The sequence below is a fragment of the Haliea atlantica genome (assembly GCF_054779855.1).
In genome coordinates, this window is the sequence record NZ_BAAGXL010000003.1 from 512,902 (window position 1) to 626,155 (window position 113,254).

Consider the following 113,254-nt stretch of genomic DNA (forward strand, 5'->3'; position numbering starts at 1 on the left):
CAGAGCGGAAAAAGACGCCGGTTTCCGGGTCCCCCCGCAGCACGGAGAAGGCAGCCACCAGCCCCATCAGCAGCGCCATGACCAGCAGCAGCTGCCCGCAAATGAAAATGATTGGCCGCCAGAGCGTCATGCCGCCCTCCCCCGCAACGTCACCTATAGTGTGGGGGCAGGCCGCGTAAACAGTCGATAACTTTCCAGGGGCCAGCGCATAAAAATTCCATAAACGCGAGGCGACCCCATGGCCTATCCCGGCATTCAGCCGAGACTGTCGTAAAGGGCGATGTCCCGCGCATACAGGCGCTGGATGCGCGCTTCGAACTCGGTGCCGGCCAGCAGCTCCCGGGTGACCCGGGGCAGGCGGAACTGCGGCGAGGGATTGAGCGGTAGCGCCCGCTCCAGCAGGCGCAGGGCCGCCCGGTCCGCCACCGGGCTCTTGGGACGGTGGTGGCCACTGCCCAGGGCTTGCCCGCGGGAGGGCTTCAGCCCGAAGCGCCGTTCGATCTCGACGACCACCTGGTCGAAGTCTTCCAGACGGTAGTGCTCGATGGTCGGGCAGGCGTAGATTGCCGAGTGCTGCGGCATGTGATGGGGGTCATCCAGCGTATCGACCTCCGCCTCCAGCCAGCCCAGATAGTCGAGAAAGGAAACCGGGTACTCAATGCCGACGTCGTCGCCATACACATGCCGAAGCAGCCGCTGTCGCGTGCGCAAGCCCATCGACGTGATGCCTTTGCGCTCCAGGTTGATGAAAAAGCGATTGCTCAGGTGGACATAGGCACTGAAGGTTCGCTGGAAGGGGCAGCGCAGGAAATTCAGCACCGGCATGCCAACACGCAGCGCCTGCTGAACACCCTGGCGATAGCCCTTCTCCGCCTTGAATACGCGCATTTCATAGCTGTGGATATCCATGCCCGGATCCGAATCGGAATAGGCCAGCGCTTCCTCGAGAACCCCGGCGTGAAACAGGAACCATTTCAGCACCGAGGTACAACCGGCCTTTTGTGACCAGGACACCAGGAAAGGCATGTCGGGATGGTAGTGGGGGAGCCGCATCCGAAGTGCCTGCTCGGGTGAAAAGGCTTCGCGGGGGGCACTGCCTGCCGCGCCGGCCCTCACTCGCTTCGCTCCGAGAAACGCTAGCACAACCCCCTCCCTGCACGCCGACTGGTCCCAGTCGAAGCAGACTATGGCGCTGAGGTCGCGACTACAAACACAGCGTGTTTGCATTTACACTGAAATTCGCTTTCCCCTCAATGGAGGCAAGACCATGGCACAGAAAATACCGGACTCCATGCCCGACTGGATTCGCGAGCATATCGAGCTCTACCGCCGCGACCCTGAAAAAGGTCACTTCTGGGATGCCTCGCTGGGTGGTGGCAGCGGCATGCTCACCACGCTGTTGTTGACCACCACCGGCCGCAAGTCGGGGGAGCCACTCACCCTGCCGTTGATCTACCGCCCCACCAACGACGGCAACTATTGCGTGATCGCCTCCAAGGGCGGTGCCCCCGCGCACCCCGCCTGGTACCTGAACCTGCAGGCCAACCCCCGGGTCGAGGTACAGGTGGCTTCCGACCGCTTCCCTGCCATGGCGCGGGATGCGGTCGGCGAGGAGCGCGAGAAGCTGTGGGAGATCATGGTCAATTACTACGCGCCCTACACCAAGTACCAGGCGGCAACCGAGCGGCGCATTCCGGTGGTGGTGCTCGAGCCCATTCGCTAGCGTCTGCTCAGGGCTGGCCAGCGCTGCTCAGTACCTGCTCGGCAAAACGCTCCAGGGCCGCGCGCTTGGTCTCGAAGCGCGCGGGGTCTGCCTCCGGATCGTACCAGTCGGCGGTGAAAAAGGGATTGGGCAGCCAGGGCGCCATGATCATCAGCCCGGTCACCCCCTGCTCCTCCAGCTCGCGAATCGTCGCCGGCTCGTGGGCCTCGGTCAGGGCGATGTTGATGGCAAAATCGTCCAGGGGCAGCCCGGCACGCTTCCGCTCATCGCGCAAGGTCTGGATCATCGGCGGTGCACTGGCGCGGTCCAGGGGCAGACCGAGCCAGCCGTCCTGTCGCGCAGCGCGACGCAGGGCCGCCGGGGCCGCCCCGCCACACCACACCGGTACCGGCCGTTTCGGCGCGGGGCTCATCAACACTTCGGGGTAGCGGAAAAACTCGCCCTCATGAGCAAAGGCCTTGCCGCTGCAGAACAGATGGAACAGCGCCAGCAGTTCGTCCAGTCGGCGGCCGCGCTGCTCGAAGGGCACGCCGAGCAGGTCGTACTCCTCGCGCAGCCAGCCCACCGCGGCCCCCAGCACAACCCGCTCGTTGGTCAGCACCGCGGCGGTGGTGACGGCCTTGGCCAGCACCGCGGGGTCGCGCAATGCCGCCAGGCAGATATTCGAGGCCAGTTTCAGGCGCGAGGTCACCGCCCCCATGCTGGCCAGGGTGACCCAGGGGTCGGGCCAGGGGGTTTCCGGTGTCCACCAGACCTCGCCGTCCTCGGTGTAGGGATAGCGGCTCTCGATGCGCGTCGGCATCAGCACATGGTCGGCCAGGGTAATGCCGTCAAAGCCGAGGGATTCCGCGAGACGCGCCAGGTCCAGCAGCTGGTCCTGCTCCGGGATGGTGGTGATGGAAAGCCAGTACTGCATGCTGCCGCCTCGCTATTGGGCAATCAGGATTGTGTGGTCTGCAGCCAGTCATTCACCGGCGGGCGCAGGCGACTGCCGACACCCTCCGGGTAGGGCTGCGACAGCATCTGGCGCACCACATCCTGCAGCTGGCGCAGCTTCCAGTCGGGAAAGGGCGCGGAGCGCCGGGCGCCCAGGTCGACATGCATGTCCACCTGCTCGGCAATCGCCGCGCGGCAGTCACGACTCAGATTATACAGTTCGTGAAAGAAATGCAGGCGCTTGGCATCCACTGCCAGCAGCCAGGAACGCACCTCGAGCTCGTCGCCCAGACCCACCTCCCGCTCGTAGACCAGGTGGCTCTCCAGCACCACCTTGCCGCATCCCGTCTGCGCCACATAGTCGTCACCCAGGCCGAGGATATCGGTCAAGGCGACGTGGGCGTCGTAGACCACCAGCGTGTAATGCGTGGCGTTCATGTGCTGGTTGACGTCGATCCAGGCCGGCGGGCACTGGGTCCGCAGGGTGGTATAGGGTGCACGTTGCAAATCCGTCGTCATGGTTGAGTCTTCCCTGGGCACAAAAGCCCTATGCTGCCGCAGACCGCTGTCGCGGCGCAACGCTCATGCTTCCCCCCGCTGTGCACGGGCCGCCTGCAAGGCTGCGTGAAGTTCCGGGCAGCTAAGGCGGAAACGCTCCAGATCGCGGCGCTTGAGCTCGTAAATCGCACAGGGGGTCAGGGCGCGGCAGGTGGCGCTGCGCGCGGCGCCCGTGAGGAAGCCGCTCTCCCCCACGAAGTCGCCGGCAGCCAGCACCGCAACCTCCTCCTCGTCGCCCTGCGCATTGAGCCGCAGTACCCGCACCTGGCCGCGGGCGATCAGGTAGAGGGAGTCGTCGTAGTCACCCTCGCGAATCAGGTCCTGGCGCGCCGGCACCGTGCGCTGCTTCAGGCAGGCCAGGATACGCGGCACCTCGGCTTCCGGTACGTGCTCGAACAGGGGCACTTTGCGCAGCAGCTCCACGGGATCGATGCGGAAACGCGTGGTGTCGTATCCCCGCCGCTGCCGGATTTCCTCGTCCAGCTCCTGCAGCAGGCCCGTGGCCACACTGTTGGGAATGGAACCGCTGCGCCGCTGGGCGAGGATAAAATCGCGCTGGCTGTGCAGCATCATGCGCTCGGCCAGGCGCTGCTCGCTGGCCTGGTGGAACTCCGGGAAGTCCTGCATCACATGTTCCATGCGCTTGCGGGCACCCCGCGCCCAGCGCCGGAACAGGGCACTCACCTCCGCCACCACCTCGCCCCGTGCGTCGCTGAGGCGCGAGAGCTGGTCGATGGTGGCCAGTACCCGCATGCAGCCGTGATAGCCGGCCCAGGCCAGTTCGTAATCGCGCGCCGTCGAGTGGCTGCGAATCGACTCGGCGTGGTCGTCCAGCAGGCCCATGCCCAGGCGCTGCACCAGGCGCATCCAGGTATTGCGCGACCAGCGCTCGAAGCGCGAGCGCGGTGGAATCCTGGGCAAGGTGCCGTGGTAGCGCAGGCTGTCCGCCTCCACGTTGAGCGCGTAGACCATGTTGCGATAGGTCTTCTCCGACAGGTGCCCGCGGCTGAACATCTCATGGTAGAGGGCCTTCTGCACCGAGAAGCACTTCAAAAGCAGCAGATTGTATTCACTCTCGCGGGTCAGCTCCCGGCGGCGCTGGTCCTCGAATTGTTGCTCGGCTTCCTCGATTGCCAGTTCCAGGGCCGTGCCCACGCGTGCCGTGCGCCGCGCCGAGAAACCGCCCTCCTGCTGCAAGCGCGGCAGGCTGGCCAGCGCCGTGCGCCGGGCACTCAGGCGCGCCTCGCTCTCGGCGATGCGGTCGGCCAGGGGCGGCCGGTTCAGGCCCAACCAGCGAATCAGGGTTTCGATGCTGAGCCCCTGTACGACCAGGGTAAACAGGACCGCACCCGTGACCAGCACGACGAAGGTATCGGCATAGGCAAAATCACCGAGACTGAGGGCAATCGCCAGGGCAATGGCCCCGCGCAGGCCGCCCCAGTACATGACCACCTGGAAACGCCGGTCAATATGCTCGGCACCCGGCAGGCGCCCGACGAGCGGCACCAGGCTGAACACCACCACCGCCCGCGCCAGCAGCATGGCAGCGATCACCCACAACAGTGTGGACCAGGCATCCGCGATGGCCGCCACATTGATCTGCAGCCCCACCAGCAGGAAGATCAGCGCGTTGGCAACAAAGGCCAGGTACTCCCAGAAATGCTCCAGGTATTCGGTAACCGAGTGGGAGATCTTGGAGCGCCCCCAGCTGCCGATGGTCAGGGCGGCCGCCACGGTAGCCATGACGCCACTGACGTGCAGCAGGTGCTCGGCAATCAGGAAGGAAAAATAGGCGAGGATGGTGGTCAGGGATATCTCGATCATGGCGTCCTCCTCCACCCGCCCCAGCACGAAACCGGTCACCACCGCGAGCACCCAGCCGACCACCGCGCCGCCGAAGAATACGAATACAAAGTCGCCCAGGCCTGCGACAACCGTGTTGGTTGACACATAGCCCGCCACGGCGATGGCCAGCAGGATCTGCGAGGCGACAATCGCGGTGGCATCGTTGAACAGGCTTTCCCCCTCCACCAGGATGGTGAGCCGGCGCGGCGCGCCCAGCTGCTTGAACAGGGAGATCACCGCCACCGGATCGGTGGCGCTGAGAATCGCCCCCAGCAACAGCGCCGCGGCAAGGTCAATGCCGGTGACCCCGGCTACCAGGAAGCCGATAATCGCCGTGGAGATCAGCAGGCCCGGCACCGCCAGCGTCAGCACCGGCAGCAGGTTGCGCCGCAGCTCGCGCACCTCGAGATGGAGTGCCGACTCGAAAATCAGCGTGGGCAGAAAGACAAACAGAATCACCTCGGGGGAGATGGCAAAGCCCACCAGGGGCTGGAGGAAAGCCGGCGCCCATGGCTCCAGTCCGGACAGCCCGATGCCGACCACGACCAGGAGCACGGTGAAGGGCAGGCGAAAGCGCTTGCAAAAGGCCAGCACCGCCGCTGCCACCAGCAATAGAAAGACCACCCCGCTGACCAGGTCGATGACCGATGCGCTGTGTTCCATGGCCGGGCGCCCCCGCACTTTTCTCGCAGTATGGACACGGAGTCGGCTTTTCGCGAATTCGGTGTATGCTGGAACTTCGCTCAGATCGCAGCCCCCGCGGCTGCGACACGCTGGAGATATCGCCATGCCGCGCTGGTACTGGATACTGAGACAGCTGACCCGCACGCTGTGGGTGCGGGCCACCCTGATTGGGCTGCTGGGTGTGGGTGCCGCGATCTTTGCCGCCCTGATCGAGGATCATGTGCCCGCGGTTCTGCCCACCTATATCGGCGCCGAAGCCGTGGACGGTGTTCTCAACATTATCGCGACCAGCATGCTGGCGGTGACCACCTTTTCGCTCAGCGTGATGACCGCCGCCTACAGCGCCTCCACCAGCAATGTCTCGCCCCGCGACACCCGCCTGCTGATGGAGGATCGGGTGAGCCAGAATGTGCTCTCGACCTTTATCGGCTCCTTCCTCTTCAGCATCGTCGGCATCGTGGTGCTGAAGACCGGGGCCTACGGCGAGCGCGGCCGCTTCGTGCTGTTCCTGTTTACCATCGCGGTCATCATGCTCATCGTGGTCTCCCTCCTGCGCTGGATCGACCAGCTCACCCGGCTGGGGCGCGTCGGCGAGACCACGAACCTGGTGGAGCAGACCACACGCGAGGCCATGCAGGTGCGGCGCAAGGCACCCTGCCTGGGCGGCACACCGCTTTGCGACGAGAGCGGACTTCCCCCCGGCGCCCGGGCCATCTGCGGGGGCACCACCGGCTACCTGCAGCACGTCGACATGCAGGCCCTGGGAGAGTGCTGCGAGCAACTCGATCGCGACCTGTTCGTCACCGCGATTCCCGGCAACATGATCTACCCAGATACGCCCCTGGCCTGGCTGCCGACCGATGTCCCGGAGGGCCGTCTGGAGCCGGCATCCGCGGAAATTCGCCGGGCATTTACCATCGGCAATGAACGCAGCTTCGACCAGGACCCGCGCTTTGGTCTCGCCGTCATGAGCGAAATCGCCTGCCGCGCACTGTCCCCGGCAATGAACGACCCGGGAACCGCGATCGACGTGCTCGGCCGCCTGACACGTCTGCTGATACTGTGGGCGGAGACCCCGTCCGAATCCGAGCCCGAACTGCCACGGGTGCATGTGGCGACCTTGCAGATTGATGACCTGTTCGAGGATGCCTTCATGCTGATTGCCCGCGACGGCGCCGCTCAGGTCGAAGTACAGCTGCGTTTGCAGAAATGCCTGCGCGCACTGAATCGCCTGGGCGACGAGGCCTTTCGTGCCGCGGCGAGACGCCAGTCGACACTGGCGCAACACCGCGCGGAGCTCGCGCTGTCACTGGAGGCGGACAGGCAGCGCCTGCGCGCCGTGGCGGAAGAAACTGGCTGAATCTCGTGAAAGCCCGGGGGCATGGCCACACCCCGCGACCCGGCTTCGATATACTGCCCACGGATTCTCAACTCCCGGGAGCAGCCGTATGACCCGATGGCCCCTGTCCCGGCTGTCGACACCAGGCCGGGCCTGTGCCCGGATTATGCTGACCTGCCTGCTGCTGGCCGCGGCGGCCGTGGCGAAAGCCGACATCCCCGAGCTGGCGCTGACCGCGGCGGAGAGCCAGTTGCTGGGCAATTCCCTGGTGCATGTCGTCGACAGCAGTGCTTCGCTGAACGCCAGCGACATCGCCGGCGGCCGCGTTCAACCCGACTGGCAGCCGGCCAGTGGCGAAACCCCCAACCTGGGCCTGGTCCGTGAGCCGGTGTGGTTTGCCGCGTGGCTGGAGAGCCCGCGCGATCTAGAACGCCTGCTGGTGATCGCCTACCCACCCCTCGATCACCTGGACCTGTCCCTGTGGCACCAGGGCCAGCTGGTGCAGCGCTTTGCCACCGGCGATCGCCTGCCCTTCGACAGCCGCCCGATTGAACATCGGCACTTCGTATTTCCCCTGCAGTTCAAGGCGGGGGAGCGCTACCTGCTTCTGCTGCGGGTTGAGACAACCGGGTCGGTACAGTTGCCCGCGTCCCTCTGGGAGCCCAGCCGCTACGTCGAGGAAACCCAGCACGGCCTGCTGCTCCAGGCCCTGTTTATTGGCATCATGCTGGCCCTGGCCGCCTACCACCTGCTGCTGTACTTCGCGGTACGGGACGTTGCCTACCTGTGGTATGTGGTGTTCCTGGGCACCTTCCTGATGGCGCAGGTATCCCTGCGCGGCCTCGGCCTGCAGTATCTCTGGCCCGATAACCCGGCTTTCAACCACCAAGCGATCCCGCTGTTCTTCTCGGTGGGCTTCGCCGTCGTCTGTATCTTCACTGACCGCTTCCTGGACGCAAAACGCTACAGCCCGGGCTGGTCCCGGGCCCTGCGCGGCCTGGCCGGTATCGGTGCGGCGATCGCACTCTGCGGCCTGGTGCTGCCCTACTCGGCGATCCTGATTGCCATCCTGGCTGGCTCAACGCTTGGCTCGGTGCTGATCTTCATCGGCAGTTGCCACCTCTGGGCCCGGGGCAGCACCCTGGCGCCCATCTTTGTGCTCGCCTGGTCGCTGTTTCTCGCCGGCAATATTCTGTTCAACCTGAGCAAGCTGGGTGTGCTGCCCAGCAGCACCTTTACCGAGTACCTGCCGCAGGTCGGTACCGTCCTGCAAATGCTCCTGCTCTCCTTCGCCCTGGCCTATCGCATCAACCTGGAGCGCGCCCGGCGTGAAGAGGCGCAGCAGCGCAACCTCGCCATGCAGCGCGAAGCCAACGAAGTCCTCGAGTCGCGTGTGGCCGAGCGCACGGAGGCCCTGGAGCTGGCCTACGATCAGTTGAAGGTCCTCAGCCAGCTTGACAGCCTCACCCAGCTGAAGAACCGCGCCTACTTCGACGAGGTCCTGGCGAAGGAGTGGTCGCGACACGCGCGGGAGTCGCGCAGCCTTGCACTGCTCCTGATCGATGCCGACCACTTCAAGCGCATCAACGACACCCGCGGCCATCTGTGCGGTGACGAATGTCTCCGGGTTATTGCCGCACTTTGCCAGGAGCAGGTTCAGCGCAGTAGTGACCTGGTATGCCGCTACGGCGGCGAAGAACTGGTTGTCCTGCTGCCGGGTACCGACACCGAGGGCGCCCTCGCGGTGGCCGAGGCCATCAGGCAGGCCATTGCCGGCGCAAATTTCCAGTGGCAAGGTGAAGCCGTGCCGCTGACCGCGTCGATTGGCGTGGCGGCCTGTGTACCGAATCCGGACCTCGCAGCCGACGCCTTGCTGCGCCAGGCAGACGAGGCGCTGTATGCCGCGAAAGGTGGGGGGCGCAATTGCACCATGGTCTACAACGCGAACCCATGAGCGACGACGCAGCCCGAAACCTGGAACAACTGCTGGAGCAGATCGAGACAGCCGCGCGCCGGGAGCACAGCCGCGTGACCACCGGGGAAATCCTGCGCGCGGTGGGCAGCCGCTCCTTCGCCCCGGTACTCATGTTGACGGGCGCACTGGTCACCTCGCCCCTGAGTGGCATTCCCCTGTTCCCCACCACCATGGCGATCATCGTGCTGCTGGTGTCCTTGCAGATGCTGGTCGGGCACCGGCATTTCTGGCTGCCGCGGTGGCTGCTGGCGCGCAACCTCGGGCGGGATACCCTGCTGCGTGTGCTGCAGCGCCTGTACACCCCGGCCAGCCTGATCGACCGGGTACTCAAGCCACGCATGACCTACCTGGTCAAGGGCCCTTCCCATCTGCTGATCGCGTTGATCTGCCTCGGCATCGCGTTCACCATGCCAGCGATGGAGCTGATCCCCTTCTCCTCGTCCATCGCCGGGGCGGCACTGTGTGCCTATGGCCTGGCGCTGGTCTCCCGGGACGGCCTGCTGGCCCTGATCGCACACTGCCTGGTAGGCATGATGGTGCTCGGCCTGGTCGCGCTCTCCGCCTGACCCGCGCGCCTAGGCCTGCAGCCCGGCAGCAACAAAGCGGAGGATGGCCTCGACCCGCTCCCAGGGATCAAAACCGCGGTAACCGCTGCCCAGCTGCCAGTCGGCCCCCTCCTCCCGCAGTGCCGAGAGCCCCCGCAGCATGCAGTGGGTCGACAGATCCAGGCGCAGCATCAACTCCGCCTCCGGCACGCCGGGGCGGCAGTGTTTGAGCGCGGTAAACTGGCGCTCGTAGATCGCCCGCATCCAGGGCTCGCCGGTGTAATTGAACAGGATTTCGTTGCGATCGCCGTAGAGCCGCGCCAGCAGGCAGACGTGGGCCATGCCATCCTCGCCGCCCTCGATCGCGGTGCGCGCCAGGGGCATCACCATGACCTCGGCAATCTCGCGCACGCCCAGCGGGCCCCGGGCCTCGCACAGCGCCAGCAGTTGCTGGCGCTCGCGCATCAAGGGCTCGATGTACTCGCTGATCAGTGCGACCAGCAGGGATTCCCGGGATCCGAAGTGATAGTGCAGGCTGCCGGGGCTGGCGCCCGCGGCGGCATTAATGCCGCGAATCGAGACCCCTTCCACCCCGTGCACGGTAATCAGCGAGCGCGCCGCGCGCAGCAGCCGCTCGCGGGTATCGCCCACCCCCGCCGCCGGACGGCTGTGTTTCGTGCTCATGCTATTGGACCCCCTTGTACATAGCACCCCGGTTGACCGCTCATCATACCCTAGCATAGGATTCACCAACTGTTTGAATCAAGTGATCTAAACCCTGAGTACACGGCCCGGGATCCTGCCCGGGCGCCGAGGAGACCTGCCCATGTCCATCGATACTGTCGATTCCATCCATCGGGGTGACGCCGCCCGCTCCGGTGGCTGGCTGTCCCGCGTGAGCCGCCGCGCCGCCGCCCTGTTTGGCGCCCTGGGCCTGGTCACGGCAGCCGCCGCATCAGTCGCCGCCCCGGCAAACGCCGCGCAGAGCACCGCCACACCCGACACCACTGCCAGCATCCCGGTATCGCGGGCACCCGAGGGCGCGCCCAACGTCGTGGTCGTGCTGCTCGACGACGTCGGCTTCGGCGCCACCGAGGCCTTCGGTGGCCCGGTACAGACACCCGCCCTCAGCGCATTGGCGAACGAGGGCCTGCGCTACAACCGTTTCCACACCACCGCCATCTGCTCGCCGACCCGCGCCGCCCTGCTCACCGGACGCGACGCCCACGCCGCCAACGTCGGCGCGGTACTCAACTCCTCCAGCGCCCTGCCCGGCTACCAGGGCCTGCTGCGGGAAGAGACCGCCACCATCGCCGCCATCCTGCGCGAGCAGGGCTACAGCACCGGCGCCTTCGGCAAGTGGCACCTGACCCAAACCTGGGAGGCCTCCCAGGCGGGCCCCTTTGACCGCTGGCCCACCGGGGTCGGCTTCGACAAGTTCTACGGCTTCATGGGCGGGGAAACCGACCAGTACGAGCCCACCCTCTACGAGGGCACCACCCCGATCCACCGCCCGGCCGGTGACGACTACCACGTGACCGAGGACATCGTCGACCAGGCCATCGACTGGATGGACGCGGTGCAGTCCCTGGATGCCGACAAGCCCTTCTTCCTCTACCTGGCACCGGGTGCGGTACACGCCCCCCTGCAGGTGGCACAGTCCTGGATCGACCAGTACGACGGCCAGTTCGAGGCCGGCTGGGACGCCATGCGCGAAGCCATTCTCGCGCGCCAGAAACAGCTCGGCGTGGTGCCCGCCGATACCCGGCTGAACCCGCGCCCGGACACCCTGCCCGCCTGGGATAGTCTGAGCGACGAAGAGCGGCAGGTGGCGGCGCGGCTGATGCAGACCTTCGCCGGTTTCCTGGAGCACACCGACGTGCAGATCGGGCGCCTGGTCGAGGCCCTCAAGGCCCGCGGCGAGTTCGACAACACCCTGTTCGTATACATCGCCGGCGACAACGGCAGCAGCGCCGAGGGCGGCCTGGCGGGCAGCATCAACTACCTGGGTTCCCTGCAGGGCCTGCCGGAAACCCTGGACCAGCAGCTGGATGCCCTGGAGCGCATCGGCGGCAAGGACACCTTCCCCCAGTACCCCGCCGGCTGGGCCTGGGCCCTGACCTCGCCCTTCCAGTGGGTCAAGCAGGTGGCCTCCCACCTGGGCGGCTCCCGGGTCGGCACGGTGATCAGCTGGCCGGCGGTGATCGGCGAGCAGGCCGGCGGCCTGCGCAGCCAGTTCAGCCACGTCAACGACATCGCCCCCACCATTCTCGACGCCCTGGACATCCCGCTGCCGGAAACCGTCAACGGCGTGGCACAACGCCCCATGGACGGCAGCAGCCTGCTGGCCAGCCTGCGTGACCCCGAGGCCCCCGAACACCACCCCACGCAGTTCTTCGAGGTGCACGGTAACCGCGGCATCTACCACGAGGGCTGGATGGCCTCGGCCTTCCACCAGCGCCTGCCCTGGACCGTGGGCGGCGTGATCCGGCCCACCCCGATGGAAGCCGACACCTGGGAGCTCTACCACCTGGAGACGGACTACAGCCAGTCCCGCGATCTCGCGGACAGCCACCCGGAAAAACTCGCCGAGCTGAAACAGCGCTTCCACGACCGGGCCGAAGCGCTCGGCATTCTGCCCCTGCGCAGCTCCCTCGACACCATGCAGTCCCACCCGGTGCCCCACCTCGGCGAGGGCCGCGATACCTTCGTCTACCGCGCCGGCACCGTAGGCATCCCCGAGGCCCAGGTCCCCAACCTGAAGAACCGCTCCTGGTCTGTGCTTGCCGAGCTGCGCGGGGAGCAGCCCCGCGGCGTGTTGGCCACCCTCGGCGGCACCGTCGGCGGCTGGTCACTGTTCCTCGACGCCGAGTCGCGCCCGGTCTTCCACTACCGCGTCTTCGAGCGCGGCGAACTGACCCTGCGCGGCGAACAGGCCCTGGACGGTGACCCGCAGGTCGCGGTGCACTTCGACTACGACGGCGGCGGCTACGCCCGCGGTGGCGAATTCCGCCTCGAGGTCGACGGCGAGGTGGTCGACCGGGGGCGCATCGAGGTTACCCCGCCGGCCTATTTCTCGATTGACGAAACCTTCGATATCGGTGTGGACACCGGCTCCCCCGCCGGCCATTATCCGGCGGAGAGCGACCTGGGATACGCCTTCCAGGGCGGCGAGATCGAGACAGTGACCGTGCAGCTGCGCTGACGCCCGGCGCAGCCCCGAGCGAGGAGATAACAACAATGAAACTCAACGGACAGATTGCCCTGGTCACCGGTGCCGGCCAGGGCGTGGGGCGCGGCATCGCCCTGGCCCTGGCAGCGGAAGGTGCAAAGGTCGCCGTGACCGGGCGCACCCTGGCGAAACTCGAGGACACCTGCGAGGCGATTGCCGCCGCCGGTGGCGAGGCACTGCCGGTGCAGTGCGACGTCAAGTCGCCCGAGTCCCTGCAGGCCTGTGTCGATGCCGTCGTCGGCCATTTCGGCGGCCTGAGCATCCTGGTCAACAACGCCCAGGAAGTGCCCCTGGGCACCCTGCTGGCGGTGGAGGAAAGCGCCGTCGCCACGGGCTGGGAGTCCGGCCCTTTGGCCACCCTGCGCCTGATGAAGCTCTGCCACCCCCACCTCAAGGGCCAGGGAGTGATCGTCAACCTGGCCTCCACCTCCGCCAAGCGCTGGGACATGGCCGGCTACGGCATCTACGCCGCCTGCAAGGAAGCCATTCGCTCGATCAGCCGCGCCGCCGCCTGCGAGTGGGGCCCCGAGGGCATCCGCACCAACGTCATCCTGCCCCTGGCCGCCTCACCGGCCCTCGCCGGCTGGATCGAGGAGCGCCCCGAGGAGGCCAGCGAGTTCTTCCGCACCATTCCCCAGCGCCGGGTCGGCGACTGCGAGGCGGACATCGGCCGCTTCGTCGCCCTCCTCTGCAGCCCGGACGCGGGCTATGTCAACGGCCAGAGTATCGCCCTGGACGGCGGGCAGGCCTTCCTCGGCTAAGGCCGGGGCCTAGGCCGGCAACAACAGCAACTCCAGCCGGCCGTCGCCGAGCAGCACACTGCGCTCGAAGCGAAAGTCGCTCAGGCAGGCTTGCAGGCGCGCCTGGGACAGGGGGGCGTAGCCGGCGATGGCGGCCGGGCGCGGGCTCAGGGCCAGGGTATCCCCGGCCAGAATCCCGAAGTGATGGGTGTTTTCCGGCGCGCTGCGCTTGTGTACGCCGAAGGCGTGGGCGCGGCTTCCCGGGTGGAGATGCGGCCGCAGCACGGCCTGCAGGGCCTGGATGGCTTCCACTGGCAGATAGTTGAAGAGGTCCCAAAACAACACCACGTCGAGACGCACATCCGTTGCCAACGGCAGCAGGGCTGACAGCTCGGCGGCGTAGTCGGGGGCCTCCTGCTCCCAGGCCAGGGGTAGCTCGGCGAACAGGTCGGCGATGTGCAGGCGACAGGGGCTGCCCGAGAAATGCGCCACGGTCTCCGGGCGAGCGGGCCCGAGGTCAAGCACCTCGAGGCGCCCCGCCCCCTCGGCCCGGGCGAGCAGTGCCGGCAGCAGCTGGGAAGTCTGGCGGCGCAAGCGGGGGTCAGCCGTGTTTCAGCTCCAGCTCCGGGTTGCCGCCCTCGGCGCCGGCTGCGAGATTGCCCGCGACCTTGGTCTTGGGTTTTGCGGCAGGCGCCTCGCCCGGGTCCATGTCGATGCTGCCCTTGAAGTGCGCCCCGTCCTCCAGGGTGACCCGCGGCGCCACGATATTGCCGCGGACCCGGCCGGTCTTGGCGATGATCACCTTCTCGTCGCCGGTGACATCACCGGCCACTTCACCTTCGATCTTCACCGTCTTGGCACGGATATCGGCGGTCACCTTGCCGGACTCCCCCACCGAAACGGTGTGCTGGCCCAGTTCGATGCTGCCCTCGACCCGTCCCTGGATCAGCAGGTCCTCGTCGCCGCTGACGGTGCCCTTGATATGAATGCTGGGTCCGATCATGGCAGTGCTCCTCACGGCAACCGGGTTGGACGACGGCCGGGGTGCCGGCACCGGGGCGCTTTCGGGTACCGCATCCTCGACCGGGGGCACGGCCGGGGTCGGGGTCTTGTTCCTGTTTCGATCAAACATCGGATCGCCACCTCAATGTTCACGGGCACTTGATCCTAGCAGGGCCACCGGCGGGGCGAAAGCGCCCCGTTAGGGGCATCTGGACTTTTCGTTCATTCGTTCCGGCTCCACGAGCGGCGCGGCGCTCAGAGCCGGCTGGCCTCCCCCTGCAGCTCGCGGATCAGCTCGCTCACCGCCGGCAGGTGGTTGGACTCCGCGCGCAGGATCGCGAGGAAGAGCTGGCGCTTGAAGTCGCGTAGGTCGACGCCCGCTTCCACCGCCTCGGGCACCGAGCTGCCGACAATATCCACCAGGCGCTCGGCGGCGGTGAGGCGCCCCCAGAGGTAGTCGTTCTCGCGAAAGCGCCGGGAGAAGAACGCGCCGAAATTGCCCAGGCGCACCCCGCGCAGGATATCCCGGGCACCGCCCTCGCGCAGGGTGTTGGCGTCGTCCACGGCGATGCGGTCCACCTTGATTTCCTCCAGCGCATCCATGTCCCGCTGCTGGTTCATGGGCAGGGTGAGCACGTCGTAGTAGGCAAAGCCGAAATAGGCCGTCAGCACCTCGCGGATCAGGGTCAGGTCCCCCACCGCCGCGCACCACTCCGCCAGCACGTCGTCCAGGGTGCTGTCGTAGTCGACCAGATCCAGCTTTTCCCGCACCCGCACCAGGAAGGCGTTCAGGTGGTCCCCCTGCAGGCTGCCACCGCGCTGGCCCAGGGTGCGACTGCGCCAGTCGAGCAGGTCCCGCAGGCGCCCGGAGCAGTGGTAGAGCCGCGCCTTGAGCTGGTCCAGGTGGCGGTGCCGCCCGGGAATACCGGCGGTGATCGGGTCGGTGTAGAGCTCGTTGCAGCGGCGAATCAGCAACAGCACCCGGCGCAGGCGGTAGCGCACATCGTAGTTGCGCAGGAAGCGCACCCAGGGCGCCTGCTCGCCGTGGCGGGCACTGAGGGCGGTTTCCCCCATGGGCCGGATGCGCTCCATGCGCGCCCAGGCCTGCACCCGGGCCATCGCCTCGGCGCGGCTGAGGCCGCGGGTGGTGTGCTGGAACAGCTCGCCCAGCTCCTCCAACAGGCCCAGCACCTTGAGCCGGGTGTAGCCCTCGTAGGCGTAGCCCGCCTGCACCGCGGAGCGGGTGCTGGCGTCGTTGCGCCAGCGGGCGATGGTGCGCGCGTCCGGCGGCGCGTCGAGCTGACGCTGCAGCAGATCGCCCATGCTCGCCAATACCTGGCTGCGCACCCCGTCGGCCACCTCGCGGTGCAGGTGCACCTGTTCGTTGAAGCGGGCGATTTCCTCCAGGTCGTCGCGGATCGGCTGGTGGCGGGGAATCCCCGACAGGGCACCGATGATGGTCTTGAAAAACTGCGGCACCTCGTGCTCCACCTCGCGGTGGATCTCCGGGTTGGGCTCCAGGTAGACCAGGCGGCGGTCGGTCTGGCGGTGGGCGGCGTGGCGGCGCACCGCCTCCAGGGCCACCGAGACCGGCTTGTTCATCAGGACGCTGCCGTCGATGTAGGCGGCGTCCTCGGCCCACTCCCCGGAGCGCCGGGAGGTCTTGAACTGGGTGCGTATGAAGTCATCGCGCCCCACCCAGCTGGCCTCTCGCTGCGCCAGCAGCTCGTCCATCTCCGGTAGCCGCGCCGGGGGAAAGGCGCCGGGAAAACTGCTGGTGGCGCGGGCGGCGAAGGCCAGGGAGGGCAGGTGATCGCGGTCGAGGTTGGAGCGCACCTTGCCCGCCGGCGTCAGCTGGTGGTGAAAACGGAACAGGTGGCGGTGCTCGCGCTCGTGAATCTCCGGCGGGTCGTGCAGGGCAATGCTCTGGGGGTGGCCCCAGAAATCCGTGGTGGTGACAAACAGCTCCAGCGGCAGGCCCGGCGGCAGCAGGGAGCGCTTGCCGCCCTCCCCCTCACTCTCCTCGTCGCCCATGGCCTCCAGGGCGTCCAGCATCATTGCGCTCATGCGGCTGCCGCTGAAGGGCGGCTCGAACCAGCGCGAGCGCATGAACAGGGACAGGTTCTGCAGCAGCTCGGGGGCATCCGGCGGCGGCCCCCCGCGCCGCACCCGGCGCCGCTGGCGCCAGCGCAACAGCCAGAACAGCGGCCGCATGTAGACCTTCGACAGCCGCCCCGCGCGGGCCTCCGGGTCGAGCAGCTCCTCAACATCCGCCAGATCCAGCCAGAGCTTGCGGTGCTTGTCCAGGGACAGGTCCCAGGCCAGGGCCCGCGCCAGCATGATGCCGTTGATGCCACCGGCGGAGGCGCCGGCGATCACGTCCACCAGCACCCGCAGGCGCACCGTGCCGCCGATCTGCTGCAGCAGGCGGAAGTAGACCGCCTCGGTATCCAGCTCGCCCCGGTGGCCGCCGGCATCGGCGTAACTGGCGGTCGCCGCGCGATCCTCGGGCAGCGCGTGGTAGGCGCGGGAGGCGCGCACCAGCTTGAGAATCTCCCGGCTGATGCCGTGCATGTACACCGCCAGGGAGACACCGCCGTAACAGACCAGGGCCAGGCGCAGCTCGCGCTCGGGAATCGCGTGGGGATCGCTGTCGCTCATGAGTCTGTCGCGGACTCCCGGGCACCGCTGGCGCGATAGGCCGCCAGCACCGGCTCGAACTCGCTCGGCGCCGAACCGTGGATCACCACGCTGTCGGCACCGTTGGCCAGCTCCCGGCGCCACTGGGCGGCGCAGGCCTCCGGCGTGCCCACCGCGGCGTGCAGCCAGTCCTCGGGAATCAGCTCACTGATCTGCTCCAGTTGCTCCAGGGTGGCCACGCTGTCGATCCCGCCGGGCACCGACTGCACCACCTCGCTGGCGCGAAAGCGCTCCAGCACCGCCGGGTCCCAGTCGTTGAGCTTGACCAGCAGTTCGGCGTAGCCGGGGGCCTGCATGTAGGTGGCCATCCGCGCCACGATCTTGCGCAAGTAATCCTCGCGACTGGGGTTGCAGGCCGTCGCCAGCACCGCGTGCAGCTTGACCGCATCGGGGTCGCGCCCGGCCCGCTCCGCGCCCTCGCGCACCAGCGCCCGGGCCCGGCTCAGCCCCTCGGGGGTGATGAAGGTATGCAGGTGCACGCCATCGAAATGCGCGCCGGCAAAGCGCAGGCTGGCGGGGCCGAAGCCGACAAAGTGCAGGGGAATCTCCGCCTGTAGCCACTTGCCCATGCTCAGGTAGGGGAAATGCCCCATCTCGCCGCGGTGGTCGAGCACGCTGCCGCCGGACCACAGGGTCTTCAGCAGCTCCAGGCCCTCGACGATCTGCGCATTGCTGACACTCTCCAGGCCCATCAGCTGGTTGCGAATCGCCACCCCCCGGGCCAGGCCCAGCTCGAAGCGCCCCCCGGAAATGTAGTGCAGGCTGGCACACATCGTCGCCAGCACCATCAGGTGGCGGGTGTGCAGGTTGGTGGCGGCGGTGGCCACGCGAATGCGCTCGGTGGACACCAGCGCGGCACTGCAGATCACCCCGGCGTCCTTGACGTCGAAGCGCTCCGAGAGCCAGACCCGGCCGAGCCCGAGGGCCTCGGCGGCGCGGGCCTCGTCGATGGCATCCGCCGGCGTCTGGGTGTGGCCGGGCAGCAGGTAACAGCTGAGCTCGGGAAATTCGGTGTGGCTGGTCATGGCTGGCACTCCCTGTGCGTTATTCGTGTCAGGCATCCCCGGGGCGCTGGCCACCGCACAGCACCTCCGTGATTGCCTCGGTATCCATGTACTCCTTCAGCGACAGCAGCTTGCCCTCGCGCCAGGTAAACAGGAAATGGTAGTGGTTGACGTAGTCCTGGCCGGAGACATGGCGCCCGCGCCCGGTGGCCTCCACCGCCACCCGGCTGCCCTCGGCAGTCACCGCGTGCACGGTGTAGTGCAGGCCCTGGGGGAAGGCCTCCAGCACGCTGCCGGCAAACTGGCGAATCTGCGACTTGTCATAGACCCCGGAAATCAGCGTGCCGCCCATGGTGTAGAGCTTGCCGTCCTCGGCGTAGGCCCCGGCGATATGTTCGGCATCGCCGCGGGCGATCGCCTGAATCAGTGCCAGGGTGCGCTCGCGATTGGACTCCACCACGGCCTTGGGCACCTTGGGCTCGTCGGCGGGCGCCCCCAGCTCGCACTTGCGGCAGTCCAGCCGGCTGCCCAGCATGGACTCCCGGCCGGCCTCGGTCTGCACCCAGGGGCGCTCGGTGAAGGGCGGCTGGTGGCGCACGTGCTGATAGTGGCCACAGGCCAGCTCCGCCACCCAGTCCCGGTTCTCGTCCTGATGATAGCCGCTGATCGGCTGTTGCATGCACGCTCCCCCGCGTATCTCTGACAGGCCCCGTTTATACCGCACCTGCCCGGCGACCGACAGCCACAAGCCCCGTGCAGACTAGCATGCTGCACTGGCAGGACTGGTTGACGGCGCCGCGAAGACCTAGAGTTTCACACCTTCAGGGAACATCACAAGCCAGGAGGACCTGCACCCATGTCTCAAGCACTCGAAAACAAGGCCGCCATCGTCACCGGCGGCGCCGGCGGGGTCGCCAAGGGCGTCGCCGCGGCCTTCGTCAAGGCCGGCGCCAGCGTATTGATTGTCGACCGCGACGAGGAGATGGGTCGCGCCACCGAAGCCGAGCTGCGCGAATTCGGCACGGTGCAGTTCATGGCCATGGACCTGGCCGACCACGCCGAACTGCCGCGCATCGTCGACACCGCCGTGGCCGCCTTCGGCAAGCTGGACGTGCTGGTCAACGCCGCCCAGGCCTCGCGCCAGAAAATGTTCATGGAGCAGAGCCGCGAGGACGCCAATATCGCCTTCGATACCGGCTTCTGGCCCACCTTCATCCTGATGCAGGCGGCCCAGCCGCACCTGGTCAAGACCCGGGGCTCGATCATCAACTTCGGCAGCGGTGCCGGCTACGCCGCCCAGCCGACCCAGGCCTCCTACGCCGCCGCCAAGGAAGCCATCCGCGCCATCTCCCGGGTCGCCTGTCACGAGTGGGGCCCCGAGGGCGTGCGGGTCAACGTGCTCTGCCCCTTCGCCAACTCCCCGGGGGTGAAAGCCTGGGCGGAACACTTCCCCGAGGCCTACGAGAGCCAGCTGTCCAAGGTTCCCCTGCGGCGCATCGGGGACTGCGAACAGGATATCGGCGCCGCCGCGGTCTTCCTCGCCAGCGATGCCGCCGCCTATGTCACCGGCCAAACCCTGATGGTGGACGGCGGCGGCACCCGTATCGGCTGAGCAAAAAAAAGCCGCCACCCGGAGGTGGCGGCACAACGTCCCATGGACGGAGGGAAAACTCAGAAGCGGCGCTGGTAGGCCAGGCTGAAGGAGCGGCCGACACCCTTGAAATTGCGCACGTCGTTGGCGTTCACCTGGGAGTAGTAGGTGAAGTAGTCGCGGTCGGTCAGGTTCTGCACCGCCAGGGTAAAGGTACCGCCCAGGGCCTGCAGGTCGGCACTCAGGTCCAGCGTGGTGTAGCCGTCGAAGCCGGCGACTTGCGTGCCCTCGCGGTTGTCGAAATCGCGATCCATCAGGTGATTCAGCTGCAGGCGGGTACTGACGGCCTCGCCCCAGCGACGATCCCAGCTCAGGTTGACCCGGTCCGGGGCGATGTTGCTGCCGTCGAGGTCGGAATCCACCCGGCCGTCCTGGTCGGAGTCGTAGCGACCGTCGGTCTGGGCAAAGCGCAGCCCCAGCAGGTCGGCCCCGGTCACCGCCCAGGTGGCGCGAAACTCGATGCCGTCCACCTCGGTCTGCTCGCGTTTCACCGTGTAAATCCCGTCGTCGCCGCGCTGCAGGCGCTGGCCAAAGTCCGAGTCGGACTCGTAGTAGCTGAGCTGGGCACTGAGCCGCTCGCCGCTGTATTCCAGGCCGAGCTCGGTGTTCTCGGTGAGAATCGGCTTCAGGTCGAGAAAGCTCTCCACGCTCTGCCCGGGCACGTTGATGCCGCGCAGCACCCGCCCGACGTCGGGCATGGAAAAGGCCTCGGCGTAGTTGGCAAACACCCGCCACTGCTCGGTGGCCTGGAAGGTGCCGCCGAAGTTGAAGAGGGTCTCGGAGAACTCCGGCTCGCCACCGCGGACGAACTGGCTGCCGTAGGACGCCAGGGTGGTGAAGTCGTCCACCTCCAGGCGCGACTTCTCGTAACGCAGCCCGGTGGTCAGGGTCAGCCGCTCGACGCCGGTGTACTCCGCCTGCAGGTAGGGCGCGACGTTCTGGTACAGGGTCTCCGGTACCCAGGTGCGGCCGGTCTGGATCAGCGCCTGCCAGGTTTCGTCTTCCAACACATCGACCCCATAGACCAGGCTCAGGGGCAGGCCGGCGACGCTGTCGCGCGCCAGGGTCACCTTCACCCCGCGCTTCTCGGAGTTGTTCTGGGACTGGTCCAGTAGATCCGGGCCGTAGGCCGGGTCCTGGAAGGTGCGAATCGGGTTGGCCTCGGCACCGTAGGTGGCGGCGAAATCCTGGCTGAAGGCCTGCACCCGCAGCTGGTGCCCGAGCACCGCCTCGTGGGTGTAGTTGAGGCTGAGGGTGGTGACCTTGTTGCGCGCGCCCTCGCCGGAAATATCGCCCTTCACCGCGCCGCTGGGAATGCCCGCCTCGACATCCCCCGGCACCGAGATCCAGTCGTTGTTGCCCTCGATATCGTAGCGGTTGGCCATCAGCTCCAGGCGCTGGTTTTCCCAGTTGTAGCCGGCCTTGAGAAAGGCGTCGAAGGACTGCGAGTCCATGCTGTCGCCCTGGGTGTTGTCGGCGCCGATCACCTCGCCGTTGGCGTCGTAGGCAATGCCGCTCTCCCGCCAGCTCACGCTGGCCAGCACATCCGCCGCGCCGAAGCTGTTGGACAGACTGTAGCTCACCCCATAGTCCGCGCTCTCGCCCGGGTCCTCTTCCTGGAACGAGGTATCCACCCGCAGGCTCTGGGTCAGCTCCTCCGAGGGCTTGCGGGTAATCAGGTTGATGATGCCGCCGGAGGCCCCGAGGCCGTGGATGGCGTTGGCGCCGTGCAGCACCTCCACCCGCTCCAGCAGGATCGGGTCGATGGTGTGGCCATCGCGACCGCCGCTGCGCAGCGGGTTGGACTGGGGCACCCCGTCGATCATGTACAGGGGCTTGCGGCCGCGCAGGCTCTCCCCCGCGTTGGTCATCTTCTGGCGGCTGGGGGAAAAGCTGGGGATCAGGTTGCCCAGCACCGTGGACAAGTCATTCTGCACCGCCAGCTGCTGGCGCAGCTCGGTCTCGTCGATCACCGTCACCGTATTGGGGATGGTACTGAGGGGCTTGTCGACCCGGGTGGAGGTGACCACCACCTCCTCGACCAGGCCCTGGGCCTGCAAAGACGACGCGGCAAACACGCCGCAGGCGAGCAGCGAGAGTGACACAGACGGACGGCTGCGGTGCATGGAGAACCCCCTTATAGAACATTATCGAAGCGCGACGGCCATCCGGCCGCTCAATGGCCGCGAATCTTATTGTATTCGATAATGATTCTCAATAGCGAAAGAGGATTTCCGCTTATTCACGCCTGTGTCGCCGCCTCGGCCGCGCCTGCATCCGGGTGGAGGTGTATCGCCAGCCACAGGGTTCCGGCCTCGCAGCGCAGCACCCGGTGAACGGTGCCGGCAGGCAGGAAACGGTAGTCGCCCTCTCCCAGGGTCACCGTTTCGCCGGCCACCTGCATCACGGCCCCACCGCGGAGCAGAAGCACCCACTCGTCCTGTTCCTGCACGTAGTCCACCGGCTCGATATCGGCGGAACTGACAATGCGCTCGATCACCAGGTTGCGGTGGGCGAGGAGCGTGTCGAAGCGCTCACCCCGGGTGGGCGTGTTGAGGCTGGCGAAAAGGTTGTTCAAGGTGATCTCCGTGGGTGATGTCGGCTCGGGTGATACACGGCCACAAGAATGTTTTCCGCGGGTTCATCGGATCTCATTGACAATACTGGGCGGCGGTTTCGGCTCATCTTCGCGGGTAACCTGAGACGCTGTACAGTCCAGGGTCTCGACCGAGCATCTGACGCGGTTGTGGGGATGATCCTTCGGGCGATAACTGCGCTCCCTGAATTCAGCAGGGGAAAACCAGAACTGTTCAAGCATGCCCCTGACGGGAAGCGGCTGGCTGTCTGGCTCATGCTGCCGGTGAATAAATGGCTGATAGACAAACTGCGTGATGGCCATTTCTACCGCCTGTTCAAAGTAACCCTCCGGCTTGCATGTCAGCTCGCTGAGCTGATTCACGCGCCCCCCGCCATCAATGGCAAACCTCACCATGCACTTTCCATCGATACCCGCCTTCAAGGCGGAATCGGGGTACTCGGCATGGACTCGCAGTACGGGAAAGTGGTCATCCGAAACCGGGTAGTCGCCATGTACTCGCCAGGAGAAACATGACAACAGGCATACGGCCAATACTGCTCGCTTCATCAGGTCGAACGCTCCTTGCCGGAAATGTTCCGACGCCAGCCACCACTGCTGGACCTTTTGAACATCAGCTGGTGTCGTGCCTACAAAAAGAACCCGTATTTATATCGCTAGCTCCCTTGGCGCCACCAGGACACCATCGTTATCCGCATACAGGTAGTGCCCCGGCACAAAGGTCACACCACCGAAGGTGACCGGCACATTGAGGTCACCGATGCCGCACTTGTCGGTTTTCAGCGGAATACTGGCCAGGGCCTGCACGCCCAGATCCAGCTCGGCCAGGGCATCCACGTCGCGCACGCAACCGTAGATGACCAGGCCCGCCCAGCCGTTGTCGACGGCATTGGCGGCGATCATGTCACCCAGCAGTGCCCGGCGCAGGGAGCCACCGCCGTCCACCACCATCACCCGGCCCTGCCCCGGCAGCGCGGCCTGTTCCTTGACCAGAGAGTTGTCCTCGTGGCACTTGATGGTGACGATCTCGCCGCCGAAACTGGCGCGCCCGCCGAAGTTGATCATCATCGGCTCGAGCACGCTGACCGCATCCGGGTAGGCATCACAGAGGTCTGGCGTGGAAATGCTGTTCACGAAGGCTATCCTCCCTGCCGAATCAGGACGACCAGTATCGCGGCCGCCCCGTCAATTGCCAAAGCTACTTGCCGGTAATCTGCGCCAGTGTGATCGAAAAGCCACACTCAGGGGCCGTGTTGAGCACGTGCTCTTCATACTTGCAGAACAGGGCGTCCAGGTGCGCGTCGATTTCCTCCTGGGTAAAGTCCAGGGAGTGTGAACACTCGACACCGGTCGCCCTGGCCCGCTCCAGTGCATCCGCAGCACTGTTGTAATTGAACACCACATTCATGACGCCCTCCCCCTTGTGCTTGAGGTAGGGGGACACCACACTGTCGTTCTCGCGCCCCTTCATGGGTGCGCACAGCTCGATGCCGGCATCCCAGCTGATGGCCACATTGATGCCGTAATTCTCACCCGTCCAGTCGGCGCTGTGGAAGGTCGCCCCGAGAAGCTCGGAGTAATAGCGCTTCGATTTCTCCAGATCGTGAACGGCCACGATAATGCGATTGATACCCCTCAAATTCATCCTGAGCCTCGTTAGATAGTGTTGGTATTATTGCGCGGCGCTACGCTGCGACTTCGACTATAGCCCCACTGGCTGGCAACCGGTAGTATCGGGCCCTGGCTTATACCTCTGCATCCGCATGGCTTACCCGATTCCTTCCGAAAGCGTCGAAACCGAGCTGGAAGTCAAAAAGAGTCGCTTTATCACCCGCGCCGCGATAGCCCCCGATCGCAGTGCCGCGATGGCGGTGCTGGAACAGGCCCGCCGCGACTATCCCGATGCCCGCCATCATTGCTGGGCCTATCTGCTGGGCAACCCGCAGCAGCCCGGCAGCCTGGCGATGTCGGATGACGGCGAACCCTCCGGCACCGCCGGCAAACCCATCCTGAATGTCCTGCAGCACAGCGGCATTGGCGATCTCGTGGTCGTGGTGATCCGCTATTTTGGCGGCATCAAACTGGGTGCGGGGGGCCTGGTGCGCGCCTACTCGGCGGCGGCGCAACAGGCCATCGACGCACTGCCCGTCGAACAGCGTGTGCCCCGCATCCACTGTCGCGTAGCCTGCGACTTCGCCCAGGAGCACTACCTGCGCCACTGGCTGACCGGGCAGGATGCACTCCTCGGCGAGGCGCTTTACTCGACGGGCGTGGAATTGCCCGTGGACCTGCCTGTCGCGGCACTGGCGGACTTGCAGGGCGAGGCACTGGCACAAGGCTGGGAGTTGCGCGAGTTGCCGGATACCGACGGGAAAAAGCAGTAGCCAGCAGCCTCCTGTGGCCGCAGGCCTCGTCGGGGCCGGTATCGGAATAATCAGTGGGCAGCTAGCGTAGCGATTGCGACCTGGCTCACTGCCTGGCGCGAATCACCAGCATCTCGGTCGCGCCTTTCTGAAACTGGTAGGTGACCCGCTGCAGCGCGGTTTCCAGCCCCCGGTCTGCGAGCGCCTGGCGCACGGCAGGCAGATGGGGCGAGGGAGCGCCGTCCAGGGACAGCAGCGGGTAGACCCGCACTTCCTCCGCCACCCGGCAGAGTTCCCGCAGGCCGTCGACATGCTGCTGCCGGTTCAGGTGGTCGCTGTAGAGAAAAAGGAAATGCGACACCAGCGCCAGCTCGAACTGCCGATCGGCAAAGGGCAGGGCCGGCAGCGAGGCACAGAGGTAGCGGCCGGCTGACCGTCCGGCGTCATAGTCGCGCAAAAAGTCCTCCATCGCGGCCATGCGCGTGGCGCCCAGGGCTTCGAGGTTGGGGATGCTCTCCCAGACATAGTCCGACACATGCTGCGCCATCTGCCCCATGACCTCGGGGTAGACCGCATGGATGCGGTCGCGCAGCTGCTCGGCACTGAACTGGTAAACCGGGTCGACCGAGGCCACCGCCCCGCCCTGCCGCGTGAGGACCGCATTGAAGCTGGCGGGGCCGTCACCGCAACCGAGAATGGATTTGTGCAGGTCCGCTGCGTTCAGATCGAACATGGCGCAGTACTCCTCGAAGGAGCGGCCCCAGGGGACAATGGTGTGGAGGTTCAAGTCACCAGCCCCAACTTCCGCTCTCTTCGATCAGTATCTCGGCATCCTCGGCGACCACCTGAAACAGGCCGGAGGCAAACACGCGATAGATCACCGAGCCATCGCGAAATACATAGCCCTGAAAGCGACAGGGCGTCACACCATCGGCGCACAGACCGTGCAGGGTGGAGCCCGTGAGGACGGTCTTCCTGCCGGTGTCGACGGAGGGGCCCTCGTACTTCACCCTGTCGCAAGTCACGTTGCCCTCGGCACAGAGGTCGGTCACTTCAATTTGATAGTTCGCCGTTGTCAGGGTGCTGGCCTGCCCCGACAGCGCAAGGCCGGTCAGGCAAAGCCCGGCAAGTGGCAGGGCCCGTATCCGCTTCATGCCCCTCAGACTCATGCTGCACCTCAGTGTGATGCCAAAATGGGCAGGCGCAGATGACATACCCGCAACGCGGTGCCCATCCCCCGGAGCATCAGACGCCGCACTGCCGCTTGCCTCGCTTATATCACGCCGCCTCGCCCCCTCAAAGCAAGGGCTGCGAAAGTGCGCAGCCGTTCACAACTGCTGCGAGGACGCCAGCGGTCATGGCCATGGCACCCCAAAAGGCCACTATCGACATCCCCTGTCTTGCTGGTCGACTCGTCCAGCAACCTGCAATTAGACTTGATTGAATATTGTGGATATAGTCAAGTTCATCTAACAATCATCGTATGTGGGGGATCTGGTGAACTACCGAATATCATCGGCTTTATGTGTCATCGCAATGACACTGACAAGCTTACAAGCGCACGCTCAGACATTTTCGTATACCGGCTCTCCCCAAACATACACTGTCCCTGCCGGTGTCAGCCAAATTCAGATTGAAGCTTGGGGTGCCTCCGGTGGAGGTAGCTCCGGCGGCGCTGGCGGATATGCCACGGGTTTACTGGATGTGACACCCGGTCAGCAGTTGTACATCTATGTAGGCCAGCAAGGTCAGACAAGTGGCGATGATGAGGGCTCCGGCGGGGGCGCTTCAGACGTCAGAACCGTGGGAGGCAATTGGTACGATCCCACGAGCCTCAACAGTCGACTCATCGTTGGAGCAGGCGGGGGCGGCTCCGGCTCTGCAGGCGGAGGAGTCGGTATAGGTGGTGCGGGTGGCGGTGACACCGGCACCGACGGCAGTTGGAATGACGATTCCCAGGGAACCCAGTTTGGTCTTGGCGCCACGCAAATTAGCGGTGGCGGCTTCGACGTGGGAGATGAAGGTGATGAGAATTGCCTGGGAGCCATGGAGGGTGCTTTTGGATACGGCGGAGATGCGCGTTATTTCGGCAGGGGTGACACTTGCACTGACGTTGAGTTCTATAACGGACAAGACCCGTGGGATTATCGTGCTACCTTTGGTGCCTTCAATGGCGGCGGCACCTACGACGTGAGAGGGTTAGAGTCCGGCGGCGGCGGCGGTGGGTGGTATGGCGGCGGCGCCCCTGGCTCCGGTGACTTCGGCGGCGGTGGGGGCGGTGGCTCCTCCTACATCGGTGGCGTATTGAGTGGCTCTACCACCTCCGGGTTACGAGTAGGGGATGGTGAAGTCATTATCACAGTCACCGCCCAGCAAGCTGTGGAACCCGAACCGGTACCGGCCATGAGTTTTTGGAGTCTGGGCATCCTCTCAGGCATGATCAGCTTCCTGGCGCTGTATTATCGCCGCAGAAAGTAAAGACATTGCTTTTGCACACTGAATAAACCCCGCCACAGAGCGGGGTTTTCTTTTTCGATTGAACAGGACGCTGCGAATGTGCGCAGCCCTTTACAGTTGCTCCGAGAACGCCAGCAGGGAACGCCACTTGCCGTCGGCCAGTGCGTACTCCGGGTTGTCAAAGTCATGCGCCGGTGGCACCACGACAGTTCGCAAACCCGCCGCCCGGGCCGCGCGCATGCCGGAGACCGAGTCCTCGAAGGCGAGGCACTGGGCCGGGGCGACATCCAGCTTTTGCAGCGTGGAGAGATAGACCGCCGGGTCCGGCTTGCCGCGTTCGACATGCTCCGATGACGAGGTTTCGTGAAAGAACGGCGCGATATCGAGGGTCTCCAGCACCGTGGCGATCAGGCGGTGCGGGGCATTCGTCGACAGCCCCACCCGGCAATTGCGGCCGTGGAAGTGGTCGACGACCTCCGGCACACCCGGCAGGGGCGCACCGTGCTGCCGGATCAGGGCGTCGACGCAGTCAATCACATCGTTTTCCACCGCCTCAAGCGAGCGGCCCGTCCACGGGAATCGCCGGTACCAGAACGCGGTCACCTCGCGGGTGGTCATGGATGCCGTCTGTCGGCACATGTCCTGGGACAACTCCACCCCCAGGGCAGAAAAGACCGTTTTCTCCGCTTCCGCCCAGAAAGGTTCGGAATCAATCAAGAGACCGTCCATGTCAAAGATCACGGCGCTTGCGATCACCGGCTTACCTCCTTGTAACAAGCCATCAAATGGCAACCCCGAACAATGCGCCAGCGCCAGCGGTCAGGGCCATGGCCAGGGCACCCCAAAAGGTCACCCGACCGGCCGCAATCAGCACAGGCGCGCCGCCCGCTTGGGCGGCCAGTGCACCCAGCAAGGCAAGGAAAAACAGGCAGCTGCCGGGGATGGCCCACATCAGTGCAGAAGCCGGGAACAACAGGACCACGAGCAGCGGCAGCGCCGCGCCCACCGAGAAGGTCGCGGCCGACGCAAAGGCAGCCTGAATCGGGCGCGCGGTCGACACCTCGGAAATACCCAGCTCATCGCGCGCATGCGCCGCAAGCGCGTCGTGGTCCATGAGTTGCGCGGCGACTTGATTGGCCAGCGCGGGTTCCAGGCCCCGACCGACGTAGATCTCCGCCAGCTCCGCATGCTCTTGCACCGGCGCGCGTGCCAGCTCCTTCCGCTCTTTGGCGAGGTCGGCTTTCTCCGTATCCGACTGGGAGCTGACCGACACGTATTCACCGGCGGCCATCGACATCGCGCCGGCGACAAGGCCGGCCACACCCGCAAGCAGCACCGCCTCGGTCTCCGCACCGGCGGCCGCCACCCCCAGGATCAGACTGGCGGTGGAGACAATGCCGTCATTGGCCCCAAGCACCGCAGCGCGAAGCCAGCCAATCCGATCGGTTCGGTGCTTTTCCGTATGCCTCATGGCCAGCTCCTGTTCAAACCCTGAGAAGGCGCGCCAGCGCTTCCAACGCGCGCTCGACCCGTGCGTCCCAGCGTACCGCACAATTGAGCCGCAGGCAGTTGCTGAACTTTCCGGTCACCGAGAACAGGTGCCCCGGCGCGAAACTGACCCCCGCCTCCAGCGCCGGCCCGATCAGCTGGCCGGTATCGACCTTGCCCGGCAGCTCGATCCACAGGACAAAGCCCCCCGCCGGACGGCTCACCCGGGTCTCGGCGGGAAACAGCTGGCTGACGCGTTCCACCATGCGCGCCACGGAGTGGGCGTGGCGGGCGCTGGCCTCGCGCATCATCCGCCCGTAGCTGCCCTTCTCCAGCACCTCGGCCAGGGCCAGCTGCGCGGGGGTGCCCACGCAGACCGTATTGACGAACTGCAGGTACTCCGCGCGGTGCTGGTCGGCGCCGGGGACCAGCCAACCCACGCGCAGGCCGGCGGCCAGGGTCTTTGACGAGGACGAGCAGTAATACACCAGGCCCTCGCGATCCCAGCTCTTGATCGGCCGGGGGCGCGGGCCGCTGAAGGGCAGATCGCCATAGATGTCGTCCTCTACCAGGGGCACCCGGTGGCGGGCCAGCAATTCCAGTATCGCCTGCTTGCGCGCATCCGACAGGCAGACTCCCAGGGGGTTGGAAAAATTCGGCACCAGCACACAGGCCGCCACGGGCCAGCGCTCGAGGGCCAGCTCCAGGGCGCCCAGGGAGATGCCCTCCAGGGGGTCGCTGGGCAACTCCAGGGCCTTGAGGCCGAGGGCCTCCACCACCTGCAGCAAGCCGTAATAGGTCGGTGACTCCAGCAGCACGGTATCCCCGGGGCGGGTGAGCAGCTTGAGGGCGATGGCGATGGATTCCTGGCAGCTGTTGGTGATCAGCACCTGGTCGGGGCCCACCGCACACTGCAAGCCCGCCAGCTGACGCGCGATCTGCGTACGCAACTCGAGGGTGCCGGGGGGAAAGGCGTAGCCGATACAGCGCCGGCGCTGCTCCCGCCAGACCCTGCGAAAGGCCTTCTCGATTACCGCGGCGGGCATGTAGTCCGGGTCCGGCACCGCGGTGCCGAAGTTGACGATGGCCGGGTCCTGCACCGACTGGATGATCTGCAGCAGCTGCTCCTGCCCGGTCACCGGCTGCGGCCGGCGGCTGCGCGGGCGCGCCCGGGGCATGGCCCGCTGGGCCACCGGCGGCAACACGTAATAGCCGGAACGCGGGCGCGCCTCGAGGATGCCCCGGCGCTCCAGCTCCCGCGCGGCGCTGACCACGGTAGACACGCTCACGCCGTGGCTGCCGCTCAGGCGCCGCACCCCCGGCAGGGCACTGCCCACCGGGTACACGCCCTCGCTGATCAAGGCCTGCAGTCGATCCGCGAGTGTTTGGTACAACATGGCCGCCTCCCCTCCTCTCACGCCACCCGCGCGGCTGCCCTCACCGGCGACAGCCTAACCGGCCGGCGCCAGCGACAGCGGTACAGATGCCGCCATAGGCACCGGCACAGTTTACTCAAACGCCTTCTGTACCGGTTCATTTTCGTTTTTCTGGATCTGTATTGCTCGCCATTCTGACTCTAGCATGGGGTGAAAGACAAGGAGACCCCGTCATGCCCCTGGAACAATGGTTATCCCTCGCCGGCTTCGTACTGGTCATGGTCGGCACCCCCGGACCCAACAACCTGATGCTGATGGCGTCGGGGGTGAACTTCGGTGTGCAGCGCTCCCTGCCCCACCTGAGCGGCGTGGCCTTTGGCTGCCAGATCCTGCTGATGGTCGCCGCCCTCGGCCTGGGCCAGTTGATGGCACTGCACCCGGCCGCCAACACCGTGATGCAGGTGCTGAGCGCCCTGTTCCTGTGCTACATGGCCTGGCTGCTGGTGGCGAGCCGCCCCGAGCCGCAAGACGGTGCGAGGGGCGAAGACGGCCCAGACGCACGCGCGGCGCACCCGATGAGCTTCTGGCAGGCCACCCTGTTCCAGTGGGTCAACCCGAAGGCCTGGCTGATCACCACCGTCCTGGTCGCCACCTACACGGACCCGGCCCAGATGCTGGAGAGCACCGCCCGGGCCTCCCTGGCCTTCCTGGTGGTGGGCACGCCCCTGCTGTTTTTCTGGAACGCCGCCGGCCAGCTGCTGCAACAGTGGATACGCGAGGACCAGCGGCTGCTCTGGTTCAACCGCAGCATGGCCGTCTTGCTGCTGGGCTCCCTGTATCCGCTGGTGGCCTAGTCTCGGCTGGCGAGGGGCTTATACCGCCCGGAGGGCCGTCCTGCTCACTCTGGCAGCCCGGCGAACCTGGGGGTATCCGGGAACTCGCCATCCCAGGCCGCCTTGCTCGCAGTGAAGATGTGCGCGGTGGGTGCCATGTTAACGGCCGTATCCAGGCACCCCGCCGGGACCACGACGCCCGCCGGCTGGACGCCCGGCAGGGCCGAGCCACAGTGCTTGCAGAAGCTCTTGCTGTGCCGCGTACCCGGGAGGGTGAAGGTTGTCACGGCATCCTCCCCCGAACGCCAGGTCAGGCTTGCAGACTGGGAAAAGAGATTGGCCGCATGGGCAGAACCGGTGTCTTTCTGGCAATGCTGGCAGTGGCACAGGAAAAAGGCGTCAAAGGCGCCCTCCAGGTGAAAGCACACAGCGCCACACAGGCAGGAGCCCGAATGTTGGGTCATGAGTCATTTTCCTCCGGTATTAGGGCCAACAGGTCGGTCACGCCGACGGCAATACCCGCCTGGGCGAGCAGGGTCGAGACCTGGCCACGGTGATGGGTCTGGTGGTTGAAGAAATGCAGCAGCAGATCTGCCAGCGATCTCGGGTGTGTGAGTGTGCTAGGGTTCGAGAAAAAATACATAGTCATAGGTGCAGGACGTCTCGTCCTGGCCGGGTGCAAACCTGGAGTTGAGCAATGCCCGGCTGACTGATGAGATGAAAGAGTGGCAACCTGCCTGAATCTCGACGGGGGCTACTTGGGTGACCTTACCGTCTGCGGAGAGGTCGAAAGACAGGCGGACGTTGAAGCAGGGTTGTACATCCTCGATTGATCTAGAGCCGCAGAAGACCCTGGGGAATATGGGCTGCGCCAGGGTGATGGCTCTTTCCAAGCAGGTTTGGGCGGCGGGCTGGGGCGCCACGGCTAGCGTGAAGATGAAGGCTGCCAGGGTTGTGTAGGGCTGACTCATAGACGCGTCACTGAAGCTATTTGGATATTTGTAACACCGTCATTTTCATTCATGCCCCCCTGGAATTGCTCAACGCCCCGGTTCAGCGACGGGGCGCGCAGCGGACCGTCCGCTGCAACCGGTTTTTAGGCGCAGACACGCGCCCGCCGACACGTGATTCGCCATTCTGGTACACATACCGCACTCGCCTGGTGGAATCACTCCAAACTCATCTTGTTGTTCAGGAAGCACAGCACGCGACCGTCTTTGGTTTCCACCCGGTCACCGAACCCGTCTGGAAACTGTTCCAGCCTGCGTTCGCGCACCTCAATCCTTTCCTGGTTCAAGTAGTGGTAATAGGCGTCGTGATAGAGAAGTCCATTACGGAAGCGGTACGGATCGTCTCGGGTTCCAGAACCAAAGAGGTCCCGCCCGGGCTTCAGCTTCGACCCTTTGAGCAGCCGCATCTGTTTGATGCGTTCTGCGGGTTCACTTGCACGTCGTACAACATCAAGTCTGTGTGCGATGGTCATCGATGCAGTATTACGATCTAGCATCGCATCGAATTCGCAGACATTCGCGAGGAAGAGGGTCAACTGTGCGGCAAGTGGCCTGTGACCAAATTTCCAACCTTCACCGCCTGCTCCCAGGAGGTCGCCTCCCGTACCCACAGTTCCGTGCACGATGTGCGAAAGGAGTCCATAGGTTTTCAGGAATCCGGGCTGTGCGTCATCCAAGGCCTTGAGGGGTCCGAGAACATTGTAGGGCTTCCGAACGGTTTCTTGCCATAGGGTTCTCCAGGATGACGATACCTCGGATGGTTGCGAACTGCCTGCGAGTACACGAGCGATCTGCTTTTCCGCCTCCGCGAACGCCTTGGCGACCTCAGGCGCGTTCGGAGCCTTCTTCTCCGCCCGTTCCCAAACTGCTCGCAACTTTTCTCCCATCTCGATCACTACGGCATGATGTTCAAGCATTGACCGGATGGCGAGAGCCGCGCCGAGCACGTTCTCCGTGTTGATCAATCGTGCTGCCTGACATGCCAGAGAATCCAATTTGTGCTCAGTCACGTTGATCGCGAAATTTAAGCCGGAAACCAAGACCGAAAGCCGTCCGTTGTCGTCGGACGGGATGGTTCCGGCAATCAGGTGCGCGGCATCTTGAGCAAGTCGGTGTTCTTGCGCGACGAGGAACGCATACCTGTTTTGCCCGGCAACTGTTTTGAGAGCCTCCGGCCAAGAATCTAAAGGGACCGAGTTCTCCCTCAAAGCGCGGATTGCTTCGACATCAGTCGGTAAGTCCTCTAGTGCGCCCCAATTGCTCCCGCAGGCGGCACGGTGACGGAAACACTCGACGGCATCGTCCCATTCCTTCTTCCCCAGTGCTAAGAACGCTTGCTTCAGCGACGAGATCGTCTCGTCGGCCAGAATAAGGTACGGATCTCCCAAACTTGTCTGGTCCGCCTTTGTGAAGTCTTCGCGACTATCATGGCCATCTTTTGCCCACGGAAGAGCAAGGAACGTCTCGTAGATTGCCGTGAAGGCCTCGACGAGAACCTTGGCGGCCTCAATGCCGTGAGGGCGCACGGACAGGACGTGACTACCGTAGTTCGGATGGACGTATTCGCTGAGCCGGGCGAAGGCCCGCTGGAGAGATTCGGGACGTGTAGAAGCCAATGCCGCATCAGAGGCCTGCTCGATCAGCTGCCCCTCTGTTTTAGTTTGAAGCCTTGGTAGGACTCGATACATCAGAGTGACAATGGCATCGGCCATGGCATCACCGTCCAAACAACCTTCTTCCCGAGGCGACAGGACTGTGGCGGCCGCCCGAAGGACATCAAGTTCCTCTATCTGACTTCGTAGGATGAGTGCGCTCAGGTGAAGATCGCCCGAGTTCGCGGATTGGTCGAGCGCTGCCTCGAGAAGTAGCCAGCGGGGCCACACACACGCTCTGAGAAGGGGTTCGATTTTCTCCTGGATAAACCTGACAGAGGATACCCGCCCTTTTGCCAAATGTCCTGCGAGAAGTACGCGCTGGACATCGGACCAGTCTTGTACCGGCGGAGGCACGTGGCACCCTTTCTGTCGTTCCTCTGAAAGTTCATCGAGCCGCCGCGTCGCGTCCACGAGCTGGGTGTCCCAGATCGGCCGCCACGGTCGGAATATGGGTGTGGTCAGCATAGCTCTCCTTAAGCGCTCAAGATGGTCCTCATGCGCCTAACACCAGCCGTAAGCGGCGGCTGAAAGCGGTCTGGCTGAGAGCCACAGGCCCGGAACAGACTTAATGGCCTTGTTAACTAGTTTTGGCGTGTTCACTTAAATTGCACCCAAACACCACCGACTTTTGCATGGACTTCTCTGACAGAGCGGCTTGCGATTGAAAAGTGGCTTGCGATTTTTCTCTTTTCGTTGATTCGAGAACGCCAACGGGAGGCATAGCCCTTATTCAATACTCCATCGATCATGGCATCTTCGGTTACGGGCTGCTCGCCTTCCCCAAGGACGTTATGGCCTTCCTTTGCGGTGACCAGCCTAAAGCTCCCGTTCATGGTGGTAGGCCACACTGTACCTCCATCAGACAGAACAAGTTTGATTTGATCTGAAAGTTCGTAGTTCAACTGAGATTCCCTTCTTCTAGTTAACGCCTTGGCTCAGGTGCGTTTGAGGCGACGCCGGCTTTTACGGCACAAAAAGTGGGTGGCGGGTCAAACGTTACCTGCAGCGATTTGTAAGATGCCAACTGCACTGACCTAAGATTAACTGTCGGAAATGGCCACCTGCTCCACATCATCCTTGAATTGCTCTATTTCCGCCAGGTCGTCGCTACCGGCGTCCAAGTCTGTCAAAGCCAAGGTTCCTAGTGATTCAGCACCTGGAAGCTGTTCAACCGAACGTAGTTTCCGCTCCATTGCGCGTGTGCGAACCGAAGTCTGGTCAATTGTTTTCGATGCCGTATTCAACTGCTTTTTGACCTTGGCTAAGACATCCCCGAACTTCCCAAATTCAGTCTTGACCGCAGCAAGCACACGCCAGACTTCTGATGCGCGCTGTTCGATTGCGAGTGTTTGGAATCCGACCCTCAAACTGCTCAAAATTGCCACCAGGTTTGTTGGCCCAGCCACGACAATTCTGAAGTTCTGTTGCAGCTCTTCAACCATGGCAGGTTGGCGCAAGACTTCGGCATACAAGCCTTCGGTGGGGAGAAATAATATCCCGAAGTCAGTAGTTGCTGGGGGGTTGATGTACTTGTCGTGTATTTCCTTCGCCGATGCTTTTACAGTACGCATTAAAGCGTCCGTTGCCGCCTGAACCGCAATCGGGTCTGCTTTGTCAGCAGCATCTTGCAATCGTGCATAATCTTCCTGCGGGAACTTGGAATCTATCGGTAGGTGAACGACACTGTTGGGGTCGTCCTTTGGTCCGGGCAATCTAACCGCAAACTCAACACGCTCCATGGTATCAGGCTTTACACATACATTTTTATCGTATTGATCTGGCGTTAAAATTTGATCAAGGATAGCTCCGAGTTGAACCTCGGCCCAAGTGCCTCTCGCTTTCACATTCGTAAGCACCCGCTTTAGATCGCCCACGCCACTGGCGAGGTTTTGCATTTCACCCAAACCCTTGTGAACAGCCTCAAGGCGATCACTTACAAGTTTGAAGGATTCGCCCAAACGCTTTTCCAAAGTGTCGTGGAGCTTCTCGTCCACGGTCTTTCGCATTTCGTCCAGCTTCTTCTCGTTGTTGGTTTGAAGCTCCTTAACCCTTGCGTCGAGCGTAGTGCGTACACGCTCAATCGCGCCTTGGTTGTTTGTATTTAGCTCTTTGAGCTGTGTGGCCACACCATCCAACTTCTCTTGTTGCGCCTTGGCCATTCCGTCAGTGGCTTTGACGATAGTTTCTCCCGCCATCTTGAGGCCATCCGCCATCGCGCCGCGAATTTCAGTGAACTTCTTCTCGTTTCCTTCTTGTAACTGCCCAACACGCTCATCCAGAGTTTTCCGAACTCGGTCAATTGATGCTTGATTTGCATCGTTCATTTGTCGCAACTGACCTGACATGCCCTCGAGCTGTTCTTTTTGCGCTTTACCTAGCTGGGTTGCGGACTCCGTAAATTTCGTTCCAACCTCCCGAATACCTTCCGTCAGGGTCGTACGCATTTCTCCAATTTTTTTTTCGTTTCCATCTTGAAGCTCCTTCACCTTGCCATCGAAGGTGATCCGGACGTTTTCCAGTGATTCCCGGTTTGATGTCTCAAACCCCTTCAGCTGCTCGGTCATTCCTCCCAATCGTTCAAGCTGCACGTTGCCCATGGATGTGAGCGTACTTGTCAACGAATTGGTGACCGACTGAAAATGGCCGGAAATCTCTTCTCGCAGCGCCTTAGCCGAATTTTGAGCTTCTTCGCGCCCAGCACGTAATTCGCCCTGCACATCCTGTCTTTCTTCTCCAGCCGACCGACCGCCCTTTAGCATCGCAATAAACGCAAAGATTGCCGCGAGAAAAGAAAACCCACAGGCCACCCATAATAGTTGTTCTATCATCCTCATCCTCCAGCAATACTTTAGTCGGTCGATCGAACAAAGAAATTCTGAAACCGACAGGTTTTCAGCAGCGCTACCAATAGCAACCAGACTATCGCAACCCTTCCCTTGGCATCTAACGCCCCGCTCAGCTGCGGATGGTACGGAGCGTATTTTTTGTTAATGTTCGAGCGCATGCGAGTAACACAAAAGGCGCGTAGCACCAGCCGTCAGACTGGAGCGGTTTGTTAAATTATTTGTTGAGTATGTGTAGAAATTCAACCAGCTCAGGATACTCAGGCCCTTTAAGCAGATCTACATTACCTTTACTAGCAACATTGTAGCTATTCCTGGCTTTGTTAAGACGCTCCAGCAAAGGAAGAACTAAACTATTTACGCGCTCCACGAAGTCATGGAGATCTGAATAGCTGCTTGGAATTTTGTACCCACGATTGCAGCTAGCTATTATTACCTCCTTATCCCTTAACTTGGCTACGATCTGTGATCTAATAGCGTGCTCTGAAACGCCCCTAAACCCACAACTTTCTACATGCTGTAACAAGTCCCTAGTTGCAATATAGTCATCTTCTGAAGAAAGTCGGCTATTGAAAACCAGATAACTTAACACACACACACTTGAAGCTTAGTTTCTTCGTCACTATATTTTTGGTGTTTTTCGATAAATATTTCTGCTTTAGAAAGAGCGTGAGAATGGATGAAACGATCATACTCCTGACTTGTTTTGTCCGGTTCGAAATATGCCTGATGCTTAGTTGGCCATTCTTTTAGATCCAATGCCTTGGACTTAAGCAAGGCTCTATAACTTTCAATCAAAGCTGGATTGGACTTTCCTTCATATACTTTAGCAAGCGTACCAACAAGAAAATCAGCTAGCTGGACCAATACATTGTCATGACTTGAAACTAGGTTTAACTTAGAGTCCCAGAACAGATCCGGCTTGTGGTTCTTTTCTATATATTTTTGAAAGCTTAGCTTAAACTCATCCCCACCATGCTCGTCGGCGAAAACCGTAATACTCGGATAGTTTTCAAACAGTTGCTTGTAAAGAAGGCCATTTATAAATTTTAAAAATGGCTTTTTATACTGAAACCCACCATCACGCTTTAAAGCATCTTTCTCTACAACTACTGCGTAAAACTTGAAATTTAAGCCCAGTATGCGTTCAAGTATTTTTATTCGGCGCGCATGACCATCTTTATCCCTAACACTACTAGATTTTATTTCGCCTTTTTGGAAATACTTCTTCCGAACAGCTTCGACTTCCCGCCTTATCAAATTAAACCGGTGATGATCTATGATCACCGCGCAGACGATAAAATACTTGGACACATCAATTTTGGATGTATCTAAATCCGGGTTCCCCGATTCATCAATGAAAGCTAGAGTTTTGATAGACTTCCGTTTCCCGTAATTTAACAACATATTAGCAAGACCACGCCGACTAGCGTCCGGCTCGCTAACTCCATAACTGAAACGCCCCTTACAAGAAAAAAATTCCAGCCTTTCATTAACATAGGCCCTTAGCTCTATCGAAATCTGGAATTAGCAAGCCCGCACCCTTCGCCCCCACCATCAAACCTGCCAAGGAAAACCCCTCGAATACTCAAGCTCTTACATGCTTGCGCCCATCAATCTCGGCCCTGGGCCGGTGAAAAACCCAACTAACCGGTTATACCACGCCAACCAAAGCCACCAAAACACGCCATGCGCCAAGCCGCGACTCACGTCACAGCCTGGATCGGCGCAAGCAAAATCAAAGATGATCGTATGGAAAATCGAGGAAGCGCCACAGGATAACCAGGGCGACGTATAGCAGGGTAAATTCGGCGACCCAGCCCCATCTAACCAGCAGCCGGGCCACCCTTCACTGAGCCGTCAGGTCGACAATTGAATCACGGCGCGCCCTGAAAGCAGTCCGCCTCAAAGCCATCCCCATGCCGCTGCGAGGCATCCGGGAAGCCGGGCACGGTGTGCACCCCATCAATCGCCTGCTGCACCTTCTGCGCCTCATCGAGCGGCATGTAAAACTGTCCGACCCACTGGCGCAGGGTGCGGAAGCGACCGTCGTGCTGGGTCTGCATCACCTTTAGGGCCGGTTGCTTGTTCTTCCAGATCTCGAAGTCCGCCGCGAAGGTTTCCAGGGCCCCCGCCTGTTCGACGCGGGCCCGCTCCCGGGCCTCGGCTTCCGGCAGGTTGTCGGTGTTCAGGGTCAGTGCGGCGTGCCACACCCGGCTGATGCCATCCTCCACCGGGGTGTTGGCGATGAACTCGTAGCGCACCTGGTCCAGGTACTGCTGCTTGGACAGCAGAATGCCCGGCCCGGTGTACCAGGTGACGGTTTTCAGATCCGCCTGGTAATAGTCGAAGAAGCCGCCCTGGCGCTGGATCACCCGGTGGCCCTGGAATTCGTTCTCCAGGTATTCGCAGGGGGCGCCGTGGGTCGGGCCGAGGTGGTGGACGTCCGCCATGTTGTCGAGGATCTCGATCTGGTGGATATCGATCTCCCCCAGGTGGTCCAGCTGCCAGTGCATGGCGTTGGGCGCATCCCAGGCCGGCAGGTAGGGCGGCTCAAACTGCGGCGGCAGGCCCTCGGGGTCGTGCCACATCATCACGCAGCCCATCAGCTCGCGCACCGGGTAGGCACCAATCGCCAGCTGCTTCGGGCACGGGCCCTTCTCGTAAGGAATTTCCTCCAGCTGCCCGTCGGCGCCGTACTTCCAGCCGTGGTAGGGGCAGCGGATGGAGTCACCCTCGACGTTCGCACCGGACTTCACGATATGCGCCGAGGTGCTTTTCGCCAGGTGGGTGCGCATGTGCCGGCAGTAGGCATCCAGCATGGCGACACGGCCGGATTCCCCCCGGTACAGCACGTAGTCCTTGCCAAAGAAGGTGACGGCAACGGGGGTTGACTGGATCTCGCTCGACTCGGCGACAACGAACCAGCCCCGCGGGAAGGCATGGGGACCGAGGCCGTAGTCTGCGGCGGTGGCTTTTATTCGACTGGACATGACGGGACTCCCTCACTAGGTGAACTCGCGAGGAATATAGTTGTAATATACAACTGTTGTCAACAGCAACACTCTGTTGCGACCCATGGCGGTATACTGGTGGCTCCTTCGCACCAAAGCCTTGCCATGGATATCTCCACCTCCCTCACCTACCACATCACCAAGACCGGCAACATTCTCCGGCGTCTATCCGCGCGCAAGATCCGCGACGCCGGTCTGGATATCACGCCGGAGGAATCGGTGCTGTTGAACCAGCTCTGGGACCGCGACCAGCAGAGCCAGACCGAGCTGGGGCAGTGGTCAGTCAAGGAGCGCTCGACCGTGACCCGCCAGATCGATTCGCTGGTCAACAAGGGCTATGTGGAGCGGCGTCAGCGCCCGGACGACCGGCGCAGTGTGTGCATCGCCCTCACGGACAAGGGAAAAGCCCTGGAGGCGCGCTTCGAGCACACCGGCATCCGCCAACTGGACGAGGATCTGACCCAGGCGCTGGCCGGGGGCTCCGGGGATATGCTGGAACAGCTGATCAAGGTGCGCGAACGCGCGCTGGCGGAGTTGCAGGACGTCTGAGAACCTTGCCTATCACGTCGCCTGTCGCGACCTTCCCCGCCTGTATCACCTTGGCGTTGACGCCCCGCAAGTTCAGCTGCTTGCCCCGCTCAGAATTCACAAATAACGCGGCGTCCCTGCCGAAACGCTCCATAAACTTTTTGCAACCCAGGTGCGGCTCAGCCGTGATCTCGATAAGTGCCGAGCCAATTTGCAAGCGGGTGCCTGGCGGCAGGTTCTCTTCGCTCAGATCCAGGTCCACATAGAACTGGTCACCCGCCAGCTTCCAGCGCGACCGGGTCTGGGCAATGAGCGAAATGACCCTGGCATTCATCAGATTGATCTGCATGTCGGGATGGGCGGAACCATCGGCTGTTTTGTTGTAGCCCCTGGCGAACCAGTTATCCCCCACCAAGCCCAGCTTCAGGTCCAGCTCGCCCTCGGGGACCTCCTCCCTTTCACCGACGTCGGGTCTTCTCACGATCAGTTCCACCGTCCCCTCCAGCCGTGGTGACTCAAGGATGGAGGGCAGGCCCTCTTCCAACTCTGCGGTACTCAAAAACACACGCCTATCTCCCTGTTTTCGCAAGGTGCGCTGACGTCCGGGGGTAAGCCAGGACTACGGAGCGTCCTTCCCGACACCGAGTCGCTGCAACTGGGGTCCCTTGTCGCTCAACGCGCCAACATCACCGGCTGTTATACCCCAAGGCTCATATCCGATCACCCCTTACGCGCCTCGAACGTCAGGAGCCTCGCCCGCAGGTCATCACCCTCCTGACCCGTGAGTACTGTATATCGATAGAGCAACAACGACAGCTCATCGAACGCAGCCGGAACTGCGCAGCCGCGGCCATCTTGTCTATACTGCCTGACTCTGGCCCATTCAATGGAGGTGAAATATGCCCAATGCATGGAGCAAGAAGGACGAACGCCAATACGAGGACATAAAAAACAGCCAGCTGAAACGTGGAGTTAGCCTGGAGCGCGCCAAGGAAATCGCGGCGTCGACGGTTAACAAGCAGCGCCGCGAGGAAGGACGAACGCCCAACAAGACCACCCAGGGAACCGGAAACCCCAGAACGCCGCTGGAGGATCGGACCAGGAAAGAACTCTATAACCGGGCGAAGGAGCTGCACATACAGGGGCGCAGCACCATGAACAAGAGCCAGTTGGTAGCGGCTATCAGAAAACGCTAGCGGGACGGCTTTCGGGTTAGTGTAATTACCCAGCACTTTACTGCTCAGACCAGGCCGTCAGCCGATCAATATAGGCACACCAGGCCTGACTCGCTCGCTCTGGTACATCGCGCTGGCCCCGAACACCGAGCTTGAATTCGACCACGGACTTCCATTCATCCGAACCAATATCCGGGCCATGTCCATGCCCGTCACCCGTGGGCACTTGCTCCTCTACCGCTGCATACCAGGCATCCGAGCAGAGCGCCTCTGCTGCCGGCGCGGAATCGGGTGTCTCATCCAGCCCGGTGCAGCCCGCCGTGACAGCAAGCAGGACTGCCAGGCAAAACCGCACAACCATTGCGCCCATCTCGAGATATCGTCGATCAAGCATGGCTGCACCTCCTGTCATCATCAAAGGGGAAGCTTACGCCGACACCCGCGTTCGGCACTTGGGAAAAGCACTACAGCCCCAGAACACCTGCCCTGCATTCGCGCCAGAGTTGGCTTTCCGCAGAACCATCGGTTTGCCGCACTTCGGACAGACCCGCGACGCGGGCTTGGCTTCATGGCGCTCAGGGGTGACGGCCTCACCCTCCCGGCCAAGAGCAAACTCAGCGCTCGGGGACGATGCTGGAAGTTCCGTAGAGTACGCTACGGGTGCGGGCCTCTCCGCCACGGCGAGAGAAACAGTCTCCTCGGTGACAGCCGCTGTGGGAGAAATGGCGGCCGCTATCTGACGCTGTATCTCGGCGAGAGCATAGGACCTGGCCGCTTTGATACGCAGAAGCGGCAGGCCGGCCGACTGGCATGCGCCGTTTAGCAGATCGTCCCGCTTCCGCGCCTTTGATGATCCATGACTCGAGTCGTCCAATTCGACCGCTAGCGTGATTGCGCAATCGGCAGGCTCGCAGACGATGAAGTCGAAGTGTTTTGAGGAAATGGCATTGAACGCTCGCTGCCAGTCGGCCCGCTTGAGCCCCTTCTCGGGCGAAATGACGTCGGCAACACGTACTTTCGAGAAGACCACGCCAGAGTTACCGACCGCCTGCACAAGCACCCCATAAAAGGATCGCTCGGCCTTCGACATCAGATAATTCGATTTCCGGTAGGGGTAGGCTCGCGAATCCCCCTTTCCCTTGGCCAGCAGCAAGAGAAAAGCGATTCCGGTAATGACGAGCACAAAAAACAGCAATGTTTTCATATCTTTTGTCTAACTGACTAGTACCAGTCTCAACGAAACAGCTCAGCTAACCGCGTAAATTTGGCTGTTAAGCGTCTTTTAGCCACCCTTGTTGCACCGCGTGCTCAACCCTTGAAAAAATCCATCTATATATTTCGGGTTGTTCATCTTCAATGAAACGATGCATTTTTAAAACCTGACTCTTACGAATACCATTTTCCCGCCATGCCAGGCCCTCGCTTGTCATGTTGTGAAGAAACGGCATCAGCCGGTCAATGACTTTTAGCAACTTTGCCTCCTTGCTGTCACCAACCTCCTGCTCATCCCAAAGCATCAAGAGATTTGAAATTGGATTTCCTGGATGCGAGGAAATTCTTTCAACACATTCACGTTCCTCCGCATGAGCGTTGAGTCTGTTCGCGCTGTAGAGAAACGTATCACCCGCTTCAATCTCACCAAGGTCATGTACTAACGCAAGTTTTATGAGCTTTAACACGTCAAAATCATCTTCGAGCAATTCGGAGAACGCCCAGCAAGCCATGGCCAAGTGCCAGGAGTGTTCAGCGGAGTTCTCTACACGCTCGCCTCCGTTGATATAGGTTCGACGATTTATCGATTTCAGCCCATCCAGCTGGAGTAGAAATTTTGATAACTGCGTAACAGTATCGGCCACGTTGCCTCCTAACCTCTGACATAACCGGGAGGAAAAATCCTAGCTATTTGGAGATCCAGGCACTGCCCATCGGCGCAAAATATTAGGCTCTTGTTAGATGCCATCACCATTAGGTCCTCCCTCGACCAATATCCACTTGATGCCCCAAAGATCGCCTCGTGCGAAGGACGCGCAGCTAGAGTCATCGTAGCTTCTTGGCTGACGTAACCGTGACATCTGTTTGCAGTGACTCAAAAAACCGGCACACTTCTCCGAAAGATATCCATGTTGATTGAGAAACTTAGCCTCTGAGATGAGATGCTCAATACGTGGAAGGCGCTCTCTCCGCGAGTGAGCGCCTTCTTCACAAAATGCTTGAAACTCCGACTCTAGCTTCTCATAGACCTCTTCTTGTCTTTCCATTACTCTCCACCTAGCATCCGAGATAGGGGCTCCACTTCGAGTAGTGGCTTGGAGATTCAAGCGAACCGAACTCGTTGCACCACATCAAACTACAACCCCGCTTCATTTGCCCAGTGCTCTTCGGTAACGATTACAATGGGCAAACCATCTGCTCGGTACTGCACCGCTTTCTCAATTTTCCGGCCGAAGGATTCATGAATCCAACTGTCTGTCACGTACGTTCCAAGCACAAGGTAGTTAAGCGACTTTGTGACGCCCTTGGCATTGATGGCACCCAATGATTCGATAGCAGCCTGACACTCTCGCCGAGTACCGAATGCGCAAGTTCCGGTGAACAGGAAACTTGTAGTATCAAAATTTATCCTTGGTGCCGGATCATTTATCGGCAGCGAGGTTGCCTTTGCCAACTCACCAATAACGGAACCCTCACCTGCAATCGATTGCAGTAAGCTCAATAACTCCGCAGACTCTTCGGCGTCTAACACGCCGTCCTCCAGGACCGATGAAATTTTCGCAAGCAGGTTCGAGACGACGGGGTTTTCCGACGCCTGCCTGTTCTGAATGAGCCATGAAAGAAGGAATTTTGCTTCCGCCTGGCTCACTTTTCCGTCAGCAACTAGCCCCTTACTGAGGCCGATCAAAGTATCCACCTGCCGATCCTGGATGCCCTTTCGGTTGAATCGTGTGAAGATATCCATCCCTACCCCCTGGTACTGAGCAGTTGCTCAAGTTTTTATTCGCACACCTGATCGGGTGTTCTCGATGTACACACATTCGCATGTCCTACACGCAGCGTTGTGGCCCCTACACCGGCAAAAAACCCACCACCCCGCTTATACCACGCCCCCAGAGCCCACCAAAACACGCCCTGCGCCACACCGAGCGGCTCGTCACAAGCCGTGCTCCTGGCTCAGTACCAAGAATCTGAGGCCACATTGATCCGGGTCACCCTCGCGGCAATAAGCTCCTCTATACTGGAGCTTTGTGCCACACACCCAAGGACACCCCATGGCCGCACCCGCCGCCAAAACCGCCACCCGCTTCCTCCCGGTCCTGCTGATCCTGGCGGTCGCCGGCCTCGCCACCTGGTACCTGCTGCCCGACGGCGAGGCCCTGCCCGTGCACATCGCCTCGGGCAACGGCCGTATTGAAGCCACGGAAGTGGACATCGCCACCCGGCTGCCCGGCCGGCTGGAATCCTTTTCCGTGCGCGAAGGCGACATGGTGGAAGCCGGGCAGTTGCTGGCCGTGATGGACACGGATGAGCTGAAAGCCCGCCTGGCGGCGGGCGAGGCCAACCTGCACCAGGCCGAGCAGACCCGCCACCTGGCCGAGGCCGTGGTGGCCCAGCGGGAGAGCGAACGGCGCTATGCCTACGGCGAGCTCAAACGCATGCAGACCCTGGTCGAGCGCGGTCACGCCTCGCAGGAGCAGCTGGACCGCACCCGCACTGCGGCGGAAACCGCCGATGCCGCCCTGCAGGCCGCGCGGGCCCAGGTGGCCTCCGCCGAGGCCGGGATCGAGGCGGCACGGGAGGCCATCCACCAGATCCAGACCAATATCGACGACAGCCAGCTCAGCACTCCGGTGGGGGGGCGCATTCTCTACCGCCTGGCGGAACCCGGCGAGGTACTGGCGGCCGGCGGCAAGGTGGCCACGGTGCTCGACGTCACCGATGTCTACATGACCATCTTCCTGCCCACGGCCCAGGCCGGGCGGGTGCGGGTGGGTTCAGATGCGCGCATCACCCTGGACGCCCTGCCGGATTACGTGGTGCCGGCGGAGGTCAGCTTTGTCGCGGCGGAGGCACAGTTCACGCCCAAGTCGGTGGAAACCCGCAGCGAGCGGGAGAAACTGATGTTCCGGGTGCGTATCCGCATCAACCCCGACCTGCTCAAGACCTACCGCGACCGGGTCAAGACCGGCGTGCCGGGCGAGGCCTTCGTGCGCATTGACGAGAGCCAGCCCTGGCCGGACAGCCTGACCGTGAAGCTGCCCAATGACTGAGGCCGTGGCCCGGCTGGAGGGCATCAGCCACCACTACGGGCACACCACCGCGCTGCGGGACATCACGTTGGCCATCCCCGCGGGCTGCATGGTGGGTCTGATCGGCCCCGACGGGGTGGGCAAGTCCACCCTGCTCGGGCTGATTTCCGGCGCCCGCCAGCTGCAAACCGGCCAGCTGGAAGTGCTCGGCGGCGACATGGCCAGCCACCGCGTGCGCACCCGGGCCGCCCCGCGCATCGCCTACATGCCCCAGGGCCTCGGCGGCAACCTCTACCACAGCCTGACGGTGGACGAGAACCTCGCCTTCTTCGCCGACCTCTTCGGCCTCAGCGGCCCGTCCCGCCGGCAACAGATCGACCGCCTGCTGGAGGCCACCGGTCTGCTGGAATTCCGCGACCGCCCCGCCGGCAAGCTCTCCGGGGGCATGAAACAGAAGCTGGGCCTGTGCTGCGCCCTGATCCACCACCCCGACCTGCTGATCCTGGACGAGCCCACCACCGGCGTCGACCCGCTCTCCCGCAAACGCTTCTGGGATCTGATCGCGACCATCCGCCGCCAGCGCGCCGGCATGAGTGTGCTGGTGGCCACCGCCTACATGGAAGAGGCGGAACACTACGACTGGCTGGTGGCGATGAACGACGGCCAGGTGCTCGCCACCGGCTCCCCCGCCGAGTTGCACCGGCAGACCGGCACCGACAATCTCGACGATGCCTTTATCGCCCTGCTGCCCGACGAACGCCAGGAGCCGGCTGCCGACACGCAGCCCCGAGAGAGAACGGCGCCAACCACCAACAGCGGCAAGAACAACGGCAGCCCGGCCATCGTCGCGGAACACCTGACCCTGAAGTTCGGCCACTTCACCGCCGTGCGCGACGTCAGCTTCGCCATCCCCAAGGGCGAGATCTTCGGCTTCCTGGGCTCCAACGGCTGCGGCAAGACCACCACCATGAAGATGCTCACCGGCCTGCTCACCCCCACCGAGGGCACGGTGGCGCTGTTCGGCGAGCCACTGGACGCGAAGGACCTGGCCACCCGCCGGCGGGTCGGCTACATGTCGCAGTCGTTTTCCCTCTACGGCGAGCTGAGCGTGCGCCAGAACCTCGAGCTGCACGCGCGCCTGTTTCACCTGCCGCCGGCAAAGGTCGCCGAGCGCATCGCCAGCCTGACCCGGGAGTTCGGCCTGGACGAGGTGCTCGACCACCCCGCCGGCGCCCTGCCCCTGGGGGTGCGCCAGCGCCTGTCCCTGGCGGTCGCGGTGGTGCACGAACCCGAGCTGCTGATCCTGGACGAGCCCACCTCCGGCGTGGACCCGGGGGCGCGCAACCGCTTCTGGGATCTGCTGATGCGCCTGTCCCGGGAGGACGGGGTGACCATCTTCATCTCCACCCACTTCATGAACGAGGGCGAACGCTGCGACCGCATCTCGCTGATGCACGCCGGCGCCGTGCTGGCCTGCGACACCCCCGCGGCCCTGATCGCACAGACCGGCAGCGACAGCCTGGAAGGCGCCTTCATGACCACACTCGAGGCGGTGGACAAGGAGCCGGAGCGCCCGAACGGCGGCGAGCTGCTGAGCCAGGACCAGCGCGGGCAACCGGCACGCCACAAGGCCTTCAGCCCGCAGCGGCTGCTGGCCTACGCCCGTCGCGAAGCGCGGGAACTGCTGCGCGACCCGATCCGCATGGCCTTCGCCTTCCTCGGCTCCGCGCTGCTGATGCTCATTCTCGGCTACGGCATCACCCTGGATGTGGAAGACCTGCCCTTCGCCGTGCTGGACCGGGACCAGACACCCCAGAGCCGGGACTACGTCGCCGCCCTCTCCGGCTCGCGCTATTTTGTCGAGCGCCCGGCCCTGTCCACCGCCAAAGAGCTGGAGCGGCGCATGCGCTCGGGGGAACTGAGCCTGGCGATCGAGATCCCCGCCGGCTTCGGCCGCGACATGAAACGCGGCCGCAATAACGAGCTGGCGGTGTGGGTGGATGGCGCCATGCCCTTTCGCGGCGAGACCATCCTGGGTTACGTGCAGGGCATGCACGTCAGCTACCTGAGCGAACAGGCCCGGCGCGCCTGGGGCGAGGTGCCCCGCCTGAGCCTGGTCAGCCTGGAGGACCGCTACCGCTACAACCAGGACTTCCGCAGCCTCGACGCCATGGTGCCGGCGGTCATTCCCATCCTGCTGATCTTCATCCCGGCCATCCTGATGGCCCTGGGCATCGTGCGCGAGAAGGAGCTCGGCTCGATCACCAACCTCTACGTCACCCCGGTGACCCGGCTGGAATTCCTGCTCGGCAAGCAGCTGCCCTATATCGCCTTCAGCATGGTCAGCTACGCCAGCCTGGTGCTGCTGGCGGTCACCCTGTTTGACGTGCCGCTCAAGGGTGGCCTGCTCTCCCTGAGCCTCGGCGCCCTGCTCTTCGTCACCGCCACCACCGCCCTGGGCCAGGTAATGTCCACCTTCGCCTCCACCCAGATCGCCGCACTGGCCGCGACCGCCATCATCAGCATTCTGCCCACCGTGCAGTTCTCCGGCCTCACCGAGCCGGTGTCCTCCCTCAGCGGCGCCGGCGCCTGGATCGGCCCCTTCTGGCCGGCTACCTGGTTCTTGCAGATCAGCCGCGGCGTCTTCACCAAGGGCCTGACCCTGGCCGACATGCAGGGCGCCTTCCTGACCCTGGCGGCCTTTATCCCGGTGCTCACGGGCCTGGCCATGGTGCTGCTGCGGAAACAGGGGCGCTGACGATGGAATCCCTCGGCAATATCTGGCACCTGGGCATCAAGGAACTGCGCAGCCTGTGGCAGGACAAGGTGCTGATGATCTTCGTGCTGGTGGCCTTCAGCGTGATGATCTACACCGCAGGCTCCGCCGGCTCCATGGAGCTGCACAACGCCCCGGTAGCCGTAGTGGATGAAGACCAGAGCGTGCTTTCGAACCGAGTTATCAACGCCCTGCAGCCGCCCTGGTTCCTGCCGCCGGAGCCCGTGCGCTACGACCAGATCGACGCCCTGCTGGACCGGGGCAGCCACACCTTCGCCCTGGTGATCCCGGAGGGCTTCGAGCGCAAGGTGCGCCAGGGCCAGCCCGTAAGCCTGCAGCTGAACATCGACGCCACCCGCATGAGCCAGGCCTTTATCGGCACCACCTACATCGAGCGCCTGGCCATGACCGAGGTCGCCGAGTTCCTGCAGCCCGGCAGTGCCAGCGAGGGCCTGCCGGTCAGCCTGGTCACCCGCGTCAGCTTCAACCCCAACCTGGACGGCACCTGGTTCGGCGGCGTGATGGAGCTGATCACCCAGGTCACCCTGATCAGCATTATCCTGACCGGCGCCGCCCTGATCCGCGAACGCGAACACGGCACCGTGGAGCACCTGATGGTGATGCCCATCCGCCCCTTCGAGATCATGGCCTCCAAGGTCTGGGCCAACGGCCTGGTGGTCCTGCTGGCCGCGGCCGCGTCCATCACCCTGGTGATTCAGGGCTGGCTACAGGTGCCCATCGCCGGCTCCGTGTGGCTGTTCCTGCTGGGGGCGCTGATTCACCTGTTCTCCACCACCGCCATCGGCATCCTGATCGGCACCGTGGCCCGCACCATGCCCCAGTTCGGCCTGCTGTTGATTCTCACCATCCTGCCCCTGCAGCTGCTGTCCGGTGGCATCACCCCGCGGGAGAGCATGCCCGAGCTGGTGCAGAACCTGATGCTGGCCGCGCCCACCACCCACTTTGTGAGCATGGCCCAGGCGATCCTTTACCGCGGTGCAGGGCTGGAGGTGGTGTGGCCGCAGATGCTGGCACTGGCGGCGATTGGTGGGGTGTTCTTCTCGGTGGCGCTGGTGTTGTTTCGGCGGCATTTGTCGGTTTGAGGGGAGTGGACCCGGCGACGGCTAGTACCAGGTTTCGGCGGCATCCCCCGAGGGGAATTACGATGGCCGCGCTTGGGGACTGCCATGAACAGGAACAGCCGGTCAGGCATTTCTCTGAAGCCACGTTTCGACATCGAGCCCCTCACCTATGGAAATACTGAAGTGTGTCTGCAGCCATTCGACTGTGACTGAGTGAATGAGCATCCAACGAGTCGACTGATGAGACCGTGACTGTGCGAAGATAAAATGTCTGTTACGTTCCAGCGTCTGGAGCTGGTAGACTTTGTTGCGCGTGCCCTCTGGGTAGTTTGCATGATAAAACGACAGTTGAAAATTGCGACCACCTTTGGGTGTAATCTCATCGACCCGAATTGGAGAGCGGGATCGGATATTAGAGCCGAATTCTTCACCAATTATTTCGGCGGCGTACCAGTGACTCCTCTTTAATGTGAATCTATCCATAAACAAGTTAACGCCTGAGATCAGGCGTATTTTAGACGATGCCTGTTTTTGCGCAAACAAAAATGGGCAGCGGGTCAAATATCGCCTGCAGCGATTTGTTATACGTCATTGTGGCACGGAGCAAAACTGGATGAACTTCTTACCCAGTTCGGTCACGCGCCCACCACGTCCTAGCAATTCTAGGCCTTGACCTGAGGTCATCGTTGAGAAAATTGACTTATCAGTATTCAGAAAGCCGTACTGATAGAGATCTCCAAAGGCCGACTTGATAACTTCAACGTTGACGCCGGGTACCGCCACCGGAAAGAACATTGAGAAACCGCCTCGTATTTGATTTTGAGGGATTTGCATCTCCTCGAGGTAGCGATCCGGCATAGCGGCGAATTTCAGTATTCTCAGGTGTAGAGCAGAAAGTGAGTTAACAAGATCTAGGAAATATTCGCGTTCGGCAGCGGGGCGCTAAACCCGATTGCAGAGTTGACCAGAATACCTCGAAATGCCTCGACTTTCTCTGGCTGATAGTTGTCTGCTACGCCGCGAAAAGACTGCTCAAAAATGAATGCGAAATCCTCTGTGTGAAGGAGTTCGTCACGGACCTCATCTTGAAGGCGTTCTAGGTCTTCTGAAATTTTCTGGGCAAACTCTTCGAGCCTTTTGAACCTTTCAGATGGGATGTAATCCGTAATCAGGGAGGCTAACCCTCCGCAGAATGGGGCTGTAGCAAGGCCAGCCTTTAAGACATTAAGTAGATGCTCTGACGTTGAAGCAGACTGAGGTTGGAGTACGCTCGGCGGTTTCAAATCTTGAGATGTAATGGCGATCTTCCTAATGACTTATAACGGCAAAGGTCACCGGCGCCCGTCAGGGCGTCCGGTGCACCGCCTTGTTGGGCGCGATTAGCTCAAGGGTTTCTCAGGGAAGCCCCCGATTTATTGCTCCTTAGACGTCTAGTACAGAGTCAAGGTAGCCGCATACGCACTAATGGCACGAGCTTCTATGGTTAGGAAGGCAAACGAACTTCGCGAAATGCCTCACCAAGCTGAAGCGCCGCACTTCGCCTGTCGCCCATGTCGACCAGCATGTCGAGGATCCGCAGGAATTTCTGAGCTATAGCCAGTGTCATTGGTGCGTCACGATGTGCAAAGTGCTGAACCAGTTCTGCGATTCGCGCCGGAATGAACGTTCCATGCCAACCCTTTAGATTGTCGGGTCCGTCGCCGATAATTGCGAGCACTTGGTCCGCGAAGGCTTCGGCCGGATAGTTGGCCCTAGCTCGCTCACAGAGCGTCAAGAACGGGTCCATCACGGAAGCAGCCCATCCGCCAGCGCGAATGAAACGATCAATCAATGGCAGAATGCGGCTGATTTCGGACCAGTCGCCATTCACGTAGCGAGCGGCCAAGTCCGCGCGCTCGACTGAGACAAACATCAACGTGCGAACGAGCTTGGGTTGATCGAAGCCTGAGAATTCTCCGCTTCGGTAGGTGTCGCGCATGAAGGCGGGGGCCTGGAGAAGCCGCCCGAGACAGAGGTCAAGCGTCGCGACCGCGTCGGCTGGAACGACCGGCGCATCGTACAGGTAAGCGCAGACGTAGGTGCTCGCGAGTGGAGAGAGGAGAGCCCAGCAATTGTCGCCTTTGAGACCCAAAATCGGGTCGAGGAAGCGGGCCTGAAAGTCAGCAAGCGGGATAAGGCCAGCCACGTGACCCAACCTTGATCCGAGCGTATGCGTCCACTCAAAGATCTGGGTCGCTGACCGATCACGGCGTCCAGGCTTCACCCTCGGTGGCGCATTTTTCTGGTTGGTCCAGTCGAGAACACTGGCAAGGAAGTCGAGAAGCACGCTCTTTGCACTGCTGTTTATAACCTCGTCGAAGGGGATGCGCTGAAGGACTTCTGCAGCCTGCTTTGAGTGCCAGAAGACATCCGGTTCACCCCATACCTCAGCAGCGTCGGTTGCATCATCCAAGTCGTAATCTTCATATCTTTGATGCCCACGCCGACCCTTCCCGGGTTTGACCTTCACCCAGGCTGGAGGCGGTAACGGGAGAGGCGCCCATCCTCTTCCATACTCATAGAACGCAAGCGCCGCGTTGACAGCTGCTTGTGCTTCATTCGATGTATGGATTGCTTCACCGTGTTGACGGAGCTGGTCCCGCGGCCGAGAAGGAACGTGGCAGAGTGAAAATGCCAAGATCAGCGCGGCCCAAGTCAATTTGGAGTCGTTAGGCCAAAGCTTGCAGGCTTCTTCGAGCGCGGCCAACGAAACGACTTCCAGTGGGTGTGCAATCAGCCCGAGGAGGTCGCGAGTCGCACCGCGTGCCGCTGTACCTTCGCGGAGATCCGCTGCGAGGCCTCGGGCCACATAGATCCCCTGGTGCCATCGGACGACGGAACTGGGGGACCACATCAGATCGAACTTTTCTGGCAGACGGATCGCGCGTCCCAGGACACCACGAGCCCACTCAAGGTCTTCGTGTGTACAGCCTTCTCGGAAGTTAAGCACTATGGCCGCCGTGGCGGTGACTGCACCCCGACGCATTCCCAACTGTTCTTCTTCATTCTCGCTGCCCGGGTGTTCGAATAAGTCTCTGGCGTCCGCTTCCTTGGACAACACAATGGCATCCTCTATCGTATAGGTGTCGTTCAACGTCTTCTCTTCGAATGATTTGGATGCCCACGTCCAAAGGCCGGTCAGCCTGAGGTACTTAGTAGCCTCTTCGGCCCTGGCGACATTTTCAGGCTGAGCAGCAGATGGGCTGACGTGGACAATCGCTATTTGATCCGAACCCTCTTCCGTGCGGTAGGCCTGATAGTTTTCTGTGTCAGCCAACTCGGCATATTCGAGGGCCTGCTTCGTGAGGTCCTCCCGTGCCTCAGGAATGTCGCGGTGCTCTTCGTACTGAAATGGCAGATCGTTCTTGAAATTAAGTATTGCTTCACGGGCTTGATCACTGATCGGTCCAGGCTCAAAGATGAACCTGGGCACCATCCAGCTAAGCTGTGTCTTGCGAACCGGCCGGGCATTTGCTGCTTGGATCGCCTCTACGTGCGGCATGTCGGTGCGTTGCGTGAAGCCGATCATGTTCGCAGTTGACGAGAAATCTTGCGCCATTCGGTTATGGTCTGCCGCCAACAGGCGCTGTGAGGTGAAGAGCGGCAACGTCCCTTCGGACACCGTCTCAGTATGGAGCGCAAGCATCGACGCGACGCCTAGGATAGCGATACACTCGTTCCCCTCGACGATTCGCTGGATCAGCTCGTCGACGGACCTGTTACGCTCAAGCTCCGCGAAGCACCACTCCTCAAGCGCCATAAACCCGCAGCCGATGGCATTGGGCGCCCACGTCGACCGAAACCAAAGATACTCCCGGTCGGTGCCCCAGAACCTTTGGGTGCCCCAGGGAAACGTCAGTTCTAACGGTATGGGGGTGCCATCACGGTCTCGTGAATAACGATGTAGCTGTCGCCACGCGGTCATCGCGTGATTGCACAATTCCCGAAAGAGACGCAGGGCCTCGTCGGGTGATGATTGGAAAAGTGAGTGAAAGGGCTCTCTAAGCGGCGAAGGGGGCGAGAAGCTTCGGTAGTCGTCGTGGATCGAAAGCCTTTCCCAGTCATGGGAACTGAAATCGCCGACCGTTCGCAAAGAGTTAGCGTTCATTCCAGGACGTAGTTGACTCACCTCACGTCACGAAGGGGCCGCAGTAATCCNAGATGATGTACTTGATAATCTCGATTTTGAAAATCGTGAAGATATTTTAGAACAATATTTTTCTAATGAAGCATACGCCTATCATGCTCGGCCAGATGAGTTTGTTCCAATAACAGGCTATTATGTCGGGAAAAGACCTACATTTAATCATCTAGAACATAGTGTTAAGTTCCAGTTTGAGAGACCGTCTCTCGCTAAATAGGTTTTGTAGATTAACCCGCAACAATGGAAGGAACGCTGATTTTCTGATGGATCGCGACATCCAAACCCTTGGAACGTTACATGTCCAAACATTACATAATTTGTCACACACGATAGAGCAGAGCGGGGGCGCTTCCTGTCATGAGGAAGGTATTCGGGAAGCGATGCAGAGTTGGCGTGAGGTGATTCTGCGGCTCAAAGCACGGTGTGCAAAATGACTGGTTGTGTCTCCGAAAGGCTTGCGGTACTGCTGAATACCTTATAGTGGCGGCAAAGATTTCAGGTGCTTGTCGAGGCTCTCAATCATCTCGCTGGTCAGGCCCAGATGGTTCCTGTCTTTTTGCCACTGTTCATGAAACTGAGCCGCCGTTTCTTGCGCCGTTCGTAAGGTGAGCGTTTCAGGCAGCCTTGCTTTAGCGGCAAGGTGAGAGAGTTCATCTTGTGTAAAGCCGTCAAAGCGTTTGGTTCTGCTGAAATTCAGTGCCGCCTTATTATCAGGCATAAAGGCGATTGTCGAAACCAGGTCATAGGCAGGGGAGAGTGCTGCGCTCCGGCGATCCTTATAGATCATTGACCAGTTCTTCAGGTGCATGTCGGCATTGCCGATCAGTGTGTTGTAGGTAAGTCGCCTGATAAATTCCGCGATATCAGCATCCGAGCCTTCCGCGCCGATGACGTTGGCGATATTCCGGTAGCTCGCTTTTTCGTACTTATCGCCTGGATAGACACCGAATATCTGTGCGAAGTCCTCTATATGAACCGGACTGCCGTCGGCCTTGCGGTCAAAACGCCTGACCGCAAGCGCCTTGCCTTTCAGGCTGCCGATACCGGACGGAAGATTGCCGATATCCTTCAGGTCTATCAACCTCACTTCCGGGACATCCATGCCGATCTGGCCAGCGAGCGTCATCATGGCGTACTCGTTTTCCGGTACGCCTTCGAACTGTGTCGATGGCAGCTTTACGATCCATGAACCACCAACACCTTTTGCCGGTATCGTGAGGCCGCCGGCAGCTTCCTGAACCGCTGAGAATTTCAGCTGGACACCAGCCAGTGAAAAGCGCAGCGCCATTTCGTGCCTTTCGTTATCCTCGTCGCCACCTTCAGCCGTTTCTGGCGGCCAGCTTTCGCCATCGGTCGGTCTTACAGTCACCGCGCCAGGCAGATCGCGGCCCAATACCCATAGCAGGAAGAACTCCCGGACGGGATTGACTCCGGCCTGCCGTGCCAGATAGCTGCGCATGTGTTAGCGTTCATTCCAGGACGTAGTTGACTCACCTCACGTCACGAAGGGGCCGCAGTAATCCCGGCGAGATTTTGTACTGCTTCCTGCCGTCCTCGCCCAGCACGATCACGGTCTTCCGGTTGATCTTGGTGACAATGCCCATGGTGGGGCCCTCCTGGGTCTCGAAGGTCACCTTCTGACCCACCCGCAGCTGACTCAGGGCCTGCAGAGTTTCCCGGTCCTGCAGTTCATCAATGCGCTGGCAGATCACGCGGTTCAGTTCCAGCAACTCATCGATGGTCATGTCTTCAATGCGCATGGATGAGCTCCATCGGATGCTGGGCTTGCCTGTCCGGGTGACGCGGGTCGGCCAGGGACCTCAGTGGCTGGCCGGCGAACCACAGTTTCCAACGTCGTGGCGTCAGGTCAGCTACCTCACTGGCCGGGTGTTGGCTGATGCGTTGCAGCACATCCACCAGGTAAGTATACGGATTCAGGTCATGCAAGCGGCAGGTGCTGATCAGGCTCTGGATGATGCCCAGGTGCTCGGCACCGAGTTCGGTCCAGCAGAACATCCAGTTCTTTTTTCCCAGAGGAATCGGGCGCAGGGCTCGTTCAAGGTGGTTGGTATCCGGTTGCACATCCGGGTCTTCCAGGAAGACCGTCAAGCTGCTTTCGCGGCTGAGCACATACTTCAGGGCTCTGGTCAGTGCATCACTCGGCAGCAGGCCCCCGCGTTCCAGCTGATCCCGGCACCACTCGAAGAAGCGACTGACCACCGGCTTTGAGTGCTCGAGCCGATACTGGCGCTTCTTTTCGTCCGTCAGCTGCCGATCCCGGATCTCGGCTTCGTTCTGGTACAGTTTTGCGATTTGCTGAAGGGCCTCGGTGGCCTTCTCCGGGTGCTCATCCTGGGCATTTATGAAGTACCGGCGACTGTGTACCCAGCATTGCGCGTGGGTGAGGTTGGCCTGCTGTTCGGCATAGCGGGCATAGGCGGCATAGCCATCACTGATCAGCGTGCCGGTGAACTGCGTGCCCAATACCTGTTCTATGTGAGCGCGACCCCGACTGTTCGAGTACGTGAACACCACTTCGTCGGCATCGCCGTACAGCGGCCAGAACCAGCCGGATTTCATTGTGCCTTTTTGTGGCCCCGCCCGGCCCTGGTGGCCGGCCTTGATCGGTGTTTCATCCATCGCCAGCACCCGGCTGCGCAGCACATTCTCGGTCTGGGCATCGACAATCGGTCGCAGCAGATCGATGGCGCGCTTGACCAGGTTGGTCAGGGTACTGCGGCTGAGGGTGATACCTGCCTGCTGGATGCGCTGGTGCTGGCGATACAGCGGCAGGTGGAACTGGAACTTGTCTACCAGCAGCCCGGCCAGCAGGCTGACATCCGCCAGGCTGTTATCCAGGACATTGAACGGCGCAGGGGTGGTGATCGGTTTGTTGTCGGCACCCTTGCGCCGGAACACGGGACGTTCGTGTTGCAGCACCACATAACTGCTACGCTGGGCCAGCCGGTAGGTGGTTTTGGTGCCGATGACAGCGTACTGGTCGGCGTCTGGCCCGGTCAGCTCAGGCGGCAGTTGCTGGATAACTTCGACCGGCACCTCAGCCGTAAAACGCAGGCCGGTATCATTCAGGCAGTCGTCGTCCCGCTGTTTCTTCCCGGTGCCGCGCTGATATGCGCGCACCGGACGCTGCTCATGCTCAGCAGGCGTGTCTGGTGGGGGCGCCTCGCCCCGCTGAAACAGACTGTCCTGCCCCGGCAGGTCATACACCTGCTTTTCGGACTTGGGACCAAACAGCTGCTTTTTGAACCAGTTCAGCTGACGGGTCAACTGCTGCAGGGCTTCGGACTGGACTGCCAGCTGCTCGCGCAGCAGGGCATTCTCCTCGGCCAGTGCCGAGTAAGAAGGCGCGTCGGACTGCGGTGCGTAAGCCGTTGAATTCATGGCCGATATTATACCCGAAGCCGGCGCACTATACGCCCCGATACCGCTTGTACTGACGATATTTCTGCACCTCAATGCCATCGATCAGCAACTGCAAATCCGTCAGGGTCAGGGGCCGCTGACCGGAGGTGGACAAGGGCACCCGGAACTGCCCCTGCTCCAGACGCTTGGCCCACAGACAGTAGCCGGTGGCAGCAAAGTAGAGCATTTTCATCTGGGTCTTGCGACGATTGACGAAGACAAAATACTGGCCGCTGAGCGGATCGTGCTGAAGCTGATTGCGCACCAGGGCACTCAGGCCCCGGAACGATTTGCGCATGTCGGTGGGTTCCGTACACAGCCAGATCCGGGCCTGACTATCGAGCCCGATCATCCCTGGCTCAACCGCAGCTCAACGCCGTTGCCGAGGCTGAGCACAATGTGCCAGTCCGGGCCGGAGGCATGTGCCGCGCTCATCAACGAGGACAGGTCCAGAAACCCAGGTTCATTCCCGCTCGGAATCTCGCTAACCGGCTGGGGTGACATGCCGGACAGGCGCTTGCGCCACTTGCAAAAACTGGCATAGCCAATGCCCCGCTGCTGACAAAACAGCCGGGCCGACAAACCGCTATCATGCTGCTGCTCAACCAGGGCCTGCCACTGTTCCGGGGTACGATGCTTGCTCATGGGGGTAACCTCGTGTGAGTGAATGTGAGGTTACTGTAGGGGGAAATTCATTGCGGTGGGAGGACGTCCTGGAATGAACGGTTACCGCAAAGAAACACCGAAGGAAAGCGCCATTTGCTGTTTACGCGTGCGCTCGGCTTCAGGCTTGGCCAGAATGGCCTTGCGCCACTCGGATGCGGCCCGAAGCTCCTGCTTTTCACGGGCAACTTGCTCGTCAGGAAGCTCTTCGCGCAAGAAAACCAGTGAAAGCTCAACGATCGACTGAGGCAGCGATTGGGCGAGTACAGGTGAGTAGGCAATGATGTCATGAAACGCATCATCACGGATGCGTTCTAAAGCGACGACCCGCTGCAAATAGTCGGCCGCAAGGGTCGGCTCGGCTCTCGACGATCTTAAGAGAAGTTGGCCAAGAGATTTTCGGAAAGCGCCCAAGTCGGGCACCCGCGCCCAGTACTCAAAGTTTTCGTCAGGCCCATCAGCGGTACTGAGCACGTCGATGGCGGCGAGCCAGATAGCGCATTATTGTAAAAGAGCGCGAGACGTCGGGTTGCGAAGTTCGGCTAGGGCGTTCTGCCAGACCTCGAAGATTGCGACTACCTCCGGATAGAGCCTCTGCGGAATATCTGAAACGCGCCGGAGAATAAAGCCGATGAGGCGACGCCACGCGGCGAAGTCGGAAGGCCAGCCGAGAAGATCAGCGAACCGTTGGCGTTGCTCCTGTGGGAGCGTGCCAGCCAGGATACTCGCATTCGGAGAGGTCTTCTCCGCCTGAAACCAGACGAGCACCTTTCTGAAAAGCCGGAAGTCGTCGGCAAAGACGGCCGTCGCGAACTGGCCCTCATCAGCTTCGAACCTCGCAGTTCCGAGGGGACCGATCAGCCACGCTCTCAGCCATTGTGATCTAAGGTCCGAACCCTCGGTTTGGGCGAGGTACGTTGGCCAGTCTTCTCCATGTGCGTACTCCCATTGGGAAACAAGTTCGACGACGCGTGCGACCGCTGGCGGCTCGCCGCAAGTCTTGATCTCTTCGATCCATTGGGGCCCGCGATCAGCCAGGACATAGAAGAAGGCCCATTCGAAGAAAATATCGTGAGCGAAGCGGACGGAGATCCCTTCACGAGCGTTCTGAAGTATGCCATCCGATCTTAGATCATCAATGTGTGCGGCCGAGGTTAGCTGACTAATGCGAATCGGCTGGCTTAGCTGGCGGGCACGAATACGTGCCAAGTCAAGCAATGCGCGCTGACGCTCAATCGCGCTTTGGCCGGTCTCGTTGTAGCCACCCCGCCGCCACCAATTCTCGATCAAATCGACTTCAGATCGGGGAGCGAATGTCGGGACGCTGGTGTCAGCCACATAACTCTGGTTCAGCACCTTCGCGAAAAAGGGGCGCCGGACGATCTCTTGCACCTGCGCTGATCCAAACAGAAGTGGCCTCAGGTGTGGTTTGGCTTTTGCAAGCGTCTCAGCCTCTTCGTCGCTCAGCTGACCAACGTCAAGCGTCTCGACCTTCAGGACATCAAGGAAGTGGCCTAACCAATTGCGAAGCACTTCAATCCCTGTGTCGCGCAGGGAGACAACGACGCGCCAATTATCGAGCAGCGGCGACTCCGCGATGACACGGATTACGTCGAGGATTATGGGCTGGTGCTCCTTCTCAATGCGATCAATTGCATCGATAAACAAAATGGGAGTGCCGGCGGCTCCGATCTCCACGAGAAGTTGCTCCAGGGGAGCACCAGAGAGTCTCTGCGAGGCCACGTAGCTGATCCAACTGGTGCCTTCGAGCTGTTCGGCTTTGAGGAAGAGGACCGGTCCGCGTTCTAGCGCGCGTTGTACCGCTCGCCTCACCAAGACTGATTTGCCACTTCCTGGCAGGCCTCGGACCTGGACGACACGGGCTGCGGTAAGCTTGGCGTCCAGCCTCTCAAGGAGCGAGGTTCGGTCGAGCTTTATTCCGCCAACATCGTCCGGAATAAGGTTCTCGTAGCTCCTTGCGAGCTCCTTCAACTTGTCGAGATCTCGGCACAAGGACGTCGCGCCTCGAAGGCGTGCAACAGATGAGATCGAACGCACAAGCCGCGCGCGATCAAACTGGCCTGACTTCCCTGCTGATGCGCGGGCTAACTGAACGACCCGCGACCAGACGAGTGGGGCTTTGGCTGCGTCATCGGGCACGAGACAATCTCGAATGCGATTAATGGCATCAGGCGGATCAGTGGCTCCTTCTCGAAGGAAATCGAACTGGATGAGCACAAAGTGCGCCAAGAACTGATGCACTTCTTCACTCGTGCACGGTGTCCCCTTCGCCTCTTCCAGTAGGGCAATGACGTCGCTCTTGACCGCTGTGATGTCGGCGCTAGCGCTGCCATCTTTCGCAAAGCGAGCGTCGAAATGGTCAGCTGTCAGACTTTCACGGGCCCAATCGCAAAGGGTCTTGAGCGCCCTTTCTTTGGTAGGCGTAACCGTGCCAACAGCTGCCCCATAGCGATCAGCATTGATGCGGAAGTCGGACTTTTTTAGTGTGGCCCAACTGTCTCGGATGATGTCGCGAAAGTCTTTGTTCGCTTTTGCCTTGCTGATCGTAAGCGAACGTTTCACCTGGAGGCTAAGCCGAGCGGGGTTCTTTGCTATCCCTCCAAAATCGACGATTACATCATCGAGCGGTTCGCCGAAGTCGCGCTGCTGAACCGACACTCGGACAACGATTCGATCATCAATGCCGGGTGCAAAAGCCTCGGCTAGCAATGCGGTGAGGTAAAACGCAGCCGCGTCCCCTTCAAAGGTAAAACCCTCGCCGCCGGCGAGTTCAGGTGATTGTGGCATCGCTAGCCTGTAAAATTCGTGGACTAGTTATAAGTCGAGGAGCCAATATTGTGACTGCAGGCACTATCTGCGCGGCATGGTCATGACTATGTTTCATTTGCCTGCCCAACGCCGCCAATACGCGCAGCTTTGTAGTGGAGCCGAAGCCGGAACGAAAAAGCTGTCGCTGTGCTTGGTTTTGTTAGGAGGATATGACTCAGCAGGAGCAATCATGCTTCGGGCCGCCACAGTAACCACAAAATTTTTCATTCGTGTTGTAACCCTCGGCAACCCTTGCGTTCTGAACGTAGCCCTGCGTAAGATGGAAGCCACACATACGGCAATAGTTATGGCCACGCTGCTTATATCCGTCACAGTGGCTGCATTTTTGATTGTTGCTCATCACACCTCCTGACTTTCGCTGTCAAAGCGATACCATAACGAGATCGATTTTATCCGAACAGACTCTTCCAAAACGTTTCAAACTGCTGTTGGTCCGTAAAGGCCCGGATGAAATCGTCAGGTGCATTCACATAAGACCACTTTATAATAATCCTGTTTCCTGCTGCAAGATGCTTCTTACCGTAGTCAAGTAGTTCCTTTTCCATGAACTTATTTTGCTCATGCTGCAGGTCTTCAAGATCGGTAATGTCCAGCTGTAGATCGATCATTTTTCCTCCTAACGCCAAGCATCACGCGACCGAAAACCGCGTAGCGGTTTTTGGATCGCCGTGGATGCACTTGTTAGCCACCAACTCGCTCCCCCACCCATTCTACGGCTTCATTGATGTCAGCAATGACCACACATGGATAGTCGTTCGCCAATTGGAGATGCTTTTGCTGAAGAAGTGACCTTAACGGTTTCTCCGTCATGAAAGCTCTGCAGTATCCAACTGCGGCTGCCGCATGGTGGAAATCGTAGAAATCATTCGCTACCAATTTTCTCGCTTTATCCCAGCGAACCGCAGCATGACATAAGGCAGAAACATGCAGACTCGGCAATCTCAGCGCCACGGACCTCTTCGTGACCAAGTTTCCGAATACTGTATGCCATTTCTGTTCACGCTCCTCTATTTCATGGTCCGAGCACGCAGCCGAAACGCCCGATACCCTCTCATATTCATTCTCCGGCCACATGCGGGGCACATGCATGAACAGACTCAACGCGCCGCGGATTTCGTCAAGATAGACCTGCTTGAAGTTCTTCACCTCATCTTGATGATTCCGATTGAGCTCATTCAGTTTGCCTGCCGTTTCACCAAACTGCTCGGGTGGAAAAAATGCTCCGTCCTCCAGATAGGAAAGCACTTCAACCAATGGAATCTGCCACATATGGTCGAAAAATGACTTTTGAATGACGAGTTGCTCTTCCGGAGGAAAGGGTGTCTCGGAAAGGTGCGCTACGCCCAAAACATAGCTGAGCTTCGACCACACCAAGTCTTTGGGCTCGTGATACTGAGCACCGTTGGGTGTGGGCACGGCAATGACACTAACCAACTCCTGTGCAACCCGTTGTTCGTACGGAACCAGCGTTATGCCATGACTAAATTCATCAATTAGCTCTGCTGTGGCCTGCCGGGTGGATAGATCTTGCTGCTTCAACAACTCCAGAAACACGGACTCACTAATCGGACAGAGAACCTTTCCGCTCGTTACGGCGCTTCTTATCTTGCCGATCAGCTCATAGGCAGCCTGAATTTTTGACCGTCCCATGTGGGCATCACGAAGCAGCACCCAAAAGCGTGTATCAAGATATATCTTCTCCAAGCCCTGAATTGACTCAGCGAGCTCCAGTGCTTTTGCTTTGACGTATTTATCTATAGAAATCTCAGAATGTCGTCTGTGGTATTCGAATGAAGTTTCTATATCAGGAGCAGTGGGTTCTCGCATGGGATGGCCTTGGTGGCTAACGCTTGGCACAGCGGACGTTTTGGAGCGACGAAGGAGCGGAAAAACGTTCCGACTGATGCCACTTGTTAGCCTATTTTTAGTTGCCTCAGACCATTCCATAGCATATTTTCTATAATCTCTTCGGAACGTGAAACTGTTTTCTCTCTTCTCTCTGCATAGGAAATAGAGCCGCGACTTGTTGTTTTAAACTCGCTAAGATATGCGAGATTGAAGCGTTTCATATGTGTCTCTGATTCCATTGCATCTTTCTTTTCCTCGTCGCGCCATACAATGGTGATCCAGAATTCTAATTCATTCTCCTTACCCAGATTTAGCTCACCGAGCTTTTTATTGAATGATTGTTTTTCCTTGCCCAGTGTAAGTGAAACTGAAGGTCCAGCTGACGTACCTAAATCCTGATAATTAGTCCATTCAAGTGAAACACCAAGCAAATCTTTAACGACATCGATAAGGTTTTCAACGGTAAGATCTGGGGAAAAGGGTATTTCTAGTATCGCTGGAGTTCGATTGTTTGAAATGCGCATTACCAGGTTAGAATTTTTAATTTCTGATGTGTATTGCGACACATATTTCGAAAAGTAGCGTTGATTTTCAAATGCTTGTATTACGCGATCTCTTGTCACAGGAATTCTATAGTCAAACCGATCCGAGATTAAATCTGCGTGGCGAATGCAAAGCTTATCCCAATGCTCCGGGCCTAGAATTTCTATTTGCTTTTCACTTAACCCTAATTCTTTGGCAGCACCTATTATTGACGTGAATGCATTACCGGTATAATTGGCGTTTGTGGCGAAAGCAAATATTTCCCAAGACAACCTTTCTTTTTCCGCAAATGCAGAGTTTAGAGATTTAATGCTTTCGGTCGAACTTAACGACCCGAATGCGCCTTGTTCATTGCTCTTACACTGAAAAGCTCTTTGCGCATTTCTATGAAGTATATCCACGCCCTTATCGGGTGGTCGAAGCCGAATCAAGGAGGAATCGTTAAGCTCTGCATCCAGCAATGTGAAGCAAAGTGATTCCCAAGCGTCCCCGAAGCTTGTGTCTGGTGGGTTAATTCGAAGAAATTGCGCTGAAAAATCAAATTTCACGGTGCTTCCTTGTTGTTTTGGCTAACGCCGCAGGCTGCGGCGCGCGCGGTTTACGCGTCCGCAGCCCTGACTTGTTATGTGCTTTTCTAGGAACATTCTTTTTTAACTAATTCTCTATAACTTGCCCTGGATTGCACGGGCTGCTTCCCATGTAGCACTTCAATCCAAGGTTCAATTTTCTTAGATGCGCTAGCACTCTCCAAGCCGGCAAAATGAGACAACCAACGCGCAGGGTCGGCAACACCAACAATTCGATTCTCTTCAAATGACCGTAGGGCCGAAAGGATGCTGCTGACATGACATCCTTCCATTGCCTCCACAATCTGCCCTGCGCGCCAATTATCAGTGCCTTTGCGATGAGGATTCTCACCAATGACACGAACTGTAAAATCAACATCTTTTAACGGCATGGCGCAAACCTCAGTTCGATGTAGCTTGATTCGTTCCAGGCACATAACGCCCGGCACAGCGGGCCAGTTGGAGCGACGCAGGAGCGGAAATTGGCTCCGGCTGGTGCCGCTTGTTATACGTTTATTCCACCACCTCGACTTCTCCTGCCCCAGCTGTGTAGGCCAGCTCTGCAAGACACCGATGTTCCACCTCCGACAAGCCCCCTTCGGCCATTTCGCGAGCATAGACTTGTATCTTCGGCTTGCTTTTGAAGAGGCCAAATACTCCGAGCTCAGTTAAGCCTCTTTTCAGGCACTCGACTGCCGGATCAAAGGAGCCAACGAGTAGGCGGCGACTAAAGTACGGCCGGAGCGGATGGACAGTAACCACTCGGGTGGATTCGGTTAAAACCATCCTGTCCTTATAGATCTCTACCTTGATAGACATGCTTGGACCTGGATAGACGTATAACAGCTAGTTAGCAAGACCACGCCGACTAACGCCTGGCTCGCTAACTCGGTGATTGAACAAACCATATCTCCCAGAAAGTCCCGGCCTTTCAACAACATGTAGAATCCATGCTATCAGCACCAGGAATTAGCAAGCTCGAACCAGTCCACACCACCACCAAACCCGCCCCCAAAAATATCACTAAAAATCAACGCCCTACCCACGCCAAACCCTCAAATTCAGCCACAGGCCGCTGAAAAAACCAACTCACGTTTATACCACGCACAGAAGAGCCCCCAAAACACACCGTGCGCCAGGCCGCGACACAGTTCACACTGAGGACTTCAGGAAGTTATTACAGGGAGAATCAGAACGGAATTCCGTGCAGAACAGCACGATCGTCGATGCGAGCCAGAGGCCCTTGATGGAGCGACCCGCGCTTCACTCAAAACGCAGGCACAAAAAAGGCAGACCTCTCGGCCTGCCTTTCTTAGGAGAGAACTCGCGCTATTAGATAGCGACGATGTTCTCAGCCTGGGGGCCTTTCTGGCCTTGAGTCACGGTGAACTCAACTTGCTGGCCTTCGGTCAGCGTCTTGAAGCCGGAGCTAGCGATCGCACTGAAGTGGGCGAAAACGTCCGGGCCGGATTTTTGCTCGATAAAGCCAAAACCCTTTGCTTCGTTAAACCATTTCACGGTGCCGGTAGAAGTAGACATAACAGTAATCCTGTAGAAAAAATAAGTGTGCCTCTGCGAGGCGGGTTTAGCGTGAAAGCAGACAAATGTTTTAGATGCTACAGGACGAAGTACTACAGGAGCGCGACGAAATGGAGGATATAAAAAGTTGTTTAATTTCTAGCTGCAGCCAAGGTATAGGTCGGGGCACCCCGCGTCAATCTATTTCGTTCATCGCGGGTAAAATAAATACAGGGGCATTTCCAGCGGGCGAGACGCGCTGCTGCGCGTGACGCGCCCGCCGGGGGACGTTTCCGCGGAAACGTCCTCAGTGATTCACCCGGGTGATCTTGTCCAGATAGCCCATGGCAAAGGCCGAGGCGACGAAGGTCATGTGGATCAGCACGTACCACATCAGGTTTTCCGAGGTAGTCTTCTCCACGTTCATGAACACCTTGAGCAGGTGGATCGAGGAGATCGCCACGATGGAGGCGGCCACCTTGTTCTTGAGGGAACCGGAGTCGACCTTGCCCAGCCAGCCGAGCTTTTCCTGTTCGTCGGCCACGTCGATGCGCGAGACGAAGTTCTCGTAGCCGCTGAACATCACCATCACCAGCAGCCCCCCCACCAGGGCGATGTCGACCAGGGTGAGGGACACCAGGATCAGGTCGGTGTCCTTCATGCTCAGCAGCTCGGGAATGACGTGGAAGATCTCCTGGAAGAACTTGATGCCCAGGGCCAGCAGCACCAGGCTGAGGCCGAAGTAGATCGGCGCCAGAATCCAGCGCGAGGAGTACATCAGGGATTCGACGAGCTTTTCCATAGGGTCTTCACAGGCTCAAACAAAACGGGCCGGCGATTCTGCCACGAAGCCCGGCGGGTGCCAATCCACCCGCCGGGCTGGCTGGGAGCGCGCCGTAGTCGGGCCCACTGGCAGGGCGCCAGCGCGGGCGGCGCCCCGCGGTCCGGCTACTGCGCCCCGTCGAAGAAGTCCTTGAAGCCCGAGGGGTCATGGCGGCCGATGATCAGGCTCTCCAGGGTGCCCATGCCGACCTTGTCGCCCATGCGCGCCCGCACCACCTGGTGGATGTGAATGTGGGGGTAGTCCAGGGGGTTGATCGCCGCCAGGTCCCACTCCTCGCGGGCGGTTTCCAGCTCGCCGCGCCAGTAGCCGTGGCCCCACTCACCGTGGTTGTAACCCACCCCCAGGGTCAGGAACAGCTGCAGTGGCTCGAGGGTGAAGTCGTAGTGCTGACCCTCCCCGTCGACAAAGGCCATCGACGCGCTGGCGGGCCATCGGGTGCCCGGGCGGTAGTGGAGCTGGTGTTTGACCTCGCGCATGGGGACCATGCCGGGCTCCTCCCCCTCGGGGATCCGCTCGCCGCTGGCGTAGAGCGGCAGCAGGTCGGCGCTGACCTGGGTGGGCGTGCCGTCGCGATCCTCGAAGGTCCCCATCTGGGTGCAGAAGTCGCCCCAGTTGATCGGGCTCCAGATCCAGTAGACCCCCGGCTCCTTGTTCAGTTTGCCCGGGGCCCCGCCCTGGGGCTCGCCCACCGGGCGCACGCCCCAGGAGCGGTCCCGGGTGCCGTAGGCCTGTTTGACCTCGAAGCGCTCGCCATCCACGCTGAAATGCCCCTCCCAGTAGCCGAGCTGGGTAAAGCGCGTGGTGTGCATGATCAGGTGGCCGTCGTCGTGCAGGATGCTCGGGGGCTCCTGGTGGGGCGCGCTGGCGGCGCGGAACAGCAGGTCGCACTCGATGTTGTGCTCGTTGGGGGCCAGGGTCACCCGCAGGGCGCGCAGGGGCTCCTCGACGGTGATGCGCAGGGGGCCGACTTCGGTCTCGCCGCGTTCCCGGGGCGCGCGGCGGGAGGCGTGGAAGGCCACCTGGCGATCGCCCATGGCCACGCTGAAATGGCCGTCCATGACGTGGCGGTTGGGGTAGAGCCCGAAGCCCACCTCGAAGAGGTAGCTGCCGTCGCTGTCGAAACCGTTGAACCAGTAGCGGTCGTAGAAGTTGCGGTCACTCTGGGAGGGCTCGTTGACCGGCTGCACGGTCTGGTGAACGCAGAAATCGTCGAAGCGGGTAATCATGGTCTGTCCTCATCTGGCGCGCCGGATAAGCGCCGACGCGCGGTGTTATTGGGTGTCCGTCGGCCTCAGGGCAGGAAGTCCCCGGCGTCCAGGTCCAGGCAGTGCTGCAGCTGGCGTTCGATCACGGTGCGGAACATGCGGTCGCTGCGCTCCCCGGGGGAGGAGAAGCTGGAGCCGAGGATGGTCAGCAGCAGGCCGTGCATGCTCTGCTCCCGGTACTGCGCCCAGACTTCCTCAAAGGGCAGGTCGACGCCCAGGCCGGCCAGGCGCTCGCGGTACTCTTCCATGATCCCCCGCTCCCACGTGCGGCGGTCTTCCACCTCGACGCTGCTGCCGAGGAAGTAGGTGATGTCGGTGACCGGGCTGCTGATCTGGGGCGTCTGCCAGTCCACCGTCCAGCAGCTGTCGTCGGTAAACAGGATGTTCTCGACCCGCAGGTCGCCGTGGACCAGGGTGCGCGGCCCGGGGTGGCGGGTGGCGAAGTGGTTGTGGGCATTCACGTAGCGGGCGCCGAAGGCCTTGGCCTCTTCGCTCAGGTTCTCGCCGAAGCGCTCGAGGAAGGTCGGCCAGCATTGCTGCAGGTATTGCTGGGCCAGCTCGCCGCTGCCGTTGCGGGCGGCATTCATGACGAAGTCCAGTTCCATCACGCTGTCGTCGCCGTAGAAGGCCGCGGCCAGCTTGGCCGCCTCCCCCAGCACCATGTGGGTCTGCGCCAAGGTCGCGCCAATCAGCTGGCTGCCGGGCTCGGCGGGCGCCAGGTCCTGCATCAGCAGGATGAATTCGTCGCGCGCCTCGCTGATCACGCTGGCGTAAACGGTCGGGATGCGCATGGCGGTGCGCTCGGCCAGGTGGCGGTAGAACATCACCTCGGTGTAGTAGGCGCCCTGGGCGCCGGCCAGGGAGCGGGCGGTCTCGTCCTCGGCCGCGAACTTGCCCACCACGGTGGCCGGCGCACCAGCGGCATCGCCGGCGTAATGCAGGGTAAAGCGCGCGTTGTCGCCGATCTTGCCGGTGCCGATGTACTCGTAGTCCAGGGCGCTCACCCTGCCCTCGCCCAGCACCCCGGCCTCGCGCAGGGCCCGGGTCATCCACTCGGGGGTCATGTCCGCCGGGCGGGCTATCAATTCCAGCATTGTCGTGTGTCCTGTGTCGTTGTTGATTTTATTCGCTGCCCGTCGCGGGCCGACGGATTGTCAGTGCCCCGCCTGGTCCAGCCCGTATTCCGGCCAGCTGCCGTGGACATAGGTCTGGCAGTTGCCGTAGCCCACGCCTCCGCCGACCGGGTCGGTGACGCGGATCACGCAGTCGCGGAACTGGCCGTAGCGCTCGATCACCTGCGGGTCGGCGGCGTCGCGCACGTGGTCGCCGTCGACGTGCAGCTCGCCGCGCCAGCTGCCGTGATGCTGGCCGTCGCCGCCGTGGTAGTGCCCGGCACCCAGATAAAACCCGGTTTCGGAGACTTTTTCAAACGCCAGGGGGCGCTCGCTGCCGTCTTCCATTTGCAGGCGGAATTCCCCCGACAGCAGGCGACGGGTCTGCGGCTCAAATTGCAGCGCGGGGGTCATGCCACTGATGCCGGCAATCTTGCCACTGGCGTCCTCGAAGCCGCCCTGCACCCGCTGGTGCAGGAAGCCGGGGCCGGCGAACTGCAGGTAGTAGTGGTGAAAGGCGTACTCGCTGCCATCGTCGCGGGTGAACAGCAGCGGGTTCCAGATCGCCAGGGCCTGGGGAATGTGCTGCTGGTAGTCGGGCTCGAGGTCCGACGGCGGCATGCCCACCGAGGGACGCACGCCCCAGGACTTGTCCCGGGTGGACACCCAGGCCTCGGGGCGAATCTCGATACGCTCGCCGTCAATTTCCAGCCAGCCACTGGCGCGCCCGGTCTGGTGGTAGCGAATCTGGTCGGTGGCCTTGCGGAAGCCGTGCAGGTCGCGGCGGTCCTCGCGCTCCTCGACCACGCAGCCCGCCGCGGCGTGGAAGGTCAGGTCGAAGGCGATTGGCTGGGTGGGGTTGGGCTCGAGCACCACGCGCACCTGCTGCAGGGGCTCGATGATCTCGTAGCGGATGGGCCCGGCATTCACGCTCTCGGTGTCGCTGTGCAGGGCCCGGCTGGCGCGCACCACCCACTGTTCCGTGCCCCGGGCGATGCCGGCGTAGGCGTCCACCACGTTGCGGTTGGTGTACTTGCCAAAGCCGAAGCCGATCTGCAGGGAGCCATCGATGGCCGCCGCCATGCCGCAGACCTTTTCCGCCCAGGCCAGGTCGCTCTGGCCGACGCTGGCGAAGGTCTCCACGACCTGATGGTGGAACTGTTCGTCGCTGGGCAAGAGCGGGCCGATACTGCCGGGCATGCGCGGTCTCCTTGTCGGTATCAGGGTCGGTATCTGGGCTTCACACGCCCGGTGCGGGCGGGTAAGATTCCGGCAAATATTACATATGTAAGATTATGCCGCAAGCCACCCCGACACGTTCGCCCCGACAGCAGAAGACCCTCGGCCGCCTGCTGCGGGCCACCCGCGATCTCGCGGCCGCCGGCGGCTATGCCGCGGTGACCATGAACGCCATGGCCGAGCGCGCCGGGGTCACCCGCATGACTGCGTACCAGTACTTCCGCAACCGGGACCACGCCCTGGCGGAACTGATTGTGGTCTGGGGCGCCGAACTGGCGGAAAAGCTGACGCTGCAGCCCCCGGCCGTTGACCCGGAAGCAGATCCCGTAGGGGCCGTGCAGGCGCGTTTTCGCTGGGTGATTGCGGAGCTGTATCGGGAGCCGCAGCTGCTCTCGGCGGTGATCAGTGCGACGGCCAACGCGGATCCGGGCGTGCTGGCGGTGACCGAAGGGCTGGATGACGTCCTGGCGGATTTTGTCGGCGACGCCCTGGGCCATGTGCCCGAGGACCAGCGGCCCACGCTGATTCGCCTGCTCGGCTATCTGTTCCAGTCGGTGCTGGGCGCCCTGGCCACGGGAAAAATCGCCCTGGGCCAGGCCCAGGAAGACATGGTGCAGGGGATGGGCTTGATGACCGCGGGTTACCGGGTGCTGGTGCGGGAACCCGCGAAAGCGCGGCAGGCGCGAGAGGACGCGCCCGCCGGGGAGCCTAGTACGAGCCGCCCGTGCTGAGGGCACCGTCCTGGCCGATACGGAAGTCGGCCTCCAGCTCGCGGCCGTTCTGGTCGACGCCCTCGAACTCGATGGTGCCGTCCTCGTCCACCTCAAAGGCCTCGATCTGCACCATCCCCCGGGCCATGGCCGCCTGGGCGTACTGGCTGAGTTCCGCCAGGCCCAGCCCGGCCGGCTCGCCACGCTTGTCGTGCGTCTTCTGTTTGCCAATGGAGCCGTCGGCGTTGATATCCAGCTCGACATAGCCACCTTCGGACAGCCAGCCTTCGACCTCGTAGCCGCCCTGGCTGTCATCTTCCATTTCCACGCTGTGGAATTGCGTCACGCCATGCTGGGTCGCCGCCTGCAGGGCCGTATTCAGGCTCGGGGCCGAGTTCTGGGCCATGACCAGGGGGGCAGTGGCGAGACCACCAAGCAGTGCAAGCATCGTAAATTGTTTCATCGTAAACTCCTTCATCGTCATTCAAGAGGTCGGGTTGCGGCGGCCGGGATCAGCCGTTCTGTGCAACCTGGGGCCCAGACTATCGGAGTGAGACTGTCAGCAAGGTGAGCGCTTTGTTCATGCTTCGTTCATCCTCGCCCTGCGATCATGCGCCCATGAAAAAACGTTCACTAGTACTCGCAGCCACTGCCGGCATCTGGGCCGCCACTGCCCTGGCGGACGATGCCGCGGACTGGCGCGCGCTCTATGAAGAGGTACAGGCCGGGCGTATCCAGCCCCTCGAAACCATCCTGGACACCCTCACGGACGACTGGCTGGGCGAGGTGATCAAGGTCGAGGCGGAGCGCGAGGACGGCCGTTGGGTCTACGAAATCGAGCTGCTGGGCCCCCGGGGCCAGGTGGTGGAGTTCGAGATTGACGCCGCCAGCGGCGAGATCCTCGAAATGGAGGGCCGCGATATTCGCGGCATGCGCAGGCCGTGAAGGTCCTGCTGGTCGAGGATGACCAGGCCCTGGCCAACAACCTCGCCGAGGCCCTGGGCTCCGCGGGTCTGCTGGTGGAGGTCGCCGGCGATGGCCGCGGCGCGGACTTCCTGGTCAGCACCGAACGCTACGATGCGGTGGTGCTGGACCTGGGGCTGCCCGACGGCAACGGCACCCAGTGGCTGTCGGGCTGGCGCGCGCGCGGCATCGACCTGCCGGTGCTGATTCTGACGGCCCGGGAGCGCTGGTCGGACAAGGCCGCGGGCTTCTCCGCCGGCGCCGACGACTATGTCACCAAGCCCTTCGAGACCGCCGAGGTGCTTTTCCGCCTGCGCGCCCTGGTGCGCCGCAGCCACGGCCACGCCCACCCGGTGCTGCAGGCCGGCGAGCTGGCCCTGGATACCCACGCCGGCCAGGTGAGCCGCGCAGGCATGCCGGTGGCGCTGACCGCCCAGGAATTCCGGCTCCTGTCCTACCTGATGCACGCGGCGCCGCGGGTGGTTTCCCGCGCGGAACTGTCGGAACATGTCTACGATGGCGACCAGGAACCCGACTCCAACGTGATCGACGTGCTCATCAGCCGCCTGCGGCGCAAGCTCGGCAACCACAGCATTGTCACCCTGCGCGGCCAGGGCTACCGGGTCAGCGACGACGACCGGGAGGCCTGATGCAGGCCCCGCGGACCTGGCCCATCGCCTCGCGCCTGCTGGTCTCCGCCCTGCTGCTGGTGCTGCTGGTGCTGCCCCTGGCGGGGAGCCTGCTGGCCTGGAACTTCCGCAGCGCGGTGCACAGCGGCTTTGACGACCGCCTGGCCTCGCTGGTCAACGTGGTCATCGCCGGCATCGACTACCAGCCCGCCAGCAACAACCTGCAGATGAACCGCTCCCTCGGCGACCCGCGCTTTGACGGCGCCTACTCCGGCTGGTACTGGCAGGTGCAGACGGCCTCGGGGCGCACCCTCACCTCGCGCTCGCTCTGGGACCAGCGCCTGCCGCTGCTGGACGCCCAGCCCCAGGTGGTCGGCAAGGTCGTCGGCCCGCGGGACCAGTCACTGCGGCTGCAGCAACGCCGGGTTCACCTGCCCAATCTGCCCGAGGCCCTGACCGTGGCGGTGGCCGGGGACCTGGCACCCATAGAGGCGGAGGTCGCCCGTTTCCAGCGCCTGCTGGTGCTCTCACTCTCGGGCCTGGGCCTGCTCCTGCTGGGGCTGCTGGCCGTGCAGATTCACTGGGGCCTGGCGCCCCTGCGCCGGCTGGAGCAGGACCTGCACGCCGTGGAGAGCGGCGAGGCGGAAAACCTCGGCGAGAACCTGCCCCGGGAGCTGGCGCGCCTGGCCGGGGCGGTGAACCAGGTCCTGCAGCGCGACCGCACGCTGATCGAGCGCGGGCGCACCGCCGCCGGCAACCTGGCCCACGCCCTCAAGACCCCGGTGGCGGTCCTGCGCACCCTGAGCGAGCGCCTGCCGCCGGAGCAGCAGGCCCCGGTTCAGACCGAGCTGCGGCGCCTGGACGAAGCGGTGCGCCACCACCTCGCCCGGGCCTCCAGCGCCGGCCCGGTGGCCCTGGGCAAGGGCACCGAGGTCGACACGGCCCTGGCGCCGGTGCTGGAAGCCCTCGCGGTACTGGCACAGCGCCGCGGCCTGGTGTTTGAACAGCAGCGGGCCGGCCTGGGCCGGGTGCGTATGGACGCCCAGGACCTGCAGGAGCTGGCCGGGAACCTGCTGGAGAATGCCCTGCACTGGGCCAACGGGCGCGTGCGGCTGAGCCTGGAGCAGACGCCCCAAAGCCTGACCCTGATCGTCGAGGACGACGGCCCGGGCATGTCCGCCAGCGACTGCGAGCAGGCCCTGGAGCGCGGCACCCGCCTGGACGAGAGCCGCCCGGGCTCCGGTCTCGGGCTGGCGATCGTGCGGGAGCTGGCCGAACTCTACGGCGGTGAGGTCACCCTGGCCCGCTCGAGCCTGGGCGGCCTCGAGGCACAGGTGGTTCTGCCACTGGCCTGACCCGGCGGGGCTCTGGCGGCGCCCGAGCCAGCGCCCGAGCCAGCGTCAGTGCTTCGTCCAGGCGCCTCGCAATGGCATGCCGCGGTTCCCGATGCTGCCCCGACCGAAACCTCTGCGGTCTTCCCCGCCGGTATGCCCACTTGAGCCACGCAGGGAGGTCCCTCCACGCGCCCGCGGGTAAGATAGACCGGCCAATTTCGAGGGAGGACCCGCATGCAAGAGCGTATCGTTATCGTCACCGGCGCCAGCGATGGCATTGGCCGCGCCACCGCGGCCCACCTGGCCCGGGTCGGCGCCCACGTGGTCATGCTGGCGCGGCGCCAGGCGCCCCTGGAAGCCGCCGCGGCGGAACTGCGCGAGGCCGGCGGCTCGGTGGAAACCGCGATTGTCGACATCGCCGACAGCGCGGCGCTGGACAGCCTGATCCGGGGCGTCGCCGAGCGCCACGGCCGCCTGGATGGCCTGGTCAACAACGCCGCCCAGGTCAGCATGGGCGCGATTGTCGACACCGATGAGGCCACCTGGCGGCAGACCTTCGCCGGCGGTGCTGACGCCGTCTTCGTCGCCACCCGCGCCGCCCTGCGGGTGATGCAGCCCCAGGGCTCGGGTTCTATCGTCAATATCGCCTCCACCAACGGCGAACGCGCCATGCCCTGGATGGGCGCCTACTCCGCTTCCAAGGCCGCGACCATCCATTTCAGCCGCGTCGCCGCCATGGAAGCCGCACCCCACGGTGTGCGGGTCAACGCCCTGTCACCGGGCATGATCATGACCCCCGGCAACCTCAACTATTACCAGCAGGATCCCGCGGCCCAGGAGCGGGTCGAAGCGGCAATCCCGGCCCAGCGGGGCGGCACGCCGGAAGAAGTCGCGGCAGCGATTGCCTTCCTGCTCTCGGACGATGCCACCTACGTCAACGGCGTCTGCCTGGAGGTGGACGGCGGCAAGGCGGCCCAGCTGTTTATCCCCGGCTGAGCCATGCCCGACGCTCGGGCCGCCGGCGCCCCGGCAGCCCGACCTCTGAAGCAACAACAGCAACACCCCACAATCAGCATAAGGAAACCCGCATGAACGCATCCTCCCCGACCGACCAGACCAACCCCGAAGCGCCCCTGCCGATGACACCCGCCAAGGGCCTCGGCGTGCTGCTGGGCATCATCGTGGTGGTGGCCGGCTTCATCACCATCAACTCGGCCCTCGACGTGCACGAGTTCTGGGCCGGTTTCCTCTTCCTGCTCTACTGGGCGGGGATCGAGCATGTGGCCTGGGACAAGCTGGCCGCCTGCGTGGTAGGTTCCGTGGTCGGCCTGACCCTGGCCTGGCTGCTGTTCGCCCTCCCCGGCTGGTTCGGCGAAGCCGGCGGTTTCATCTTCCTCGGGCTGATCCTGGTGGTGATCTACTGCCAGGTCATGGGCTGGCTGCCGGTGGCCATCAACCTGACCACCATGCTCTTCCTGACCGCGGGGACCATTCCCGCGGTGCAGGAAGGGGTGAACTTCGGCGACGCCTTTATCGCCCTGGGGCTGGCCTTCGCCTATTTCATCGGCCTGGTCTGGGTCGGCACCCGCCTGATGGCGCGCAAGGCGGCCCCGCAGGCAGCCTGATCCCCCGGGGCGCAAGGCCCCGATCCCCCTAGACCAGCACCCTGCTCCACTCGCCGTAGTGCCCGGGCACCGGGCCGCGGCGCCAGGCCAGGGCAATCAGTGCCAGACCACAGACCAGGCTCGCCACCAGTGCCGGCCAGCCCAGGCCGTAGACCCAGGGCGTGACCAGGGGAATCAGCGCCAGCGGCAGCAGCAGCCAGCGCAGGGGCCGCGCGGCACCGGCCATGGCCACGACCGTCACGGCGATGACCATGGCGCCGGTGAAGTGGTCCCAGTCCGCCATCGCACCCTCGGCGCCGAGGGTTACCCGGGTGAACATCAGCCAGGCGCCGATCAGCAGGCACAGGGCCAGGTTCCAGGGCAGGTTGACCCCGGTGGTGAAGGCCCCGCGCAGGAGCGTGCCGGGACCCGCCTGCTGGAAGCTCTCGTCCTCCGCCTCGCGCCGGCCGCTGTCGGTGTCGCCGGTAAAGAAGATCTTCAACAGCGGCGCCCCGGCCTGCCGCCGCCGCAGCAGGAAGCCGCCGGTGGCGACCAGCTCGTTGAAGGCGTAGGCGATCTGCAGCAGCATCGCCGCGGCCCCCAGCAGGCACAGGGTGCACCAGGTGCCGATGAGGATCGGCTGGATGATGATGAAGGTGATGGACACCGCCCCCAGGGGGACGATCAGCACGCCGAAGGAAGCGACCACCCAGGGCATGGTGCGCCAGCGGCGGGTGTCGCCGAGCAGGCCCAGCATGATTTCCAGGGCGTAGACGATACCGCCAAGACCGGCGTCGGGGATCGGCCAGGCCTCGGACACCTCGGAGGTGATGATGGCCTCGGTGCCGTTCTTGCCCGCCATGCCGGCGAAAAAGGGGTCCCACACCGCGTCGATGTGTCCGAGCTGGTAGGCCGCCAGGTAGCGCGAGATACAGAAACCCAGCAGGGCCAGCAGGATGATCGGCAGGCGCTGGTACCAGCTCGAGGGGTTGTTGTCCCAGCCCGGCGGCGTGGTCGGACCACTGGCCAGGGCCACGGGCGACACCCCGGGAGCCGGTCGCACCAGCGCCGACAGGCCGATCGCCAGCAGGCCGGTCACGGTGCCGTTGAGGTAGCCCGCGGCGCTCCCGGTCCAGAAAACCAGGGGCGCAAACAGCAGCCACACGCCCACCAGTGCACAGACCCAGCGCGCCCAGCCCTGGCGCCAGGACAGGGAAAGGCCCGCGAAAAGCACCAGCGCCAGCCCCGCGAACAGGTCGCTCCAGGCGAGCCAGGTGCCGGCGTAGCCGAGCGCCGGCGGCGAGGTCACCAGCCAGGCCCCGACCCCCATGTTGAGGTAGTGGGCCCACTGGGACCGCCCGTGTTGCTCCCGGTAGCGCTGGTTGTGCTGCGCCAGCAGGCGGTCGGGATTGCGGCCCAGGTCGTCGGCCTCCGCCATCCAGTCCGGCGGGGTGATGCCGTTGTCCCGGTACCAGCCCCGGGGGTCCCGCTTCAGGTTGTCCACCAGTGCCGCCAGGCCGTCGAAGAGCCGGTGCCGGGGCTCCCAGCCCAGCTGCTCCCGGGCGCGGCGAATGTCCAGCTCGTAGTGGTCGTTTGCCAGGTCGATCATGAAGGGGCGGATAAAGGGTTTCTCGCCCTTGTCGAAGTCGTCCGGGATCACCGGCTCGGCCTGGGCCTCGGCCCAGGCCCCCGCCTTGGCCACCGGGCCGGGCACGCTCAAGGTCTTCCACTCCTCGACGCCGTGCAGCAGCTCCCCCACCCGGTTCTGGATCGCCTCGTAGCTGTCGCAGTGCTCCTCACCGACCAGGATCTCGCCCTGCGCCGGCAGCTCTTGGCGGCGGTCGATGGTGGCGCGGAAGGCGGCCATCATGTCGGCCTTGTGCAGGAAAGCCTGGCCGACGCCGGTGTCCCCGGCGTAGAGGTGGCTCTTCAGGTTGCGCTCGTAGATGCGCGCGATCTGGTGCGACAGGGTGGGCACGCAGGTGTGCTCGTCGTAGACACCCGCCAGTCGCAGCAGGGTGAAGGGCATGTCGCCGGCCTCTTCGCGAATCGCCGCCTCGGCCTCTGCCTTGGACCGGGGGTAGACCCAGCCCGGTTCGATCGGGGTGTTTTCGCTGATCTTGTGGCCGGGGACGCCGGGGCGATGGACCAGCATGGTGCTGGAGTAGATGAAGCGCTCCACGCGGTAATCCCGCAAGGCGCGAACCAGCTTGCGGGTGCCCTCGACGTTCACCGTCTGGTAGAGCGGCGATGCCTCGCCGGAAAAATCGAAGTAGGCAGCCAGGTGCACCACCGCGGCGAAGTCGCCGCCGTGACGGTCGGCCACCTCCCGCAGGGCCAGGCGGACGGAGTCCTCCGAGGTCAGATCGACGTCGAGGCTTTCGTCGGCGGCCTCCGCGGTCACGATATCCAGCCCGATCACCCGGTAGTCGGGCTGCAGTGACTGTGTCAGTGCAGTGCCGATGTCACCGGCGGCGCCGGTGATCAGCACCAGGGGTTTGTCGGTGTGCGCTGCCTCCTTTGCGGCCATGCTCCAGCTCCCTGGTTGAGGTGTGTTCACCAACCCTGGATGCCGCCCGGCAGAGAGTGCAACGCGTCGCGTCTGTCCCGGGGCGGACAGGGTTGCGTCGTGTTGTCGCTTGCTGGCCAGTCAGTATAGAAGAGAGCGCGCGTGCCTGCAGGGAGGCGCCGGCTGCTAGGGCCCGCCGCGCGATGCGAGCTGTCTGCTCAGCACAGGTCCGCGGCGATCAACCAGCGCCGCAAATGCCGGAAGCCGGCGCGATCCACGTCCTGGCGCCAGACCCACAGGATCTGGACGGCGCCACCCGCGGCTGGCACCGCGCGCAGGACCACCAAACCGGGCAGCAGCAGGCAGCCGGGGAGCGGGTGCAGGTCAATCGCTTCTCGGGCCGGCGCCGGCCACCAGCGCAGGTCAGCCTGCCCCAGCGCCAGGCGCTGCTGCGCCGGCACCGCGGGCAGGCCCAGCCAGGCCAGCGGTGACCAGGCGGTAAAGCCGAGTAGAGAGACGGTGACATAGCCCCGCTGGGCAATTTCCAGCAGGGCAAGCAGCAACAACAGGCAGAGGCCGCACCAGGCCAGGCGCGGCCGGGGGTCAATCCAGGTCAGGACGCGTAAAGCGCAGAATGCGGTCGACGATGCTGGCAATCTCCGGATCCTCCGGGCTTTCCCGGCGCAGGAACCACGCGAACAGCTCCTGATCCTGGCACAGCATCAGTTGCTGGAATCGCGCCCGATCGGCGGCCTCGAGCTCGGCATAGCACTGGTTGACGAAGGGCTCCAGCACCAGGTCCAGTTCGAGCATGCCGCGCCGGCTGGCCCAGCGCATGCGATTGAGTTCATCGGTGTCCAGCATTACAGCTCCCGTCCCGGCAAGGGAAGATCAAAAGCGGTATTATACCGGCTTGCGTGGCCACATGTGGCCACGCCCATCGCAGACCTTTGCAGGAGTCGACAGCACCGTGTCAGATCGCAGCGCAGCCGCTTCCAACACCGCCCCCGGGGCGTCAAGCACCCTCGCCGAGCTCAGTCGCGAGGCAGTCATCGAGGTCACCGGGCGCGACGCCCTCACCTTTCTGCACAACCAGGCCAGTTGCGACCTCAAGCAGCTCGCCGCGGACCAGGCCACCCGTGGCACCTTCTGCAACCCCCAGGGCCGGGTGCTGGCGGATGTGCTGATCCTCTGCCTGGGGCCGGAGCACTACCGCCTGCGCCTGCGGCGCAGCATCCTCGAGAGCACCCTGGAAGCACTCGGCCGCTTCGCCCTGTTTTCCAAGGTGACCCTGGAACCCGCCGCGGAGCAGCTACAGCTGCTGGGTGTACAGGGGCCCGGGGCCCGGGCGGCCCTGGAAGCGCTGTTCGACAGCCTGCCCGAAGGCCTGCTGGGCTGGCGCGGCGACGCCGGCGCCACGGTGGTGCAGCTCGACGAGGCGGGCGAGGCTTTCGAGCTCTGGCTGGACGCCACGGCCCGGTCAGACCTGGCGACCACCCTGCGCGAGGCCCTGCCCGCCGACGACAGCGAAAATGCCTGGGAGCTGGCCGGCCTGCGCCGGGGCGTCGCCCGGATCACCGCTGCCACCCGCGGGGAACTGCTGCCCCAGCAGCTCAACTACGACCTCACCGGCCACATCAACTTCCGCAAGGGCTGCTACCCCGGCCAGGAAGTGATCGCCCGCATGCACTACAAGGGCAAGGCCAAGCGTCGCCTGTTGCTGATGCAGGCCCCCGCCGGCAGCGCGCCAGCAGATGGCGACAGTCTCTACCTGGCCGGCAAGGACAGCCCCGCCGGGCAGGTGGTCAACGCCGCCACCGACCCTGACGGCCAGGTGCTGGCCCTGGTCACCACCACGGAAAGCGCCGCCAGCGAGGGCCTGCGACTGGCCCCGGATGACAAGCAAAGCCTGAGTCTGGTGGAACTGCCCTACCCCGTGCCCTTCGGCTGATGGCTGGCGCCGTGATCATCAGACATCCGCCTTCGCCCAACCGCTGAAAGGAATCACCATGGAGAAACTCGTCTACCTGCTGGGCCGGGAGCCCGGCGCCGACACGCAGAGCCTGCGCGAGCAGCTGCTGGCAGAGACAGCGCCCCTGCTGCGCACCCACGGGGCCCGGCAGATCACCCTGAATATCGCCGACCTCGACGACGAGGTACAGGATACCGCCCCCGACCGCATCGCCGGCCCCTGGGCATCGCTGGGGGCGGTGGTGGCGTTCTGGCTGGAGTGCCTGGACAGTCGCGGGCCGATCGAGGCGCATCTGGCCGGCCTGGCGCCGGGTGTGACCGGCTATCTGGTCACCGAGTCCCTGCCCCAGACCTTTGCGCAGGACTGGGGCGAGGGCGAGCGCCGCCCCGGGGTGAGCCAGTTCACCGCCCACGGCAAGCCCAAAGGGCAGGACGAAGCGAGCTTCTACCACAACTGGCAGGTGGAACATTCGCGCCTGTCCTTCGACTTGCACCCGCTGCGCTGGTCCTACGAGCGCAACGCGGTGGCGCGCCAGCTCTGCGGCGCGGACACGGGCTACCGTGCGCTGGTACTGGAGCACTTCCGCGAACTGCGGGACTTTACCGACCCGGCGCGCTACTTCGGCGACCCGGCGGTGGTCGAACAGATGTACGCCGAGCTGCCGGGCTTCTGTGACGTGCACAACATGGTCACCGGCCCGATGAGCGAGTACCGTTTCGCCTAAAGCGCCGGCAGGGACCAGTCGATGGGCGTTTGCCCGCGCTGTGCCAGCCAGGCATTGGCGGCGCTGAAGTGGCCGCAGCCGAGGAAGCCCCGGTGGGCGCTGAGGGGCGAGGGGTGCGGCGCGGTCAGCACATAGTGGCGCTCGCGGTCGATCACCGCGCCCTTGCGCTGGGCGTAGCTGCCCCAGAGCAGGAATACCACGCCCTCGCGCTCGCGATTGACCACTTCCACCACGCGATCGGTGAAGGTCTCCCAGCCCTTGCCCTGGTGGGAGCCCGCCTGCCCGGCGTTCACGGTGAGCACGCTATTCAGCAGCAGGACGCCCTGGTCCGCCCAATGGACCAGGTTGCCGTGGTCGGGCGGGGGGATGCCGAGGTCGCGTTCAATCTCCTTGTAGATATTCCGCAGTGAGGGCGGGATCGCCACCCCCGGGCGCACCGAGAAACACAGGCCGTGGGCCTGGCCGGGGCCGTGGTAGGGATCCTGGCCCAGGATCACCACCTTGACCTGGTCCAGGGGGGTGTGCGCGAAGGCATTGAAGATCTCCCCGCCCCGCGGGAAGACCGTCGCGCCCTGGTCTTTCTGCGCCTGCAGGAAGTGCCTGAGTTGCTGCATGTAGGGCTGCTGGAATTCGCTCTCCAGTGCCGCCAGCCAGCTGGCTTCCAGTTGTATCGCGCCCGCCATGGTTCAGTTGCAGGCCGCCAGCAGGACCACCTGTTCCGCCGGGACGACCGCTCGCGGCAGCTCGCTGGCCAGCAGCAGGCGCTTGTCCCGGGCGCGCTTGCCGGCGTCCTGGTTCTCGATGGCCAGCAGCTCGACGCCGCTGTCCGCCGCGCTGCGGCGCTCGGCCGGGGCATCGCCGTAGAGGGTGGTGCGCAGGCGCGGCCTCCGCCCCAGGGCAGATATGCGCTGTTCCATCACCGCCGGCGCCCACTCCTGGCCGTGGGCGGCACCCGCGGCGCGGGTGATGCTCTCGTTCATCAGCGTGCCGCCGAGGTCATTGGCGCCGGCGTTCAGGCAGACATCGACACCGGCGGCGCCCATCTTCACCCAGCTGGTCTGGATGTTGTCGATGTGGCCGTGCATGACCAGGCGCGAGACCGCGTGCATCAGCACCGCCTCGCGGAAGGTCGGGCCGCGGCGGGCGCGGCCGCGCAGGAACATCGGTGCCTCCATGTGCACGAAGGGCAGCGGCACCAGCTCAGTGAAGCCGCCGCTGCGCGCCTGCAGCTCGCGGATCGCCAGCAGGTGGCGGGCCCAGTGCCGCGGCGCCTCGATGTGCCCGTACATGATGGTGGCGGTGGTGCGGAAGCCGACCCGGTGGGCGGTCTCCATCACCTCCAGCCACTCGGCGGTGTTCAGCTTGTCCGGGCAGAGGACCGCCCGCACCTCGTCGTCGAGGACTTCGGCGGCGGTGCCCGGCAGGGTGTCCAGGCCGGCGGCCTTGAGCTGGCGCAGGAAGTCCTCCAGGGAGACCCCCAGGGTCGCCGCCCCCTGCCACACTTCCAGCGGCGAGAAGGCGTGGATGTGCATACCCGGCGTGGCGGCGCGCACGGTGGCGAGGATATCCAGGTAGGTCTGCCCGGTGTAGTCGGGGTGGATGCCCCCCTGCATGCAGACTTCGGTGGCGCCCCGGGCCCAGGCCTCGCGGCAGCGCCGGGCGATCTCGGTGGCGCTGATGTCGTAGGGGCGCCCGCGCAGTGCCTCGTTGTGCTTGCCCTTGGAGAAGGCGCAGAACTGGCACTTGAAGTAGCAGACGTTGGTGTAGTTGATATTGCGATTGATCACGTAGCTGACGCTGTCGCCACAGCGCTGGCGGCGCAGCCGGTCGGCGGCGTCCACCAGGTAGCGGAACTCCGGCCCGCGGGCGCTGAACAGGCGGGTCACGTCGGCCTCGTCCAGGGCCTCGGCGCGCTCGCAGCGCTCGACGATGGCGCGCAGGTCGGCGGCCACGGCGAAGGCATTCACCGGCTGCGCCAGCAACTCCGCCTCCACCGGCGGCACGGGCTTTTCCTCACCGGGCACCCAGTCGTCGCGGCGGGCAAAACCCTGGGCATCCTGCTGGCGCATGACCGCGGCGCGCAGGGCCGGGTCGAGCCAGGTATCGGCCTGCAGGGCGTAGGCCGGGTAGATGGTCAGCCGCTGCTCGAGGAATTTGCCGGCGCTGGCGGTCTCCCGGGCCAGCTGGTCCAGGTGGGGCCAGGGCGCTTCCGGGTTGACGTGGTCGGGAGTCAGCGGGGAGACACCGCCCCAGTCGTTGATCCCCGCGCCGAGCAGCTGCGGCAGCACGCCGGGGCTCAGGTTGGGCGGCGCCTGCAGGCTCATCTCGGCGCCGAACAGGATGCGCGCCACCGCCAGGGTCCACAGCAGCTCGTCCAGGTCCGGCTCCGGGGCGCCGGCCATCAGCGTGCCGGGCTTGGCGCGGAAGTTCTGCACGATGATTTCCTGCAGATGCCCGTGGCGCTGGTGCACCTCGCGCAGGGCCAGCAGGGATTCGATGCGCTCGCGGCGGGTCTCGCCGATGCCGATCAGGATGCCCGAGGTAAAGGGCACCTTCGCCGCGCCGGCGCGCTCCAGGGTCTCGAGGCGCACCGCGGGCACCTTGTCCGGGGACCCGTAGTGCGGCATGCCCTTCTCGCACAGGCGCTCGGCGGCGGATTCCAGCATGATGCCCATGGAGGCGCTGACCGGGCGCAGGAAAGCGATTTCCTCGTCGCTCATGCAGCCGGCGTTGATGTGCGGCAGCAGCCCGGTTTCCTCGAGGATCCGCTGCGCCACGTGGGCCACGTATTCCAGTGTCGTGGCAAAGCCCATCTCCGCCAGGGCCTCGCGCGCCGCGCGATAGCGCAGTTCAGGCTTCTCGCCCAGGGTCAGCAGGGCCTCCTGGCAGCCCATGGCCGCGCCCTGCCGGCACAGCTCCAGCACTTCCTCCACGCTCAGGTAGGGCGACTCGACCTTTTTCGGCGTGGTGGCAAAGGTGCAGTAGTGACAGACGTCGCGGCACAGGCGCGTCAGGGGAATGAACACCTTGCGCGAGTAGGTCACCAGGTTGCCGTGGCCGCGGTCGCGCAGCTGAGCGGCCACGGCCAGCAGGCCGGCGCTGTCGTGGCACTCGGCCAGGGCCAGGGCCTGTTCCCGCGCGGGAAGATGTCCGTCCAGGCACTGCTGCCAGAATTGCTGCCAGTTATTCATGCGCTCCTCGTGTCCTCGTGGTGCCAGCCGTGCAGCCAGGCTGTCGTCCGCGGCCCGGGGGCCTGCCGGTCGAGCTGCTGCAGGTCCTGCGGGGTGTCAATATCGCTGGCCACCCCCGGCAAGTGCAAGCACCGGAACGGGCTTTTATGGGTTTCCGCCCCGCGACGATGGGCCTCGGCGCTGCCTGGTCCAAACTGGAATACCGGCGGCGCGGCGGCGGCGCAGAGCAGCAGGTTGCTGCCGGTCCCGGCGGCGTCGCAGCCGAGCACCATCCCGCCGCAAGATTCGCGAGCCGCGAGGGCGGCATCGATGTCCGCCGCCCCCAGGCAGGGCAGGTCGGCGTGCAGCACCAGGGTCAGTGCCCCCGGTTCGGCCGTCGCCGCCACGCGCGCCGCGGCCGCCTGCAGGACCCGGTTGAGGGGATCCGCCGGCCGCAGGCCATCGCCGTCGCAGCCAGTGCCCGCCAGCAGAGCCGCTTCAGACCAGTGGCGGGCACCGGCCTCCCGCGCCAGCACGGCCACCTCGGGGGCGTCCGAGAGCACGGTCACGGTCGCCACCGCGGGATGTGCCACCAACACCGCCAGCACGTCGGCGGCCATGGCGCGCACCAGCGCACGCCGCTGGTCCCGTGACAACAGATCCGCGAGGCGGGTCTTGGCCGCCTCCAGATCCTTCAGGGGCACCAGGGCGTGCACGCGGGCGGACATCAGCGCAGGCCGTCCAGGCAGGCGCGAGCCAGGACCTGTTTATCCTCGCGGCTGCGCATCCATGTCGGTACCACCAGCGCACGCATGCCCAGGTTCTCCACCTCCGCGGCCAGGGCCGCGTCCTCCTCGTCCAGCACAAACACGGACACCAGGCCCGGGTAGCGCGTCGCATACCACTGCGCGACACCCAGGGCGGTGACCGGCAGGTTCAGCTCGGCCAGCATCTTGCCCGCCGGGCCTTTCACCGCGCGGCCGCCAATGATCGGCGAAATCGCCGCCACCGGGGCGCCAGTGTCACGCAGACGCTGCCAGAAGTCCTCCACCAAAAGGATGGGATCCACGCTGACAAAGGGATTGGAGGGGCAAATGATCACCGCGTCCAGGGCCCTGGGCCGCGCCAGGGCCGCGAGCTGCGGCTGCAACCGGGCCGCTTCCAGCCCGGCGAAGCGGAAACCCCGTACCCGCGGCTGGCACTGGCGACGCACGAAGTATTCCTGGAAGGGCAGCTCCCCGTCGTCGGTGTCGACGCGGGTCGCCAGGGGCTGCTCGGTCACCGGGTAGAGCCGGGCGCCAATCCCCAGGCGTTCGGCCAGTTCGGCGGTCACGGTGGACAGGCTGGCCCCGTCCGCCAGGCGCCCGGCGCGAAACAGGTGGGTGGCGAGGTCGCGATCCCCCAGCCGGAACCAGGTCGGCGCGTCCAGCTCGGCGAGGGCCTCGAGCACCTGCCAGCTCTCCCCGGCCACGCCCCAGCCCTGGGCCGGGTCGTTGCGCCCCGAGAGGTTGTAAAGCACGGTATCGATATCCGGGCAGATGGTCAGCCCCAGGTGCCGGAAGTCGTCGGCGACATTGCAGGCAATGTGCAGCGCCTCCGGGGGCAGGATATCCGCCAGGCCGGTGCACAGGCGGGCGCCGCCGACTCCGCCGGAGAGCGCGAGAACCGCTGGCGTCGCCATCAGCGGAACATGTCCATGTGGCGTGGGCGCAGCAGGGCGCTGGCATCCCGCGCCGCGGGCCGCAGGGACAGGCCCCGGGCCAGCACCACCGGCAGGCCCTCGGCCGCCTGCCCCATGACCAGCGAGGCCGCCGCCGCCAGTTCATCGGCGACCGCGGGCTCGGTGACCTCGAGGCGGTTGCCGAACAGGTCGCTGCCACCGATCTGGTTGAACAGCGGATCGAAGCCGGCGCAACCCAGGGCCAGGCCCACCGTACCGGTGCGCCAGGCACGGCCCGCGCTGTCGTTGATCAGCACATGCGGGGCCACGCCGCACTGCGCCTCGAGGCCGCTGCGCAGAGTGCGCGCGGAGGCATCGCAGTCCTGCGGCAGCAGCAGCACCCGCGGGTCGTCCGGATCGGTGTGGATATTGGAGCGGTCGATACCGGCATTGGCGTGCACATAGCCGCAGCGGTGCTCGACGATAATCACCCCCGGGCGCACCCGCACCACCTCGCGACTCTCGCGCAGGATCAGCTCTACCAGGCGCGGGTCCTTGTCCGCCTGGCGCGCCAGGTCCAGGGCCCGCGGCCCCGGCTCGACCTCGGCCAGGCGGCAGTAGCGATTCTCCGCCTTGGAGACAATTTTCTGCGCCACCACGACCACGTCGTCGGCACGCAGGACCAGGTCGTTGTCAGCCAGCGCGCGGGCAATCAGGGCAGCGAGGTCATCCCCGGGTTCCACCCGGGGAATGCCCTCGAGTGCAATCAGCTCAAGCCGGGCACTCATTCATGGCTGTCCAGGCCGCTGATGCGGATGCCGGCGTGGCAGCTGTACTGCTTGTTGATCACGATCAGCACCGAGGTCAGGGCCTCGGCAGCCGCGGCGTTGTTGATCATCCCGGCGTGGAAGCCGCGCATCCCAGCCGCCTCGACCAGCTGGATCACTTCGCCGCGGGCGTCCTTGCTGTTGCCGCAGACCAGTACGTCGCAGTCCACCGGGCCGTCGCCCTGGAGGTGTGCCGCGGCGACGTTCTGGAAGGCGGAGACCACCTTGACACCCTCGCCCAGAAGATTCTGGGCGATCTGGCCGGCGCTGCCCTCTTCCGGCAGCTGTACGCGAGCCACCTTCGGCGGCACCAGGGGGACGGTGACGTCGATCAGGATCTTGCCCTGCAGGGCAGCCGCCACGCTTTCCAGGGTGCTCTTCTGATGGCTGAAGGGAACGGTGATGGCAACGATGTCCGCCGCCTGGGCCGCGGCCAGGTTCTCCATGGCCTCGACATCCACCCGCTCCAGGCCGCGCTCGGCCATGACCTTCTCCAGGTCGGCCACCGCGGCTTCCGCCTTGTCCTGGGTCCGCGAACCGATGATGACGCGGTAGCCCGCCTTGGCCCAGCGGCGTGCCAGACCCGTGCCGAGATCCCCGGTGCCGCCGAGAATGGCGAGCACGGGCAAAGAATCAGTTGCCATAGTTATGTCCTGCTAGCTGGATGGAGGGGTGACCGGTTTAGCCTGGCCAACCGGGCCGGCGAAAGTCCACCCCCGACAGTGCAGCGCCTCCTCCGACATTTCCGGATCACCGGGGAAGCGGGTAGGATGCGCGAAGCCGTGGCATCTTAGGCAATTCAACCGGCGACCACAAGTTGCCGGCACGCCGCCGCCACAGACCCGAAACTGCACAGCAAGGAACCCAAGATCATGCACAACCCGCTGGATTTCACTGGCCGCACCGTACTGGTTACCGGAGGGGGCAAGGGCGTCGGCAAGGGAATCACGGAGCGCTTCCTCGAGGCCGGCGCCGACGTCGCCATCTGCGGGCGCAACCCGCCGGAAACCCTGCCCGCTGTCGGCGATCGCGAGGCGGTCTTCTTCACCTGTGACGTGCGCAAGTACGACCAGCTCGAGACCATGATCAACCAGGTGGTGGAACGCTTCGGACGCCTTGACGTGCTGGTGAACAACGCCGGCGGCGCACCCTACGCCGAGGCGGCCAGCGTCTCCCCGCGCTTCCACGAGTCGATCATCACCCTCAACCTGACCGCGCCCCTGCACGCCGCGCAGCTGGCCAACCGGGTGATGCAGGGGCAGGAAGACGGCGGCAGCATCATCAACATCGCCAGCGTCAGCACCATCCGCCCCTCCCCCGGCACCGCCGCCTACGGCGCCGCCAAGGCCGGCCTGGTCAACCTGGGCCACTCCCTCGCCGTGGAGTGGGGCCCGAAAGTGCGCGTCAACGCCATCATCGCCGGCCTGGTGGAGACCGAGCAATCGCACCTGCACTACGGTGACGCCGAGGGCGTGGCCGCGGTTGGCCGCACCATTCCCCTGGGGCGCATGGCAGTGCCCGGGGATATTGGCAACGCCTGCCTGTTCCTGGGGTCGCCGCTGTCCTCCTACGTCAGCGGCACCAGTTTCGCGGTCCACGGCGGCGGGGAAAAACCCGCCTTCCTGGACGCCGCCAACACCGACCGGTAACCGCAGGTGTCCGCCTTGCGTCCAGCTCTGCTGGCACTGATCGCCCTCACTGCCGGCTGCCAGGCCGGCAGCGGCACCCCGCCCCAGGCCGCAGGCGAGGCGCCTCCAGTGGGCCCCGACACCGCGGAATGGCGCCATTACGGCGGCGAGGGCGCACGCCAGTTCAGCCCCCTCGGCGAGATCCACGCCGGCAATGTGGAGCAGCTCGAGCTGGCCTGGGAACACCGCTCCGGGGATACCAGCGACGGCACCGGGGAGTGGGGCTTCGCCTCCCTGCAGGTAACCCCGCTGGTGGTCGAGGACAGCCTATTCTACTGCACCCCCTTCGGCCGGGTCTTCGCCCTGGATGCCGAGACCGGCGCCGAGCGCTGGTCCTTCGACCCCGAGGTGCGCAACCGCCACAGCGGCCTCTACCCGGTGGTCTGCCGCGGCGTGGCCTACTGGGAGAGCGGCGAGCCGCAAGAGCGCGGCCAGCACTGCGGTACCCGCATCCTCTATGGCACCCGGGACGCCGAACTGATTGCCCTGGATGCCCGGGACGGTGAGCCCTGCGCAGACTTCGGCGACAATGGCCGGGTGGCGCTGAAAGAGGAGATCACCGGCGCCGGTCCCTTCGAGTACTACCCCACCTCGCCCCCCTGGATCCAGGATGACGTCGCAGTCCTGGGCGCCATGGTCCCCGACAACGACCGCGTCGACGTGCCCAGCGGCGTGGTGCGGGCCTTCGACGTGCGCAGTGGCGAGCTGGCCTGGGCCTGGGAACCGGTGACCGAGGACTACCGCGAGCGCCACCGCGACGAGCGGGGCCAGGCCCGCTATCACCTGGGCAGCCCCAATGTCTGGGCACCGATGTCCGGCGACCCGGAACTCGGCCTGATCTATGTGCCCACCGGCAACCCCTCCCCCGACCTCTACGGCGGCGACCGCGACGGTCTGGACACCTACGGCTCCTCGGTGGTGGCCCTGGACGCCGCCACCGGCGAGTACCGCTGGCACTTCCAGACCGTGCACCACGACGTCTGGGACTACGATGTCGCCTCGCAGCCGACCCTGTTCCAGCTGCCGGGTGTCGGCGGCGGCCGCCCGGGCCTGGCCCAGGCCACCAAGATGGGTCACATCTTCCTGCTCGATCGCGCCACCGGCGAGCCGCTGTACCCGGTGGAAGAGCGGCCCGTGCCCCAGGACGGCGTGCCGGGAGAAAAACTGTCGCCAACCCAGCCCTTTCCCACCCACCCCAGCCCCCTGCACCTGCCGCAGCAGCTCAGCGAAGAGGACATGGACGGCTTCGTCTGGCTGGACAAGCTGGCCTGCCAGCGGGAACTGGCGAAGTACCGCAACGAGGGCATGTTCACGCCCCCCTCGCTCGAGGGCAGCGTGCTCTACCCCAGTACCACTGGCGGTATCAACTGGGGCGGCGTGGGCATCGACCCCGGGCGCGGCATCCTGGTGGTCAACCAGATGCACCTGGCCTCGGTGGTACAGCTGATTCCCCGGGACGACTACGACGCGCTCAACCCCCAGGGCAGTTACCCCCTGGAGTACTACCCGATGACCGGGACCGCCTACGGCGCCAAGCGCTTCCCCCTGTTCTCCCCGCTGGGGGCCCCCTGCAACCCGCGCCCCTGGGGCACCCTCACGGCCGTCGACCTGGCCAGCGGCGAGGTCCTCTGGCGCCGGCCCCTGGGCACCACCCGCGGCCAGGCCCCCTGGCCCCTCTGGTTCGAGACCGGCACGCCGAACGCCGGTGGCCCGCTGGTGACGGCCGGCGGGCTGGTGTTCATCGCCGCCACCACCGACAGCTACTTCCGCGCCTTCGACCTGCACAGTGGCGAGGTGGTCTGGGAGTACGACCTGCCCTACACCGGCAACGCCACCCCGCTCAGCTTCCGCGGCAGCCGCAGTGGTCAGCAGTTCGTGGTACTCGCCGCCGGTGGCCACGGCTGGTCGGAGTCCGGCGACGCCATCATGGCCTTCCGCCTGCGCGGAAAAGACCGCTAGACCCGCGGATCAGTTCACCCCCGGCGCCCGCTGGGGGTATACTCGCAGGCATACCGTCCGAGGATCCGCGGCAGTGACGCGCTGCGCGCGGCTCCCCCAGCCGCAGGGATTGCATGTCAGGCGAGATCGCAGGTAACGCTCAAAACCGTCAACTGCTGACCGGGTTTCGCCGCTACAGCGACCAGGTGCTGGGGCGGCGCATGAGCGACTTCGTCGACGCACTGATCGACTATCTCACCGAACTGTCCCACAGCCCGCGCGCGCCGGGCATTGGCCGCGGCAGCCTGATGGACTGCCTGATGTTGCTGCGCCAGCGCCGCACGGTCCTGAGCGAGCGCTGGCTGGTCGAGCTGGGGCGCTTCCGCGACGACCTCTGTCCGCCGGCGGAGCAGCACGACCAGTGGTGGGACGTGATCGAGAGCGGCGGCGCCCTGGACCTGGTCGACCTCGACGCTTTCGAGGATTTCCTGGCCCAGGAACGCGTGGTCAGCGTCGGTGAGGAACAGCACAGCCCGGCGATCGAGGCGCTGCAGATCCGCGTGGCGCAACTGGCGGGCATTGACCCCCTGCGATTGCGCCTGCCGGAACACCCCGCACAGCTGACCCGCGCCCTGCAGCGCGCCCTCGAGGAGCAGCGCATTCCCGCCCGCACCCTGCCGCGCATCTTCGAGTGCTTCATCCGCGAGTTCATCCGCCCCCTGGACACCGACTACCGCAGCCTGAATGCGTGGCTCGAGGAGCACGGGGTGCGCCCCGGCCTGGAACAGGAGATCCGTTCCCGGGGCTCGCTGCTCAAGCAGGCCACCGTGCAGCAGCGCCAGTCGCAGCGGCGACGCCTGATTGCCGAGGCGCGCGGTGCCGCCGGCAATGACAGCCTAGTGGACGCGCGACCCCTGAGCGACGCGAGCGAGGACACCGGCGCAGAGCCCGCCGCGGCCGAGGAACCCCGCGCCGCGGCCCTCTATGCGTCGGTGCTGCGCGCCCTGGAAACACAGGCAGGCCATGCCCCAGCGCCCGCAGACGGCCAGCCCGGCAGCGGTGGCCTGGCCGGGGAAAGCGAGGTCGCCCAGAGCCTGGCCGCGCTGCAGCAGCGGGATCCGGCCGAGCTGCAGGCGGCGCTGCAGCGCGCGGGCTCGCTGCTGAGCTGGCTGGAGGAGCACCTGGATGCCCTGCCCGAGCTGGCCGGCACCCGCGGCGTCAACCGCGAGAGCCGCAGCCGCCTGCAGCTGGTGGACCGGCTGTTCGGGACCCTGGATGCCCACTTCAACCTGCACGAGGCCCTGCGGCCGACAGTCGAGCGCCTGCAGTTGCCCCTGGCACGACTGGCCCTGCACGAACCGCACTTCTTCCTCGACCCGGCCCACCCGGCCCGGCAGCTGATGGACCGCCTGGCCGCCCTGGCGACCGAGGCCAACTTTCCCAACCGGGTGCTGGAGCAGCGGCTGCAGGCAATTGCCGGGGAGATTGCCGAACGCTACGACGGCGACAGCAGCGTCTTCGCCGATGCGCTGACACAGCTGGAACACCTCGGTCAGCAGCAGGCCAGCGCCCTCAACCGCAATATCGAGCGGGTGGTGGCGGCGCGGGAGGGCAAGGCCAGGCTGGAGCGTGCGCGGCAGGCCGTGGACCAGCTGATTGCCCAGACCCTGCCCTCCCCGGAGGCCCCCGCGATCCTGCTGGAGGTGCTGGCCGGCGGCTGGCGCGACCTGATGGTGCTGGTGCGGGTCAAGCAGGGGCCCGACAGCGAGGACTGGCGGGAGCAGGCCCACATGCTGCAACAGCTGGCCGGCTGGCTGCAGGAGCGCGACGAGGGGGCCCTGGACGGCGATGCCCTGGTGCAGCAGGCCCTGGAGGCCGGCCCCTTCGTCGACCTGCTGGAGCAGCAAATCAGCGCCGCGAGCCTCGGCTCGCCGGAGATCACCGCCCACCTGGACACCCTGCGCGGCATTCTCGCGGGGGACACCCCGGTCGCCCTGACCGCGGCCCCCGAAGCGGCGGAGAGCGAGGACCAGCGCGTCCAGCGCCAGCGTCAGCGCATCGAACAAACCCGCCACCTGCGCCGCTGGGTACGCCGCGTGGAACAACTCGAGCTGGGCACCTGGCTCAGCTATCGCGACCGCCAGGGGCGATCCCTGCGCATGCGCCTGGCCTGGATCAGCGAGGACGGCGAGCGCTACCTTTTCGTCAATGAGCGCGGCCAGAAGGTCGCGGAACTGGGCCGGGTCGCCCTGGCCCGCCGCCTCAGCCACGGCGTCAAACCCCCGACCCCGGAAGAACACCTCTCGGTGGTCGACCGCAGCATGTACAGCACGCTGGAAGCCGCGCAACGGCATCTGAGCTTCGAGCGCAACCACGACCAGGTCACCCGCCTGATCAACCGCGAGGCCTTCGAGAAGCAACTCGCCCGCGCCCTGCGCCACGCCCAGCAACACGCGGCGGAACACGCCCTGCTGCTGCTGGACATCGACAGTTTCCACCTGGTCAACGACGTCTACGACCGGGTGCTGGGGGACGAGATCCTCGACCAGTTCGCGCGGCTTCTGAGCCAGGGCCACGGCCGCAAGCTTTCCTCCGCCCGCCTCGAGGGCGACCGCTTCGCCCTGCTGCTGGTCGACCACAACGAGAGCCAGGCCATGGCGGTGGCCGAACAGGTGCGCAGCGACATTGCCGCCGCCTCCCTGCCCGTCGAAGGGGAGGCGGTCAGCTTTACGGTGGCGATCGGCGTCGCCGCCATTCGCGACGTGACCGCGGACAGCGCGAGCCTCTTCGAGCAGGCCGGTGCCGCGCTGGAGGCGGCCAAGTGCGAGGGCGGCAACTGCGTCCGCCACTGGCGGCAGGACCAGGCGGTGGTCGCGCGCCAGCGGCAGGAACATCAGCGTTCGCGCCGCGCCCTGGAAGAGGCGATGAACAGCGACCGCTTCGTGTTGCGGGCACAGCCCATCGTCAAGACCGCCATCGACGGCCAGCAACTGGCGACGCGCCACTACGAGCTGCTGCTGGCGGTGCGCGACAGCGAGGGCCGGCCGGGCTCGCCCCTGCCCTTCATACAGTCTGCCGAGCGCTACCGCCTGATGCCCCTGGTGGATCGCTGGGTGGTGCGCGAGGCCTTCCGCTGGATCAGCGGCCTGATGGACGCCCAGAAGGTGGTGCCGGCGGTGGCGATCAACCTCTCCGGCAGCAGCGTGACTGACGACAGCTTCATGGACTTCCTCTTCGAGCAGATCTCCGAGTTCGGCGTCGGCACCAACCGCCTGTGCTTTGAAATCACCGAGGTCGGCACCATCAACAATCTCACCCGCGCGGCGGACTTCGTGCGCGCTTTCCGCAACATCGGCTGCAAATTCTCCATCGACGACTTCGGCACCGGGCTGGAGAGCCACAATTACCTGCGGGAGCTCCCGGTGGACTATGTCAAGATCGACGGCAGCTTCGTTCAGGGCCTGGAGACCAACCCGAGCGACCTCGCCATGGCCCGCGCCATCAACGACCTGGCCCACTTCCTGGGTCAGGAAACCATCGCTGAATGCGTGGAGAACCAGTCGGTCATGGAGCAGCTTCGGGAGATAGGCGTGGACTACCTGCAGGGCTGGGGCGTCGGGCGTCCGGTGCTCCTGGACGAAGTCACCCGGGACCTCTCCAGGGTGGCGACATGACTGTCGGGCGCGAGCTGCTGGCCTACAGCGGGGCCATACCGGCGGGCTACGACGCACTGCTGGATGCCCTCTACCGCGGCCCCCTGGAAGAGCCCCCCTGGGCCACCGCCCTGCCCCTGCTGCGCGAGCTGTTCGACGCCCACGTGGTCTCGCTGGTGCTGCGCCCGCCGGCCGAGGACGACCGCGGGGTGATCCTCAACAGCCTGCGCGACCGGCAGCAGGCGACGCTCTCCGACCCCAACGACTGGGAGGTCACCGCCTACCGCGAGCAGTTCTTCGCCCTCGACCCCTTTGTCAATCTGCCACCGGACCGCGTGGTCACGCTGGAGGATGTACTCGCCGACGACGAGTTGATCGACTCCGAGTATTACCGCCACTACCTGGAGCCCGCCGGACTGTTCCGCATCCTCGGCGTGGATACGGTGGAGCCGGGGGGCATGCTGGCGCGCCTGCGCTTTTCCCGCCGCCGGGACGAGGCCTCCTTCAGCAACAGCGAGCGCGCGCTGCTGGAGCGCCTGGTGCCGCACCTGCGCCTGGCCATCCAGCTCTACGCCACCCTCGGCCGCACCACCTCCGAGCGCGACCTCTACGCCGGCGCGGTGGAGCGGCTGTCGGTGGCCAGCGTGTTGCTCGACGAACAGGGCCACGTGCTCAGCACCAACGCCGTGGCCAAGGCCATGCTCGACGAAGCCGACGGCATCACCCAGCGCGGGCAACACCTGGTGATCGAAAGCCGCGACAGCAACCGCGAGCTGCAGAACGCCCTGGAGACCATCGTCCGCGCCCAGCACCGCGGTGAAACCTCGGTGGTGCGGGCGCTGCGCGTGCCGCGCTCCGCCGGGCGCGCCCAGCTCGGGCTGGTGCTGCGCCCGGTCCCGGCCTCGGAGTGGGGCGAGGGGCAGTCCAGCCCCTGTGTGGCGGTATTCATCTCTGACCCCGACATCCGCGAATCCGCCTCCCAGGCCACCCTGGGCCAGCTGTTCGACCTGACCCCGGCGGAATCCAACCTGGCCATTCTGCTCTCCCGGGGGCTGAGCCTGGCGGAGGTCTCCGAGGCCCAGAACATCTCCCAGCACACCGCCCGCGCGCAGCTCAAGTCGATCTTCGCCAAGACCGGCGTCTCGCGCCAGGCCGAGCTGGTGCGCCTGGTCCTGAAAAGCGTCGCCTCACTGGCCTGAGGCGGCCTAAGCGAGAGCAGGGGGCGCACATTGCTTGGGCCCCCTGTTGGATTTCCGATATACTGGCGGGCGACTCCAGCGAGCCCCGAGGGGAATGACGTGTCAGCGCGAATGGCCAACTCCAGCGACGCCAACATCGGCAGTGCCTGCAGCCACGAGTACCGGGTCAGCTGTGACACCTGCCGGCTGAGCCAGATCTGTCTGCCGCTGGCCCTCAACGGCGAGGATCTCGACCGCCTGGAGCGCATCATCCAGCGCAGCAAGCCCCTGCAGAAGAACGACCTGCTCTACCGCGAGGGCGCCCCCTTCGAGTCGATCTACGCCGTGCGCTCGGGGGCCGTCAAGGCCTTCCGCACCACCGGCGACGGCCGCGAACAGGTCACCGGCTTCTATTTCCCCGGTGAAATCCTCGGCATGGACGGCATCAGCAGCGGCGCCCATGCCTCCTCTGCCCGGGCGCTGGAAACCTCGGCCATCTGCGCCATCCCCTTCGACTCCCTGGAACGCCTCAGCGCCCATCTCCCCGGGCTGCAGCGCCACCTGTTCCAGCTGATGAGCCGGGAAATTACCGAGGACCAGCTGCTGATCACCCTGCTGTCCAAGAACGCCGCGGAGGAGCGCGTCGCCACGCTGCTCCTGAGCATTGCCCGGCGCAACGCCCGCCGCCATCTCAGTGCCACCCAGTTCCGGCTGCCGATGTCGCGCATCGACATCGGCAACTATCTCGGCCTGACGGTGGAGACCATCAGCCGGGTTTTCAGCCGGCTGCAGAAAAACGGTGTCCTCGCCGTGGACAACAAGGAGATCCACGTGCTCGATAACGCCGCCCTGGAACGCGCCGCCAACCTGGGCACCTGAACAACATCGGGGCAAACCACGCTGCCTTGATCTGTGTCATGGCCGGCCCGGGGGCAACATTTACAATGCCCTCGAGCCGCCAGTCGCTTAACCATCGGGGAACTAAAAACATGCTCCAACATACAATCGGACTCCTGATCAAGCCCAGCGCGGAATGGCGTCGCATTGCCGCCATGCCCACTCGCTCCTTCAATACCCTGCTTCTCTATCCCTGCCTGTTGGCGATCATTCCCGCGGTATCCTGGTACTACGGGACCAGCCAGGTCGGCTGGACCGTGGCGGGGGACGACGACGCCATTCGCCTGACGGCGGACAGTGCCCGCGAACTGACCCTGCTGTTCTACTTCGCCATGCTCGGCTGCGTGGCGGCGGTGGGCTACTTCATTCACTGGATGGCCGGCACCTACGGCGCCCAGGTGGGTCTGGCGCGGGGCATCATCACCGCGGGTCTGACCGTCACCCCGCTGTTCGTGTTCGGCATTGTGGGTATCTACCCGCTGCTGTGGCTGGACCTGTTATTCGGTGTGATCGCCGTCAGCTGGTCGGTATTCCTGCTCTACCAGGGCATTCCGATCATGATGAACATTCCCGAGGAGCGCGGCTTTCTGTTTTCCTCGGCGGTGGTCGCCGTGGGCCTGGTCATCCTGGTCTCACTGATGGTGGCCACGGTACTCCTCTGGGACGTCGGTACGGGGCCTGCCTTCACCGACGCACTCTGAACCCCAACCTTCAATTCTCGCCTGACTGTGGACACTGATCATGAGTGAACTCAACGCGGCTCTGGAACACCCGACCTACAACTACAAGGTCGTGCGCCAGTTTGCCATCATGACCGTGGTATGGGGCATCGTCGGCATGCTGGTCGGCGTCTGGATCGCCGCCCAGCTGGCCTTCCCCGCCCTGAACTTCGATCTGCCCTGGACCAGCTTCGGGCGCCTGCGCCCGCTGCACACCAACGCGGTGATCTTTGCCTTTGGCGGCTCGGCGCTGTTTGCCACCTCCTACTACGTGGTCCAGCGCACCTGCCAGACCCGGCTGATCTCCGACAAGCTGGCGGCCTTTACCTTCTGGGGTTGGCAGCTGGTCATCGTGGCCGCCGCCATCACCCTGCCCCTGGGCATGACCAGCTCCAAGGAATACGCCGAGCTGGAGTGGCCGATCGACCTGCTGATCACCGTGGTCTGGGTGTCCTACGCGATCGTGTTCTTCGGCACCATCGTCAAGCGCAAGGTCAACCACATCTACGTCGCCAACTGGTTCTACGGCGGTTTCATCGTCACCGTGGCCGTGTTGCACCTGCTCAACAGCGCCGCCCTGCCGGTTGACCTGACCAAGTCCTATTCCGCCTACGCCGGCACCGTGGACGCCATGGTGCAGTGGTGGTACGGCCACAACGCGGTAGGCTTCTTCCTGACCGCCGGTTTCCTCGGCATGATGTACTACTTCGTGCCCAAGCAGGCCGAGCGCCCGGTCTACTCCTACCGGCTGAGTATCGTCCACTTCTGGGCGCTGATCGCCGTGTACATCTGGGCCGGCCCCCACCACCTGCACTACACCGCCCTGCCCGACTGGGCCCAGAGCCTGGGCATGGTGATGTCGATCATCCTGCTGGCACCCTCCTGGGGCGGCATGATCAACGGCATCATGACCCTCTCCGGTGCCTGGCACAAACTGCGCACCGACCCGATCCTGCGCTTCCTGGTGGTCAGCCTGTCCTTCTACGGCATGTCCACCTTTGAAGGCCCGATGATGTCGATCAAGACGGTCAACGCGCTGTCCCACTACACGGACTGGACCATTGGCCACGTGCACTCCGGGGCCCTGGGCTGGGTGGCGATGATTTCCATCGGCTCGATCTACCACCTGATTCCGGTCCTGTTCGCCAAGGAGCGCATGTACAGCATCAGCCTGATCAACACCCACTTCTGGATGTCGACCATCGGCACCGTGCTCTACATCGCCTCCATGTGGGTCAACGGCATTCTCCAGGGCCTGATGTGGCGCGCCTACAACGAGGACGGCACCCTGACCTACACCTTCGTCGAGTCGGTTGCCGCGAGCTATCCGGGCTACCTGGTCCGCCTGGCCGGTGGCGCCATCTTCTTCGCCGGCATGCTGATCATGGCCTACAACGTCTACATGACCGCGCGCCGCGACGACACCGCAAGCCAGACGGCGCCCGCCGCCAGTGCAGCCTGACACAGGGAGCCACGCATGAAACACGAGATTGTCGAAACCAACACCGGGATAATGATCATCTTCATCATTATCGCCATCAGCTTTGGCACCCTGGTGGAGCTGGTCCCCCTGATCGCCGGCAAGCAGGTGAAGGAGCCGGTGGAGGGCCTCGAACCCCTCTCCGCCCTGGAGCTGGAAGGCCGTGACATCTACATTCGCGAGGGCTGCAACAACTGCCACTCGCAGATGATCCGCCCGCTGCGGGCAGAGACCGAACGCTACGGCCACTACTCGGTCGCCGGCGAGTTTGTCTACGACCACCCCTTCCTCTGGGGCTCCAAGCGCACGGGGCCGGACCTGGCCCGCGTCGGCGAGCGCTACAGCGACGACTGGCACCGCGCCCACCTCTACAACCCGCGGGACGTGGTCCCGGAGTCCAACATGCCCGCCTACCCCTGGCTGTTTGACAACAGCATCGACGGCGAGCGCATTTCGCAGAAGATGCGCACCCTGCGCAAGCTGGGTGTGCCCTATACCGATGCCGATATCGAGGGCGCCCCCGCCGCGGTGGAGGGCAAGCAGGAAATTGATGCCGTCGTCGCCTACCTGCAGCAATTGGGCACCCTGATACAGACGAGGCGCTAGCCATGGATATCAACGATTTGCGGGGCCTCAGCACCCTCATGCTGATGATCGCCTTCATCGGCGTGTGCATCTGGGCCTGGAGCAGAAAACGACGCAAGAGTTTCGAGGAGGCCCGGCACTTGCCCTTCGCCGATGAAGAAATGAATCGCCGGACCCAACAGGAGGAGGCACGCAAGCATGACTAGCTTCTGGAGCTGGTGGGTCATACTGCTCACCGTCATTACCCTGGTGGGTCTGTGGTGGATCCTGTTCGCCAACCGCAAGCGCGACGTGGGTGAAAATCAACGCACCACCGGGCACGTCTACGACGGCATCGAGGAGTACGACAATCCCCTGCCCGCCTGGTGGTTCTATCTCTTTGTCATCACCCTGGTGTGGGCGATTGGCTACCTGATCATGTACCCGGGCATGGGCAACTACAAAGGCCTGCTGGGCTGGACCCAGGTCGAGCAGCACCAGGCCGAAGTGGCCGAGGCGGAGGCGCGCTACAGCGAGATGCGCAGCCGCTACCTGGCACAGCCGATCGAGGAAATTGCCCAGGACCCCGCCGTGCGACGCATGGGGGCCCGCATGTTCGGCAACGAGTGCGCCCAGTGTCACGGGGCCGACGGCAAGGGTCGCTATGGCTTCCCCAACCTGACCGATGACGACTGGCTCTGGGGCGGCAGCCCGGAAGCCATCAAGGCCACTCTGATCAACGGGCGCCAGGCCGCCATGCCCGCCTGGGGGCAGATCCTGGGGGATTCGGGTATCGCCCAGGCCACCGAATACGTGCTGTCCCTGAACGGACGCTCGGTGGACGAGGCACAGGCCGCAAAGGGCAAGGAAATCTTCGCCAGCTACTGCGCCGCCTGCCACGGCCCCGACGGCAAGGGTAATAAGGCCTTCGGCGCGCCCAATCTGACCAACGGCATCTGGCTCTACGGCGGCAGCCGGGAGCAGATTGCCCACAGCCTGCGCGCGGGGCGCAATGGTGTGATGCCCGCCTTCAGCGATACGCTGACCGAGGACAAGATCCACATCATTTCGGCCTACGTCTACAGCCTGAGTCACTAGGCCGGTACCCCGCGGCCCCGCCCCCGTGCGGGGCCGCATCCACCGGGCTGTTCCCACCCCCAGCAGGAACCCGGAAGCATGTCGGACAAAGACCTGATTGACGTCAAGGAACTGGCCCCCGCGGAAGTCGCGGAGGTCGACCTCTACCAGCGCCGCGAGAAGATCTACACGCGGCATATCGAAGGTTTCTTCCAGCGCATTCGACTGTTCACTGGCTGGCCGCTGCTGGCCGGCTACTTCCTGCTGCCCTGGCTGACCTGGGACGGGCGACCGGCGGTCCTCTTCGATCTGCCGGCGCGCAAGTTCCATATCCTCGGCCTGACCTTCTGGCCCCAGGATTTCCCCCTGCTCGCCTTCCTGCTGATCATCGCGGCCTTTGCCCTGTTCACCGTCACCGCCTTCGCCGGCCGGCTGTGGTGCGGCTATACCTGCCCGCAGACGGTCTGGACCTCGATCTTCATGTGGATCGAACAGCGCTTCGAGGGCAGCCGCAACCAGCGCATGAAGCTCGACCAGGCGCCCTGGAGCGCGGAGAAAGTCCTGCGCAAGGGTCTGAAGCACGGCGGCTGGCTGTTCGTCGCCTTTGCCACCGGCGCCACCTTCGTCGGCTACTTCTACCCCATCCGCGACCTGCTGTGGGAGTTCCTCACCCTGAGCAGCGGCAAGTGGCAGGTGCTGTGGACCCTGTTCTTCACCTGCGCCACCTACATCAACGCCGGCTGGATGCGCGAACAGGTGTGCACCTACATGTGCCCCTACGCCCGCTTCCAGTCGGTGATGTTCGACCGCGACACCTTGATCGTGTCCTACGACCCCGGCCGCGGCGAACCGCGCGGTTCCCGCCGCCGCGACGTCGACCCCCGGGCCCTGGGGCTCGGCGACTGCATCGACTGCGAACTCTGCGTCCAGGTCTGCCCGACCGGCATCGATATCCGCGAGGGCCTGCAGTACGAGTGCATCGGCTGCGCCCTGTGCATCGACGCCTGCAACTCGGTGATGGACAAGATGTCCTACCCCCGGGGCCTGATCCGCTACACCAGCGAACGCGCACTCGAGGGCGAGCAGACCCACTGGCTGCGTCCCCGGGTGATTGGCTATACCCTGGTGCTGCTGGTGATGGCCGGGCTGTTCAGCTGGCGCATTCTCGACCGGACGCCCCTGGAGATGACCGTGATTCGCGACCGCACCGAACTGTATGTCACCACCCAGGATGGCAGCGTGGAAAACATCTACACCCTCAGCGTCGCCAATATGGACGAGGCCGCCCACGAGTTCGAGGTCAGCCTCGAGGGCCTGCCCGGTGCCCGTCTGATCGGTGAGACCCGGCACACCGTCGACGCCGGGGAAGTGCGCCGCATCACCCTGCGGGTGCGCGAGCCGGCCGGCAATGCCAACACCCCGGCGACGGTGGTCGAGTTCCGCCTGCAGTCCACTGACCAGCGCGACCTGGAGATCTCTTCCGAATCGCGCTTCATGAGGCCCATGTCGTGATACCGGATACCGCAAGCACTCCCTGGTACCGCCAGTTCTGGCCCTGGTTCCTGATCGCCCTGCCCGGCTCGGTGGTCATTGCCAGCTTTTACATGCTCTACATCGCCACCCGTCACGCCGACGACCTGGTGGTGACCGACTATTACAAGGAAGGCCTGGCGATCAACCGGCAGCTGGAGATGCAGCAGTCCGCCAGCGAGCTCTCGCTGCGGGCCAGCCTTGCCCTCGCCCCGCGCCAGGTGACGGTTCACCTGCAGGGTGCCGCCGCCGATGACAGCCTGGCACTGCTGCTCTCGCATCCCCTGGAGGCGGACCGCGACCAGCAGGTCACGCTGAAGCGCGTGGCTCCCGGGGTCTACGTGGGTGCCCTGCCGCAACCCGCGGGCGAGCGCTGGCACTGGCGCCTGTCCGGGGAGAGCGCCGGCGAACCCTGGCGCCTGGATGGCGTCATCCACGCGGCAGACCTGGTCCCGGACGCCCCGGGTTGAGACCGGCGTGACTCCGCGTCAGAGCTGTTTTCACTGCGGCGAGCCCCTCCCGGCCGGCGAGCCCCTGACGGTTACCATCGACGGCGTGGCGCAGCCGATGTGCTGTCCCGGCTGCGCCGCCGTCGCCGGCCTGATTGCCGACAGCCACATGAGCGGTTTCTACCGCCAGCGCACCGCCTACAGCACCCGGCCCGCGGAGCCCCCCGCCGACTTGCAGGCGGAGTTCCGCCTGTTTGACGAGGCCGGACTGCGCGAACAGTTCACCGAACGCCTCCCCGACGGCGACGAGTCGGCGCGCTTCCTGATCGGCGGCATGACCTGCGCCGCCTGTACCTGGCTGATCGAGCACAGCCTGGCCGGCCTGCCGGGCGTCAAGGACGCCCAGGTCCAGCTGGAACAGCAGCGCCTCGACCTGCGCTATGACCCGGCACTGATACAACCCCCGCAGCTGGCCAGCCGGGTCGAGGCCCTGGGCTACAGCGTGCGCCCCTTCCAGCGCTCGGCCCAGCGCGAGCTGATCGACAGCGAGTTCCGCCAGGACCTGCGCCGCGTCGCGGTTGCCGGTATCGGCATGATGCAGGTGGGCATGTTCGGCATCGCCCTGCACGCCGGTGACATGCAGGGCATCGCCGCCGAGCACCAGGCCCTGCTGCGCGGGGTCAGCCTGCTGGTGGCCAGTTTTGTGGTGCTCTACTCCGCCCGCCCCTTCTTCACCACCGCCTGGCGGCACCTGCGCCAGGGCGCACTGGTCATGGACCTGCCGGTGGCCCTGGCCATCGGCCTTGCCTGGCTGGCCAGTATCTGGGCCACCCTGCGCGGCAGCGGCGAGGTCTACTTTGACTCGGTGGTGATGTTCACCTTCTTCCTGCTCCTCGGCCGCTTCCTGGAAAAGCGCGTGCGCCGCCGTCACGCCATCGCCTGCGACAGCGCGGAGGCCGCATTGCCCCTCACGGTCACCGTGCAACGGGAGGACCAGTGGCAGCGCCTGCCCCGGCGCCAACTGCGCGCGGGTGACCGGGTGCGCGTGATGCCCGGGGAAACCATCGCCGTCGACGGCCAGGTGTACCGGGGCAGCAGCGCCGTCCGCGAGGACAGCTTCAACGGCGAGCCCCTGCCGCGCGCCGTGGCGCCGGGCGCCGCCGTGTACGCGGGCACGCTGAACCTGGAGAACCGCCTCGAGATCCGTGTCGAGGCGGTCTATGAACAGTCGCGGCTGGCGGCACTGCAACACAGCGTGGAGCGGGCCCGGCGGGTCAAGCCGCGACTGGCCCGGCTCGCCGATCGCATCGCCGGACGCTTCGTCGCCGCGATCCTGCTGATCACCGCGGCAACCGCCCTCGCCTGGCTGAACCTGGACCCCGCCCGGGCGCTCTGGGTCAGTCTGTCGGTGCTGGTCATCAGCTGCCCCTGCGCCCTGGCCCTGGCCACCCCGGCGGCCCTGACCGCCGCCGCCAACGCCCTGCGCCGCCGTGCCGTGCTGGTGCACGGGGAAAATGCCCTGGAGGCACTGGCCCACGTCGACTGGCTGGTGTTTGACAAGACCGGCACGCTCACCGTGGGCGATCTCCGGCTGCGCGAGGTGAGGCCCCTGGCAGATCTCGCCGACGACGCGCTGAAAGACCTCGCCGCCGCCCTGCAGCAGTACAGCGCCCACCCCGCCGCCGCGGCCTTCCCCGCCGCGCCGGGGCAGCCGGCCTTCGAGCAGGCCCGGGCGATCCCCGGCTGCGGCGTGGAAGGCCTGCATGCCGGGGTGCGCTACCGTATCGGCAGCGAGGCTTTCTGCCGCGAGATCGCCCCCGACCTGCCGGCGCCACCCGACGACGGTCTCTACCGCTTTGCCCTGTGCCGGGACCAGCAGGCACTGGCCTGGTTTGGCCTGGACGACAGCCTGCGCGAGGAGACCCGGGATATTCTCCAGGCGGCCCGACAGCGCGGCCTGAAACTGGCCCTGCTCAGCGGCGACAGCTCCCCCGGCGGACGCCGGCTGGCGGAAAGCCTGGGCTTCGACCAGGTCTGCCTGGGCCTGTCCCCGGCACAGAAACTGGCCGAGGTTCAGCGCTGGCAGACCGGGGGCGAGCAGGTCGCCGCCGTCGGTGACGGCCTCAATGACGCGCCATTGCTGGGGGCCGCCGACGCCTCTTTCGCCGTGGCCAACGCCGCCGATCTGGCCCGGGCCGAGGCGGACCTGGTGATCGAGCGAGGCAACCTGGGTGCCGTGATCGACAGCCTCGACATGGCCGCCCGCTGCCGGCGGATCATGCGTCAGAACATTGCCTGGGCCATCGGCTACAACGCCTGCGGCATTCCCCTCGCGGCGCTCGGCTTCGTGCCACCCTGGCTGGCCGCCCTGGGCATGTCGGCGAGTTCCCTGCTGGTGGTCCTGAACTCCCTGCGACTCAACCGCAAGGCCCGGTGACCGCCCATGGATAGCCTGTACCTGCTGATACCCATTGCCCTGATCTTCTGTGCCATTGCCATACGCCTGCTGATCTGGGCCATCGACAGCGGTCAGTACGATGACCTGGACAAGGATGCCTGGCGCATCCTGGCGGAGCCACCCCCCGAGACAGGCGGGGACGACACGCGCGAAACCGAGAGCGAAACCGAGAGCGACGGCGCAGAAAACGGTGGCGGTGACGCAGAACCGGGCAGCGACAACGCCGCTCCCGGCGGCGACACTGTGCAGCACAAGGAGGACTCGCGGTGAGCGGTGAACTGTTGGCGGCCTTTTTGATCGGCCTGGCCGGGGCCGGCCACTGCCTGGGTATGTGCGGCGGCATTGCCAGCGCCCTGCAACTGGGGGGAGCCACCGGCCTGCCGACCACCCTCAGCTATCATGCCGGGCGGCTGGCCAGCTACAGCCTGCTGGGGGCCCTGCTGGGCCTCCTGGCCGGCAGCCTGGATCTCGCCGCCTGGACCCTCGGCCTGCGCTATCTGTCGGGGGCGCTGCTGATCGCCATGGGGCTGTACATTGCCGACTGGTGGCGCGGCCTGTTGTGGCTGGAGCGCGGCGGCGCCTGGCTGTGGCGGCCCGTGCAGCGGCTGCTCACGCCCCTGCTACCGGTGCGCCGGCCATGGCAGGCTGGTCTGCTGGGGATGTGCTGGGGGCTGATGCCCTGCGGCTTGATCTACAGCGCACTGGCCTTTGCCGCGACCACCGGCGACAGCCTGTCGGCGGCCCTGGTCATGCTCTGCTTTGGCCTCGGCACCCTGCCCGCCATGCTGGGTGCCAGCCTGGGAGCGGGGGTCGTACAGGTGCAGCTGCGCCGGCGCGGGCTAAAGGTGGCGATTGCGCTGCTGCTGATCCTCGGCGGGCTCTGGAGCCTCTACCTGACCGTCAGCCACGCCGGCCACCTGCGCATGCCCCTGCCCGGAGTGGAATCCCCGGGCGGGGACATGCCCAGTGGCGCCCACCACAGGCACCACTAGCGGGCCCCGCTTCAGAAACGCCAGGCAATACCGGCGTTGTAGACCCAGGGGTCAATCGACACATCGAACTTCACGTTGCCCACATCCGTGCGAATGGTGGCTTCGGAATCGATATCGATGTACCACACCCCGAGGTTCAGCGCCCAGCGCTCACCGATGGGGATATCCACGCCGAGCTGGGCGGACAGGCCAAAGGAGTCGTCCAGTGACAGCTCGGCGCTGCTGGCACCAATCAGACTGCCCAGGGCACCTTCCAGCTCGCCGCTGACTTCCTCGTCGTAGATGAAGGTGTAGTTCACCCCGAGCCCAAAGTAGGGCTGCCAGCCCTTCTGGCCACCGCGGGGATACCACTGCAGGCTCAGGGTGGGAGGCAGGTGAGTGACCTCGCCCGCCGGCAGACCCGCGCCGAGCACATCCACGTCGTGGGTGAACGGGGTGGCGGCCAGGAGCTCAAAGCCCAGGTTGTCGGTCACCATGTAAGCGGGGATGATGCCCAGCTGGGTGTCATTGTCGATGCCGACACCGGGCAGGACGGTCGGCGGAGCCGTGGGAATGCGGACCGCCTGGCTGTCCTCGTCGGGGGCAACCGTGGCGGCGCCGACCCGCAGGATCCAGTCACCCGCCTCATAGGCCTGGGCCATGCCCGTGCCACTCAGCAGAGCAATCCCCAAAGCCAGCCCTGTCATCTTGTGCATGCGTCTACTCCTTGTGTTGGACGTTTACTGCTTCAGTGTTGCCAGCATAAGGAGAGTCGGCGCGGCGCGCCTTGACCCGTGTCAAAAACACAGCGGAGACAAAAGCCCTGGCTTGATCTCGATCAAGCAAAACGGCCTGGCGGGTGAAAAGCGGGGAACCGATCGGGACCGGCGGGAACGGGAAGCTTCAGGACGGGGCGCACGGCGGCCGCCCCCCTTATGGGTGCGGCCGCCGCAGGCAGTGCTCAGGAGGCGGCCAGGCGGATGGCGCGGCCGTGATCGTAGGGCTCGACCAGCCCCTGGTGCAGGCTGCGGATGGCCTGCTCGTAATCGTGCTCGTTGACGATGAACTGCATGTCCACCTGGCGCATGGACTGGTGGATCGCCAGCACGCTGATGTCGTGTTCGGAGAGCGAGCGCACAGTGCGCGCCAGGATTCCCGGCACCTGCATGTCACTGCCAATGGCCGACACGATCGCCACTTTCTGCTCGCGCAGCTCGGCTTCCGGGAAGGCCTCCTGCAGCGCCGTCTTGATCCGGCGCACGGTCTTCAGGTTGGTGTCCAGGTAGTGGGTCACCGTGTTCGCGTTTATGTCCTTGGCCACCATGTGCGCCTTGAAGCGCTTGATGTTGGCCAGGAACTCGGCGTCGTACTCGTGGACCAGGCCGGCCATGTCCTGGTCGAAGAGCTCCAGCGCATAGACACCGCGACAGCCGGCGATAATCTCCACACAGGGCGTCTCGCTGATATAGTCGCCTGTGATCAGGGTGCCGGTGTGTTCCGGCTCGAAGGTGTTTTTCACCCGCAGGGGAATGCCATTCTGGCGCAGGCCCTTGGCGGCCTTGGGGTGAATCGCCTCCATCCCCAGGTTGGCCAACTGGTCGGCCACATCGTAGTTGGTGCGGCCAATGGGCACGGCGTTGTCCTCGCCCACCAGGCCGGGATCCGCACTGCTGAGGTGGAACTCCTTGTGAATCACCGCCTCCCGGGCGCCGGTCAGCACCGCAATGCGACTGAAGGTCATCTCGCTGTAACCGCGATCAAAGCGGGTAATCAGGCCGTTCTTGCAGTGGGCATAGCCGGTCGCAATCGGTAGCTCGTTGGCCAGGTCGATATCGGCAAAGGTGTCGAGGATGCGCTCGTCCAGGGTCAGCTGCTCGGGCGACTGCCAGCCGGTGAGATCGGCGAAGCGCGCGTTGACGCCGTCGCGCTGCAACAGGCGCGCGGTATTCCAGGCACTGTGGGCTTCACCCAGGCTGGAGAGCATCTCGCGCACCGTCACCAGGTGATCTTCCACCGAGAAGTGACCGTGGGCACACAGGCTCTGCAGGTCCTCCAGCACCTTGCGTGCGGAATCGAGACGCTCGTTGATGAAGGCATTCGCCTCGTTCAGGGCCGTGCTTTCGTCAAACAGCGAGGTGTTGATCGCCAGCATCTCGGCGCGCACCTTTTCCAGCATGTCTTCCCAGCTGCGGTCCTTGATACTGTTGGCAAACAGGGCGTAGACGCCGGGCGTGCCATCCTTCTTGTGCTCCAGCAACTTGTTGGTCATGCCGCCGTAGGCGGATACCACGAAAATACGCTGGTACAGCGTATCGCCGTTGCGCTGGCCGAGGACAATGCTGTCGCGCACTGCCTCGTAGTTGCTCATGGATGTGCCACCGATTTTCTCAACTCTGTGGTCGTTCACACTTTCCCCCACGTTGATTTGCTTGCTGATTCCGTTTTATCCGCCGCCGCGAGGCGACTGCCACCGCGGCCGGCAGCCGCGGGGCCCATGCCTCGCCTAGCTCGCCACCTTGAAGCGGTCATCGTCCGAGGCGCTGTAGTCCTCCTCGAAAAAGTCCACCGGTTCGGGAATGTGGTCCTCACCGGCGCAGACTTCGGCAATCGCCTTCTCGACGATGTCGATGCCGCGCTTCAGGTTGCCCTCCGAGATCGTCAGCGGGCAGAGGAACTTGACCACCTGGTCGTCGGCGCCACTGGTCTCGATAATCAGACCCTGCTTGAAGGCGGCCCGGGTGATCTTGCCGGCGATCTCGCCGTTGACACAGTTGATCCCCTGGAACATGCCGCGGCCGCGGGTCTCGAAGTTGCCCTCGCCGTAGCGGTCGACAATCGCCTGCAGGCGATCCGATACGTAGGCCGCCTTGGCCTTGATCTGGCGCTCGAAGCTATCGTCGCTCCAGAAATGGTCGATGGCGGCCTTGGCGGTAACAAAGGCCAGATTGTTGCCGCGGAAAGTGCCGTTGTGCTCACCGGGACGCCACTGGTCCAGCTCCGGGCGAATCAGCACGACGGCAAAGGGCAGCCCGTAGCCACTGAGAGACTTGGACATGGTCACGATGTCCGGCGAGATCCCCGCTTCCTCGAAGCTGAAGTAGGTCCCCGTGCGGCCGCAACCGGCCTGGATGTCGTCCACGATCAGCAGAATGTCGTGCTTGCGGCAGACCGCCTCGAGGTTGCGCAGCCACTCGAAGCTGGCGGCGTTAATGCCACCCTCGCCCTGGACCGTCTCGACGATCACCGCGGCCGGGGTGTCCACACCGCTGCTGGAGTCGGAAAGCATCTTGTCCAGGTAAGCCGTGGTGTCAATGCCATCCCCCAGGTAACCGTCGTAGGGAATGCGCTCGGTGCCGCCAAGGCTGGTGCCGGCGGCGCCGCGGTGGTGGGAGTTCCCGGTCACCGCGAGGGACCCCAGGCTGACGCCGTGGAAACCATTGGTGAAGGAGATGATATTCTCGCGGCCCTTGATGTTGCGCGCCAGTTTCAGCGCCGCCTCGACGGCGTTGCTGCCGGTGGGGCCGGTGAACTGCATGACGAATTCCAGCCCGCGGGGCTTGAGGATCTTCTCGCTGAAGGTCTCCAGGAAGGCGCCCTTGGCGCGGGTGTGCAGATCCAGGCCGTGGGTGATGCCATCCTCCTGGATGTAGGCAATCAGTGCCTCCTTGAGCAGCGGATTGTTGTGACCGTAGTTGAGCGTGCCGGCACCAGCCAGGAAATCCAGGTACTGCTCGCCCTCCTCGTCATACATGAATTCTCCCTGGGCGCGGTGAAACACGCGCGGGAAGGAGCGGGCGTAGCTCTGAACTTCCGATTCGATTTCTTCAAATATTTTCATGCTCAATCCTCTGCGACGATCTGTTGGTCTGTTTGCGGCCTGGATGCTGCACCCGACGGGTACAGGGCGATCTGCACTAACGCAGAGGCCCGATGGTGGCCAGCATCTCGCTGTCGTGGCTGCCCTGGAAATGCGCCTCGCGATCGAACATCACACTGCGCTCCAGGGTGGCACCCCGGCGGCGGGCGAAGCCTTCAAACAGTGCCCAGGAGGCCTCGTTATCCGGCGTCACCGTGGTCTGCATGGCATTCAGGTCGCCATTGCCCTCGCGATCACAGATCGCTGCCAGCATGCGGCCGGCGAGGCCGTGGCCGCGGGCCTTTTCACCCACAGCCACCTGCCAGATGAACAGCGTGGTCGGCGCCTCGGGCACGCGGTAACCGGAGATGAAGCCAACCACCTCGCCCTCCATCTCGGCCACCACGGAGGTGTCGGCAAAATGGGAGCACTGCAACAGGTTGCAGTAGGCGGAGTTGGTATCCAGGGGCGGGCAGTTTGCAATCAGGCGGTGAACCGCCATCCCGTCTTCCTTTCGGGGTTTGCGCAACTGCAGGGAATCACTCATTGATTTCACCTCTAATGTTTAGAACGCTAAGCATTGTATAGAAGGGTCGAGCAAAAATCAAAGCTATAAGGCCGCCGCCGCCCGCCCAACCGCGGTGATTCAGCACCCATTGTTATAAACATCTTGCTTTTCATGTCACTATTTTTTTAGAATTCTAAAGGTTAGAGTACCAAATACCCACCATTGGCGGGCTGTGAAACCGCGACTCGTCTCTTTTTCAAGCGTAGTCGAGTGCGGAAAATTTGCAGCGGGAGTTACACTATGTTCCTGGTTTCGGCGGATAGCGAGGATGTATTGTTGGGAAGAATCGAAGAGGTGCTGGTCGCCCTGCGCCGTGTCATCCGCGCCACCGACATGCACTCCAAGCACCTGGCCAAGACCACCGGCCTGACGGCTCCCCAGATCCTGCTGCTGCAGACCATACGCGATCGCGGCCAGGTCACCATCGGCGAGCTGGCCACGGACATGAGCCTGAGCCAGGCGACCGTCACCACGATCCTCGATCGCCTGGAAAAACGCCGGCTGGTCTACCGACAGCGCAGCGAGACCGACAAGCGCAAGGTGCACGCGCACCTGACCGACGAGGCCATGGGCATCCTGGAAACCGCGCCGGTCCCTCTCCAGGACCAGTTTGCGCGGCAGTTTGGCGCCCTGGAGGACTGGGAGCAGAGCATGATTATTGCCTCCCTGCAGCGGATTGCCCGGATGATGGACGCCGAGCATATCGACGCCTCGCCGGTCCTCGATATCGGCCTGCTCGACCGCCACGCCGCGGGCAGCAGCCTCACCGCGATGAAACGGCGCCGCCGCCTGCGCGAGGAGGCCACCGACCCCGCCCCACAGACCGATCAGACCGGCGCCTAAGCGGGGGAATTTACGCGCCCCCGACCGCGCCCTAGAATATCCCTTTACCTATCGCGGTCGCGCCCTGCGCCGGACCGTGTCACCCAGCGGGGGAGCATGAATTCCTACGATTACGATGTTCTGGTTATCGGCAGTGGCCCTGCCGGGGAAAGTGCCGCACTCAACGCCGCCAAGCACAACCTGCGGGCGGCGGTGATCGAGAGTCACAGCATGGTCGGCGGCGGCTGTACCCACCGCGGCACCATCCCCTCGAAAGCCCTGCGCCATGCGGTCAAGCAGCTGATGCGCTTCAACACCGGCAAGCTGTTCCGGGAAATCGGCCACAGCCGGCAGATCCCCTACCCGGTGGCGCTGTCGGTGGCCGCTGGGGTGATCGAGAAGCAAGTCGACATGCGCAGCCGCTTCTACCTGCGCAATGGCATCGACCTCTACCGCGGGCAGGCCAGTTTTGTCGACACGCACACCCTGGCGGTTCTCGACCAGGAAGAGCGCGTGGAACGCCTGACCGCCCGGGATATCGTGATCGCCACCGGCTCCCGGCCCTACCACCCCGCGGATGTGGACTTCACCCACCCGCGGGTCTACGACAGCGATACCATCCTCGACCTGCAGCACACCCCGCGCAAGATCCTGATCTACGGAGCCGGCGTGATCGGCTGTGAGTACGCCTCGATTTTCAGCGGCCTGGGCATCAAGGTTGAACTGATCAACAGCTTCCACAATCTGCTGGCCTTCCTCGACGACGAAATCTCGGTCGCCCTCGACTACCACCTGCGCGAGCGCGGCGTGATGGTGCGCCACCGGGAGGAGTACGAGCGCGTGGAAGCCACCGAAGGCGGCGTCATCCTGCACCTGAAATCCGGCAAGCACCTGCGCGCCGACGCCCTGCTCTGGTGTAACGGTCGCACCGGCAACACCGACCGCCTGAACCTGGCCGCCATTGGCCTGGAGCCGGATGCCCGCGGTCAACTCAAGGTCGACAAGCATTACCAGACCGAGGTCTCCAACGTCTACGCCGTGGGCGATGTCATCGGCTGGCCCAGCCTGGCCAGCGCCGCCTACGACCAGGGGCGCGCCGCGGCGGCGGTCTCCCGCGGCAAGGCGCACACACGCTTCGTGGATGACGTGCCCACCGGCATCTACACCATCCCCGAAATCAGCTCGGTGGGCCGGAGCGAACGCGAACTGACCGACGCCCGCGTCCCCTTCGAGGTCGGCCGCGCGTTTTTCAAGGATACCGCCCGGGGGCAGATCTCCGGGGAAGACGTGGGCATGCTGAAAATCCTCTTCTGCCCGGAGACCCTGCGTATTCTGGGCATCCACTGCTTCGGCGCCGAAGCCACCGAGATCATTCACATCGGCCAGGCGATCATGAAGCAGGAGGGCGACGGCAATACCCTGCGCTACTTCATCAGCACGACCTTCAACTACCCCACCATGGCCGAAGCCTACCGGATTGCCGCCCTCAACGGCCTGAACCGCCTGATGGGCTGAGCCGGGCACCACACGCAAAAAGGCCGGGCAGGTTTCCCTGCCCGGCCTTTTTGCTGTCGACGTACTCCCCCCGGTCCTGGCCTGTCCAGCCCCGGGGGAAAAGCGGCCCTCAGGCGCTCTTGCGCCCTCCGCCATTGGCGGCGTCGCGCTCCTTGGCCATGTCCAGCGCCAGGTCCTCGATCATGTCTTCCTGGCCACCCACGGTACGGCGACGGCCCAGCTCCACCAGGATGTCCCGCGCCGACAGGCCGTACTTGGCCGCGCTGCGCTTGGCGAACAGCAGGAAGCTGGAGTAGACACCCGCCCAGCCCAGGGTCAGCGAGTCGCGATCCACCCGCACCATGTGGTCCATCAGCGGCACGATCAGATCCTCCGCCACGTCCATCGCCTTGAACAGGTCGACTCCGGTCTCCACGCCCATGCGGTCACACACCGCCAGGAACACTTCCAGCGGCGTGTTGCCCGCACCCGCGCCCAGGCCCGCCAGGGAGCCGTCAATGCGCGAGGCACCCGCCTCCACCGCCGCCAGCGAGTTGGCAATGCCCATGCCCAGGTTGTGGTGGCCGTGGAAGCCCAGCTCGGTCTCCGGCTTCAGCTCCTGCCGCGCCAGCTTCACCCGCGCCGCCACATCGTCCGGCAGCATGTAGCCCGCCGAGTCGGTGATGTACACGCAGTTCGCCCCGTAGGACTCCATCAGCTTCAGCTGCTCCACCAGCGGCTCCGGCTCGATCATGTGCGCCATCATCAGGAAGCCCACGGTATCCAGGCCCTGGATCTGCGAGGCCATCTGGATGTGCTGCTCCGAGACGTCCGCCTCGGTGCAGTGGGTCGCCACCCGGATGCAGGAAATCCCGCAGTCCACCGCCATCTTCAGGTGGTCCACCGTGCCGATACCCGGCAGCAGCAGCGCCGAGACCTTGGTGTTCTTCACCGCCTTGCACACCGCGGTGAGGTACTCTTCATCGCTCGCCGCCGGGAAGCCGTAGTTCACCGAGGCGCCACCCAGGCCATCGCCGTGGGTCACCTCGATCAGCGGAATCCCCGCCGCGTCCATCGCCACCGCGATGTCCACCATCTCCGCCACGGTGATCTTGTGCTGCTTCGGGTGCATCCCGTCGCGCAGGCACATGTCGTGTACGGTTACCTTCTTGCCTTTCAAATCCATCGTCGCTTCTCCCGAAACAGTTCTTGCTGGCCTTCGCCCCGTCCACCCATCAGGACGGGGCTCCGGTCAGACTCCGGGCGGTGTGACCCGGTTGGGCGGTGGCGAGACACGCAGTAAACCCGTCCCTGGGGCTCGACGGCGACATCCTTGTCGCCGACGGTCCCGCCACCGCCCAACCGGGCCACACCACCCTCAGTGCCAATTTGTTCCTTCACATCTCTTCGTCACGCCCGGCCGCTGCTCTGCATTGGACCCCGACTGCCACCGCAGGCTAGTCTTCCGCACGCTCCGCCACCACAACAGCAGGGGCGGGTACCGTGTGACGGTTTCAGGACCGTCGGCGACAGGGATGTCGCCGTCGAGCCCCAGGGATGGGTTCATGCGTGTCCTGAAACCGTCACGCAGTGCCAGCCCCGGCAATCAGTGCGCAGTGTCAGGGGAAACCGCGCTGTGACAGGCAGTGGCACGGATCAGGCCGCCTCGGGCACAAAACTGCCGGCGAGAATCTGCTCGGCGTACATCTCCGCCGTGCGCAGCCCCGCTGCCGTCATGATGTCCAGGTTGCCCGCGTAGCGCGGCAGGAAATCTCCCAAACCCGCCACTTCCATGTAGATGCTCACCTTGTTGCCGTCGAACACCGGGCCGTTCTTCAGCGTGTAGCCCGGCACGTATTTCTGCACTTCGGCCACCATGTCGTGTACCGACTGGGTGATCGCCGCCTGGTCCGGCTCGTCCACCGTCAGGCAGTGAATGGTGTCGCGCATGATCAGCGGCGGCTCCGCCGGGTTGATCACGATGATCGCCTTGCCCTGCTGGGCGCCGCCCACCATCTCCACGCCCTTGGCCGTGGTGCGGGTGAACTCGTCGATGTTCTTGCGCGTGCCCGGGCCCACCGACTTGCTGCTCACCGTGGCCACGATCTCGCCGTAGATCACCGGCTGCACGCGGCTCACCGCCGCCACCATCGGGATGGTCGCCTGGCCGCCGCAGGTCACCATGTTCACGTTCATCGCCTTCGCCGCCACCGCGTCGTGCAGGTTCACCGGCGGAATGCAGAAGGGACCGATCGCCGCGGGGGTGAGGTCGATCATCACCGCGCCCTGGGCGTTGACCTTGGCGCTGTTGTCCGCGTGGACATAGGCCGAGGTGGCGTCAAAGCAGATCTGGATGTTGTCTTCCTTCATGTGCGGCACCAG

Annotated in this window: 108 protein-coding genes (2 of these 108 running past the window's edge); 41 read left to right on the top strand and 67 right to left on the bottom strand. The window is 63.9% G+C overall.

Translation table 11 applies throughout. The annotated features are described in order from the left end of the window. Positions 1–130, bottom strand: the start of a protein-coding gene (locus ACYVGS_RS02380) for a TrkH family potassium uptake protein (protein WP_460587028.1). Its footprint begins 1,316 nt before the window's first position; only the first 130 of its 1,446 coding nucleotides appear in the window; the start codon lies at positions 128–130; its stop codon lies beyond the left edge, outside the window. Between the two features lie 125 nt (positions 131–255). After that, the gene (locus ACYVGS_RS02385; protein ID WP_460587029.1) at positions 256–1,053 is read right to left on the bottom strand and encodes a hypothetical protein; all 798 of its coding nucleotides are present in this window, start codon (positions 1,051–1,053) and stop codon (positions 256–258) included. Positions 1,054–1,267: 214 nt separating this feature from the next. Between ACYVGS_RS02385 and ACYVGS_RS02390 the strand changes: the two genes are divergently transcribed. Beyond that, complete coding sequence (locus ACYVGS_RS02390; protein WP_460587030.1) at positions 1,268–1,723, top strand: nitroreductase family deazaflavin-dependent oxidoreductase; 456 nt, start codon at positions 1,268–1,270, stop codon at positions 1,721–1,723. 7 nt (positions 1,724–1,730) lie between these two features. On the opposite strand, the gene ACYVGS_RS02395 is transcribed toward ACYVGS_RS02390, so the two are convergent. The 3 genes from ACYVGS_RS02395 to ACYVGS_RS02405 all read right to left on the bottom strand — a co-directional run bounded on the left by ACYVGS_RS02395 (position 1,731) and on the right by ACYVGS_RS02405 (position 5,725). Beyond that, positions 1,731–2,639 (bottom strand): LLM class oxidoreductase, encoded by a 909-nt coding sequence (locus tag ACYVGS_RS02395; RefSeq protein ID WP_460587031.1) that lies wholly within the window; start codon positions 2,637–2,639, stop codon positions 1,731–1,733. 23 nt (positions 2,640–2,662) lie between these two features. Beyond that, on the bottom strand, positions 2,663–3,178 hold the full coding sequence (locus ACYVGS_RS02400) for a thioesterase family protein (RefSeq protein ID WP_460587032.1): 516 nt from the start codon (positions 3,176–3,178) through the stop codon (positions 2,663–2,665). 63 nt (positions 3,179–3,241) lie between these two features. Further along, positions 3,242–5,725: a cation:proton antiporter gene (locus tag ACYVGS_RS02405; protein WP_460587033.1), complete on the bottom strand. Its 2,484-nt coding sequence runs from the start codon at positions 5,723–5,725 to the stop codon at positions 3,242–3,244. A gap of 124 nt (positions 5,726–5,849) precedes the next feature. Here ACYVGS_RS02405 and ACYVGS_RS02410 point away from each other — a divergent pair, with 124 nt between their 5' ends. From ACYVGS_RS02410 to ACYVGS_RS02420, 3 genes are all read left to right on the top strand, one after another. Next, positions 5,850–7,106: a DUF2254 domain-containing protein gene (locus ACYVGS_RS02410; protein ID WP_460587034.1), complete on the top strand. Its 1,257-nt coding sequence runs from the start codon at positions 5,850–5,852 to the stop codon at positions 7,104–7,106. 88 nt (positions 7,107–7,194) lie between these two features. Further along, positions 7,195–9,039, top strand: a complete 1,845-nt coding sequence (locus ACYVGS_RS02415; protein WP_460587035.1) for a sensor domain-containing diguanylate cyclase — start codon at positions 7,195–7,197, stop codon at positions 9,037–9,039. Continuing rightward, a complete protein-coding gene (locus ACYVGS_RS02420; protein ID WP_460587036.1) occupies positions 9,036–9,626 on the top strand; it encodes an exopolysaccharide biosynthesis protein in 591 nt (196 codons plus the stop codon). The genes ACYVGS_RS02415 and ACYVGS_RS02420 overlap by 4 nt, the downstream gene beginning before the upstream one ends. Before the next feature lie 9 nt (positions 9,627–9,635). Here the strand turns inward: ACYVGS_RS02420 and ACYVGS_RS02425 are convergent, their stop codons facing one another. Next, positions 9,636–10,289: a TetR/AcrR family transcriptional regulator gene (locus ACYVGS_RS02425; RefSeq protein ID WP_460587037.1), complete on the bottom strand. Its 654-nt coding sequence runs from the start codon at positions 10,287–10,289 to the stop codon at positions 9,636–9,638. A gap of 142 nt (positions 10,290–10,431) precedes the next feature. On the opposite strand from ACYVGS_RS02425, the gene ACYVGS_RS02430 reads away from it, so the two are divergent. Continuing rightward, a complete protein-coding gene (locus tag ACYVGS_RS02430; RefSeq protein WP_460587038.1) occupies positions 10,432–12,810 on the top strand; it encodes an arylsulfatase in 2,379 nt (792 codons plus the stop codon). Positions 12,811–12,845: 35 nt separating this feature from the next. Then, on the top strand, positions 12,846–13,598 hold the full coding sequence (locus ACYVGS_RS02435) for an SDR family NAD(P)-dependent oxidoreductase (RefSeq protein ID WP_460587039.1): 753 nt from the start codon (positions 12,846–12,848) through the stop codon (positions 13,596–13,598). A gap of 9 nt (positions 13,599–13,607) precedes the next feature. On the opposite strand, the gene ACYVGS_RS02440 is transcribed toward ACYVGS_RS02435, so the two are convergent. The 5 genes from ACYVGS_RS02440 to ACYVGS_RS02460 all read right to left on the bottom strand — a co-directional run bounded on the left by ACYVGS_RS02440 (position 13,608) and on the right by ACYVGS_RS02460 (position 18,962). After that, entirely contained in the window at positions 13,608–14,171 is a 564-nt protein-coding gene (locus tag ACYVGS_RS02440; RefSeq protein WP_460587040.1) for a hypothetical protein, read from the bottom strand. 7 nt (positions 14,172–14,178) lie between these two features. After that, positions 14,179–14,580 (bottom strand): bactofilin family protein, encoded by a 402-nt coding sequence (locus tag ACYVGS_RS02445; RefSeq protein ID WP_460587041.1) that lies wholly within the window; start codon positions 14,578–14,580, stop codon positions 14,179–14,181. A gap of 254 nt (positions 14,581–14,834) precedes the next feature. After that, a complete protein-coding gene (locus ACYVGS_RS02450; protein WP_460587042.1) occupies positions 14,835–17,240 on the bottom strand; it encodes a patatin-like protein in 2,406 nt (801 codons plus the stop codon). After that, positions 17,237–18,304: an LLM class oxidoreductase gene (locus ACYVGS_RS02455; protein ID WP_460587043.1), complete on the bottom strand. Its 1,068-nt coding sequence runs from the start codon at positions 18,302–18,304 to the stop codon at positions 17,237–17,239. The genes ACYVGS_RS02450 and ACYVGS_RS02455 overlap by 4 nt, the downstream gene beginning before the upstream one ends. 28 nt (positions 18,305–18,332) lie before the next feature. Beyond that, on the bottom strand, positions 18,333–18,962 hold the full coding sequence (locus ACYVGS_RS02460) for a DUF3565 domain-containing protein (protein ID WP_460587044.1): 630 nt from the start codon (positions 18,960–18,962) through the stop codon (positions 18,333–18,335). A gap of 177 nt (positions 18,963–19,139) precedes the next feature. Between ACYVGS_RS02460 and ACYVGS_RS02465 the strand changes: the two genes are divergently transcribed. Further along, positions 19,140–19,895: an SDR family NAD(P)-dependent oxidoreductase gene (locus ACYVGS_RS02465; RefSeq protein WP_460587045.1), complete on the top strand. Its 756-nt coding sequence runs from the start codon at positions 19,140–19,142 to the stop codon at positions 19,893–19,895. Between the two features lie 59 nt (positions 19,896–19,954). Here the strand turns inward: ACYVGS_RS02465 and ACYVGS_RS02470 are convergent, their stop codons facing one another. The 5 genes from ACYVGS_RS02470 to ACYVGS_RS02490 form a co-directional block, all read right to left on the bottom strand. Next, positions 19,955–22,060 carry a TonB-dependent receptor gene (locus tag ACYVGS_RS02470; protein ID WP_460587046.1) on the bottom strand — a complete coding sequence of 702 codons (2,106 nt, stop codon included), beginning with the start codon at positions 22,058–22,060 and terminating at the stop codon, positions 19,955–19,957. Between the two features lie 116 nt (positions 22,061–22,176). After that, positions 22,177–22,512, bottom strand: coding sequence for a cupin domain-containing protein (locus tag ACYVGS_RS02475; RefSeq protein WP_460587047.1), 336 nt, complete (start codon positions 22,510–22,512; stop codon positions 22,177–22,179). A 63-nt stretch (positions 22,513–22,575) separates the two neighbouring features. Next, complete coding sequence (locus ACYVGS_RS02480) at positions 22,576–23,079, bottom strand: energy transducer TonB (protein WP_460587048.1); 504 nt, start codon at positions 23,077–23,079, stop codon at positions 22,576–22,578. 99 nt (positions 23,080–23,178) lie between these two features. Beyond that, positions 23,179–23,664 (bottom strand): RraA family protein, encoded by a 486-nt coding sequence (rraA, locus tag ACYVGS_RS02485; protein ID WP_460587049.1) that lies wholly within the window; start codon positions 23,662–23,664, stop codon positions 23,179–23,181. Between the two features lie 64 nt (positions 23,665–23,728). Then, the gene (locus ACYVGS_RS02490) at positions 23,729–24,175 is read right to left on the bottom strand and encodes a VOC family protein (protein ID WP_460587050.1); all 447 of its coding nucleotides are present in this window, start codon (positions 24,173–24,175) and stop codon (positions 23,729–23,731) included. 118 nt (positions 24,176–24,293) lie between these two features. On the opposite strand from ACYVGS_RS02490, the gene ACYVGS_RS02495 reads away from it, so the two are divergent. Continuing rightward, positions 24,294–24,914, top strand: coding sequence for an IMPACT family protein (locus ACYVGS_RS02495; RefSeq protein WP_460587051.1), 621 nt, complete (start codon positions 24,294–24,296; stop codon positions 24,912–24,914). A gap of 85 nt (positions 24,915–24,999) precedes the next feature. On the opposite strand, the gene ACYVGS_RS02500 is transcribed toward ACYVGS_RS02495, so the two are convergent. Then, on the bottom strand, positions 25,000–25,626 hold the full coding sequence (locus ACYVGS_RS02500) for an SAM-dependent methyltransferase (RefSeq protein ID WP_460587052.1): 627 nt from the start codon (positions 25,624–25,626) through the stop codon (positions 25,000–25,002). Positions 25,627–25,681: 55 nt separating this feature from the next. Beyond that, positions 25,682–26,047: a hypothetical protein gene (locus ACYVGS_RS02505; RefSeq protein ID WP_460587053.1), complete on the bottom strand. Its 366-nt coding sequence runs from the start codon at positions 26,045–26,047 to the stop codon at positions 25,682–25,684. Positions 26,048–26,390: 343 nt separating this feature from the next. On the opposite strand from ACYVGS_RS02505, the gene ACYVGS_RS02510 reads away from it, so the two are divergent. After that, positions 26,391–27,371, top strand: a complete 981-nt coding sequence (locus tag ACYVGS_RS02510; RefSeq protein WP_460587054.1) for a glycine-rich protein — start codon at positions 26,391–26,393, stop codon at positions 27,369–27,371. A 90-nt stretch (positions 27,372–27,461) separates the two neighbouring features. On the opposite strand, the gene hxpB is transcribed toward ACYVGS_RS02510, so the two are convergent. Genes hxpB through ACYVGS_RS02525 form a run of 3 tightly spaced genes read right to left on the bottom strand, consistent with a single transcriptional unit; the run spans position 27,462 to position 30,235 of the window. After that, positions 27,462–28,106, bottom strand: a complete 645-nt coding sequence (gene hxpB / locus ACYVGS_RS02515) for an HAD family hydrolase (RefSeq protein WP_460587055.1) — start codon at positions 28,104–28,106, stop codon at positions 27,462–27,464. 25 nt (positions 28,107–28,131) lie between these two features. Continuing rightward, the gene (locus ACYVGS_RS02520) at positions 28,132–28,821 is read right to left on the bottom strand and encodes a VIT1/CCC1 transporter family protein (protein ID WP_460587056.1); all 690 of its coding nucleotides are present in this window, start codon (positions 28,819–28,821) and stop codon (positions 28,132–28,134) included. Between the two features lie 13 nt (positions 28,822–28,834). Then, positions 28,835–30,235, bottom strand: coding sequence for an aminotransferase-like domain-containing protein (locus ACYVGS_RS02525; RefSeq protein WP_460587057.1), 1,401 nt, complete (start codon positions 30,233–30,235; stop codon positions 28,835–28,837). 212 nt (positions 30,236–30,447) lie between these two features. On the opposite strand from ACYVGS_RS02525, the gene ACYVGS_RS02530 reads away from it, so the two are divergent. Continuing rightward, complete coding sequence (locus tag ACYVGS_RS02530) at positions 30,448–31,068, top strand: LysE family translocator (RefSeq protein ID WP_460587058.1); 621 nt, start codon at positions 30,448–30,450, stop codon at positions 31,066–31,068. Positions 31,069–31,112: 44 nt separating this feature from the next. On the opposite strand, the gene ACYVGS_RS02535 is transcribed toward ACYVGS_RS02530, so the two are convergent. The 7 genes from ACYVGS_RS02535 to ACYVGS_RS02565 all read right to left on the bottom strand — a co-directional run bounded on the left by ACYVGS_RS02535 (position 31,113) and on the right by ACYVGS_RS02565 (position 39,548). Beyond that, complete coding sequence (locus ACYVGS_RS02535) at positions 31,113–31,511, bottom strand: GFA family protein (protein WP_460587059.1); 399 nt, start codon at positions 31,509–31,511, stop codon at positions 31,113–31,115. Beyond that, positions 31,508–31,696 carry a DinB family protein gene (locus ACYVGS_RS02540; RefSeq protein WP_460587060.1) on the bottom strand — a complete coding sequence of 63 codons (189 nt, stop codon included), beginning with the start codon at positions 31,694–31,696 and terminating at the stop codon, positions 31,508–31,510. The genes ACYVGS_RS02535 and ACYVGS_RS02540 overlap by 4 nt, the downstream gene beginning before the upstream one ends. A 519-nt stretch (positions 31,697–32,215) precedes the next feature. After that, positions 32,216–33,769, bottom strand: a complete 1,554-nt coding sequence (locus tag ACYVGS_RS02545; protein WP_460587061.1) for a hypothetical protein — start codon at positions 33,767–33,769, stop codon at positions 32,216–32,218. A 539-nt stretch (positions 33,770–34,308) separates the two neighbouring features. Beyond that, positions 34,309–34,614: a hypothetical protein gene (locus ACYVGS_RS02550; protein WP_460587062.1), complete on the bottom strand. Its 306-nt coding sequence runs from the start codon at positions 34,612–34,614 to the stop codon at positions 34,309–34,311. A gap of 138 nt (positions 34,615–34,752) precedes the next feature. Beyond that, the gene (locus ACYVGS_RS02555; protein ID WP_460587063.1) at positions 34,753–36,540 is read right to left on the bottom strand and encodes a DNA recombination protein RmuC; all 1,788 of its coding nucleotides are present in this window, start codon (positions 36,538–36,540) and stop codon (positions 34,753–34,755) included. 600 nt (positions 36,541–37,140) lie between these two features. Then, on the bottom strand, positions 37,141–37,962 hold the full coding sequence (locus ACYVGS_RS02560; RefSeq protein ID WP_460587064.1) for a DUF3800 domain-containing protein: 822 nt from the start codon (positions 37,960–37,962) through the stop codon (positions 37,141–37,143). A gap of 470 nt (positions 37,963–38,432) precedes the next feature. Continuing rightward, complete coding sequence (locus ACYVGS_RS02565) at positions 38,433–39,548, bottom strand: Rieske 2Fe-2S domain-containing protein (protein ID WP_460587065.1); 1,116 nt, start codon at positions 39,546–39,548, stop codon at positions 38,433–38,435. Between the two features lie 126 nt (positions 39,549–39,674). Between ACYVGS_RS02565 and ACYVGS_RS02570 the strand changes: the two genes are divergently transcribed. Next, positions 39,675–40,118 (top strand): MarR family winged helix-turn-helix transcriptional regulator, encoded by a 444-nt coding sequence (locus ACYVGS_RS02570; RefSeq protein WP_460587066.1) that lies wholly within the window; start codon positions 39,675–39,677, stop codon positions 40,116–40,118. On the opposite strand, the gene ACYVGS_RS02575 is transcribed toward ACYVGS_RS02570, so the two are convergent. Continuing rightward, complete coding sequence (locus ACYVGS_RS02575) at positions 40,075–40,662, bottom strand: MOSC domain-containing protein (protein ID WP_460587067.1); 588 nt, start codon at positions 40,660–40,662, stop codon at positions 40,075–40,077. The genes ACYVGS_RS02570 and ACYVGS_RS02575 overlap by 44 nt on opposite strands. A 334-nt stretch (positions 40,663–40,996) precedes the next feature. Here ACYVGS_RS02575 and ACYVGS_RS02580 point away from each other — a divergent pair, with 334 nt between their 5' ends. After that, positions 40,997–41,293 (top strand): Rho termination factor N-terminal domain-containing protein, encoded by a 297-nt coding sequence (locus tag ACYVGS_RS02580; RefSeq protein ID WP_460587068.1) that lies wholly within the window; start codon positions 40,997–40,999, stop codon positions 41,291–41,293. Between the two features lie 37 nt (positions 41,294–41,330). Here the strand turns inward: ACYVGS_RS02580 and ACYVGS_RS02585 are convergent, their stop codons facing one another. The 4 genes from ACYVGS_RS02585 to ACYVGS_RS02600 all read right to left on the bottom strand — a co-directional run bounded on the left by ACYVGS_RS02585 (position 41,331) and on the right by ACYVGS_RS02600 (position 44,228). Then, complete coding sequence (locus tag ACYVGS_RS02585; RefSeq protein ID WP_460587069.1) at positions 41,331–41,666, bottom strand: hypothetical protein; 336 nt, start codon at positions 41,664–41,666, stop codon at positions 41,331–41,333. Positions 41,667–41,699: 33 nt separating this feature from the next. Then, a complete protein-coding gene (locus ACYVGS_RS02590; RefSeq protein ID WP_460587070.1) occupies positions 41,700–42,476 on the bottom strand; it encodes a PDDEXK family nuclease in 777 nt (258 codons plus the stop codon). A 67-nt stretch (positions 42,477–42,543) separates the two neighbouring features. After that, a complete protein-coding gene (locus ACYVGS_RS02595) occupies positions 42,544–43,128 on the bottom strand; it encodes an HD domain-containing protein (protein ID WP_460587071.1) in 585 nt (194 codons plus the stop codon). A 491-nt stretch (positions 43,129–43,619) separates the two neighbouring features. Beyond that, positions 43,620–44,228: a BRCT domain-containing protein gene (locus tag ACYVGS_RS02600; protein WP_460587072.1), complete on the bottom strand. Its 609-nt coding sequence runs from the start codon at positions 44,226–44,228 to the stop codon at positions 43,620–43,622. A 310-nt stretch (positions 44,229–44,538) separates the two neighbouring features. Between ACYVGS_RS02600 and ACYVGS_RS02605 the strand changes: the two genes are divergently transcribed. The 3 genes from ACYVGS_RS02605 to ACYVGS_RS02615 are packed head-to-tail and all read left to right on the top strand — an operon-like array spanning position 44,539 to position 49,395. After that, complete coding sequence (locus ACYVGS_RS02605) at positions 44,539–45,537, top strand: HlyD family secretion protein (protein WP_460587073.1); 999 nt, start codon at positions 44,539–44,541, stop codon at positions 45,535–45,537. Then, on the top strand, positions 45,530–48,274 hold the full coding sequence (gene rbbA / locus ACYVGS_RS02610; protein ID WP_460587074.1) for an ABC transporter ATP-binding protein/permease: 2,745 nt from the start codon (positions 45,530–45,532) through the stop codon (positions 48,272–48,274). Before ACYVGS_RS02605 ends, rbbA begins: the two co-directional genes overlap by 8 nt. 2 nt (positions 48,275–48,276) lie before the next feature. Then, positions 48,277–49,395 (top strand): ABC transporter permease, encoded by a 1,119-nt coding sequence (locus ACYVGS_RS02615; RefSeq protein WP_460587075.1) that lies wholly within the window; start codon positions 48,277–48,279, stop codon positions 49,393–49,395. 567 nt (positions 49,396–49,962) lie between these two features. On the opposite strand, the gene ACYVGS_RS02620 is transcribed toward ACYVGS_RS02615, so the two are convergent. From ACYVGS_RS02620 to ACYVGS_RS02660, 9 genes are all read right to left on the bottom strand, one after another. Further along, a complete protein-coding gene (locus ACYVGS_RS02620; RefSeq protein ID WP_460587076.1) occupies positions 49,963–50,232 on the bottom strand; it encodes a hypothetical protein in 270 nt (89 codons plus the stop codon). A 625-nt stretch (positions 50,233–50,857) separates the two neighbouring features. Further along, positions 50,858–53,542, bottom strand: coding sequence for a hypothetical protein (locus tag ACYVGS_RS02625; protein WP_460587077.1), 2,685 nt, complete (start codon positions 53,540–53,542; stop codon positions 50,858–50,860). A gap of 490 nt (positions 53,543–54,032) precedes the next feature. Further along, entirely contained in the window at positions 54,033–55,016 is a 984-nt protein-coding gene (locus tag ACYVGS_RS02630) for a type II toxin-antitoxin system HipA family toxin (RefSeq protein ID WP_460587078.1), read from the bottom strand. A 31-nt stretch (positions 55,017–55,047) separates the two neighbouring features. Then, a complete protein-coding gene (locus ACYVGS_RS02635) occupies positions 55,048–55,317 on the bottom strand; it encodes a hypothetical protein (protein ID WP_460587079.1) in 270 nt (89 codons plus the stop codon). Then, a complete protein-coding gene (gene tnpC, locus ACYVGS_RS02640) occupies positions 55,307–56,959 on the bottom strand; it encodes an IS66 family transposase (protein WP_460587080.1) in 1,653 nt (550 codons plus the stop codon). The genes ACYVGS_RS02635 and tnpC overlap by 11 nt, the downstream gene beginning before the upstream one ends. A 28-nt stretch (positions 56,960–56,987) precedes the next feature. Then, positions 56,988–57,332 (bottom strand): IS66 family insertion sequence element accessory protein TnpB, encoded by a 345-nt coding sequence (gene tnpB / locus ACYVGS_RS02645; RefSeq protein WP_460587081.1) that lies wholly within the window; start codon positions 57,330–57,332, stop codon positions 56,988–56,990. Next, positions 57,329–57,625 (bottom strand): IS66 family insertion sequence element accessory protein TnpA, encoded by a 297-nt coding sequence (gene tnpA / locus ACYVGS_RS02650; protein ID WP_460587082.1) that lies wholly within the window; start codon positions 57,623–57,625, stop codon positions 57,329–57,331. The genes tnpB and tnpA overlap by 4 nt, the downstream gene beginning before the upstream one ends. An 81-nt stretch (positions 57,626–57,706) precedes the next feature. Continuing rightward, a complete protein-coding gene (locus ACYVGS_RS02655; protein WP_460587083.1) occupies positions 57,707–58,117 on the bottom strand; it encodes a hypothetical protein in 411 nt (136 codons plus the stop codon). A gap of 27 nt (positions 58,118–58,144) precedes the next feature. Then, on the bottom strand, positions 58,145–60,451 hold the full coding sequence (locus ACYVGS_RS02660; RefSeq protein WP_460587084.1) for an NACHT domain-containing protein: 2,307 nt from the start codon (positions 60,449–60,451) through the stop codon (positions 58,145–58,147). A gap of 82 nt (positions 60,452–60,533) precedes the next feature. Here ACYVGS_RS02660 and ACYVGS_RS02665 point away from each other — a divergent pair, with 82 nt between their 5' ends. Beyond that, a complete protein-coding gene (locus ACYVGS_RS02665; RefSeq protein ID WP_460587085.1) occupies positions 60,534–60,845 on the top strand; it encodes a hypothetical protein in 312 nt (103 codons plus the stop codon). Positions 60,846–60,882: 37 nt separating this feature from the next. Here ACYVGS_RS02665 and ACYVGS_RS02670 read toward each other — a convergent pair whose 3' ends face one another. The 9 genes from ACYVGS_RS02670 to ACYVGS_RS02710 form a co-directional block, all read right to left on the bottom strand. After that, the gene (locus ACYVGS_RS02670; RefSeq protein WP_460587086.1) at positions 60,883–61,101 is read right to left on the bottom strand and encodes a hypothetical protein; all 219 of its coding nucleotides are present in this window, start codon (positions 61,099–61,101) and stop codon (positions 60,883–60,885) included. Positions 61,102–61,174: 73 nt separating this feature from the next. After that, complete coding sequence (locus ACYVGS_RS02675; protein WP_460587087.1) at positions 61,175–62,320, bottom strand: hypothetical protein; 1,146 nt, start codon at positions 62,318–62,320, stop codon at positions 61,175–61,177. 86 nt (positions 62,321–62,406) lie between these two features. Further along, positions 62,407–63,432 carry a hypothetical protein gene (locus ACYVGS_RS02680; protein ID WP_460587088.1) on the bottom strand — a complete coding sequence of 342 codons (1,026 nt, stop codon included), beginning with the start codon at positions 63,430–63,432 and terminating at the stop codon, positions 62,407–62,409. Positions 63,433–63,518: 86 nt separating this feature from the next. Then, positions 63,519–63,842 (bottom strand): hypothetical protein, encoded by a 324-nt coding sequence (locus ACYVGS_RS02685; protein WP_460587089.1) that lies wholly within the window; start codon positions 63,840–63,842, stop codon positions 63,519–63,521. Between the two features lie 940 nt (positions 63,843–64,782). Beyond that, positions 64,783–64,989: a cold-shock protein gene (locus ACYVGS_RS02690; protein WP_460587090.1), complete on the bottom strand. Its 207-nt coding sequence runs from the start codon at positions 64,987–64,989 to the stop codon at positions 64,783–64,785. Between the two features lie 286 nt (positions 64,990–65,275). Further along, the gene (locus ACYVGS_RS02695) at positions 65,276–65,770 is read right to left on the bottom strand and encodes a YqhA family protein (protein ID WP_460587091.1); all 495 of its coding nucleotides are present in this window, start codon (positions 65,768–65,770) and stop codon (positions 65,276–65,278) included. A 146-nt stretch (positions 65,771–65,916) separates the two neighbouring features. Further along, positions 65,917–67,038: a hypothetical protein gene (locus ACYVGS_RS02700; RefSeq protein WP_460587092.1), complete on the bottom strand. Its 1,122-nt coding sequence runs from the start codon at positions 67,036–67,038 to the stop codon at positions 65,917–65,919. A gap of 65 nt (positions 67,039–67,103) precedes the next feature. Then, positions 67,104–68,171 carry a protein kinase family protein gene (locus tag ACYVGS_RS02705; protein WP_460587093.1) on the bottom strand — a complete coding sequence of 356 codons (1,068 nt, stop codon included), beginning with the start codon at positions 68,169–68,171 and terminating at the stop codon, positions 67,104–67,106. A 60-nt stretch (positions 68,172–68,231) separates the two neighbouring features. Next, positions 68,232–69,389, bottom strand: a complete 1,158-nt coding sequence (locus tag ACYVGS_RS02710; protein ID WP_460587095.1) for a hypothetical protein — start codon at positions 69,387–69,389, stop codon at positions 68,232–68,234. A gap of 95 nt (positions 69,390–69,484) precedes the next feature. Here ACYVGS_RS02710 and ACYVGS_RS02715 point away from each other — a divergent pair, with 95 nt between their 5' ends. Beyond that, positions 69,485–70,159, top strand: a complete 675-nt coding sequence (locus ACYVGS_RS02715) for a TetR/AcrR family transcriptional regulator (protein ID WP_460587096.1) — start codon at positions 69,485–69,487, stop codon at positions 70,157–70,159. Here the strand turns inward: ACYVGS_RS02715 and ACYVGS_RS02720 are convergent. Further along, a complete protein-coding gene (locus ACYVGS_RS02720) occupies positions 70,137–70,601 on the bottom strand; it encodes a PepSY domain-containing protein (protein WP_460587097.1) in 465 nt (154 codons plus the stop codon). The two genes, ACYVGS_RS02715 and ACYVGS_RS02720, sit on opposite strands and share 23 nt — an antisense overlap. A gap of 155 nt (positions 70,602–70,756) precedes the next feature. Between ACYVGS_RS02720 and ACYVGS_RS02725 the strand changes: the two genes are divergently transcribed. The 5 genes from ACYVGS_RS02725 (at position 70,757) to ACYVGS_RS02745 (ending at position 74,689) form a co-directional block, all read left to right on the top strand. Beyond that, positions 70,757–71,083 carry a PepSY domain-containing protein gene (locus ACYVGS_RS02725; RefSeq protein WP_460587098.1) on the top strand — a complete coding sequence of 109 codons (327 nt, stop codon included), beginning with the start codon at positions 70,757–70,759 and terminating at the stop codon, positions 71,081–71,083. Next, positions 71,080–71,751 carry a response regulator transcription factor gene (locus ACYVGS_RS02730; RefSeq protein WP_460587099.1) on the top strand — a complete coding sequence of 224 codons (672 nt, stop codon included), beginning with the start codon at positions 71,080–71,082 and terminating at the stop codon, positions 71,749–71,751. The genes ACYVGS_RS02725 and ACYVGS_RS02730 overlap by 4 nt, the downstream gene beginning before the upstream one ends. Then, a complete protein-coding gene (locus ACYVGS_RS02735; RefSeq protein ID WP_460587100.1) occupies positions 71,751–73,085 on the top strand; it encodes a sensor histidine kinase in 1,335 nt (444 codons plus the stop codon). Before ACYVGS_RS02730 ends, ACYVGS_RS02735 begins: the two co-directional genes overlap by 1 nt. A gap of 213 nt (positions 73,086–73,298) precedes the next feature. Continuing rightward, entirely contained in the window at positions 73,299–74,060 is a 762-nt protein-coding gene (locus ACYVGS_RS02740) for an SDR family NAD(P)-dependent oxidoreductase (RefSeq protein WP_460587101.1), read from the top strand. Positions 74,061–74,152: 92 nt separating this feature from the next. Further along, positions 74,153–74,689 (top strand): hypothetical protein, encoded by a 537-nt coding sequence (locus tag ACYVGS_RS02745; RefSeq protein WP_460587102.1) that lies wholly within the window; start codon positions 74,153–74,155, stop codon positions 74,687–74,689. Between the two features lie 28 nt (positions 74,690–74,717). Here ACYVGS_RS02745 and ACYVGS_RS02750 read toward each other — a convergent pair whose 3' ends face one another. The 3 genes from ACYVGS_RS02750 to ACYVGS_RS02760 all read right to left on the bottom strand — a co-directional run bounded on the left by ACYVGS_RS02750 (position 74,718) and on the right by ACYVGS_RS02760 (position 78,041). After that, positions 74,718–77,198 (bottom strand): NAD-dependent epimerase/dehydratase family protein, encoded by a 2,481-nt coding sequence (locus ACYVGS_RS02750; protein WP_460587103.1) that lies wholly within the window; start codon positions 77,196–77,198, stop codon positions 74,718–74,720. A gap of 197 nt (positions 77,199–77,395) precedes the next feature. After that, the gene (locus tag ACYVGS_RS02755; RefSeq protein WP_460587104.1) at positions 77,396–77,833 is read right to left on the bottom strand and encodes a hypothetical protein; all 438 of its coding nucleotides are present in this window, start codon (positions 77,831–77,833) and stop codon (positions 77,396–77,398) included. Further along, positions 77,781–78,041: an FAD assembly factor SdhE gene (locus ACYVGS_RS02760; protein ID WP_460587105.1), complete on the bottom strand. Its 261-nt coding sequence runs from the start codon at positions 78,039–78,041 to the stop codon at positions 77,781–77,783. Before ACYVGS_RS02760 ends, ACYVGS_RS02755 begins: the two co-directional genes overlap by 53 nt. 106 nt (positions 78,042–78,147) lie before the next feature. Here ACYVGS_RS02760 and ygfZ point away from each other — a divergent pair, with 106 nt between their 5' ends. Next, the gene (gene ygfZ, locus ACYVGS_RS02765; RefSeq protein WP_460587106.1) at positions 78,148–79,128 is read left to right on the top strand and encodes a YgfZ/GcvT domain-containing protein; all 981 of its coding nucleotides are present in this window, start codon (positions 78,148–78,150) and stop codon (positions 79,126–79,128) included. Positions 79,129–79,186: 58 nt separating this feature from the next. Next, entirely contained in the window at positions 79,187–79,873 is a 687-nt protein-coding gene (locus tag ACYVGS_RS02770) for a hypothetical protein (RefSeq protein ID WP_460587107.1), read from the top strand. Here ACYVGS_RS02770 and ung read toward each other — a convergent pair. The 6 genes from ung to npdG are packed head-to-tail and all read right to left on the bottom strand — an operon-like array spanning position 79,870 to position 86,174. After that, positions 79,870–80,556 carry a uracil-DNA glycosylase gene (gene ung / locus ACYVGS_RS02775; RefSeq protein ID WP_460587108.1) on the bottom strand — a complete coding sequence of 229 codons (687 nt, stop codon included), beginning with the start codon at positions 80,554–80,556 and terminating at the stop codon, positions 79,870–79,872. The two genes, ACYVGS_RS02770 and ung, sit on opposite strands and share 4 nt — an antisense overlap. Before the next feature lie 3 nt (positions 80,557–80,559). Beyond that, on the bottom strand, positions 80,560–83,064 hold the full coding sequence (gene cofH, locus ACYVGS_RS02780; RefSeq protein ID WP_460587109.1) for a radical SAM protein: 2,505 nt from the start codon (positions 83,062–83,064) through the stop codon (positions 80,560–80,562). After that, the gene (cofC, locus tag ACYVGS_RS02785) at positions 83,061–83,771 is read right to left on the bottom strand and encodes a CofC family guanylyltransferase (protein WP_460587110.1); all 711 of its coding nucleotides are present in this window, start codon (positions 83,769–83,771) and stop codon (positions 83,061–83,063) included. Before cofC ends, cofH begins: the two co-directional genes overlap by 4 nt. Then, positions 83,771–84,724: a 2-phospho-L-lactate transferase gene (cofD, locus tag ACYVGS_RS02790; protein ID WP_460587111.1), complete on the bottom strand. Its 954-nt coding sequence runs from the start codon at positions 84,722–84,724 to the stop codon at positions 83,771–83,773. Before cofD ends, cofC begins: the two co-directional genes overlap by 1 nt. After that, on the bottom strand, positions 84,724–85,491 hold the full coding sequence (cofE, locus tag ACYVGS_RS02795) for a coenzyme F420-0:L-glutamate ligase (RefSeq protein WP_460587112.1): 768 nt from the start codon (positions 85,489–85,491) through the stop codon (positions 84,724–84,726). The genes cofD and cofE overlap by 1 nt, the downstream gene beginning before the upstream one ends. Further along, complete coding sequence (gene npdG / locus ACYVGS_RS02800) at positions 85,488–86,174, bottom strand: NADPH-dependent F420 reductase (protein WP_460587113.1); 687 nt, start codon at positions 86,172–86,174, stop codon at positions 85,488–85,490. Before npdG ends, cofE begins: the two co-directional genes overlap by 4 nt. 228 nt (positions 86,175–86,402) lie before the next feature. Between npdG and ACYVGS_RS02805 the strand changes: the two genes are divergently transcribed. The 15 genes from ACYVGS_RS02805 to ACYVGS_RS02875 all read left to right on the top strand — a co-directional run bounded on the left by ACYVGS_RS02805 (position 86,403) and on the right by ACYVGS_RS02875 (position 104,153). After that, entirely contained in the window at positions 86,403–87,179 is a 777-nt protein-coding gene (locus ACYVGS_RS02805) for an SDR family oxidoreductase (RefSeq protein WP_460587114.1), read from the top strand. Positions 87,180–87,194: 15 nt separating this feature from the next. Then, a complete protein-coding gene (locus ACYVGS_RS02810) occupies positions 87,195–89,177 on the top strand; it encodes a pyrroloquinoline quinone-dependent dehydrogenase (RefSeq protein ID WP_460587115.1) in 1,983 nt (660 codons plus the stop codon). A gap of 113 nt (positions 89,178–89,290) precedes the next feature. After that, positions 89,291–92,830 carry a DUF1631 family protein gene (locus ACYVGS_RS02815; RefSeq protein ID WP_460587116.1) on the top strand — a complete coding sequence of 1,180 codons (3,540 nt, stop codon included), beginning with the start codon at positions 89,291–89,293 and terminating at the stop codon, positions 92,828–92,830. Then, positions 92,827–94,008 (top strand): helix-turn-helix transcriptional regulator, encoded by a 1,182-nt coding sequence (locus ACYVGS_RS02820; RefSeq protein WP_460587117.1) that lies wholly within the window; start codon positions 92,827–92,829, stop codon positions 94,006–94,008. Before ACYVGS_RS02815 ends, ACYVGS_RS02820 begins: the two co-directional genes overlap by 4 nt. Positions 94,009–94,119: 111 nt before the next feature. Further along, positions 94,120–94,866 (top strand): FNR family transcription factor, encoded by a 747-nt coding sequence (gene fnr / locus ACYVGS_RS02825; RefSeq protein WP_460587583.1) that lies wholly within the window; start codon positions 94,120–94,122, stop codon positions 94,864–94,866. 110 nt (positions 94,867–94,976) lie between these two features. Next, positions 94,977–95,585 carry a Yip1 family protein gene (locus ACYVGS_RS02830; RefSeq protein WP_460587118.1) on the top strand — a complete coding sequence of 203 codons (609 nt, stop codon included), beginning with the start codon at positions 94,977–94,979 and terminating at the stop codon, positions 95,583–95,585. A 40-nt stretch (positions 95,586–95,625) separates the two neighbouring features. Continuing rightward, positions 95,626–97,065 carry a cbb3-type cytochrome c oxidase subunit I gene (ccoN, locus tag ACYVGS_RS02835; RefSeq protein ID WP_460587119.1) on the top strand — a complete coding sequence of 480 codons (1,440 nt, stop codon included), beginning with the start codon at positions 95,626–95,628 and terminating at the stop codon, positions 97,063–97,065. A gap of 15 nt (positions 97,066–97,080) precedes the next feature. Continuing rightward, entirely contained in the window at positions 97,081–97,689 is a 609-nt protein-coding gene (ccoO, locus tag ACYVGS_RS02840; RefSeq protein ID WP_460587120.1) for a cbb3-type cytochrome c oxidase subunit II, read from the top strand. Positions 97,690–97,691: 2 nt separating this feature from the next. Then, positions 97,692–97,874 (top strand): cbb3-type cytochrome oxidase subunit 3, encoded by a 183-nt coding sequence (locus ACYVGS_RS02845; protein ID WP_460587121.1) that lies wholly within the window; start codon positions 97,692–97,694, stop codon positions 97,872–97,874. Beyond that, on the top strand, positions 97,867–98,745 hold the full coding sequence (gene ccoP / locus ACYVGS_RS02850) for a cytochrome c family protein (protein ID WP_460587122.1): 879 nt from the start codon (positions 97,867–97,869) through the stop codon (positions 98,743–98,745). The genes ACYVGS_RS02845 and ccoP overlap by 8 nt, the downstream gene beginning before the upstream one ends. Positions 98,746–98,823: 78 nt before the next feature. After that, positions 98,824–100,236, top strand: a complete 1,413-nt coding sequence (gene ccoG, locus ACYVGS_RS02855; RefSeq protein WP_460587123.1) for an RdxA/RdxB/FixG family protein — start codon at positions 98,824–98,826, stop codon at positions 100,234–100,236. Further along, positions 100,233–100,724 carry a FixH family protein gene (locus ACYVGS_RS02860; protein ID WP_460587124.1) on the top strand — a complete coding sequence of 164 codons (492 nt, stop codon included), beginning with the start codon at positions 100,233–100,235 and terminating at the stop codon, positions 100,722–100,724. Before ccoG ends, ACYVGS_RS02860 begins: the two co-directional genes overlap by 4 nt. A 7-nt stretch (positions 100,725–100,731) precedes the next feature. Then, positions 100,732–103,140 (top strand): heavy metal translocating P-type ATPase, encoded by a 2,409-nt coding sequence (locus tag ACYVGS_RS02865; protein ID WP_460587125.1) that lies wholly within the window; start codon positions 100,732–100,734, stop codon positions 103,138–103,140. A 6-nt stretch (positions 103,141–103,146) separates the two neighbouring features. Then, positions 103,147–103,431 (top strand): cbb3-type cytochrome oxidase assembly protein, encoded by a 285-nt coding sequence (gene ccoS / locus ACYVGS_RS02870; RefSeq protein WP_460587126.1) that lies wholly within the window; start codon positions 103,147–103,149, stop codon positions 103,429–103,431. Beyond that, positions 103,428–104,153 carry a sulfite exporter TauE/SafE family protein gene (locus tag ACYVGS_RS02875; protein ID WP_460587127.1) on the top strand — a complete coding sequence of 242 codons (726 nt, stop codon included), beginning with the start codon at positions 103,428–103,430 and terminating at the stop codon, positions 104,151–104,153. The genes ccoS and ACYVGS_RS02875 overlap by 4 nt, the downstream gene beginning before the upstream one ends. Before the next feature lie 11 nt (positions 104,154–104,164). On the opposite strand, the gene ACYVGS_RS02880 is transcribed toward ACYVGS_RS02875, so the two are convergent. The 4 genes from ACYVGS_RS02880 to ectA all read right to left on the bottom strand — a co-directional run bounded on the left by ACYVGS_RS02880 (position 104,165) and on the right by ectA (position 108,535). After that, positions 104,165–104,848, bottom strand: a complete 684-nt coding sequence (locus tag ACYVGS_RS02880) for an OmpW/AlkL family protein (RefSeq protein ID WP_460587128.1) — start codon at positions 104,846–104,848, stop codon at positions 104,165–104,167. Between the two features lie 245 nt (positions 104,849–105,093). Further along, the gene (locus ACYVGS_RS02885) at positions 105,094–106,551 is read right to left on the bottom strand and encodes an aspartate kinase (protein WP_460587129.1); all 1,458 of its coding nucleotides are present in this window, start codon (positions 106,549–106,551) and stop codon (positions 105,094–105,096) included. An 84-nt stretch (positions 106,552–106,635) separates the two neighbouring features. Then, positions 106,636–107,970 (bottom strand): aspartate aminotransferase family protein, encoded by a 1,335-nt coding sequence (gene ectB, locus ACYVGS_RS02890; protein ID WP_460587130.1) that lies wholly within the window; start codon positions 107,968–107,970, stop codon positions 106,636–106,638. Positions 107,971–108,046: 76 nt separating this feature from the next. Continuing rightward, positions 108,047–108,535 (bottom strand): GNAT family protein, encoded by a 489-nt coding sequence (gene ectA, locus ACYVGS_RS02895; protein ID WP_460587131.1) that lies wholly within the window; start codon positions 108,533–108,535, stop codon positions 108,047–108,049. Between the two features lie 261 nt (positions 108,536–108,796). On the opposite strand from ectA, the gene ACYVGS_RS02900 reads away from it, so the two are divergent. Further along, positions 108,797–109,399: a MarR family winged helix-turn-helix transcriptional regulator gene (locus ACYVGS_RS02900; protein WP_460587132.1), complete on the top strand. Its 603-nt coding sequence runs from the start codon at positions 108,797–108,799 to the stop codon at positions 109,397–109,399. Between the two features lie 96 nt (positions 109,400–109,495). After that, positions 109,496–110,893 (top strand): Si-specific NAD(P)(+) transhydrogenase, encoded by a 1,398-nt coding sequence (gene sthA, locus ACYVGS_RS02905; protein WP_460587133.1) that lies wholly within the window; start codon positions 109,496–109,498, stop codon positions 110,891–110,893. 109 nt (positions 110,894–111,002) lie between these two features. On the opposite strand, the gene dmpG is transcribed toward sthA, so the two are convergent. Together dmpG and ACYVGS_RS02915 are read right to left on the bottom strand one after the other, a co-directional pair. Continuing rightward, positions 111,003–112,058, bottom strand: a complete 1,056-nt coding sequence (gene dmpG, locus ACYVGS_RS02910) for a 4-hydroxy-2-oxovalerate aldolase (protein ID WP_460587134.1) — start codon at positions 112,056–112,058, stop codon at positions 111,003–111,005. A gap of 470 nt (positions 112,059–112,528) precedes the next feature. Next, positions 112,529–113,254, bottom strand: partial view of an acetylating acetaldehyde dehydrogenase gene (locus tag ACYVGS_RS02915; protein WP_460587135.1) — the 3' portion only. Its footprint extends 183 nt past the window's final position; 726 of the gene's 909 nt are visible here — the last part of the coding sequence; its start codon lies off the right edge, out of view; it ends in the stop codon at positions 112,529–112,531.

Bases quoted from the DNA above. Each gene is read 5' to 3' on its own strand.
- ACYVGS_RS02385 (WP_460587029.1), bottom strand. From the start codon at position 1,053: ATGCGGCTCCCCCACTACCATCCCGACATGCCTTTCCTGGTGTCCTGG.
- ACYVGS_RS02390 (WP_460587030.1), top strand. From the start codon at position 1,268: ATGGCACAGAAAATACCGGACTCCATGCCCGACTGGATTCGCGAGCAT.
- ACYVGS_RS02395 (WP_460587031.1), bottom strand. From the start codon at position 2,639: ATGCAGTACTGGCTTTCCATCACCACCATCCCGGAGCAGGACCAGCTG.
- ACYVGS_RS02400 (WP_460587032.1), bottom strand. From the start codon at position 3,178: ATGACGACGGATTTGCAACGTGCACCCTATACCACCCTGCGGACCCAG.
- ACYVGS_RS02405 (WP_460587033.1), bottom strand. From the start codon at position 5,725: ATGGAACACAGCGCATCGGTCATCGACCTGGTCAGCGGGGTGGTCTTT.
- ACYVGS_RS02410 (WP_460587034.1), top strand. From the start codon at position 5,850: ATGCCGCGCTGGTACTGGATACTGAGACAGCTGACCCGCACGCTGTGG.
- ACYVGS_RS02415 (WP_460587035.1), top strand. From the start codon at position 7,195: ATGACCCGATGGCCCCTGTCCCGGCTGTCGACACCAGGCCGGGCCTGT.
- ACYVGS_RS02420 (WP_460587036.1), top strand. From the start codon at position 9,036: ATGAGCGACGACGCAGCCCGAAACCTGGAACAACTGCTGGAGCAGATC.
- ACYVGS_RS02425 (WP_460587037.1), bottom strand. From the start codon at position 10,289: ATGAGCACGAAACACAGCCGTCCGGCGGCGGGGGTGGGCGATACCCGC.
- ACYVGS_RS02430 (WP_460587038.1), top strand. From the start codon at position 10,432: ATGTCCATCGATACTGTCGATTCCATCCATCGGGGTGACGCCGCCCGC.
- ACYVGS_RS02435 (WP_460587039.1), top strand. From the start codon at position 12,846: ATGAAACTCAACGGACAGATTGCCCTGGTCACCGGTGCCGGCCAGGGC.
- ACYVGS_RS02445 (WP_460587041.1), bottom strand. From the start codon at position 14,580: ATGATCGGACCCAGCATTCATATCAAGGGCACCGTCAGCGGCGACGAG.
- ACYVGS_RS02450 (WP_460587042.1), bottom strand. From the start codon at position 17,240: ATGAGCGACAGCGATCCCCACGCGATTCCCGAGCGCGAGCTGCGCCTG.
- ACYVGS_RS02455 (WP_460587043.1), bottom strand. From the start codon at position 18,304: ATGACCAGCCACACCGAATTTCCCGAGCTCAGCTGTTACCTGCTGCCC.
- ACYVGS_RS02460 (WP_460587044.1), bottom strand. From the start codon at position 18,962: ATGCAACAGCCGATCAGCGGCTATCATCAGGACGAGAACCGGGACTGG.
- ACYVGS_RS02465 (WP_460587045.1), top strand. From the start codon at position 19,140: ATGTCTCAAGCACTCGAAAACAAGGCCGCCATCGTCACCGGCGGCGCC.
- ACYVGS_RS02470 (WP_460587046.1), bottom strand. From the start codon at position 22,060: ATGCACCGCAGCCGTCCGTCTGTGTCACTCTCGCTGCTCGCCTGCGGC.
- ACYVGS_RS02480 (WP_460587048.1), bottom strand. From the start codon at position 23,079: ATGAAGCGAGCAGTATTGGCCGTATGCCTGTTGTCATGTTTCTCCTGG.
- ACYVGS_RS02490 (WP_460587050.1), bottom strand. From the start codon at position 24,175: ATGAATTTGAGGGGTATCAATCGCATTATCGTGGCCGTTCACGATCTG.
- ACYVGS_RS02495 (WP_460587051.1), top strand. From the start codon at position 24,294: ATGGCTTACCCGATTCCTTCCGAAAGCGTCGAAACCGAGCTGGAAGTC.
- ACYVGS_RS02500 (WP_460587052.1), bottom strand. From the start codon at position 25,626: ATGTTCGATCTGAACGCAGCGGACCTGCACAAATCCATTCTCGGTTGC.
- ACYVGS_RS02505 (WP_460587053.1), bottom strand. From the start codon at position 26,047: ATGAAGCGGATACGGGCCCTGCCACTTGCCGGGCTTTGCCTGACCGGC.
- ACYVGS_RS02520 (WP_460587056.1), bottom strand. From the start codon at position 28,821: ATGAGGCATACGGAAAAGCACCGAACCGATCGGATTGGCTGGCTTCGC.
- ACYVGS_RS02525 (WP_460587057.1), bottom strand. From the start codon at position 30,235: ATGTTGTACCAAACACTCGCGGATCGACTGCAGGCCTTGATCAGCGAG.
- ACYVGS_RS02530 (WP_460587058.1), top strand. From the start codon at position 30,448: ATGCCCCTGGAACAATGGTTATCCCTCGCCGGCTTCGTACTGGTCATG.
- ACYVGS_RS02535 (WP_460587059.1), bottom strand. From the start codon at position 31,511: ATGACCCAACATTCGGGCTCCTGCCTGTGTGGCGCTGTGTGCTTTCAC.
- ACYVGS_RS02540 (WP_460587060.1), bottom strand. From the start codon at position 31,696: ATGACTATGTATTTTTTCTCGAACCCTAGCACACTCACACACCCGAGA.
- ACYVGS_RS02545 (WP_460587061.1), bottom strand. From the start codon at position 33,769: ATGGCCGATGCCATTGTCACTCTGATGTATCGAGTCCTACCAAGGCTT.
- ACYVGS_RS02555 (WP_460587063.1), bottom strand. From the start codon at position 36,540: ATGATAGAACAACTATTATGGGTGGCCTGTGGGTTTTCTTTTCTCGCG.
- ACYVGS_RS02560 (WP_460587064.1), bottom strand. From the start codon at position 37,962: ATGTTGTTAAATTACGGGAAACGGAAGTCTATCAAAACTCTAGCTTTC.
- ACYVGS_RS02565 (WP_460587065.1), bottom strand. From the start codon at position 39,548: ATGTCCAGTCGAATAAAAGCCACCGCCGCAGACTACGGCCTCGGTCCC.
- ACYVGS_RS02570 (WP_460587066.1), top strand. From the start codon at position 39,675: ATGGATATCTCCACCTCCCTCACCTACCACATCACCAAGACCGGCAAC.
- ACYVGS_RS02580 (WP_460587068.1), top strand. From the start codon at position 40,997: ATGCCCAATGCATGGAGCAAGAAGGACGAACGCCAATACGAGGACATA.
- ACYVGS_RS02585 (WP_460587069.1), bottom strand. From the start codon at position 41,666: ATGCTTGATCGACGATATCTCGAGATGGGCGCAATGGTTGTGCGGTTT.
- ACYVGS_RS02590 (WP_460587070.1), bottom strand. From the start codon at position 42,476: ATGAAAACATTGCTGTTTTTTGTGCTCGTCATTACCGGAATCGCTTTT.
- ACYVGS_RS02600 (WP_460587072.1), bottom strand. From the start codon at position 44,228: ATGGATATCTTCACACGATTCAACCGAAAGGGCATCCAGGATCGGCAG.
- ACYVGS_RS02605 (WP_460587073.1), top strand. From the start codon at position 44,539: ATGGCCGCACCCGCCGCCAAAACCGCCACCCGCTTCCTCCCGGTCCTG.
- rbbA (WP_460587074.1), top strand. From the start codon at position 45,530: ATGACTGAGGCCGTGGCCCGGCTGGAGGGCATCAGCCACCACTACGGG.
- ACYVGS_RS02615 (WP_460587075.1), top strand. From the start codon at position 48,277: ATGGAATCCCTCGGCAATATCTGGCACCTGGGCATCAAGGAACTGCGC.
- ACYVGS_RS02620 (WP_460587076.1), bottom strand. From the start codon at position 50,232: ATGCCGGATCGCTACCTCGAGGAGATGCAAATCCCTCAAAATCAAATA.
- ACYVGS_RS02630 (WP_460587078.1), bottom strand. From the start codon at position 55,016: ATGCGCAGCTATCTGGCACGGCAGGCCGGAGTCAATCCCGTCCGGGAG.
- ACYVGS_RS02635 (WP_460587079.1), bottom strand. From the start codon at position 55,317: ATGCGCATTGAAGACATGACCATCGATGAGTTGCTGGAACTGAACCGC.
- tnpC (WP_460587080.1), bottom strand. From the start codon at position 56,959: ATGAATTCAACGGCTTACGCACCGCAGTCCGACGCGCCTTCTTACTCG.
- tnpB (WP_460587081.1), bottom strand. From the start codon at position 57,332: ATGATCGGGCTCGATAGTCAGGCCCGGATCTGGCTGTGTACGGAACCC.
- tnpA (WP_460587082.1), bottom strand. From the start codon at position 57,625: ATGAGCAAGCATCGTACCCCGGAACAGTGGCAGGCCCTGGTTGAGCAG.
- ACYVGS_RS02660 (WP_460587084.1), bottom strand. From the start codon at position 60,451: ATGCCACAATCACCTGAACTCGCCGGCGGCGAGGGTTTTACCTTTGAA.
- ACYVGS_RS02665 (WP_460587085.1), top strand. From the start codon at position 60,534: ATGACTATGTTTCATTTGCCTGCCCAACGCCGCCAATACGCGCAGCTT.
- ACYVGS_RS02670 (WP_460587086.1), bottom strand. From the start codon at position 61,101: ATGATCGATCTACAGCTGGACATTACCGATCTTGAAGACCTGCAGCAT.
- ACYVGS_RS02675 (WP_460587087.1), bottom strand. From the start codon at position 62,320: ATGCGAGAACCCACTGCTCCTGATATAGAAACTTCATTCGAATACCAC.
- ACYVGS_RS02685 (WP_460587089.1), bottom strand. From the start codon at position 63,842: ATGCCGTTAAAAGATGTTGATTTTACAGTTCGTGTCATTGGTGAGAAT.
- ACYVGS_RS02690 (WP_460587090.1), bottom strand. From the start codon at position 64,989: ATGTCTACTTCTACCGGCACCGTGAAATGGTTTAACGAAGCAAAGGGT.
- ACYVGS_RS02695 (WP_460587091.1), bottom strand. From the start codon at position 65,770: ATGGAAAAGCTCGTCGAATCCCTGATGTACTCCTCGCGCTGGATTCTG.
- ACYVGS_RS02700 (WP_460587092.1), bottom strand. From the start codon at position 67,038: ATGATTACCCGCTTCGACGATTTCTGCGTTCACCAGACCGTGCAGCCG.
- ACYVGS_RS02705 (WP_460587093.1), bottom strand. From the start codon at position 68,171: ATGCTGGAATTGATAGCCCGCCCGGCGGACATGACCCCCGAGTGGATG.
- ACYVGS_RS02710 (WP_460587095.1), bottom strand. From the start codon at position 69,389: ATGCCCGGCAGTATCGGCCCGCTCTTGCCCAGCGACGAACAGTTCCAC.
- ACYVGS_RS02715 (WP_460587096.1), top strand. From the start codon at position 69,485: ATGCCGCAAGCCACCCCGACACGTTCGCCCCGACAGCAGAAGACCCTC.
- ACYVGS_RS02720 (WP_460587097.1), bottom strand. From the start codon at position 70,601: ATGAAACAATTTACGATGCTTGCACTGCTTGGTGGTCTCGCCACTGCC.
- ACYVGS_RS02725 (WP_460587098.1), top strand. From the start codon at position 70,757: ATGAAAAAACGTTCACTAGTACTCGCAGCCACTGCCGGCATCTGGGCC.
- ACYVGS_RS02735 (WP_460587100.1), top strand. From the start codon at position 71,751: ATGCAGGCCCCGCGGACCTGGCCCATCGCCTCGCGCCTGCTGGTCTCC.
- ACYVGS_RS02740 (WP_460587101.1), top strand. From the start codon at position 73,299: ATGCAAGAGCGTATCGTTATCGTCACCGGCGCCAGCGATGGCATTGGC.
- ACYVGS_RS02745 (WP_460587102.1), top strand. From the start codon at position 74,153: ATGAACGCATCCTCCCCGACCGACCAGACCAACCCCGAAGCGCCCCTG.
- ACYVGS_RS02750 (WP_460587103.1), bottom strand. From the start codon at position 77,198: ATGGCCGCAAAGGAGGCAGCGCACACCGACAAACCCCTGGTGCTGATC.
- ACYVGS_RS02760 (WP_460587105.1), bottom strand. From the start codon at position 78,041: ATGCTGGACACCGATGAACTCAATCGCATGCGCTGGGCCAGCCGGCGC.
- ACYVGS_RS02770 (WP_460587107.1), top strand. From the start codon at position 79,187: ATGGAGAAACTCGTCTACCTGCTGGGCCGGGAGCCCGGCGCCGACACG.
- ung (WP_460587108.1), bottom strand. From the start codon at position 80,556: ATGGCGGGCGCGATACAACTGGAAGCCAGCTGGCTGGCGGCACTGGAG.
- cofH (WP_460587109.1), bottom strand. From the start codon at position 83,064: ATGAATAACTGGCAGCAATTCTGGCAGCAGTGCCTGGACGGACATCTT.
- cofC (WP_460587110.1), bottom strand. From the start codon at position 83,771: ATGTCCGCCCGCGTGCACGCCCTGGTGCCCCTGAAGGATCTGGAGGCG.
- cofD (WP_460587111.1), bottom strand. From the start codon at position 84,724: ATGGCGACGCCAGCGGTTCTCGCGCTCTCCGGCGGAGTCGGCGGCGCC.
- cofE (WP_460587112.1), bottom strand. From the start codon at position 85,491: ATGAGTGCCCGGCTTGAGCTGATTGCACTCGAGGGCATTCCCCGGGTG.
- npdG (WP_460587113.1), bottom strand. From the start codon at position 86,174: ATGGCAACTGATTCTTTGCCCGTGCTCGCCATTCTCGGCGGCACCGGG.
- ACYVGS_RS02805 (WP_460587114.1), top strand. From the start codon at position 86,403: ATGCACAACCCGCTGGATTTCACTGGCCGCACCGTACTGGTTACCGGA.
- ACYVGS_RS02815 (WP_460587116.1), top strand. From the start codon at position 89,291: ATGTCAGGCGAGATCGCAGGTAACGCTCAAAACCGTCAACTGCTGACC.
- ACYVGS_RS02820 (WP_460587117.1), top strand. From the start codon at position 92,827: ATGACTGTCGGGCGCGAGCTGCTGGCCTACAGCGGGGCCATACCGGCG.
- fnr (WP_460587583.1), top strand. From the start codon at position 94,120: ATGGCCAACTCCAGCGACGCCAACATCGGCAGTGCCTGCAGCCACGAG.
- ACYVGS_RS02830 (WP_460587118.1), top strand. From the start codon at position 94,977: ATGCTCCAACATACAATCGGACTCCTGATCAAGCCCAGCGCGGAATGG.
- ccoN (WP_460587119.1), top strand. From the start codon at position 95,626: ATGAGTGAACTCAACGCGGCTCTGGAACACCCGACCTACAACTACAAG.
- ccoO (WP_460587120.1), top strand. From the start codon at position 97,081: ATGAAACACGAGATTGTCGAAACCAACACCGGGATAATGATCATCTTC.
- ACYVGS_RS02845 (WP_460587121.1), top strand. From the start codon at position 97,692: ATGGATATCAACGATTTGCGGGGCCTCAGCACCCTCATGCTGATGATC.
- ccoP (WP_460587122.1), top strand. From the start codon at position 97,867: ATGACTAGCTTCTGGAGCTGGTGGGTCATACTGCTCACCGTCATTACC.
- ccoG (WP_460587123.1), top strand. From the start codon at position 98,824: ATGTCGGACAAAGACCTGATTGACGTCAAGGAACTGGCCCCCGCGGAA.
- ccoS (WP_460587126.1), top strand. From the start codon at position 103,147: ATGGATAGCCTGTACCTGCTGATACCCATTGCCCTGATCTTCTGTGCC.
- ACYVGS_RS02880 (WP_460587128.1), bottom strand. From the start codon at position 104,848: ATGCACAAGATGACAGGGCTGGCTTTGGGGATTGCTCTGCTGAGTGGC.
- ectB (WP_460587130.1), bottom strand. From the start codon at position 107,970: ATGAAAATATTTGAAGAAATCGAATCGGAAGTTCAGAGCTACGCCCGC.
- ectA (WP_460587131.1), bottom strand. From the start codon at position 108,535: ATGAGTGATTCCCTGCAGTTGCGCAAACCCCGAAAGGAAGACGGGATG.
- ACYVGS_RS02900 (WP_460587132.1), top strand. From the start codon at position 108,797: ATGTTCCTGGTTTCGGCGGATAGCGAGGATGTATTGTTGGGAAGAATC.
- sthA (WP_460587133.1), top strand. From the start codon at position 109,496: ATGAATTCCTACGATTACGATGTTCTGGTTATCGGCAGTGGCCCTGCC.
- dmpG (WP_460587134.1), bottom strand. From the start codon at position 112,058: ATGGATTTGAAAGGCAAGAAGGTAACCGTACACGACATGTGCCTGCGC.